The 115343-nt window shown below is 69.8% G+C and carries 90 protein-coding genes (2 of these 90 cut by a window edge); 61 read left to right on the top strand and 29 right to left on the bottom strand.

Annotation, left to right across the window (positions count from 1 at the left end):
* On the bottom strand, positions 1–2034 hold the 5' portion of the coding sequence (locus ACYVBS_RS03425; protein ID WP_460821798.1) for a S9 family peptidase. It extends 237 nt beyond the left edge of the window; only the first 2034 of its 2271 coding nucleotides appear in the window; the start codon lies at positions 2032–2034; the stop codon falls past the left edge of the window.
* Between the two features lie 167 nt (positions 2035–2201).
* On the opposite strand from ACYVBS_RS03425, the gene uvrD reads away from it, so the two are divergent.
* The 19 genes from uvrD (at position 2202) to ACYVBS_RS03330 (ending at position 21735) form a co-directional block, all read left to right on the top strand.
* Positions 2202–4391, top strand: coding sequence for a DNA helicase II (gene uvrD / locus ACYVBS_RS03420; RefSeq protein ID WP_460821797.1), 2190 nt, complete (start codon positions 2202–2204; stop codon positions 4389–4391).
* Between the two features lie 92 nt (positions 4392–4483).
* Positions 4484–5290 (top strand): beta-ketoacyl synthase chain length factor, encoded by an 807-nt coding sequence (locus tag ACYVBS_RS03415; RefSeq protein WP_460821795.1) that lies wholly within the window; start codon positions 4484–4486, stop codon positions 5288–5290.
* The gene (locus tag ACYVBS_RS03410) at positions 5283–6089 is read left to right on the top strand and encodes a lysophospholipid acyltransferase family protein (protein ID WP_460821794.1); all 807 of its coding nucleotides are present in this window, start codon (positions 5283–5285) and stop codon (positions 6087–6089) included. Before ACYVBS_RS03415 ends, ACYVBS_RS03410 begins: the two co-directional genes overlap by 8 nt.
* Positions 6076–6333 carry a phosphopantetheine-binding protein gene (locus ACYVBS_RS03405; RefSeq protein ID WP_460821793.1) on the top strand — a complete coding sequence of 86 codons (258 nt, stop codon included), beginning with the start codon at positions 6076–6078 and terminating at the stop codon, positions 6331–6333. Before ACYVBS_RS03410 ends, ACYVBS_RS03405 begins: the two co-directional genes overlap by 14 nt.
* Positions 6334–6352: 19 nt before the next feature.
* Positions 6353–6604: an acyl carrier protein gene (locus tag ACYVBS_RS03400; RefSeq protein WP_460821791.1), complete on the top strand. Its 252-nt coding sequence runs from the start codon at positions 6353–6355 to the stop codon at positions 6602–6604.
* Positions 6605–6627: 23 nt separating this feature from the next.
* On the top strand, positions 6628–7176 hold the full coding sequence (locus tag ACYVBS_RS03395; protein ID WP_460821790.1) for a COG4648 family protein: 549 nt from the start codon (positions 6628–6630) through the stop codon (positions 7174–7176).
* Positions 7169–8980: an AMP-binding protein gene (locus tag ACYVBS_RS03390; protein ID WP_460821789.1), complete on the top strand. Its 1812-nt coding sequence runs from the start codon at positions 7169–7171 to the stop codon at positions 8978–8980. The genes ACYVBS_RS03395 and ACYVBS_RS03390 overlap by 8 nt, the downstream gene beginning before the upstream one ends.
* Positions 8977–9765, top strand: a complete 789-nt coding sequence (locus ACYVBS_RS03385) for a glycosyltransferase family 2 protein (RefSeq protein WP_460821787.1) — start codon at positions 8977–8979, stop codon at positions 9763–9765. Before ACYVBS_RS03390 ends, ACYVBS_RS03385 begins: the two co-directional genes overlap by 4 nt.
* Positions 9762–10712 carry an LpxL/LpxP family acyltransferase gene (locus ACYVBS_RS03380; RefSeq protein ID WP_460821786.1) on the top strand — a complete coding sequence of 317 codons (951 nt, stop codon included), beginning with the start codon at positions 9762–9764 and terminating at the stop codon, positions 10710–10712. Before ACYVBS_RS03385 ends, ACYVBS_RS03380 begins: the two co-directional genes overlap by 4 nt.
* Entirely contained in the window at positions 10693–12246 is a 1554-nt protein-coding gene (locus ACYVBS_RS03375; protein WP_460821784.1) for an HAL/PAL/TAL family ammonia-lyase, read from the top strand. The genes ACYVBS_RS03380 and ACYVBS_RS03375 overlap by 20 nt, the downstream gene beginning before the upstream one ends.
* Entirely contained in the window at positions 12236–12688 is a 453-nt protein-coding gene (locus tag ACYVBS_RS03370; protein WP_460821783.1) for an acyl-CoA thioesterase, read from the top strand. Before ACYVBS_RS03375 ends, ACYVBS_RS03370 begins: the two co-directional genes overlap by 11 nt.
* On the top strand, positions 12685–13431 hold the full coding sequence (locus ACYVBS_RS03365) for an outer membrane lipoprotein carrier protein LolA (protein ID WP_460821782.1): 747 nt from the start codon (positions 12685–12687) through the stop codon (positions 13429–13431). The genes ACYVBS_RS03370 and ACYVBS_RS03365 overlap by 4 nt, the downstream gene beginning before the upstream one ends.
* Positions 13424–15760: an MMPL family transporter gene (locus ACYVBS_RS03360; protein ID WP_460821781.1), complete on the top strand. Its 2337-nt coding sequence runs from the start codon at positions 13424–13426 to the stop codon at positions 15758–15760. Before ACYVBS_RS03365 ends, ACYVBS_RS03360 begins: the two co-directional genes overlap by 8 nt.
* A 66-nt stretch (positions 15761–15826) precedes the next feature.
* A complete protein-coding gene (locus tag ACYVBS_RS03355) occupies positions 15827–17065 on the top strand; it encodes an NAD(P)/FAD-dependent oxidoreductase (protein WP_460821780.1) in 1239 nt (412 codons plus the stop codon).
* Positions 17053–17598, top strand: a complete 546-nt coding sequence (locus ACYVBS_RS03350; RefSeq protein ID WP_460821779.1) for a DUF3261 domain-containing protein — start codon at positions 17053–17055, stop codon at positions 17596–17598. The genes ACYVBS_RS03355 and ACYVBS_RS03350 overlap by 13 nt, the downstream gene beginning before the upstream one ends.
* Positions 17595–19280, top strand: a complete 1686-nt coding sequence (locus ACYVBS_RS03345) for a beta-ketoacyl-ACP synthase (RefSeq protein WP_460821778.1) — start codon at positions 17595–17597, stop codon at positions 19278–19280. Before ACYVBS_RS03350 ends, ACYVBS_RS03345 begins: the two co-directional genes overlap by 4 nt.
* 20 nt (positions 19281–19300) lie before the next feature.
* Positions 19301–20029 carry a 3-oxoacyl-ACP reductase FabG gene (fabG, locus tag ACYVBS_RS03340; RefSeq protein ID WP_460821776.1) on the top strand — a complete coding sequence of 243 codons (729 nt, stop codon included), beginning with the start codon at positions 19301–19303 and terminating at the stop codon, positions 20027–20029.
* Positions 20026–21267, top strand: coding sequence for a beta-ketoacyl-ACP synthase (locus ACYVBS_RS03335; protein WP_460821775.1), 1242 nt, complete (start codon positions 20026–20028; stop codon positions 21265–21267). Before fabG ends, ACYVBS_RS03335 begins: the two co-directional genes overlap by 4 nt.
* A 30-nt stretch (positions 21268–21297) precedes the next feature.
* Entirely contained in the window at positions 21298–21735 is a 438-nt protein-coding gene (locus tag ACYVBS_RS03330) for an excinuclease ATPase subunit (RefSeq protein ID WP_460821774.1), read from the top strand.
* Positions 21736–21750: 15 nt separating this feature from the next.
* On the opposite strand, the gene ACYVBS_RS03325 is transcribed toward ACYVBS_RS03330, so the two are convergent.
* Positions 21751–22047: a DUF2782 domain-containing protein gene (locus ACYVBS_RS03325; RefSeq protein ID WP_460821772.1), complete on the bottom strand. Its 297-nt coding sequence runs from the start codon at positions 22045–22047 to the stop codon at positions 21751–21753.
* 147 nt (positions 22048–22194) lie between these two features.
* On the opposite strand from ACYVBS_RS03325, the gene ACYVBS_RS03320 reads away from it, so the two are divergent.
* The 4 genes from ACYVBS_RS03320 to ACYVBS_RS03305 all read left to right on the top strand — a co-directional run bounded on the left by ACYVBS_RS03320 (position 22195) and on the right by ACYVBS_RS03305 (position 27495).
* Positions 22195–22569, top strand: coding sequence for a PA2779 family protein (locus ACYVBS_RS03320; protein WP_460821771.1), 375 nt, complete (start codon positions 22195–22197; stop codon positions 22567–22569).
* Entirely contained in the window at positions 22569–23549 is a 981-nt protein-coding gene (locus tag ACYVBS_RS03315) for a PA2778 family cysteine peptidase (protein ID WP_460821770.1), read from the top strand. The genes ACYVBS_RS03320 and ACYVBS_RS03315 overlap by 1 nt, the downstream gene beginning before the upstream one ends.
* A gap of 36 nt (positions 23550–23585) precedes the next feature.
* Entirely contained in the window at positions 23586–26438 is a 2853-nt protein-coding gene (polA, locus tag ACYVBS_RS03310; RefSeq protein ID WP_460821769.1) for a DNA polymerase I, read from the top strand.
* A gap of 583 nt (positions 26439–27021) precedes the next feature.
* Complete coding sequence (locus tag ACYVBS_RS03305; RefSeq protein WP_460821768.1) at positions 27022–27495, top strand: DUF421 domain-containing protein; 474 nt, start codon at positions 27022–27024, stop codon at positions 27493–27495.
* 176 nt (positions 27496–27671) lie between these two features.
* Here ACYVBS_RS03305 and hemF read toward each other — a convergent pair whose 3' ends face one another.
* Complete coding sequence (gene hemF / locus ACYVBS_RS03300; protein WP_460821767.1) at positions 27672–28616, bottom strand: oxygen-dependent coproporphyrinogen oxidase; 945 nt, start codon at positions 28614–28616, stop codon at positions 27672–27674.
* Between the two features lie 36 nt (positions 28617–28652).
* Positions 28653–31028: a S9 family peptidase gene (locus ACYVBS_RS03295; RefSeq protein ID WP_460821766.1), complete on the bottom strand. Its 2376-nt coding sequence runs from the start codon at positions 31026–31028 to the stop codon at positions 28653–28655.
* A gap of 202 nt (positions 31029–31230) precedes the next feature.
* Between ACYVBS_RS03295 and ACYVBS_RS03290 the strand changes: the two genes are divergently transcribed.
* The 5 genes from ACYVBS_RS03290 (at position 31231) to ACYVBS_RS03270 (ending at position 38620) form a co-directional block, all read left to right on the top strand.
* Positions 31231–32703, top strand: a complete 1473-nt coding sequence (locus tag ACYVBS_RS03290) for a cytochrome ubiquinol oxidase subunit I (RefSeq protein ID WP_460821764.1) — start codon at positions 31231–31233, stop codon at positions 32701–32703.
* 46 nt (positions 32704–32749) lie between these two features.
* The gene (gene cydB, locus ACYVBS_RS03285; RefSeq protein WP_460821763.1) at positions 32750–33757 is read left to right on the top strand and encodes a cytochrome d ubiquinol oxidase subunit II; all 1008 of its coding nucleotides are present in this window, start codon (positions 32750–32752) and stop codon (positions 33755–33757) included.
* Positions 33758–33870: 113 nt separating this feature from the next.
* A complete protein-coding gene (locus tag ACYVBS_RS03280; protein WP_460821761.1) occupies positions 33871–34143 on the top strand; it encodes a YcgL domain-containing protein in 273 nt (90 codons plus the stop codon).
* Complete coding sequence (locus tag ACYVBS_RS03275) at positions 34136–37438, top strand: ankyrin repeat domain-containing protein (protein WP_460821759.1); 3303 nt, start codon at positions 34136–34138, stop codon at positions 37436–37438. The genes ACYVBS_RS03280 and ACYVBS_RS03275 overlap by 8 nt, the downstream gene beginning before the upstream one ends.
* A 159-nt stretch (positions 37439–37597) precedes the next feature.
* Entirely contained in the window at positions 37598–38620 is a 1023-nt protein-coding gene (locus ACYVBS_RS03270) for a GGDEF domain-containing protein (RefSeq protein WP_460821758.1), read from the top strand.
* A 27-nt stretch (positions 38621–38647) separates the two neighbouring features.
* Here the strand turns inward: ACYVBS_RS03270 and ACYVBS_RS03265 are convergent, their stop codons facing one another.
* Entirely contained in the window at positions 38648–40465 is a 1818-nt protein-coding gene (locus tag ACYVBS_RS03265; protein ID WP_460821757.1) for a monovalent cation:proton antiporter-2 (CPA2) family protein, read from the bottom strand.
* Positions 40466–40573: 108 nt separating this feature from the next.
* Here ACYVBS_RS03265 and ACYVBS_RS03260 point away from each other — a divergent pair, with 108 nt between their 5' ends.
* Both ACYVBS_RS03260 and ACYVBS_RS03255 read left to right on the top strand, forming a co-directional pair.
* Positions 40574–41443 (top strand): energy transducer TonB, encoded by an 870-nt coding sequence (locus tag ACYVBS_RS03260; protein WP_460821755.1) that lies wholly within the window; start codon positions 40574–40576, stop codon positions 41441–41443.
* 121 nt (positions 41444–41564) lie between these two features.
* On the top strand, positions 41565–43487 hold the full coding sequence (locus ACYVBS_RS03255) for a sialate O-acetylesterase (protein ID WP_460821753.1): 1923 nt from the start codon (positions 41565–41567) through the stop codon (positions 43485–43487).
* A gap of 217 nt (positions 43488–43704) precedes the next feature.
* Here the strand turns inward: ACYVBS_RS03255 and rho are convergent, their stop codons facing one another.
* Both rho and trxA read right to left on the bottom strand, forming a co-directional pair.
* Positions 43705–45453 (bottom strand): transcription termination factor Rho, encoded by a 1749-nt coding sequence (rho, locus tag ACYVBS_RS03250; RefSeq protein ID WP_460821752.1) that lies wholly within the window; start codon positions 45451–45453, stop codon positions 43705–43707.
* 396 nt (positions 45454–45849) lie between these two features.
* The gene (gene trxA / locus ACYVBS_RS03245) at positions 45850–46176 is read right to left on the bottom strand and encodes a thioredoxin (protein WP_460821751.1); all 327 of its coding nucleotides are present in this window, start codon (positions 46174–46176) and stop codon (positions 45850–45852) included.
* Between the two features lie 271 nt (positions 46177–46447).
* Between trxA and rhlB the strand changes: the two genes are divergently transcribed.
* The 7 genes from rhlB to glk all read left to right on the top strand — a co-directional run bounded on the left by rhlB (position 46448) and on the right by glk (position 53972).
* Entirely contained in the window at positions 46448–48205 is a 1758-nt protein-coding gene (gene rhlB / locus ACYVBS_RS03240) for an ATP-dependent RNA helicase RhlB (RefSeq protein ID WP_460821750.1), read from the top strand.
* Between the two features lie 223 nt (positions 48206–48428).
* Complete coding sequence (ftsE, locus tag ACYVBS_RS03235) at positions 48429–49115, top strand: cell division ATP-binding protein FtsE (RefSeq protein WP_460821748.1); 687 nt, start codon at positions 48429–48431, stop codon at positions 49113–49115.
* On the top strand, positions 49112–50059 hold the full coding sequence (gene ftsX / locus ACYVBS_RS03230; protein ID WP_460821747.1) for a permease-like cell division protein FtsX: 948 nt from the start codon (positions 49112–49114) through the stop codon (positions 50057–50059). The genes ftsE and ftsX overlap by 4 nt, the downstream gene beginning before the upstream one ends.
* A 2-nt stretch (positions 50060–50061) precedes the next feature.
* A complete protein-coding gene (locus ACYVBS_RS03225; RefSeq protein WP_460821746.1) occupies positions 50062–50904 on the top strand; it encodes a response regulator in 843 nt (280 codons plus the stop codon).
* Positions 50905–51002: 98 nt separating this feature from the next.
* The gene (gene ung, locus ACYVBS_RS03220) at positions 51003–51704 is read left to right on the top strand and encodes a uracil-DNA glycosylase (protein ID WP_460821744.1); all 702 of its coding nucleotides are present in this window, start codon (positions 51003–51005) and stop codon (positions 51702–51704) included.
* 94 nt (positions 51705–51798) lie between these two features.
* A complete protein-coding gene (locus ACYVBS_RS03215; protein WP_460821743.1) occupies positions 51799–52881 on the top strand; it encodes a prephenate dehydrogenase/arogenate dehydrogenase family protein in 1083 nt (360 codons plus the stop codon).
* A gap of 104 nt (positions 52882–52985) precedes the next feature.
* Entirely contained in the window at positions 52986–53972 is a 987-nt protein-coding gene (gene glk, locus ACYVBS_RS03210) for a glucokinase (protein WP_460821741.1), read from the top strand.
* 102 nt (positions 53973–54074) lie between these two features.
* Here glk and ACYVBS_RS03205 read toward each other — a convergent pair whose 3' ends face one another.
* Positions 54075–56852 (bottom strand): TonB-dependent receptor, encoded by a 2778-nt coding sequence (locus ACYVBS_RS03205; RefSeq protein WP_460821739.1) that lies wholly within the window; start codon positions 56850–56852, stop codon positions 54075–54077.
* Positions 56853–57107: 255 nt separating this feature from the next.
* On the opposite strand from ACYVBS_RS03205, the gene ACYVBS_RS03200 reads away from it, so the two are divergent.
* Positions 57108–59777, top strand: coding sequence for an alpha-amylase family glycosyl hydrolase (locus ACYVBS_RS03200; protein WP_460821737.1), 2670 nt, complete (start codon positions 57108–57110; stop codon positions 59775–59777).
* A 77-nt stretch (positions 59778–59854) separates the two neighbouring features.
* Positions 59855–60766, top strand: a complete 912-nt coding sequence (locus tag ACYVBS_RS03195) for an endonuclease/exonuclease/phosphatase family protein (protein ID WP_460821735.1) — start codon at positions 59855–59857, stop codon at positions 60764–60766.
* 64 nt (positions 60767–60830) lie between these two features.
* Here the strand turns inward: ACYVBS_RS03195 and ACYVBS_RS03190 are convergent, their stop codons facing one another.
* A complete protein-coding gene (locus tag ACYVBS_RS03190; RefSeq protein ID WP_460821734.1) occupies positions 60831–62858 on the bottom strand; it encodes a glycoside hydrolase family 97 protein in 2028 nt (675 codons plus the stop codon).
* A gap of 108 nt (positions 62859–62966) precedes the next feature.
* The gene (locus ACYVBS_RS03185; protein ID WP_460821732.1) at positions 62967–64580 is read right to left on the bottom strand and encodes an alpha-glucosidase family protein; all 1614 of its coding nucleotides are present in this window, start codon (positions 64578–64580) and stop codon (positions 62967–62969) included.
* A 152-nt stretch (positions 64581–64732) separates the two neighbouring features.
* On the opposite strand from ACYVBS_RS03185, the gene ACYVBS_RS03180 reads away from it, so the two are divergent.
* The gene (locus ACYVBS_RS03180) at positions 64733–66340 is read left to right on the top strand and encodes an MFS transporter (RefSeq protein ID WP_460821730.1); all 1608 of its coding nucleotides are present in this window, start codon (positions 64733–64735) and stop codon (positions 66338–66340) included.
* A 147-nt stretch (positions 66341–66487) separates the two neighbouring features.
* On the top strand, positions 66488–68146 hold the full coding sequence (locus ACYVBS_RS03175) for an alpha-amylase family glycosyl hydrolase (RefSeq protein WP_460822169.1): 1659 nt from the start codon (positions 66488–66490) through the stop codon (positions 68144–68146).
* Between the two features lie 69 nt (positions 68147–68215).
* Here the strand turns inward: ACYVBS_RS03175 and ACYVBS_RS03170 are convergent, their stop codons facing one another.
* The gene (locus ACYVBS_RS03170; protein ID WP_460821728.1) at positions 68216–69253 is read right to left on the bottom strand and encodes a LacI family DNA-binding transcriptional regulator; all 1038 of its coding nucleotides are present in this window, start codon (positions 69251–69253) and stop codon (positions 68216–68218) included.
* Between the two features lie 185 nt (positions 69254–69438).
* On the opposite strand from ACYVBS_RS03170, the gene ACYVBS_RS03165 reads away from it, so the two are divergent.
* The 4 genes from ACYVBS_RS03165 (at position 69439) to ACYVBS_RS03150 (ending at position 74584) form a co-directional block, all read left to right on the top strand.
* On the top strand, positions 69439–70617 hold the full coding sequence (locus ACYVBS_RS03165) for an acyltransferase family protein (protein ID WP_460821727.1): 1179 nt from the start codon (positions 69439–69441) through the stop codon (positions 70615–70617).
* A 139-nt stretch (positions 70618–70756) separates the two neighbouring features.
* Positions 70757–71650 (top strand): RNA polymerase sigma factor RpoH, encoded by an 894-nt coding sequence (rpoH, locus tag ACYVBS_RS03160; protein WP_460821726.1) that lies wholly within the window; start codon positions 70757–70759, stop codon positions 71648–71650.
* Positions 71651–71778: 128 nt separating this feature from the next.
* A complete protein-coding gene (locus ACYVBS_RS03155; RefSeq protein ID WP_460821725.1) occupies positions 71779–73503 on the top strand; it encodes an ATP-binding protein in 1725 nt (574 codons plus the stop codon).
* 568 nt (positions 73504–74071) lie between these two features.
* The gene (locus ACYVBS_RS03150) at positions 74072–74584 is read left to right on the top strand and encodes a MarR family winged helix-turn-helix transcriptional regulator (protein ID WP_460821724.1); all 513 of its coding nucleotides are present in this window, start codon (positions 74072–74074) and stop codon (positions 74582–74584) included.
* A gap of 103 nt (positions 74585–74687) precedes the next feature.
* Here the strand turns inward: ACYVBS_RS03150 and ACYVBS_RS03145 are convergent, their stop codons facing one another.
* Positions 74688–77051: a primosomal protein N' gene (locus ACYVBS_RS03145; protein WP_460821723.1), complete on the bottom strand. Its 2364-nt coding sequence runs from the start codon at positions 77049–77051 to the stop codon at positions 74688–74690.
* Between the two features lie 524 nt (positions 77052–77575).
* Between ACYVBS_RS03145 and ACYVBS_RS03140 the strand changes: the two genes are divergently transcribed.
* The gene (locus ACYVBS_RS03140; RefSeq protein WP_460821722.1) at positions 77576–78511 is read left to right on the top strand and encodes a hypothetical protein; all 936 of its coding nucleotides are present in this window, start codon (positions 77576–77578) and stop codon (positions 78509–78511) included.
* A complete protein-coding gene (locus ACYVBS_RS03135) occupies positions 78498–79142 on the top strand; it encodes a DUF3106 domain-containing protein (RefSeq protein WP_460821721.1) in 645 nt (214 codons plus the stop codon). Before ACYVBS_RS03140 ends, ACYVBS_RS03135 begins: the two co-directional genes overlap by 14 nt.
* A gap of 7 nt (positions 79143–79149) precedes the next feature.
* On the opposite strand, the gene ACYVBS_RS03130 is transcribed toward ACYVBS_RS03135, so the two are convergent.
* Entirely contained in the window at positions 79150–80316 is a 1167-nt protein-coding gene (locus ACYVBS_RS03130; protein WP_460821720.1) for a DUF3667 domain-containing protein, read from the bottom strand.
* 127 nt (positions 80317–80443) lie between these two features.
* Between ACYVBS_RS03130 and ACYVBS_RS03125 the strand changes: the two genes are divergently transcribed.
* Together ACYVBS_RS03125 and sppA are read left to right on the top strand one after the other, a co-directional pair.
* Positions 80444–81844 (top strand): MATE family efflux transporter, encoded by a 1401-nt coding sequence (locus ACYVBS_RS03125; protein WP_460821718.1) that lies wholly within the window; start codon positions 80444–80446, stop codon positions 81842–81844.
* A gap of 234 nt (positions 81845–82078) precedes the next feature.
* Positions 82079–83968, top strand: a complete 1890-nt coding sequence (sppA, locus tag ACYVBS_RS03120; RefSeq protein ID WP_460821717.1) for a signal peptide peptidase SppA — start codon at positions 82079–82081, stop codon at positions 83966–83968.
* Positions 83969–84120: 152 nt separating this feature from the next.
* On the opposite strand, the gene ACYVBS_RS03115 is transcribed toward sppA, so the two are convergent.
* Positions 84121–84417, bottom strand: a complete 297-nt coding sequence (locus ACYVBS_RS03115; RefSeq protein WP_460821716.1) for a hypothetical protein — start codon at positions 84415–84417, stop codon at positions 84121–84123.
* Positions 84418–84491: 74 nt separating this feature from the next.
* On the opposite strand from ACYVBS_RS03115, the gene ACYVBS_RS03110 reads away from it, so the two are divergent.
* The gene (locus ACYVBS_RS03110; protein ID WP_460821715.1) at positions 84492–85268 is read left to right on the top strand and encodes an SDR family oxidoreductase; all 777 of its coding nucleotides are present in this window, start codon (positions 84492–84494) and stop codon (positions 85266–85268) included.
* A 21-nt stretch (positions 85269–85289) separates the two neighbouring features.
* On the opposite strand, the gene ACYVBS_RS03105 is transcribed toward ACYVBS_RS03110, so the two are convergent.
* Positions 85290–85769 carry a winged helix-turn-helix transcriptional regulator gene (locus tag ACYVBS_RS03105; RefSeq protein ID WP_460821713.1) on the bottom strand — a complete coding sequence of 160 codons (480 nt, stop codon included), beginning with the start codon at positions 85767–85769 and terminating at the stop codon, positions 85290–85292.
* 137 nt (positions 85770–85906) lie between these two features.
* Between ACYVBS_RS03105 and ACYVBS_RS03100 the strand changes: the two genes are divergently transcribed.
* From ACYVBS_RS03100 to ACYVBS_RS03090, 3 genes are all read left to right on the top strand, one after another.
* Positions 85907–87160 carry a D-amino acid dehydrogenase gene (locus ACYVBS_RS03100; protein WP_460821712.1) on the top strand — a complete coding sequence of 418 codons (1254 nt, stop codon included), beginning with the start codon at positions 85907–85909 and terminating at the stop codon, positions 87158–87160.
* A gap of 40 nt (positions 87161–87200) precedes the next feature.
* Positions 87201–88274: an alanine racemase gene (gene alr / locus ACYVBS_RS03095; RefSeq protein WP_460821711.1), complete on the top strand. Its 1074-nt coding sequence runs from the start codon at positions 87201–87203 to the stop codon at positions 88272–88274.
* A gap of 175 nt (positions 88275–88449) precedes the next feature.
* A complete protein-coding gene (locus tag ACYVBS_RS03090; protein WP_460821710.1) occupies positions 88450–89865 on the top strand; it encodes a GGDEF domain-containing protein in 1416 nt (471 codons plus the stop codon).
* Between the two features lie 61 nt (positions 89866–89926).
* Here the strand turns inward: ACYVBS_RS03090 and ACYVBS_RS03085 are convergent, their stop codons facing one another.
* From ACYVBS_RS03085 to ACYVBS_RS03055, 7 genes are all read right to left on the bottom strand, one after another.
* On the bottom strand, positions 89927–90655 hold the full coding sequence (locus tag ACYVBS_RS03085) for a DUF4124 domain-containing protein (RefSeq protein ID WP_460821709.1): 729 nt from the start codon (positions 90653–90655) through the stop codon (positions 89927–89929).
* A gap of 65 nt (positions 90656–90720) precedes the next feature.
* A complete protein-coding gene (locus ACYVBS_RS03080) occupies positions 90721–91116 on the bottom strand; it encodes a hypothetical protein (RefSeq protein WP_460821708.1) in 396 nt (131 codons plus the stop codon).
* Positions 91117–91192: 76 nt separating this feature from the next.
* On the bottom strand, positions 91193–91765 hold the full coding sequence (locus ACYVBS_RS03075; RefSeq protein WP_460821707.1) for an L-threonylcarbamoyladenylate synthase: 573 nt from the start codon (positions 91763–91765) through the stop codon (positions 91193–91195).
* Between the two features lie 117 nt (positions 91766–91882).
* Positions 91883–94462, bottom strand: a complete 2580-nt coding sequence (locus ACYVBS_RS03070) for a DNA topoisomerase I (protein WP_460821706.1) — start codon at positions 94460–94462, stop codon at positions 91883–91885.
* Positions 94463–94678: 216 nt separating this feature from the next.
* Positions 94679–95167 (bottom strand): DUF494 family protein, encoded by a 489-nt coding sequence (locus ACYVBS_RS03065; protein ID WP_460821705.1) that lies wholly within the window; start codon positions 95165–95167, stop codon positions 94679–94681.
* A gap of 85 nt (positions 95168–95252) precedes the next feature.
* Positions 95253–96422: a DNA-processing protein DprA gene (dprA, locus tag ACYVBS_RS03060; protein WP_460821704.1), complete on the bottom strand. Its 1170-nt coding sequence runs from the start codon at positions 96420–96422 to the stop codon at positions 95253–95255.
* Between the two features lie 77 nt (positions 96423–96499).
* On the bottom strand, positions 96500–97648 hold the full coding sequence (locus ACYVBS_RS03055) for a LysM peptidoglycan-binding domain-containing protein (protein WP_460822168.1): 1149 nt from the start codon (positions 97646–97648) through the stop codon (positions 96500–96502).
* A 173-nt stretch (positions 97649–97821) separates the two neighbouring features.
* On the opposite strand from ACYVBS_RS03055, the gene def reads away from it, so the two are divergent.
* The 4 genes from def to ACYVBS_RS03035 all read left to right on the top strand — a co-directional run bounded on the left by def (position 97822) and on the right by ACYVBS_RS03035 (position 102472).
* Positions 97822–98337, top strand: a complete 516-nt coding sequence (def, locus tag ACYVBS_RS03050; protein WP_460821703.1) for a peptide deformylase — start codon at positions 97822–97824, stop codon at positions 98335–98337.
* Positions 98338–98522: 185 nt separating this feature from the next.
* A complete protein-coding gene (gene fmt / locus ACYVBS_RS03045; RefSeq protein ID WP_460821702.1) occupies positions 98523–99443 on the top strand; it encodes a methionyl-tRNA formyltransferase in 921 nt (306 codons plus the stop codon).
* Positions 99440–100750: a 16S rRNA (cytosine(967)-C(5))-methyltransferase RsmB gene (rsmB, locus tag ACYVBS_RS03040; protein WP_460821700.1), complete on the top strand. Its 1311-nt coding sequence runs from the start codon at positions 99440–99442 to the stop codon at positions 100748–100750. Before fmt ends, rsmB begins: the two co-directional genes overlap by 4 nt.
* Before the next feature lie 51 nt (positions 100751–100801).
* On the top strand, positions 100802–102472 hold the full coding sequence (locus tag ACYVBS_RS03035) for an ArnT family glycosyltransferase (protein WP_460821699.1): 1671 nt from the start codon (positions 100802–100804) through the stop codon (positions 102470–102472).
* A 101-nt stretch (positions 102473–102573) separates the two neighbouring features.
* On the opposite strand, the gene ACYVBS_RS03030 is transcribed toward ACYVBS_RS03035, so the two are convergent.
* Complete coding sequence (locus tag ACYVBS_RS03030) at positions 102574–103638, bottom strand: glycosyltransferase family 9 protein (RefSeq protein WP_460821698.1); 1065 nt, start codon at positions 103636–103638, stop codon at positions 102574–102576.
* On the bottom strand, positions 103635–104693 hold the full coding sequence (locus tag ACYVBS_RS03025) for a hypothetical protein (RefSeq protein ID WP_460821697.1): 1059 nt from the start codon (positions 104691–104693) through the stop codon (positions 103635–103637). The genes ACYVBS_RS03030 and ACYVBS_RS03025 overlap by 4 nt, the downstream gene beginning before the upstream one ends.
* Before the next feature lie 113 nt (positions 104694–104806).
* Between ACYVBS_RS03025 and ACYVBS_RS03020 the strand changes: the two genes are divergently transcribed.
* Positions 104807–105796 (top strand): glycosyltransferase, encoded by a 990-nt coding sequence (locus ACYVBS_RS03020; RefSeq protein ID WP_460821695.1) that lies wholly within the window; start codon positions 104807–104809, stop codon positions 105794–105796.
* Positions 105797–105843: 47 nt separating this feature from the next.
* On the opposite strand, the gene ACYVBS_RS03015 is transcribed toward ACYVBS_RS03020, so the two are convergent.
* The 3 genes from ACYVBS_RS03015 to ACYVBS_RS03005 form a co-directional block, all read right to left on the bottom strand.
* Positions 105844–107340, bottom strand: coding sequence for a PH domain-containing protein (locus tag ACYVBS_RS03015; protein WP_460822167.1), 1497 nt, complete (start codon positions 107338–107340; stop codon positions 105844–105846).
* Positions 107341–107356: 16 nt separating this feature from the next.
* Complete coding sequence (locus ACYVBS_RS03010; RefSeq protein WP_460822166.1) at positions 107357–107806, bottom strand: PH domain-containing protein; 450 nt, start codon at positions 107804–107806, stop codon at positions 107357–107359.
* Positions 107807–107918: 112 nt separating this feature from the next.
* Entirely contained in the window at positions 107919–108845 is a 927-nt protein-coding gene (locus ACYVBS_RS03005) for a lauroyl acyltransferase (protein WP_460821694.1), read from the bottom strand.
* A gap of 61 nt (positions 108846–108906) precedes the next feature.
* On the opposite strand from ACYVBS_RS03005, the gene dtd reads away from it, so the two are divergent.
* From dtd to ACYVBS_RS02990, 3 genes are all read left to right on the top strand, one after another.
* A complete protein-coding gene (gene dtd, locus ACYVBS_RS03000; protein WP_460821693.1) occupies positions 108907–109347 on the top strand; it encodes a D-aminoacyl-tRNA deacylase in 441 nt (146 codons plus the stop codon).
* 99 nt (positions 109348–109446) lie between these two features.
* The gene (gene rpoD / locus ACYVBS_RS02995; protein WP_460821692.1) at positions 109447–111300 is read left to right on the top strand and encodes an RNA polymerase sigma factor RpoD; all 1854 of its coding nucleotides are present in this window, start codon (positions 109447–109449) and stop codon (positions 111298–111300) included.
* A 28-nt stretch (positions 111301–111328) separates the two neighbouring features.
* Positions 111329–113020: a sensor domain-containing diguanylate cyclase gene (locus ACYVBS_RS02990; protein WP_460821690.1), complete on the top strand. Its 1692-nt coding sequence runs from the start codon at positions 111329–111331 to the stop codon at positions 113018–113020.
* A 47-nt stretch (positions 113021–113067) separates the two neighbouring features.
* On the opposite strand, the gene ACYVBS_RS02985 is transcribed toward ACYVBS_RS02990, so the two are convergent.
* A complete protein-coding gene (locus ACYVBS_RS02985) occupies positions 113068–113310 on the bottom strand; it encodes a hypothetical protein (protein WP_460821689.1) in 243 nt (80 codons plus the stop codon).
* 615 nt (positions 113311–113925) lie between these two features.
* A protein-coding gene (locus ACYVBS_RS02980; RefSeq protein ID WP_460821687.1) for a methyl-accepting chemotaxis protein crosses the window boundary here: on the bottom strand, positions 113926–115343 show its 3' portion. 835 nt of this gene lie beyond the right edge of the window; only the last 1418 of its 2253 coding nucleotides appear in the window; its start codon lies beyond the right edge, outside the window — the gene reads right to left on this strand; the stop codon is at positions 113926–113928.

Raw genomic sequence — 115343 nt, 5'->3', positions numbered from 1 at the left:
CACGCGCCCGTCGCGGTAGCCGTCCGGGTTGGCCGCCGGCAGGTTCATGTAGCGCTCGGTGTAGTGCGTGTCGTACAGGCCCCAGTCGGTGACCGGTGCACCCGCCACGCCGCAGGCGTAGCGGTCCGAGGCCTTGGCCAGCAGCATCAGCGTCATGTAGCCGCCGTTGGACCAGCCGTACACGCCGATGCGCTGGCCGTCGACCCACGGCTGCGCCTGCAGCCAGTCCACGCCCTTGAGCTGGTCCTCGACTTCGACCGTGCCCTGCACGCCATACAGCGCGCCGCCGAACGCCGCGCCGCGGCGCGGGGTGCCGCGGTTGTCCAGCGAGAACACCACGTAGCCCTGCTGAGCGAGGTACTGGTTGAACCAGTGGTCGCCGCGGCCCGGCCAGGCGCGGGTCACGGTCTGCGTGGCGGGGCCGCCGTAGACATAGACCACGACCGGGTACTTCTTCTTCGGATCGAAGCCGGTCGGTTTGATCACGCTGTAGTGCAGCGGCGTGCGGCCATCGGCGGCGGTGAGGGTGCCGTACTCCACCGGGCGCTGCGCGTCGCGGTAGGGCGCGTACGGGTGCTTGGCGTCGGCCAGGTCGTTGGCCAGCAACGTGGCAATGGGCGTGCCGAAGTTACGGACCAGCTCCAGTTGTGGTGGTGTGGTCGGATTGGACCAGCTATCCACGTACACGCTGGCGTTGGCGGCGAAGGTGGCGTTGTGCACGCCGTCGGCCTTGGACAGGCGTTCGATCGGGCCACCGGCCAGCGGCACGCGGTACACCTGCACGTCCAGCGGGGTGTCCATGCCCGCGCTGAAGTAGGCATACCCCGTGGGCTCGTCGACCGCCAGCAATGCATCGATCGGCCATTCGCCCGCGGTCAACGCAGTGGCGCGGCCATCAGTGTCGATCACGTACAGATGCTCGAAGCCGCTGCGCTCGCTGCTCCAAAGCAGGCGGCCGTCCTTGAGGAAGCGCAGGTCGCTGTGCAGCGGCACCCAGGTCTTGCTGGTTTCGGTCAGCAGCACGCGTTGCTGGCCACTGGCGAGATCGGCTTCGACCAGATCCAGTCGCTTCTGGTCGCGCGACTGGCGCTGGAAGGTCACGTGTTTCGCATCGCGCCAGTCCACGCGCGCCAGGTAGATATCGGTCTCCGGGCCCAGGTCGATCCACGTGGGCTTGGCGCCGGCCTTGGGCGCGATCACGCCCAGCTGCACCAGCACGTTCTTGTCGCCGGCGGCCGGGTAGCGCTGCTCGATCACCTCGGTGCGGTCCGGGTAGACCTCGTAGCGTTTCTGCACCGGCACCGGGCTCTCGTCGATGCGGGCGAAGGCGATGGCGCTGTCGTCCGGGGCCCACCAGTAGCCGGTGTGGCGGTCCATCTCCTCGTCGGCGACGAATTCGGCCACGCCGTTGCCGATCACCGCGCTGCCATCCTTCGTCAGCTGCGCGCTCTTGCCCGTGGCGAGGTCGATCACCCACAGGTTGCGCTCGCGGATGAAGCTGACGAAGCCGCCCGTGGGCGAGAGCTTGGGGTCGGTGGCGAAACCTTCGCCATTCGTCAGCTTGCGCACGCCGGCCTTCCCGGGCTTGGCGAGGTCGTAGAGGTACAACTCGCCGCCCAGCGGGAACAGCAGCTGCTTGCCGTCCGGCGACCACTGGTAGTCGACGATGCCGCTGAGCGAGGCGATGCGCTGGCGTTCGCGGCGCGCCTTTTCCTCGTCGCTGAGCACCTCGGCACCGGGCAGCACATCATTGGAGTCCACCAGCAGCGCGGTGGTGCCGGTGGCGATGTCGTAGGCCCACAGGTCGAGGCGGTTCTTGTCCGCATCCTTGCCGCGCAGGAAGGTCACGCGGCTGCCGTCCGGGGCGACCTTGGGCTTCATCAGGCTCGGCCCGGACAGCGACGTGCTGCCGGTGATGGCTTCGAGGGTGAGCTTGCCGGGCGCCGGTGCGGCGGTGGCGGCCAAGGTGGCGGGGGCGATCATCGACATGGCGAGCAGGCTGGCGGCGAGGCCGCGGCGGACGGTGTGGTTCATGGCGTTTGGCAAGGGCCCTGTGAATCCAGCGCGCCGGCAGGGAGCGCCGGGACTTGGGGCGGAGGAAGGCCGAGTGTACGCGGTGGCGCGGCAACGGCACCTGGCCATGCGCGACGAATGCCACGGTTTGCGCGGCTGGCCCCTTCCCAGCCCGGTAGAATGGGCTGATGGATGTCTCCCACCTGCTTGACGCGCTGAACCCGGCGCAGCGCGAAGCCGTGTCTGCGGCGCCCGGCCACTACCTGGTGCTGGCCGGCGCTGGCTCCGGCAAGACCCGCGTGCTTACCCACCGCATCGCTTGGCTGAATGAAGTCCACGGCGTGCCCACGCACGGCATCCTGGCGGTGACCTTCACCAACAAGGCCGCCGGCGAAATGCGCCACCGCCTGGACGCGCAGTTGCGCCACGGTGCGCGCGGCATGTGGGTGGGCACCTTCCACGGCCTCGCCCACCGCCTGCTGCGCCTGCACTGGCAGGACGCGAAATTGCCCGAAGGCTTCCAGGTTCTGGACAGCGATGACCAACTGCGCCTGGTCAAGCGTGTGGTGCAGCAGCTGGAGCTGGACGACGTGCGCTTCCCGCCGCGACAGATTGTCTGGTGGATCAATGCGCAGAAGGATGAGGGTCGCCGCCCGCAGCACATCCAGGCCAGTGCCGACCCGTGGGCCGACGTCATGCGCCGCGCCTACGAGGCCTACCAGGAGCGCTGCGAGCGTGCTGGCCTGGTCGACTTCGCCGAACTGCTGCTGCGCGCGCACGAACTGCTGCGCGACAACCCGGCGCTGCTGGCGCATTACCGCCACCGCTTCAGCGAGATCCTGGTCGATGAGTTCCAGGACACCAACGCCATCCAGTACGCCTTCGTGCGCGTGCTGGCCGGCGACACCGGCCACGTGTTTGTGGTCGGCGACGACGACCAGGCCATCTACGGCTGGCGCGGCGCCAAGGTGGAGAACGTGCAGCGCTTCCTCAAGGACTTCGGGGGCGCGCAGACCATCCGCCTGGAGCAGAACTACCGCTCCAGCGCCAACATCCTCAACGCCGCCAACGCGGTGATCGCGCACAACCCCGACCGCCTCGGCAAGAAGCTGTGGACTGACACCGGGGAAGGCGAACCGATCGACCTGTACGCCGCGTACAACGAGATGGACGAGGCGCGCTTCGTGGTCGAGCGCATCCGCCAGTGGGTGCGCGACGGCGGCAGCCACGGCGACTGCGCCGTGCTCTATCGCAGCAACGCGCAGTCGCGCGCGTTCGAAGAACTGCTGCTGGCCGAACAGGTGCCGTTCCGGGTGTACGGCGGCATGCGCTTCTTCGAGCGCGCCGAGATCAAGGACACGCTGGCCTACCTGCGCCTGATCGCCAACCGAAGCGACGACGCAGCGTTCGAGCGCGCGGTCAACACGCCCGCGCGTGGCATCGGCGAGAAGACTCTGGACGAGGTCCGTCGCCGCGCGCGTCATGACGCGGTAGCACTGTGGGAAGCGGCGCGCCGCATCGTCGACGAGGGAGGCTTGACCGCGCGCGCGCGCAACGCCGTGGGCGGTTTCCTCACCCTGCTCGATGCGATCGACACCGACGTGCAGAGCATGACCCTGCCGGAGAAGATCGACCACGTGCTGATCCGCTCCGGGCTGCGCGACCACTACTTCAACGAATCGCGTGGCCAGCTCGACTCGCGCGTGGATAACCTCGACGAACTGGTGTCGGTGGCCTCGCGCTTCACCCGCGGCGACGACGAGGTCGATGCGGCGATGCCGGAACTGATCGCCTTCCTCAGCTACGCGCAGCTGGAGGCCGGCGAAGGCCAGGCCCAAGCCGGCGAGGAGGGCGTGCAGCTGATGACCCTGCACAGCGCGAAGGGCCTGGAGTTCCCGCTGGTGTTCCTCGGCGGCATGGAGGAGGGGCTGTTCCCGAGCGCCAAGTCGAGCGAGGAGTCGGGCCGGCTGGAGGAGGAGCGCCGGCTGGCGTACGTGGGCATCACCCGCGCGCGGCAGAAGCTGGTGCTCAGCTACGCCGAGAGCCGCCGCCTGCACGGGCAGGACATGTACGGCATGCCGTCGCGCTTCCTGCGCGAGATCCCGCCGCACCTGCTGCACGAGGTGCGGCCCAAGGTACAGGTGTCGCGGCCGGTGTACGGCAGCGCGCCGCGTGCTTTCCCCGCCGGTGGGCGCGGGCATGCATCGATCGAGGCGCCGCCGGTCAAGCTCGGTGCCATGGTGCGCCACCCCAGCTTTGGCACTGGCACCGTGGTGGATTACGAGGGCGCCGGTGCGCACGCGCGGGTGCAGGTCAACTTCGACGACGCGGGCAGTAAGTGGCTGGTGTTGGCCTACGCCAACCTGCAGCCGGCGTGACCGACGGCGCGAAATTTGCCCAGTGCCCCACTCAGGTTCGCACCGGGGCCGGGCGCTAGAATGCGCTTGGGGCGTTGGCAGATGGCAGGGGCATGATCGAAATCACGGTGGCGGACTGGGCGGCCTGGGCCCCCGGCCTGCACGAGCGCGAGGCGTGGCAGGCGTGGTCCCGGGCGCCTGTCCTGCCGGCGGGCGACGACACGCCGGCCTTGCCGGAAGTGCCGGCGATGCAGCGTCGCCGCATCGAGCGACTCGGGCGGATGGCGGTGCAGGCGGCGTGGTGGTGCAGCCAGGCCGAGGCAGCCGGCGTGCCGCTGGTGTTCGCCTCGCGCCACGGCGACGTGCAGCGTTCGTTCGAACTGTTGGAGCAACTGGCCCGTGGCGAGCCGATGTCGCCAACCCAATTCGGCCTGTCGGTGCACAACGCCATTGCCGCGCTGTATTCCATCGTGCGCGGCGAGCGCGGCAACTACCTCGCACTCGCGGCCGGGCGGGCGACGGCCGAGGCGGCGTTGGTCGAGGCGGCCGGGCTGCTGGCCGATGGCGCGCCGGAGGTGCTCGTGGTGGTCTATGACGCGCGTCCGCCAGCGGTTTACGCCGATTTCCTCGATGAGCCTGATCCCTTTTACGCCTGGAGCTGGCGCGTGCGCCGCGACGGGGACGGTCCCCGGCTCTCGCTGGGATGGGAGCAAGACGTGGCCACCGGATTCGACGGTGTGCACGATGGCGCTGGGGCTGACCGCGCCTGCGCTGTGACGCCGGGCGCTGCGGCGCCGGTATCCGAAACGCCTGCGATCCTGCCGGCTGGCCTCGATGTGCTGCGTTTCCTGCTGGCCGGCGACGCCGCCCGCGAGCACCGTGCCGACGGGCTGTGCTGGACCTGGCGCCGCCATGGGTGACGCCACCGTCGCGTTCGCGCCCGTGTCCAGCCGGCTGAACCACCTCTGGCGGGTCATCGCCACCGGTGTGAGTTTCCTCGCCTTTGGCGTGGGCGGGCTGCTGCTGGGCGTGTTGGTGTTCCCCCTGATCAGCCTCGGCGTGCGCGAGCCCGCGCGGCGTCGGCGCTGGGCCCGACGGCTGGTGCAAAAGAGCTTCGCCTTCCACATCGAATTGATGCGCGTGCTGGGTGTGCTGACCTACGAGATTCGCGGCCGCGAGCGGCTGCAGCGCGACGGCCTGCTGGTGCTGGCCAACCACCCGACGCTGATCGACGTGGTGTTCCTGATCTCGCTGCTGCCCAACGCCGACTGCGTGGTCAAGTCGGCGTTGGCCCGCAACCCGTTCACCCGCGGCCCGGTGCGCGCGGCCGGGTACGTGTTCAACGACGACGGCGCGGGGCTGGTGGACGATTGCATCGCCGCCGTGCGCCGCGGCGGCACTCTTGTGATCTTCCCCGAAGGCACCCGCACCCGCAGAAATGCGCCCCTGCATCTGCAGCGAGGCGCGGCCAACATCGCCGTGCGTGGCCGCCTGGACATTACCCCGGTGCGCGTTACCTGCACCCCGTTGACGCTGGGAAAAGACGAGAAGTGGTATCGTGTTCCGGCGCGCCGGTTCCATGTCGTGGTAGACGTCCAGCCTGACCTCGAAATCGCGCCGTTCCTGAACGGGGCGCAGGGTGAGGCCCTCGCTGCGCGCCAACTTACCGACTATTTGACCGAGTATTTCGCGGCGGGGAGCCTGCGTGCAGTCACTTGAGATTGAGATCAAGCAGTTGATCATTTCATCGTTGTCGCTGGAGGACGTGTCCCCGGACGACATCGACGCCGCTTCGCCGTTGTTCGGCGACGGCCTCGGTCTGGATTCCATCGATGCGCTCGAGCTGGGGCTTGCGCTGCAGAAGCGCTATGGCGTGACCCTGTCCGCCGATTCGCAGGAAACCCGTCAGCATTTCGCCAGCGTCGATGCGCTGGCCCGGTTCGTCTCCGCGCAGCAAGCGTGAGCGCAGGGGAGCAGGCACCATGACCAAGAACGAACTCTTCGACCGCATCAGCCACATCCTGCAGGACACGTTCGAGATCGATCCTGTCCGGATCACCCCGGAGGCCCATCTGGGCACCGACCTGGACATCGACAGCATCGACGCGGTCGACCTGATCGTGCAGCTCAAGCCGCTGCTCGGTGGCCGCCTGCAGCCGGATGCGTTCAAGTCGGTGCGCACGGTGCAGGACGTCGTGGACGTGCTGCACGGCCTGACCCGCGAAGCCGCCTGATCCTTCGGCGGCGAGGGGACGCCGTGGCACGGATCCGCATCGCGCTGTTCATCGCGTTGTCGCTGGCATACCCGCTGGCGGTGTACGCCATGCTGGGCCGTTTCGAACCGCGCTGGCTGGCCGTGCTGCTGTGCGCGCTGGCGGTGCTGCGCGCCGTCACGTCACGTGAAAGGCTGTGGCTGTGGGCAGCGCTGGGTACGGGCGTGCTGGCCGCTTGGGCCACGCTGTCCAACGCGGCGTTGCCGCTGAAGCTGTACCCGGCATTGGTCAACGCCGTGCTGCTACTGGTGTTTGGGCTTAGCCTGCGCTTCGGGCCGCCCGTAGCGGAGCGGTTGGCGCGGTTACAGGAACCCGAACTGCCGCCGGTGGCGGTGGCCTACACCCGCCGGGTCACCCAGGTGTGGTGCGGCTTCTTCGCACTCAACGGCGGCTTCGCGCTGGCTACCGCATTGTGGGCCAGCGAACGGGTCTGGGCGCTGTACAACGGGCTGATCGCCTATGGGCTGATCGGCACGCTATTCGCCGCCGAGTGGTTGGTGCGGCAGCGGGTGAAGGCGCGCGCGCATGGCTGAGTGGATCGCACTGGGCGAAGTGGCGACGCGGCCACGGCCGGGCCGTGCGGTGGCGCGCGGCGCGGACGGGGTGCAGGATCACGCCGCGTTCCGCGCGCAGGTGGCGCGTTGGCGCACCGCGTTCGCGACGCATGCGGGTGAGCGCTGGGCGCTGCACTTCGACGACACGGCGACGTTTGCGGCGGCGCTGTTTGGCGCATGGCATGCTGGCAAGGCCGTGTACCTCTGCGCCGATGCGTTGCCCGAAACGGTGACTCGACTGCGTGCCGAAGTGGATGGGTTTGCCGGTGATTTTCCGCCCGGTTGTGCTGCACTCGCGCTGCCTGCCGCGGAGTCCGACACGCAGGCGGTGGACCAGGGCGACGGTCGACGTAAGTGCCATCCCGCCCAGCAGTCCGATCGCGGTCAGGACGGTGGAACAGAATCCGATCCTGCACCCGGTGCCGATCACGTCGAAGGCGCCACGGAAGCGTGGCCACCTCTCGACGAGCAGACCACCCGGCTGGTGGTCTACACCTCCGGCTCCACCGGCGAGGCCTCGGCCATCGACAAACGCCTGGCGCAGCTCGCCCGAGAGGTCGAAGCACTGCAGGCCACCTTTGGCGACCGGCTCGAGGGCGCGGTGGTCCACGGCACCGTGTCGCACCAGCACATCTACGGCCTGCTGTTCCGTGTGCTGTGGCCGCTCGCGGCCGGTCGGGTGATTGCGCCGCGGCTGTTCTTCCACGAGGAAATTGCCGCCGCGATCGATGCGCCCGCAATGCTGGTCAGCAGCCCCGCGCACCTCAAGCGCATCCCGGACACGCTGGATTGGCGTGCGGCGCGGGCACGGCTCTGCGCGATCTTCAGCTCCGGCGGCGCGCTGTCCGAAGAGGCCGCGACCGCCGCACACGCAACGCTGGGCCATGCGCCCATCGAGATCTACGGCAGCAGCGAAACCGGCGGCATTGCCTGGCGCCGGCGGGAGGTGGGCAATCCTGCGTGGGTGCCGCTGCCCGGCGTGGCTTGGCGCATCGCCGATGGCCAGTTGGAGGTGGCCTCGCTGCACCTGCCGAGCCTGGCATGGTGGCGCAGTGCCGACCGCGTGCAGGCCGATGGTGCTGGCGGGTTCCGACTGCTCGGTCGCGCCGACCGCATCGTCAAGGTGGAGGAGCGGCGCGTGTCGCTCAACGCGCTGGAACGCCAACTTGCCGCCTTGCCGACCGTCGCCGAGGCGCGCGTGGTGCTGATCGACGGGCCGCGGGCCGAACTGGCGGCGGTGGTGGTGCTAACCCCTGGGGGTGACGCGCAGCTGCAGGCCGTCGGACGTCGCCGGACGGCGCAGGCGCTCGGGCACGCATTGGCCGAGGGGCAGGACGCTGTGACGCGGCCGCGGCGTTGGCGCTTCGTCGCTGGGTTGCCCATGAACGCACAGGGCAAGACCACCGACGCCGCATTGCGTGCGTTGTTCCGGCCAGAGCGGCCAACGCCGGTCTGGCTGCAACGCGATGCGACGCAGGCGCAGCTGGAACTTGAACTCGATCCTGCACTGGTGGTGTTCGACGGTCACTTTCCCCAGGTGGCCATCCTGCCAGGCGTGGCGCAACTGGATTGGGCGGTGCGTTTCGGTCGCGACGCATTCGCATTGCCACCGCGGTTCCTGCGCATGGAGCTGCTCAAGTTCCAGCGCGTGGCGCGGCCGGGCATGTGTATCCGCCTGCACCTGGAGTGGCTGGTGCAGAAGCATGCCCTGGCGTTCCGATACGAGTCCGAGCACGGCCCGCATGCCAGCGGCCGCGTGGTGTTCGGCGAGATGGACGCATGAGCACCATACCCGTGCTTGCCTCCGATGCCGGTATCGCGTCCGACCCCGTGACGGCGTTTCGTCCGCTGGTGGTGATCCCGGTCTACGACCACGAGCATGCGATCGGGGCGATGGTCGATGGCGTGCGTGCTACCGGCCACGCGTGTCTGCTGGTGGACGATGGCTCGCGAGAGTCGTGCGCGGTCGTGCTGCGCATGCTGGCGCAGCGAGAGGGCGTGCGGCTGTTGCGGCTGGTGGAGAACCAGGGCAAAGGTGGCGCCATGCTCGCCGGCTTCCAGGAGGCCGCACGAATGGGGGTCACCCACGTGCTGCAGATCGATGCCGATGGCCAGCACGACACCGGTGACATTCCGCGTTTCCTCGCCGCCGCGGCCGCCGAGCCGGAGGCCATCATCAACGGCGCGCCGGTATATGACGCCAGCGTGCCCAAGGGGCGGTTGTACGGCCGCTACCTGACCCATGTGTGGGTGTGGATCAACACCCTGTCATTCACCATCCGTGACTCGATGTGCGGCTTCCGGGTGTATCCGCTGGCACCGGTGCTGGCGTTGACGGCGGCCGAGCCGATCGGCCGGCGCATGGATTTCGACCCGGAGATCATCGTGCGACTGGTCTGGCGCGGGGTGCCGGTGCGCAACCTTCCCACGCCGGTGCGCTATCCCACCGACGGGGTTTCGCATTTCGACGTGTGGCGCGACAACGTGCGCATCAGCCGCATGCACACGCGCCTGTTCTTCGGGATGTTGCGCCGCCTGCCGCGGCTGCTGACACGGGCGTGGCGATGAGTACGGTCGGGCGCGCGCCGCACTGGGCCGGCATTGGTGAGTCCACGTTCGTCACCGGTATCCGCGTCCTGTGCGCGGTGGAGCGCTGGCTAGGACGCTGGCCGTTCCGCCTGTGCCTGTACCCGGTGGTGCTGGGCCACTGGCTGCTCCACCGTACCGCGCGCCACGCCTCGCGCGAATACCTGCAGCGGCTGCAGGCCGCGCACGCGGTGTTCCCGCGCGCGCCGGGCGCGTGGCTCAGCCTGCGTCACTTCGCCTGCTTCGCCGAGACGCTGCTGGACAAGTTGCTGGCCAGTCGCGGCCGTTACCCGGTGGAGCGCGTGCGCGCCGAGCGTGACGTGATGTTGCAGCAGATCGCACGTGGCGAGGGCGGCGTGATCGTCACCGCGCACATCGGCTGCCTGGAGTTGTGCCAGGCGCTCGCCGAGGCGGTGCCGGGCTTCCGGCTGACCGCGTTGGTGCATACGGCGCACGCGGAAGACTTCAACCGCCTGCTCAAGCGCCTCAACCCCGCCACCCGCGTCGAACTGCTGCAAGTGACCGCGCTGGATGCAGCCATGGCGATCCGCCTGGGCGAGCGCGTTGCCGCTGGCCAATTCGTCGCCATTACCGGTGACCGCGTGCCAGTGGGGGGCGGGCGCAGCGTGTTTGCCGACTTCCTCGGCCGGCCAGCACCGTTCCCGGTGGGGCCATACGTGCTGGCCGCGGCATTGGGCTGCCCGTTGTTCGCGATGGCCTGCACCCACGAAGGCGACGGCTACCGGCTGCGCTTCGAGCGGTTCTGCGACCGCGTGGTCTTGCCGCGCGGCACGCGCGAGGCTGCACTGGCCGAGCAGGCCGCCCGGTTTGCCGGTTGGCTGGAGGCGCAGGTGCGCCGCTCGCCGTTGGATTGGTTCAATTTCTTCCCGTTCTGGGACCAGGTACCGCATGACCACGCTCCCCGCTGAAACTCCGCCGCTGATGGTTGGCGAGGCCCCGCTGCGCATTGAAGACGTGGTGGCCATTGCCCGTCGGCGGCGCCAAGTCGCGCTCACCGGCGATGACGCATTCCGCGCGCGCATCACCCGCGGCACCGAGTTCCTCGACCGGCTGCTGCGCGAGGATGGCGTGGTGTATGGCGTGACCACGGGCTACGGCGATTCGTGCACGGTGGTGATTCCGCCGGACCTGCTCACCGAGCTGCCGCACCACCTGTTCACCTACCACGGCTGCGGCCTCGGCCGATTCCTCGATGCCGAGGAGACGCGCGCGGTGCTGGCCGCCCGCTTGGTCTCGCTGTCGGTCGGCATGTCCGGGGTCAGCCTGCCGTTGCTGGAAGGGCTGGCCGCGCTGCTGCAGCACGACATCCTGCCGCTGATCCCGGCCGAAGGCTCGGTCGGCGCCAGCGGCGACCTGACCCCGCTGTCGTACGTCGCCGCGGTGCTGTGTGGCGAACGCGAGGTCATGCACGCCGGCGTGCGCCGCCCCGCCGCGGAGGCATTGGCCGAGGCCGGGCTCACCCCGCTGCGCCTGCGCCCGAAGGAAGGCCTGGCGATCATGAACGGCACCGCGGTGATGACCGCGCTGGCGTGCCTGGCCCATGACCGCGCCGATTACCTGTGCCGGCTGGCCACGCGTCTGACCGCGTACAACGTGATTGCCAGCGCCGGCAACGCGCATCATTTCGACGAGGTGCTGTTTGCCGCCAAGCCGCACCCGGGCCAGATGCGCATAGCCGCGCGTCTGCGCCAGGACCTGCACAGCGACCGCCCGCCGCGCAACGAAGAGCGCCTGCAGGACCGCTACTCGCTGCGCTGCGCGCCGCACGTGATCGGCGTGCTGGAAGACGCGCTGCCGTTCTTCCGCCAGTTGATCGAGACGGAGCTCAACAGCGCCAACGACAACCCCCTGGTCGATCCCGACCGCGGCCAGATCCTGCACGGCGGCCATTTCTATGGCGGACACATCGCCTTCGCCATGGACGCGATGAAGAATGCGGTGGCCAACCTCGCCGACCTGCTCGACCGTCAGCTGGCGCTGCTGGTCGACGCGCGTTTCAACCACGGCCTGCCGGCCAACCTGTCCGGCGCCACTGGCCCGCGCGCCGCCATCAACCACGGCCTGAAGGCGCTGCAGATCAGCGTGTCGGCCTGGACCGCCGAAGCGCTGAAGCAAACCATGCCCGCGTCGGTGTTCTCGCGCTCGACCGAGTGCCACAACCAGGACAAGGTCAGCATGGGCACGATCGCCGCGCGTGACTGCCTGCGCGTGATCGAACTGACCGAACAGGTGGTGGCCGCGATGCTGATCGCGGCACGTCAAGGTGTGGCGCTGCGCCAGCGGGTCGCGCCGGAGACGCGCATTGAGGGCGCCCCGGTGGACATGTTGGCCGACCTCGCCGCGCACCGCCCGCTGGTCGAGGAAGATCGCGCGCTCGACGGCGAACTGCGCGCGCTGCTGGAGGATGTGCGTGTGCAGCGCTGGAGCCTGTATGAACGTTGAGCAATTGAATGCGGGGATTTCGCTCGTCGACCGGCTGGTGATCGAGATCGATCTTGCGCCGGCGTTCCACGACTGCGACCCGATGCACGTGGTCTGGCACGGGAACTACTTCAAGTATTTCGAGATCGCGCGTTGCGCGCTGCTGCAGCGCCACGACTACGACTACCCGCAGATGAGCGAATCCGGCTACCTGTTTCCGGTGGTGGATGCGCGGGTGAAGTACATCCGCCCGCTGCGTTTCGCCCAGCCGCTGAAGGTGCGCGCGCGCATCACCGAGTGGGAGAACCGGTTGAAGATCGAGTACGAGATCCGCGATGCCGCCAGCGGCGAGGTGCTGACCCGCGCGCACACCATCCAGGTGGCGGTGCGCATCGAGTCAGGCGAAATGCTCTACGTTTGCCCTCCGGTGTTGTGGGAGCGTCTGGGAGTGAAGCCGGCATGATTGCGACGGGTTTCAACGCCGCGGCGGCTGCGCGACAGTGGTCCAGCGTTGCCCGTCACGACCAGCGTCTGCGTGCGCGGCTGACATATGGCATGCGCGTCCTAATGCTGTCCCTGGCATGGCTGCTGGCAGCGACGCCGACACTCGGATTGCCGTCCGCGGCCGTCGCTGGCCAAGTCGCAGCGCCTGCGACCGCACTCGCCCAGGTCCAGCGCCGCATCGCCCAGGTGCCGGTGCTGCGCGGCGAGTTCGCGCAGGAAAAGCGCCTGCAGGGATTCAAGAACCCGCTGCGTTCGCAGGGTCGCTTCCTGATCGCGCGCGAGCGCGGGGTGCGGTGGTCGACGCTCAAGCCGTTCCCTTCTGACGTGGCGCTGACCCGCGACCGCATCTTGACCCGCCAGGCCGACGGCCGCTCGCGCGTGGAAGTCGACGCGCGCCAGCAGCCTGCGCTGCGCTCGGTCAACGCGATGATGTTCGCGCTGATGAGCGGCGACGTTCAGACCCTGACCGCGCGCTTCAGCGTGCAGGCCACCCTGCTGGCGGACAACGGCTGGCGGCTGGTGCTGACCCCCAAGCCGGGCGCAATGGCGCAGGCGTTCCAGCGAGTCACGCTGGAGGGCGACCGCTACGTGCGCCGCGTGGATATCGAGGAGCGCAGCGGCGATCGCACGCAGCTCACGTTCACCAGCATGGTGGAAGCGCCCGCGCGCCTGACCGCCGACGAGGCGCGTCGCTTTGACTGACGCCCCTGCACGACGCGGCTGGCGCTGGCTCGCCTGGCTGTGGCTGGCCGTGGTGCTGGCGGTCGGCGCGCACCAGGTGCGCTTCTGGAGCGAATCGCGGCTGGAGAGCGACGTGCTCGCGCTGTTGCCGCGCGACGCCCACGATCCGGTCCTGGCCGAGGCCACCCACCGCATTGCCGACGCCAGTGCACGGCAGATGGTGGTGCTGCTCGGTGCCGCCGACGCGGCGCAGGCGCAGGCCGCCGCGGCGGCGTACCGTGCTGCGCTGCAGGCGGCCGACCGTGGCCAGCCGCTGCCGTTCGCCGAAGGCGCATCGATGGCCGGCTGGTTCGACGCCTCGCGCGCGTTCTACGCGCCGTGGCGCGACCGGCTGCTGACCACGGCGCAGCGCGAACGCCTGCAGGCGACCACGCCCGACGCGCTGGCCGACGACGCGCTCGCCGCGCTTTACGGCCCGATGGGCGCGCCGCGCCTCACCGACTGGCAGGCCGATCCGCTCAACCTGTGGCCGCAGTGGTGGCAGGAACGCGCGGCCGGCGCGGGCCTGCGCTTCGACAGCGATGGCCTGCTGCAGGCCGAGGACCGCGTGTGGACGGTGCTGCAGTTCGAGACCCGCGGCTCCGCGTTCCGTCTCGACGGCGAGCGCGTCATCGATGCCGCTTTGGATGAAGCGGCCGCTGCCGCGCAGCGCGTCGCCCCGGGGTTGCGGGAACTGCGTGCCGGCGTGCCACTGCATGCCGAAGCCGCCGCGGTGCGCGCCAGTTTCGAGGTCAATGTCATCGGCTTGGGTTCGCTGGCGGCGGTGCTGCTGCTGGTGTGGCTGGCGTTCCGCTCGCTCCGTCCGATCCTGCTGGTTGCGCTGTCGTTGCTGGTTGGCGTGGCCGCTGCGCTGTCGGTGACCGCCTTGCTGTTCGGCAAAGTGCACCTGCTGACGCTGGTGTTCGGCGCCAGCCTGGTGGGCGTGGCCGAAGACTACGGCATCCACTGGTTCGCGTCCCGCCAGGGCCATCCACGGGAGCCGCGGTGGCGCCTGCTGCGCTGGCTGCTGCCCGGCATGCTGCTGGCGTGGCTGACCAGTGCGCTGGCATACCTCGCGCTCGGTCTCGCGCCGTTCCCGGGCCTGCGCCAGATGGCGGTGTTCTCGGTGGCGGGCCTGGCCGCGGCCTTCGCCACCGTGATCTGCTGGTTCCCCTGGCTGGAGCGCGATGCACCCGCCGCCACCCCGCTGTCGAAGGCGATGACCGGCTGGCTGGCGCGCTGGCCGCACGTGCGTGCCAGCCGGGCGTGGTTCATCGCCGCGCTGGTCGCGGCCATCATCGCCCTTGGCGGCCTGTGGCAGCTGCGCAGCGATGACGACCTGCGCAACCTGCAGTCCTCGCCGAAGACGCTGGTGATGCAGCAGGTGGAAATCAGCCGCCTGCTGGGCCTGCCGAGTCCGGCGCAGTTCTACCTGGTGCGTGCGCCGGATGCGGAGACGCTGCTGCAGCGCGAGCAGGCGCTGGTCGCGCGGTTGGCAACCCTGACCCGGGAACGCCAGATCAACGGCTACCGGGCGATCAGTGATTGGCTGCCCTCGCGCGAACAACAGGCCACCGATGCCGCCCTTACCGCGCGTGTGGAAGGCGCAGTTCTTGCCCGCGTGGCGGCCGCCACCGGCGAGCCGCTGCAACGCGCGGCCTTCGCACCGCAGTCCCTCTCGCTGCAGGCGTGGCTGGCTTCACCGGCCTCGCAGCCGCTGCGCCACCTGTGGCTCGGCCGCAGCAGCGACGGCGTGGGCAGCGTGGTGCTGGTGGATGCGCCTGGCGGCGACGAAGTGCTGGCCACCCTGCAGGCGCAGGCCGAGGGTCTGGAGGGCGTGCGCTGGGTCAACCGCACTGCCGAGTTCTCCGCGCTGCTCGGCCACTACCGGCACATGATGGGTTGGCTGCTGCTGGCCGGCGTCGTGCTGGTGGCGGTGGCGCTGGCCGCGCGCTACCGCCGCGATGCGTGGCGCGCCGCGGTGCCCACCGTGCTCGCGGGCGTGCTCACCGTCGCCCTGCTGGGCTGGCTGGGACAACCGTTGCAGTTGTTCAACGTGCTCGCGCTGCTGCTGTTGCTCGGCATGGGCATCGACTACGGCATCTTCCTGCTCGAGCACCGCGGCGACGCCTCGGCGTGGCTGGCGGTTTGCGTGGGCGCCGCGAGCACCTGGCTGTCGTTCGGCCTGCTCGCACTCTCGGCCACCCCCGCTCTGCGCGCCTTCGGCCTGACCCTGCTATTGGGCATCGGTCTGGTGTGGCTGCTCTCGCCGCTGTTCCGTCCACGTGCGGAGGCTGCGGATGTTCACTAGCACGCGCCTCCCAATTACAACCTCCGCGGTCCCGTGCCGCACCCCGCCCATCTCAGGACCCAACGCATGACGCTGTCGACCGAAAAAACCCAAGTGCTGATCATCGGTGCCGGCCCCGCGGGCTCGGTGGCGGCGGCGATGCTGCGCCAGCAGGGACGTGAGGTGGTGATGCTGGAGCGCGAGCAGTTTCCGCGCTTCTCCATCGGCGAGAGCCTGCTGCCGCAGAGCATGGAGTACATCGAAGCGGCCGGCCTGTTGCGCGACGTGGTCGAGGCCGGGTTCCAGTACAAGAACGGCGCCGCGTTCGTGCGCGGCGAGCGCCACACCCAGTTCGACTTCCGCGACAAGTTCTCGGCCGGCTGGGGCACGACGTACCAGGTGCAGCGTGCCGACTTCGATCTCGCACTGGCCAAGGGCGCCGAGCGCATGGGCGCGCAGCTGCGCTTCCGCCACGAAGTGCTGGCGGTCGAGCCGGGCGACACGCCGCGGGTCACCGTGCGTTCGCCGGAGGGCGTGGAGTACGTGATCGAGGCCGACTTCATCCTCGACGCCAGCGGTTTCGCCCGCCTGCTGCCACGCCTGCTCGACCTGGAGGCGCCGTCCAACTTCCCGGCACGTGGCGCGATCTTCACCCACGTGCAGGACAACATCCCCGCCGACGCCGGCTTCGACCGCAACAAGATCCTGATCACCACCCACCCCGAGCACGTGGACGTGTGGTACTGGACCATCCCGTTCTCCAACGGCCGCTGCTCGCTGGGCGTGGTGGCGGAGCGGGCATTCCTCGACCGGTACGAGGGCAGCGACCTCGAACGCCTGCAGGCCATCGTTGCCGAGGACCCCAACCTGAAGCGCCTGCTGGCCAACGCCGAATGGGGCGTGATGCCGGTGCGGCAGATCATGGGCTATTCGAGCAACGTGAAGTCTCTGTGGGGCCCAGGCTACGCGCTGCTGGGCAATGCCGGCGAGTTCCTCGATCCGGTGTTCTCTTCGGGTGTGACCATTGCCTTCAAGTCGGCGCAGCTGGCCAGTGACTGCCTGGCGCGCAAGTACGCTGGCGAGGCCGTCGACTGGGAGCGCGAGTTCGCCGAACCGCTGCGCGGCGGGGTCAAGGCGTTCCGCACCTTCGTTGAGTCGTGGTACGCGGGCGGCTTCCAGAAGATCATCTTCCACGAGGCGCAGCAGCCGGAGATCCGCCGCATGATCTGCTCCATCCTCGCCGGCTATGCGTGGGATCGCAGCAACCCGTACGTGGCCGAGAGCACGCGCCGCCTGGCGGTGCTGGAAGAGATATGCGCCGCCTGATTGCCCTCGCGATGCTTTGCCTGGCGCTGCTCGGGTGCGCATCTGCGCCGCCGCGCGCGTCCGTGCGGGTGCCGCTGCTGGCATTGGCTCCATCGGCGCTGGGCCATGAGCTGGCGGTGCAGCAACGGCTGCACTTTGCCTTTGGCGCGCAACAGCGCGACCTCGAGGCACTGCTGGAAGTGGATGCGCGCGAAGTGAGGCTGGCTGTGCAGGCGCTCGGCCAGGCCGGCGTGCGCCTGAGCTGGGACGGGACTACGCTGCAGCAGCAGCGCGCCCCGTGGCTGCCACCGCAGGTGCGCGGCGACCGCGTGTTGTCGGACCTGCAGTTCACCCTGTGGCCAACCGACGCGATCCGCGCGGCGTTGCCTGCGCCCTGGACGTTGGAGACCACCACTGGCGAGCGTCGGCTGGTCCGTGACGGTCGCGTCTGGCTGCTGATGCTGGACCAGGGGGCCGGTCGCTACCGGTTGGACAACCTTGCTGAGGGCTACACGCTGCAAGTTGAAACGGCAGGAGGCGAGGCGGCCCCATGAGCCCTGCGGTCTACCTCAACGACCTCGGCATTGTCTGCGCGCTGGGTCAGGGCGCGGACACCGTGGCGCAGGCGCTGTTCACCGCCAACGCGCCGGGGGGTGTCGCGGTCAGCGATGCGTTTACCCCGGGCCGTGCGCTTGCCGTGGGGCAGGTACCCGGCGAGTTGCCCGCGCTGGACGACGTGCCGGTCGCCTTGCGCACCCGCAATAACGCGCTGCTGCGTGCCGCGTATGCGCAGTTGCGTCCCGCAGTGGACGCGGTCATCGCCCGGTACGGCGCGCATCGCGTGGCGGTGATCGTCGGCACCAGCACGTCCGGCATCGGCGAAGCGGAGCAGTCGCTGCCGCGCTACCAGCAGTCAGGGACCTGGCCGGCGGATTTCCACTATGCGCAACAGGAGATCGGCGCGCCGTCGCGTTTCCTCGCGCACGAGAGCGGCGCGCGGGGGCCGGCGTGGACGTTGTCCACGGCCTGCTCCTCCAGCGCCAAGGCCCTGGCCTCGGCCGCGCGGCTGTTGCGCGCGGGCATCGTCGATGCAGTCATCGCCGGCGGCGCTGATTCGCTGTGCGGCTTCACCATCGCCGGCTTCAGCGCGCTGGAAGCCGTGTCCGAGCAACGCTGCAATCCGTTTTCCGCGCACCGCAGCGGCATTAACATCGGCGAGGCGGCTGCACTGTTCCTGATGACGCGCGAGCCCGGGCCGGTCACTCTCGCCGGTTGGGGCGAAAGCTCCGACGCGCACCACATGTCCGCACCCGAGCCCAGTGGCGCGGGCGCCATCACCGCCATCGAGCAGGCACTGGCGCGCGCGGGCATCGCCGCCGCGGCGGTCGATTACGTCAACCTGCACGGCACCGCGACCCCGCAGAACGACGCGATGGAGAGCCGCGCGGTGGCTGCCACCGTCGGTGGCACGGTGCCCGTCAGTTCGACCAAGGCGCTCACCGGACACACGCTGGGCGCCGCCGGCGCGCTGGAAGCCGGCTTGTGCTGGCTGGCGATGGCGCGCAACCCGCAGCACCGCCTGCCGCCGCACTGGTGGGACGGCGCGCCCGATCCCGAATTGCCGGCGTTGGCGTTTGTCACGCCCGGGCAGTGCGCGGTGGGGTCGCTGCGCCACGTGCTGAGCCACTCGTTTGCGTTTGGCGGCAGCAATGCCGTGCTGCTGTTCGGCCGCGGTGACACCGCGGTGGCCGACCGCGCGCAACCGCTCGCCGATGCCGCCACCGCGGAGTCGCTGCACGACATCGAGCAGGTCATTCCCCACCGCGGCACGATGCTGCTGGTCGATTGCCTGCTGCACTGGGACGCCGACACCGTCGTCGTCGAGCTGACCGTGCCCGCGGACAGCCCGTTCCACGTGGACGGCGGCGTGCCCGCTTACGTTGGCGTGGAGTACATGGCGCAGGCAGTGGCCTGCTGGGCCGGCTGCCAGGCCCGCGGCCGCGGCGAGCCGCCGCCCATTGGTTTCCTGCTCGGCACCCGCCGCTACGAGTCGGCCGTGCCGCTGTTCACCAGCGGCCAGGTGCTGCGGGTGGAGGCGCGCCGGGAGATACTGGGCGAAAATGGGCTTGGGGTATTCGCCTGCCGCATCCTGGCCGCAGACCGGGAGCTGGCGACGGCCAATGTGTCGGTGTTCGAACCGCCGGACGCGATGGCGTATCTGGAAACTGAAGCATGAGTGGGGGCAGTGGGATGGGAATGGACACGACCGTGCTGGTCACGGGCGCGAGCCGCGGGATTGGCCGCGCCATCGCGTTGCGTGCGGCGCAGGACGGCTTCGACGTGGTCGTGCACTACCGCAGCCGGGTGGAGGACGCCGAGGTCGTGGCCGCGCAGGTGCGCGCCCTGGGCCGGCAGGCGCGCGTGCTGGGCTTCGACATCGCCGACCGCGACGCCGCCGCGCAGGCGCTGACCGCCGACGTCGACGCGCACGGTGCGTACTACGGCGTGGTGTGCAACGCCGGCATCGCCTGCGACACCGCCTTCCCCGCGATGAGCGGCGACGAATGGGACCGCGTGGTGCACACCAACCTCGATGGCTTCTACAACGTGCTCAACCCGCTGGTGATGCCGATGGTGCGGAGGCGCAAGCCGGGCCGCATCGTCACCCTGTCCTCGGTGTCTGGGCTGGTGGGCAACCGCGGGCAGACCAACTACAGCGCGGCCAAGGCCGGCATCATCGGCGCGACCAAGGCGCTGGCGCTGGAATTGGCCAGCCGCAGCATCACCGTCAACTGTGTCGCGCCGGGCCTCATCGACACCGAGATGCTCAGCGAGGAAGTGGTCGAACACGCGATGAAGCTGATCCCCGCCAACCGCCTCGGCCGCCCAGAGGAAGTCGCGGCCACCGTGGCGTTCCTGCTGTCGGCCGATGCCGCCTACATCACCCGCCAGGTGATCTCGGTCAACGGGGGCATGGTCGGATGAGCCGGTTGCAGCGACGCGTCGTCGTCACCGGTGCCGGTGGCATCAGCCCGCTGGGCAACGACTGGGCCAGCATCCACGCGCGCCTGCGCGAGTGCCGCAACGCGGTGCAGCGCATCGATGCGTGGGACGTCTACGAAGGCCTCAACACCAAGCTGGCTGCGCCGGCCGCGCCCTTCGAGCTACCGCCGCATTACAACCGCAAGACCACGCGCAGCATGGGCCGAGTGGCGCTGATGGCGGTGCGTGCCAGCGAGATCGCGCTGGAAGACGCTGGCCTGCTTGGTGACCCGGTGCTCACCAGCGGACGCGTCGGCGTTTCGAACGGTTCCTCCGCGGGCACCCATGCGGCCATCGGCGACTTCGGGCGCATGCTGAACGAGCACACCACCGCCGGCATCAACGCCACCACCTACATCAAGATGATGAGCCACACCGCGCCGGTGAACATCGGCGTGTTCTTCGGGCTCACCGGCCGCGTCATCACCACCTCCAGCGCCTGCACCTCGGGCAGCATGGGCATCGGTGCGGCGTACGAAGTGGTGCGCGCGGGCAAGCAGCTGGCCATGCTCGCCGGAGGTTCCGAGCAGATGGACGCCACCGCTTCGGCGGTGTTCGACACCCTGTTCGCCACCAGCGTGCGCAATGACGAACCCCACCTCACCCCGCGCCCGTTCGACGCCAACCGCGACGGCCTGGTGCTGGGCGAGGGCGCCTGCACGCTGATCGTCGAGGACCTTGAACACGCGCAGGCGCGTGGCGCGAAGATCCTGGCCGAGATTGTCGGTTACGGCACCAACAGCGACGGCGCGCACGTCACCCAGCCCAGCGCGGAGACGATGGCGGTCGCGATGCGCCTGGCGCTGGACGACGCCGGGCTGCCGGCGGAGGCGATCGGCTACGTCAACGCCCACGGCACCGCGACCGACCACGGTGACATCGCCGAGTCGAACGCCACGATGCAGGTGTTCGGCACGCGCATGCCGTTCTCCTCGCTCAAGAGCTACATGGGCCACACCCTGGGCGCGTGCGGCGCGCTGGAGGCCTGGATCAGCATCGAGATGATGCGCAATGGCTGGTTCGCGCCCACGCTCAACCTGCAGCAGGTCGACCCGCGCTGCGGTGAGCTGGACTACATCACCGGCAGCGGCCGCGAGCTGCAGACCGAGTACGTGATGAGCAACAACTTCGCCTTCGGCGGGATCAACACCTCGCTGATCTTCCGCCGCTGGCGCGATTGAGCATGACCCTAACGACAAGGAGAACGTTGCATGACCCGAATTGCCATCGCCACCCTGGCCGCCCTGCTGGCCTTCGCCCCGGCCGCCGACGCACGTGAATCGCGGCTGGAACTGTCGCTGCAGGAACTGGTCAGCTCCGAACAGGCGAAGGCCGCCGGTATCGACGGCAGCGTGCGCTTCTACCTGTCAGGGCAAAAGGTGGCCGTCGTGGCTCGATTGGGCGAGGACGTCAGCAACCGCAAAACCAACGCCGCCAACAAGTCCGACCAAGAGGCGTGCCGCTGGGTGGCGTTGTCGGCGTTGCGTGCACTGCAGGATGGTGCCAAGGCGCGTGGCGCCAACGCAGTGGTCGATATCGTCAGCTACTACAAGAAAAACGAGTTCCGCAGCAGCACGAACTACGAGTGCCACGCGGGCACGATCCTCGCTGGCGTTGCCCTCAAGGGCACCTACGCCAAGGTGAAGTGACGCACTGCGCCCCCATTACCAGCCGAACAGCTTCCAGTACACCGGCGAGACCGGCCCCTCGCCCTTGCTGCTGTCGAGGCGGCCGTCGCCGTCTCGGTCCATCAGGTAGTACGGCGCGCCACGCTGCGGCGTGATCTTCACCACCTTGAGCTGGCCGGCGACGCGGTACTCCTCGATCACGTCGCCGTTCTCGCCGCTGCGGGTGGTGACGGTGGCGCCTTCCAGCGTTGCTGTCGGGTCGTCGTTGAGAGTGGCGCAGCCCCCCAAGCCGGCGAGGCAGGCGACGAAAAGGGTAATCGACAGCAAGCGCATGGCCGGGCTCCACGGGGCGGGTGTCCAGCATAGCGCTTGGCGCCGGCGACCGCGGTTTCAGCCACCGGTCAGGCCGGGCCCCCGGTTTCTCGTGGGCTTCACTTGGGGTATGGCAATACAGGCGCACCCCTTTTTGGAGAGTGCGCCATGTTTCGCAAGTTCGTCGTTGCGCCCGCGTTGGTCGTCGCGCTGGTTTCGGGCGGTTATGCCAGCACCACCCAAGCCGCCGTGATCGGCACGCAGCAGGCGCTGTCGGCCGAGCGCCGCGCTGCCACCGAGACCCACGTGCGCGAGGCGCTTGCCCGCGACGATGTGCGCCAGGCGATGGAGCGTATGGGCGTGGACCCCTCTGACGCGCAGGCGCGCGTGGCTTCGCTCAGCGACGCGGAATTGATGCAAGTGCAGGGGCAGATCGACCGGCTGCCGGCCGGCGGCAGCGCGCTGGCTGTCGTCGGCGTGGTGTTCGTCGTCCTGCTGATCCTCGAGCTGGTCGGCGTTATCGACATCTTCAAGCGGACCTGATGCCAGTGGGCATACGGGCGGCGGCGGGCGTGGTGCTCGCCGTCGCGCTGTCCGGTTGCGCCATCGGTCCCGCACTGCGCGTCTCCGAGGCAGCGCCGGAAGGGCCGCTGCTGCTGCCGAACGTGCCGTTCCATCCGCAGGAGAAGTATCAGTGCGGGCCTGCGGCGCTCGCGATGGTGCTGGGGGCCGATGGCGTGCACGCGGACCCCGAGGCGTTGGCCTCGCAGGTGTACCTGCCCGGCCGCGAGGGTAGCCTGCAGGTCGAGTTGGGTGCGGCCATGCGCCGCGCGGGGCGTATCCCTTACCCGGTCACGCCGACGCCGACGGCGCTGCTGTCGGAAGTCCATGCCGGGCGTCCGGTACTGGTGCTGCAGAACCTGTTGACCCGCAGCGTGCCGAGATGGCATTACGCCGTAGTGGTGGGCGCTGATCCAGACCGCAACCGCATCGTCCTGCACAGTGGCACGCGCCGCGCCCTGGCCACGCCTGCCAGGACCTTCCTGCGCACATGGGACTGGGCGGGGCGTTGGGGCTTGGTGGCGTTGCGACCGGGCGAGCTCCCCGCCACGCCGGAGCCGGTGACCTATCTGACCGCCGTCGCGGATTACGAGGCCGTGGCCGGCGCTGCCGCCGCCCGGCCGGCCTATGAGGCGGCCCACCGGCAGTGGCCAACGAATCCCCGGGTACTGCTGGCGATGGGCAACCTGCGGCACGCCGCAGGCCAGCGCGAGACCGCAGCGCGCTTCTACCGGGATGGCCTGGCGCAAGCCCCCGGTGACCCAGTACTGGGCAACAACTACGCCAGCGTGCTGGGCGAACTCGGCTGCCGCCGCGAGGCGCTGGGCGTGCTGGACGCCGTGCGCGCCGATGACCCGCGCTGGGCCGCCACGCTGAGCCAGACCCGGACCGAGGTGGAGCGAAGCAAGGCGCCACGCCAGCCAGCCTGCAAGGCGATCGCGCGGCAGCCTGTAGGCCGGTGAACCCGCGGGCAGGGGGGGCGCCCTTGGCCGGCTGGCATGGCACCGGCGAGGGCGGAACGGGCCTGGCCAGTAGCCGGCGCGCGTAGAATCGGCCCGATGAAACGACTTGTCTTGATCGACGGCTCCAGCTACCTGTACCGCGCCTTCCACGCCCTCCCGCCGCTGACCAACGACGCCGGCGAACCCACCGGCGCGCTGTTTGGCGTGGTCAACATGCTGCGTGCCACCCTCAAGGACAAGCCCGACTACGTCGCCTTCGTGGTCGACGCGCCGGGCAAGACCTTCCGCGACGACCTGGACCCGCAGTACAAAGCCAATCGCCCGCCCATGCCCGATGACCTGCGTGCGCAGGTCGAGCCGATGATGCAGGTGGTCGCTGCGCTGGGGATGCCAATCCTGCGTGTGCCCGGCGTGGAGGCGGACGACGTGATCGGCACGCTGGCGGTGCAGGCCGCCACGCACGGCATCGACGTCACCATCTCGACGGGCGACAAGGACTTCGCGCAGCTCGTGCGCCCGCACATCGTGCTGGTCAACACCATGACTGGCAGCCGCACCGATTCCGACGCCGCGGTGATCGAGAAGTTCGGCGTGCGTGCCGACCAGATCGTCGACTACCTGGCGTTGATGGGCGACAAGGTCGACAACATCATCGGCGTGGACAAGTGCGGGCCGAAGACCGCGGCCAAGTGGCTGGACGAATACGGCACGCTGGACGGGGTGATGGACCAGGCCGACGCAGTAAAGGGCAAGCTGGGCGAGAACCTGCGCGCGGTGCTGCACCGCCTGCCGCTCAACCGCGAGCTGGCCACGATCCGTACCAATGTCGCGTTGGAATGCGCGCCCACCGACCTGGCGCTGCGCGAACGCCACGTCGAGGACCTGAAGGTGCTGTACGCACGCTACGGCTTCAAGCAGGCGCTGAAGGAGCTTGAGGGCGCGGGCGAAGGCGGCGAGGCGGCGGACGCCACCGCGTCTGCTCGCGCGGGCAGCGGCGCCGCCGGTCTGCGCAGCACCGCCGCCGGCTACGCGCGCGCGGCAACCTCGGGTGATGAAGCGCCGGACCCCGCACTCTCCGCGCCCGGTGAGTACGAGACCGTGCTCACCGGCGCGCAACTCACCGCGTGGATCGCGCAACTGCAGGCGGCCGACGAATTCGCCTTCGACAGCGAGACCGATTCGCTCGACGCGATGCGCGCCAACCTGGTGGGCCTGAGCTTCGCGGTCGAGCCGGGCAAGGCGTGCTACATCCCGCTGGCGCACGACTACCCGGGTGCGCCGGCCCAACTCGATCGCGCCGCGGTGCTCGACGCGCTGCGTCCGCTGCTCAGCGACGCCGGCAAGCGCAAGCTCGGCCAGCATGGCAAATACGACCTGCACGTGCTGCGCCGGCATGGTGTGGACGTGGCCGGCTACGCCGACGACACCATGCTGGAAAGTTTCGTCTACAACGCTACTGCCACCCGCCACGACATGGATTCGCTGGCGAGGCGCTACCTGGGCTACGAGACCATCAAGTACGAGCAGGTCGCGGGCAAGGGCGCAAAGGCGATTCCGTTCTCGCAGGTGGCGATCGACGATGCCAGCCGCTACGCCGCCGAAGATGCGGATGTCACCTTGCGCCTGCACCGCGTGCTGGGCGCGAAGCTGGCCGCCGAGCCGGCGCTGGAGCGCGTCTACCGCGAGATCGAGATGCCCCTGGTGCCAGTGTTGGCGCGGGTGGAAGCCAACGGTGTGAAGGTCGACGGCGACGAACTGCGCCGCCAGTCCGCCGACCTGTCCAAGCGCATGCTGGCCGCGCAGCAGAAGGCCACCGAACTGGCCGGGCGCACCTTCAACCTCGATTCGCCCAAGCAGCTGGGCGCGCTGCTGTTCGACGAATTGAAGTTGCCGGCGCTGGTGAAGACCCCCGGCGGCGCGCCTTCGACCAACGAGGAGGCGCTGGAGGCCATCGCCGACCAGCACGAGCTGCCGCGGGTGATCCTGGAGTACCGCGGCCTCGCGAAGCTGCGCAGCACCTACACCGACAAGCTGCCGGAGATGGTCAATCCCGACACCGGCCGCGTGCATACCAGCTACCACCAGGCCGGCGCGGCGACCGGCCGCCTGGCCTCAAGCGACCCCAATCTGCAGAACATCCCGATCCGCACCGACGACGGCCGCCGGATCCGCCGCGCGTTCGTCGCCCCGGAAGGGCGCCAGATCGTCGCCTGCGACTACTCGCAGATCGAACTGCGGATCATGGCCCACCTCTCGGAGGATGCCGGCCTGCTGCGTGCGTTCGCCGCCGGCGCCGACATCCACCGCGCCACCGCCGCCGAAGTGTTCGGCAAGGCCATCGACGAGGTCAGCGCCAACGAGCGCCGCGCCGCCAAGGCGATCAACTTCGGCCTGATGTACGGCATGAGCGCGTTCGGCCTCGCCAAACAGTTGGGCATCGGCCGCGGCGAGGCGCAGGACTACATTGCGCTGTACTTCGACCGCTACCCGGGCGTGCGCGAGTTCATGGAGCGGACCCGGGCGCAGGCGCGTGAACGCGGCTACGTGGAAACCGTGTTCGGGCGCCGCCTGTACTTGGACAACATCCACGCCCGCAACCAGGGCCTGCGCGCCGGCGCCGAGCGCGCCGCGATCAACGCACCCATGCAGGGCACCGCCGCCGACATCATCAAGCGCGCCATGATCGACATCGACGGCTGGCTGGCCGGGCACCGCGAGCGGGCGCTGATGGTGCTGCAGGTGCACGACGAACTGGTGTTCGAGGTGGACGCGAATTTCGTGCCAACGCTGCTGGAGGAGGTTTCCGGCCGCATGTCGGGCGCCGCAGATTTGCGTGTGCCACTGGTGGTGGACAGCGGAACGGGGAAGAACTGGGACGAAGCGCACTGAAGTGGGTAGATGGCGGCGTTTTTGCCGATTTTGTCGGGATGAACGCTTCCTGAATCCAACAAATCCTTAACCGTAATCTTCACGAACCATCCATGTTCAAAGTGGTCATATAGACCGTGACAGGTGCAACGCCTGTCACTGATCTCTCCCTCCCCTGGAGTGATCCCCGGAGCAGGCACCCCTCCCCAGGTCCTGCTCCCCAGCCCCGCCGGCCCCCCCTGCCTGCGGGGCTTTTTATTGCCTGTTGTTTGAGGGTTGCGGGGCGATGGGCTTGGGCCCCCGCAAGTCGCGACCCGTTATCCGCTTGGTTGCGGGGGCCCAAGCCCATTGCTCCCAACGTGGCGGGGGCTTTGTTGTGGGCGGCTGGGTGCACGGATTCTGATCCGCGAGGGGCTGCTTAATTCCAAGGCGGCTCCTGGGCTACAAGCACTCCATTGGGGGGCAGACCGGAATGGGTCGTCGATGATTGCAGTGCGATGGTGGGTCTTGCCGTCCGCATCACCCCGTTCCGGGCCAGAATCGTTGCTGGACGCACTGGCGTCGTGCGCGGATCCCCGGCCGCACGGCCCGGCAGGAGGTGACGATGGAAAGCGCTTTCGAGTTGGCGATGCCGTGGTGGCAGTTCGTGTTGCGCGCGGCGGCCGTGTATGTGGTGCTGCTGTTCCTGATCCGGCTGTCGGGCAAGCGCACCATGGGGCAGTTCACCCCGTTCGACATGCTGCTGATCGTGCTGCTGGGCAATGCCGTCCAGAACGCGCTGCTCGGCAAGGACACGTCACTGGCCGGCGGCGTGCTGTTGGCCGCCACCCTGATCGCGTTGAACTGGGTGCTGGGCTTCATCACCGCCCGCAGCCGGCGTGCGGAGCGGGTGATCGAAGGCGAGCCGGTGGTGTTGGCCCGCAATGGGCAACTGTTCGAGCGCGCGCTAAGGCGCGAGCTGGTCAGCCGCGCGGACTTCGATGAAGCCATGCGCCAACAGGGCTGCGCCGACATCAGCGAGATCAAGCTGGCGCTGCTGGAGACCGATGGGCAGATCAGCGTCGTGGCGAAGGAGTGACACCACGCGAGGCAGCCGCGGGGCTCTGTTTCCGCCACGAGTGCCCGTCCGGCGTTATCCGCAGCGGGCACCGCGAGCCACCGCCGCCACCGCCGCCGCCGCCACCGCCGCCGCCACCACCGCCGCCACCGTAGCCACCGTAGCCACCGTAGCCGCAGGGCAGGCCGGAGAGGGCGCTATTCGCTGACCAGTTCCGCCAACCAGTCGCGCGGGCGCAGGTAGTCGGTCAGCTGCGCTTCGGCGCTGCCGGCCTCGGGCTGATAGCCATACTCCCAGCGCACCAGCGGCGGCAGGCTCATCAGGATCGATTCGGTGCGCCCGCCCGACTGCAGGCCGAAGTGCGTGCCGCGGTCGAACACCAGGTTGAACTCCACGTAACGACCGCGCCGGTATAGCTGGAACTGGCGCTCGCGTTCGCCATACGGCGTGGCCTTGCGGCGTTCCACGATGGGCAGGTAGGCGTCCAGGAAGCCGTCGCCCACCGCGCGCAGATAACCGAAATCCTGCTCGAAGTCGCCGTGCAGGTCGTCGAAGAACAGCCCGCCGACGCCGCGGGTCTCGCCACGGTGCTTGAGCAGGAAATACTCGTCGCACCAGCGCTTGTGCGCCGCATAGCGCTCAACCCCGCCGAACGGCTCGCACAACCCGCGTGCGACGCGATGCCAGTGCAGCACGTCCGCATCGAACGGATAGAATGGGGTCAGGTCGAAACCGCCCCCGAACCACGACGCCACCGTCTCGCCGTCACGCGTGGCGCGGAAGTGGCGCACGTTGGCATGCGTGGTGGGCACGTACGGATTGCGCGGGTGGAACACCAGCGACACGCCCACCGCGCGCCACGAGGCGCCGGTGAGCTCGGGCCGCGCCGCGGTGGCCGACGGCGGCAGCTTCGTGCCCGATACGTCAGAGAAACCGATGCCCGCCTGCTCGAACACCGCGCCATCGCGCAGGATACGCGTGCGCCCGCCACCGCCGAGCAGTGCGCCTTCCCCCTCGCGGGTCCAGGCGTCCTCGACGAATCGCGCCTGGCCATCGGCCTGTTCAATCGCGCTGCAGATGCGGTCCTGCAAGCCGGTGAGGTAGTCGCGGACGCGGTTGAAGTCGGTGTCGTCGGTGCTCATGCCGGCATTGTAAGTGGTTGGATTGCGGGTTCCGGCTCACTTCTTCAACGTGCGCTCGAACAACTCGTAAATGCGCCGGTACTCGTCGTACCACGAGTCCGAATGCACGAACCCGTGCCGCTCCAGCGGATACGAGGCCAGCTCCCACTTGTCCTTGCGCAGTTCGATCAGCTTCTGCGCCAGCATCACCGAGTCCTTGTAGAACACGTTGTCGTCGATCATGCCGTGGGCGATCAGCAGGTGGTCCTGCAACCCGCTCGCGTATTCGATCGGCGAGGACAGCTTGTAGGCCTGCGGATCCAGCACCGGCGTGTTGAGGATGTTGCTGGTGTACTCGTGGTTGTACTGCGACCAGTCGGTCACCGGGCGCAGCGCAGCGCCGGCCTTGAACGTGCCCGGGGAACGGAACAGCGCCATGAAGGTCATGAACCCGCCGTAGCTGCCGCCGTAGATGCCAGCGCGATCGCGGTCGCCCTGCTTGTGGGCCACCAGCCAGTCCAGCCCGTCCAGGTAATCCTCCAGCTCCGGATGGCCCATCTGCTGGTAGATGGCGGTGCGCCAGTCGCGGCCGTAACCCTCGCTGGCGCGGTAGTCCAGGTCGAGCACCACGTAGCCCTGCTGCACCAGCAGGTTGTGGAACATCTGCTCACGGAAATACGCGGGGTAGCGGTCGTGCACGTTCTGCAGGTAGCCCGCGCCATGCACGAACATCACGATCGGGTACTTGCGCCCGGGCTCGTACGTCTTCGGGCCGTAGAACTTGCCCCAGATGGTGCCGGCACCGTGCTTGCTGCTGGGCACCTGCACGTACTCGGGCTCGATCCAGGTGCGCGCCTTGAACGCGTCGGTGCGCGTGTCCGTCAGCGTGCGCGCCTCGCCACCGCCGGCATCGACCACCGCCAGCTGCGCCGGCAGGTAGCTGTCGGAGTGGCGCACCAGCAGCTGGCGGCCGTCCGGCGACAGGCTGAAGTCCTCCACGCCATCTAGCGAAGTCACTTCGCGCACGCCACCACCGGTGCGGTCCACGGCGCACACTTCGTAGTCGCCCGGCCACGCGCGGTTGCACAGGAAGTAGAAGCCGCGGCCGTCGGCCGAGGCCTGCGGCATCGACACCTCCCACTGGCCGGCGGTCAGCGCGCGCGGCTTGCCGGCGCCCTCGCTCAGGTACAGGTGCGAGTAGCCGCTCTGCTCCGACAGGAACCACAGCGCGCCGTCCGGCAGCCAGCCGAAATCGTTGAAGCCCCAGTTGATCCACGCCGCATCGGTCAGGCGGTCGCGCGCCACGAGCTTGGCGCCGGCGAGGTCGACGCTGGCGATCCAGCGGTCCTTGTTGTCCACCGCGCGCACCAGCAGCGCGACGTTGCGCCCGTCGTCGCTCCAGTGGATGGCCGGGCCGCTACCGTCGCCATCGGTCTCGATGCGCACGGCGCGGTTGCCCTTCAGCGGCTCCTGCTTGGCAGCCTTGCGCAGCGCGGCCAGCGGGTCGGCGCCGATGCCGGGCAGCGCGTCGAACTTGAGCTCGCTGGTCTTGGCATGGGCCACGTCGACCAGCCAGAGCTGGTGCGGCACCGGTGCATTGCGGCCGACGCGCGTGCGCACCTCCTCGAATTCCTCGTAACCCGATTCGGTCACGTACTTGGGCATCTTGCCGGCCTGGCCAGCGGCGGCGCCCTTTTCCTGCGTCACCACCAGCAGCCAGCGGCCATCCGGCGACAGCGCGCTGTCGCTGATCTCAACCTTCTCGCCCAGGAACACCGGCGCCGGCGGACGGGTCGGGTCGGCGTTGCGCCACGCCTCGTCCTGCTGGCGCGCGGCATCGCGGCGCTCGCGCAACTCGCGCAGCGTGCGGCTCATCGCCAGCTGGCGCTCGCGCAGGTCGTCGGCCGGCGGCGCGGCGTTGGGGTCCTTCTCGGCGCGCACGTCGGTGGCCTGGCGCACGCCACCGGCCGCGGTCCACGTTGACCACTGGTTGCCGGCGCGGAACACCAGCCCGCCGTGGGTGTTCCACTGCGGCCGCGATTCGCCGTCGGTGCTGCGGGTGACCTGGGTCAGCGCGCCGCTGCGCAGGTCGCGGACGAAGATGTCGCCGTTGCGCACGAAGGCCATGCGCGTGCGGTCATGGTTGTAGGCGCGGTCGGCGCCATCCAGGTCGGCGCGCGCGGCGCCATCGACGCGGCTGGCGCTGCCCCCGGCCACCGGCACCTGCCACGTGTCGCGGATGCTGCCGCCCGCGCGCTTGAGCGCGTACTGCGCGTGCCGGCCGTCCCACGACCACCAGGCCTGTTCCACCGCCGGGCCGATCCAGTCCGGGTCGGCCATCGCCTGGTCCAGCGTGATCGGGGTGGGGGCGGGGGTCTGTGCCGCGGCAGCGGCGGTAAAGGTAAGGACGGCAAGGGACAGCAGGCGACGCATGGGCACGGTTCCGCAGCGGTTTTACGGAAGGTTAACAGCGTGGGGCGCGAACGGATGGCCCATCGGTCATTGGCCGCGTGGACGGGCCATTGCCGCAAAGCCCCGCCGGGCCTGCCGGCGCCGGCCGCGCGGTTGCCGTAAACCCCGGGGCGCGTCCCCTGCGACAAACGGTCGCATCCCCCTAACACCCCACCGGCCTACCATGCGCGCACCGCCCCTTGCGGAGCCCACCGTGGCACTGCTTGATCCGCTGCTGCTCTCACGCATCCAGTTCGGATTCGTGATCACGTTTCACATCCTGTTCCCGGCCTTCACCATCGGCCTGGCGAGCTGGCTGGCCTTTCTGGAATGGCGCTGGCTGCGCACCCGCGACGGCCTGTGGCGCGACCTGTACTTCTTCTGGCTAAAGATCTTCGCCGTGTCGTTCGGCATGGGCGTGGTCAGCGGCATCGTCATGAGCTTCCAGTTCGGCACCAACTGGGCAGTGCTGAGCGAGAAGGCCGGCAACATCCTCGGCCCGCTGCTGAGCTACGAGGTGCTGACCGCGTTCTTCCTGGAGGCGACCTTCCTCGGGGTGATGCTGTTCGGCTGGAAGCGCGTCCCCGAGCGCCTGCACTTCCTGGCCACCTGCATGGTCGCGCTGGGCACGCTGATCTCCACCTTCTGGATCATCGCGGCCAACAGCTGGATGCAGACGCCGGCCGGCTACACGCTCACCGCCGACGGCGTGTTCGAGCCGGCCAGCTGGTGGGCGATCATCTTCAATCCCTCGTTCCCGTACCGGCTGGCACACATGGTGCTGGCCGCGTTCATCACCACCTGCTTCCTCATTGGCGGGGTGAGTGCCGCGTACCTGCGCCGTGGCGTGCACCGCGAGGCCGGCGTCCGCATGCTCAAGCTTGCGGTGGCGTTCGCCGCGGTCACGGTGCCGCTGCAGGTGGTGGTCGGCGACCTGCACGGCTTGAACGTCGGCCAGTTCCAGCCGACCAAGCTGGCGGCAATGGAGGCGCACTGGGAAGCCGGCGCGCCTGGCGAAGGCGTGCCACTGGTGGTGTTCGCGGTGCCCAACGAACGTGCCGAGCGCAACGACTACGAAATCGCCATTCCGCAGCTGGGCAGCCTGATCCTGACGCACACGCTCGATGGCGAGATCCAGCCGCTGAAGGCCGTCCCGGCCAACGAGCGGCCGCCGGTGGCGCCGGTGTTCTACGCGTTCCGCGTGATGGTCGGGCTGGGCGTGTTGATGTTGCTGCTGGCGCTGGCGTCCGCCTGGGCGTGGTGGCGCGGCAGGCTGTTCGACGCCGGCAGTGCGCTGGGCCGTGGGCTGGTGCGCGGCTGGCATTGGATGACGTTCTCCGGCTTCGTCGCGCTGGTCGCCGGCTGGTACGTGGTCGAGATTGGCCGCCAGCCCTACGTGGTCTACGGCCTGCTGCGCACCGCCGATGCGGTGAGCGCGGTCGACGGGCGCAGCGTGCTGTTCTCGCTGCTGGTGTTCGCGGTCGTGTACGTGGTCGTGTTCGGTGCCGGGTTCTGGTACCTGGTCAAACTGGTTCGCAAGGGACCGCAGCCGCACGAGCCCGCGCCGCGCACCGAAGCCGGCGAGAAGACCCCGGCGCGGCCGTTGTCGGTGCCGGACGAGGGCGATGCCGCGGTGCCAAGGGAGGGGGCGCGATGAGCGCGGACGCGGGCGCACGGCCGGACGGTCGCCGGGAGGTGCAGTGATGGAAACCTGGCTGCCCGTCGTGTGGTACGGCGTGATCGGCTTCGGCGTGCTGATGTACGTGCTGCTGGACGGCTTCGTCCTCGGTCTGGGCATCCTCGCGCCCTTCGCCGAGGACGAACACCAGCTTGACCACATGATGAACACCGCCGCGCCCATCTGGGACGGCAACGAGACCTGGCTGGTGCTGGGCGGCGCCGGCCTGCTGGCCGCATTCCCCAAGGCGTACGCGTTGGTGCTGTCGGCGCTGTACCTGCCGGTGCTGCTGATGCTGATCGCGCTGGTGTTCCGTGGCGTGGCCTTCGAGTTCCGCTTCAAGGCGACGCGGGCGAAAGCGGCGTGGGGCGCGGCGTTCTCGCTGGGCTCGCTGCTGGCGGCGTTCGCCCAGGGCGTGATCCTCGGCGCGTTGGTGGAAGGCATGCCGCTGCAGGAGGGCAAGTACGTGGGCGGCGCGTTCGACTGGTTCAGCCCGTTCTCGATGCTGACCGGCGCGGCGGTGGTGTTCGGCTACGCCCTGCTGGGCAGCACCTGGCTGGTGCTGAAGACCGAGGGCCGCCTGCAGGCGATCGCGCGCACCATGACCCGACCGCTGGTGCTGGTGGTCGTCGTGTTCATGGGGCTGGTCAGCGCTTGGTTGCCGTTCCTCGACTCGCGGCTGATGGCACGCTGGTTCGAGGGTGGCAACTTCTGGTGGCTGGCGCCGGTGCCGCTGCTGGTGCTGGCCAACGCACTCGCGCTCTGGCGCGCGGCGATGCGCGAAGGGCGTGACGCCGCGCCGTTCGTGCTGACCCTGTGCTTCTTCGTGCTGGGGTTCGCCGGGCTGGTGCTCGGCATGTGGCCGTATATCGTGCCGCCCGGGCTGACCCTGTGGCAGGCCGCGTCACCGCCTTCGTCGCAGGGCTTCGTGCTGGCCGGACTCGTCGTGCTGCTGCCGGCGATCCTGGGCTACACCGCCTGGTCGTACCGCGTATTCCGCGGCAAGGTCGCGGCCGACGCCGGCTATCACTGAACGCGGCACGGCGCGGCGCGCCACGCCATGGTTCGCGCCCGCGCTACGGGCAGGTATGCTGTGGCTTACGCCCTGTCCCGGAACGTGCGGCCAGCCCCCGCTGGCCTCCCCGCATGCAAGCCTACGTGTACAAGAGCCTGAGAAAGGCCGACACCTACATCTATTTCGCCGTGCGCGACGATTTCACGCGTCTCCCCGAACCGCTGCGCACCCAGCTCGGCACGCTGCAGTTCGTGCTGGAAGTGACACTCACCCCGGAGCGCAAGCTGGCCCGCGAGGACGCCGCCACGGTGCGCGACAACCTCGCCGCGCGTGGCTTCCACCTGCAGTTCCCGCCCTCACAGGCGCAGGATCCGATGACCGAGGACTGGGGCACCGATGGCTGACCCCCGGACCATGCCGCTGCCGCCGATCGCGCTGCTGGTGGCCGGGCTGGTCCTGTCGGGCCTGGCCGTGTTCGCCGGGCCGATTGCGGCGGTCGCGGGCGTGCTTGCACAACCCGCGTTTGCCATTGCGGTGTCGGCGTGGCGGCGCCGTGGAGAGTTCGCCACGCCTTCGGCCTGGCGGCGCGATGCGCTCGCGTTGCTGGTGCTGTGGGCCGCCGGTATCGGCGCAATCGCGCTGCTCGTGGCATGGCCGCTGCGTGCGCTGATGAACAGTGGCTCCCTCGGTTCGGCGCTGGCGCTCAGTGGCGTGGCCGGCGCCGCGCTGTTGGGGCTGTGGCGGCTGTGGCCGTTGTGGCACGCGGTCGAGCGCGAGGGAGGCGATCTTCGTGGCCATTGGCAGCGGCTGTCGGAACTGGAGCCGGGCGCGTGGCGCGGGCTGGTGGTGGCGCTCGCCGTGGCCGGCATCGCGGGCCTCGTGATCGCACTGGCGTGGCCGGGCCTGTTGGCCGACACCACGCGCTGGGGCATGGCGGCGCTGCTCGCGTTTGGGGCCCCGGTCTTGCATTACGTGCTGCAACGCCAGGCGCCCGCCGACGAACTGCTGCTGTTCGACGAAGGCCTGGGCAGTGCCTTCGACGGGGACGCGCCCGCGGATGCGCCAATGCCCATGGACGGTCCTTTGGAGCCGGCGCTGTATGCCGCGGCCCGCGCCGGGCGCGCCGAACGCGCGCTCGAACTGTTGGCCGCCGGCGCCGACCCGCATGCGCCGCCACCGCCTGAGGAGCGTGACCGCCGCAGCCTGGCCGTGCTCGCAGCCGTGTTGCCCGACCTGCGCCTGCTGCGTGCGCTGATTGCCGATGGCGTGGACCTCAATGCCGCCTCGGCCGGGATCACGCCGTTGCTCGCGGCCTGCCGCGACAGCTGGCACGGCCGGCCCGATGCGGTCATGACCCTGCTGGCCAACGGCGCCGACCCGCGCGTGACCGACCATGACGGCAACACGCCGCTGCACCACGCGGCCCGCAGCTCGGACCCCGGCGTGGCGGCGCTGTTGCTGGACGCCGCGGCGCAGATCAACACGCTCAACCAGGAAGGTCATGCCCCGCTGGGCGTGGCGTGCATGGCGGGCAACTGGCGCCTCGCACGCTTCCTGATGGAACGCGGGGCCAAGGCCGAGCCTGCCGGGGGGCAGCCGGCCCTGCTGGCCGCCGCCGGCAGCGAGGACGATGACCCCGCCGGCGTGCTGCTGCTGCTCAAGCAGCGGGCCAAGGTGGATGCGAGCGGTGCGGGGAACCGGACCGCGTTGCTGGAGGCGGCAGCGGCCGGCAATGCCGAGGTGGTGGCGGCGCTGCTCGGCGCCGGCGCCGACCTGACCCATGCCGACGCGCAGGGAAACAACGCACTGCTCGAAGCCGCGCGCGGCGGCCATGCGGCCGTGCTCGAGCGCTTGCAGGAATACAGCGCGACGCGCAGCCAAGCGCTCGTCGATGCGGTGGACGACCGCGGCCGCAATGCACTGGCACTGGCGGTGGTTGCCGAGCAGACGTCGGCGGACATGGTGCGTCGCCTCATGGCCATGGGCGTTGACCCGCTGCGGCCCGACGACGAAGGCAAGCGCCCCGTGGATCGCGCGGCGGAGGCCGGCCGGTGGGCGCTGGTCGCCGAACTGGATCCCAACTACGTGCTGCCCGCCAGCGTGCGCGAAGGCGATGCCCCCCCGGCGGACCGCGCGCCGGTCGCGCTGCTGCTTGAGGCCATGCACGAGGGCCGGGATGATGCCCTGGCCCCGCTGGCGCAACTGCTGTCGCCGGCCGAGTTGGGCGCGCTGTTGCACGATGAAGAGGCCCGGCAACCGCAGCGCGTCACCTGGTTGCTCGGCCACGGCGCCAATGCCGATGTGCCGGATGTCCGTGGCGATATCCCGCTACTGGCCCGCCTGGCGCAGGGACCGGCCGCGCTGCCGGCGATCCGCGCGTTGCTGGAGCGGGGGCATTCGCCCTCTGGCCGGGGTGGTCTCGCCCGCTTCCTCTCGGCCTGTGCCACCGGGGAGCAGGCCAGCCGCGCGCTGGAACAGCTCGCCCTGGACCTGCTCGAGCGCGGCGCCGATCCGTTCGGTGGCACGCCTGCGGGCGACCCGCCGATCGCGCTGGCCGTGCGCCTGGGTTGGACCCGGTTGCTGGCGCGCCTGCAGGCCATTGGCGTGGACTTGAACGCGCGCGACAGCCACGGCATGAGTGCGCTCCACCTGGCGGCTGCTTTGGGCCGCGAAGGCATGGTCAAGGCTCTGGTCGCGCACGGCGCTTCGCCCGACCTGCTCGCGGCCGATGGGCAAACCCCGCTGGGCGTTGCCTTGGCGTCGGGCCGCCGCGACATTGCCGACTGGTTGGACTGGCGTGGCTGGCCGCTGCCGCATCGCGCGCTGCAGGCGAGCGACGTGCCCGCCGCGGCCATCGTCGGCGATGCCGATGCGGTCCGCCGACTGCTCGACCTGGGGATGCCCGTCGACGCGGTGGACCCGCAAGGCTGCACCGCCCTGCTGCGGGCCTCCGGTGGCGGCCATCGGGCGGTCGTGGACCTGCTGTTGGCGCGCGGCGCCGATCCGCAAACGGCGGCCAAGTCCGGCGCCACGCCGCTGTCCGCCGCGGTCAGCATGCGCCACGTCGAGCTGGTCGATCGATTGATCGCCGCCGGTGCGCAGATCGAGCAGCGCCTGCCCGGTGAGCTGACGGTGCTGATGGTGGCTTGCGCCCTGGGGTTGCCCGAGGTGGCGGCACGCCTGCTTGCCGCGCGGGCCGACGTGCACGCTGCCGATGCACAGGGCCGCACGCCGCTGCACTGCGCGGCCATGTACGCCTTCACCGCACGCGAGCGCAGCCGCGTCGTGGCGCTCTTCGACACCTTGCTGCTGGCGGGGGCCGAGGCCAGCATCAACGTGCCCGCCGCGGGTGCCACGCCGCTGCTGTTGTTGTTGGGCGCGCGCGCCGAGCCGGGCAGCGCGGCGGACGAGGACGTGCTCATCGCCGGGCTCGAGCAGTTGCTCGACCACGACGCCCGGCTCGATGCACAGGACCCGCGCGGGTTCGGCCCGTTGCATCTGGCGGCGCTGCACGGCCTGCTGGGCGTGGTGCAGTGGCTGCAGCGCGCGGGCGCGAATGCGGACCTGCGCGACGGGCTCAACCGCACCCCGCGCGAAATCGCGGTGATGCGTGGGTTTGTCGATATCGCCGCGGAACTGGAACCGCAACCTCGTGCCGGCGCCGTGTCGGTGGCCCGGCTGCTCCGCGACCAGCGCTGAGCCCTCGACGTTGTCAGGCGGCGCCGGCATCGAGCGCTTGCGCCCGCCACGCGCCAAAGGATGTAATTGACAGGTTGCCGGCGACTCCGGCGGGAGTCGGCCACGCATACCAAGCACATCCAGCCCCAGGGCATGCCGGCGTCCGGTCGGTCGACTGGCATGCAGGCGTCCGCGGTGGCGCCGGTCGGGCTGAAGGACCTTCGCCGCCTGCGTAGCGACTTCCGCGTCACCCTCATGGTGCTGCTGGCCATGGTGTTGGCGCTGGGCGTGCTGCCGTTTGCCGTTTACCGCCTGGCCATCGGCCAGGTGGAAGCCGGATTGGTGGATCTCGCGATCGTGGCCGCGGTGTCGTGGATTGCAGTGCGGGTGTGGCGCGGCAGCGACGTCGACCAGGCCAGCCTGTGGGTCATGGCGGTCTACACCGCAGGCTGCGTGCTGGTCGCGTACTGGTCGGGCCGCACTGGCCTGCAATGGCTCTATGTCGTGGTGATGGCCAACTACCTGATCGCGACCGCGCGCGCCGCCCTGATTGGCTCGCTGCTGGGGATGGCCGCGGTGGTGGGTGTGGCGTTGCACACCGGCGTGCTGCGTTGGGGCGAAGACGCTGTGATCTCGCTGGTGTCGCTGGCGGTGGTCAACCTGTTTGCCTTCATTTTCGCCTGGCGCAACGAGTATCACCTGCGTTGCCTGGAGGAAGTGGCCAGCCTGGATCCGCTGACCGGCGCCTACAACCGTCGGATGATGGAGCGTGAGCTGGAGATCGCGCTGGAGGCGCGGCGGCGCAGTGGCGCGGCCTTCGGGCTGGCGGTGCTGGACCTGGACCACTTCAAGTCGGTCAACGACCGCCTGGGCCACGACGCCGGGGATGCGGTGTTGATCGAGTTCGCCCAGCAGGTGCGGGGCGTGGTGCGCCGCGGCGACCGCTTCTTCCGCTTCGGCGGCGAGGAGTTCGTGCTGCTGCTGGCGGGCGTGGACGAAGCCGGCCTGCGCAACGCCTGCGAGAAGGTGCGGGTCGCGGTGGCCGCGCAACTGCATGCCGGTGGGCTGCCCGTCACCCTGTCGATTGGCGCGGCGTTGCCCGCGGGCGCCGACGATACCGGGCAGGCCTGGTTTTCGCGCGCTGATGCCGCGCTGTACCGCGCCAAGCACGATGGGCGCGACCGCGTCGTCGTGGCGGGCTGACCGGCGCGCGCGGGCTGCGCGCGACGCTTAGACCGAGGGCTTGCGTTCGGTGGCGATGTCGCCCAGCACACCCTCGCCCAGGTCGGCATTGAACAGCTCCTCCAGCTCGCGGCGTGCGTCGGCCGCGGTCTGCAGCAATGCCGCCTCGTCGTCATGCACCTGGTACTGCGCCATCAGCACGCGCTCGTCGTGCTCGCGGAACTGCCGCGCATGCTGTTGCGCCACCGCCGATGGCACGCCCAGCGCCATCAGCACCTCTTCGCCCAAGCGCAGGCTGGAGTGGAACATCTCGCGCACCGCGTAGGCGCCCAGGTCCATCAGTTCCCACGCGTGGCGGCGGTCGCGTGCCCGCGCAAACACCTTTGCGTCGGGGTACAGGTGGCGGATGGTGCGCACCGTATGCAGGCTGCCTTCGGTTTCGTCGATGGCGATCACGAACGCCTTCACGTGCGCCGCGCCGGCCGAGCGCAGCAGTTCGGCGTTGGCCGGATCGCCGTAGTAGATGATGTTGCCGAAGCGCCGCACGAAGTCGACCTGGTCGGCGCTGTGCTCGATGGCGATGAACGGCACGCGCTGGGCCACCAGCAGGCGCGCGATGATCTGTCCGAAGCGACCGAAGCCGGCGATCAGCACCTGCGGATGGCCGTCGGGAATGGCGTCGAAGCGGCGCTTGGGCCGGGCCGGCGGCTGCGCGGCCAGCAGCCGGGCCACGGCCATCACCAGCAGCGGCGTGAGCGCCATCGTCAGGCCCACGACGGCCACCAGCCGGTCGCGCAGCCCCTCGGCCAGCAGGCCGGCCTTGACCGCTTCGGAGAACACCACGAAGGCGAACTCGCCGCCCAGCGCGAGCACGGCCGCCAGTTGCAGTGCGTCGCGCGCGTCCAGGCGCCCCGGCCCGCGGCCGACCAGCCACAGCAGCGCGAACTTCACGGTCAGTAGACCGGCGACTAGGCCCAACACCAGCCCCGGTTCGGCCATCACCCGCGCCAGGTTGATCGACATGCCCACGGCCATGAAGAACAGGCCCAGCAGCAGTCCCTTGAACGGGTTGATCTGCGACTCGAGCTCGTGGCGGAACTCCGAGTCGGCCAGCAGTACGCCGGCGAGGAACGCACCGAGGCCGGCCGACAATCCAGCTTCCTGCATCAGCCACGCGGCGCCCAGCACGGTGAGCAGGGCAGCGCCGGTGAACACCTCCGGCATCTGGGCGCGCGCGACCACGCGGAACAGGTGGCGTAGGGCCCAGCGGCCGCCCAGCACCAGCAGGGCGATGGCACCCACGGCCTTGGCCAACTCGTCCCAGCCCAACCCGCCCGCTTCCACCGCCGCCGCACGGCCGAGCAGCGGGATCGCTGCCAGCAGCGGAATCGCGGCGATGTCCTGGAACAGCAGGATCGCGAACCCCAGTCGTCCGTGGTCGGTGTTGAGCGCCTTGCGCTCGGACAGCAGTTGCAGGCTGACGGCCGTGGACGACAGCGCCAGGCCTACGCCCACGACCAAGGCCGCTTTCCACCCCAGGCCCAGCGCCATCGCGGCCGCGCCCAGCGCCACGCCGGTCAATGCGACTTGCGCGCCACCGCTGCCAAACACCGGGCGGCGCATCACCTTCAGGCGCGAGGGCGACAGTTCCAGGCCGATGACGAACAGCATCATCACCACGCCAATCTCGGCCGCCGCGAGCACCGGATCGGCATTGCCCACGAAGCGCAGGCCGTGCGGGCCCAGCGCCACGCCCGCGACGAGGTAGCCGAGCACGGCACCCAGGCCGAAACGACGGAATGCCGGCACCGCGATCACCGCGGCCAGCAGGAAAACCAGTGCCAGTTCCAGACCGCCGCCGTGCATGAGGACCTCCGAACGGCAATTATGCCGTCGGCGGAGCGGTCGCGGGCTGCCGCGATGCGATGCTAGAGTCGGCCGGACCCATTCCAATCACGCAAAGGGAGTCGCGCGATGTTCAAGGGATCCAAGGTTGTAATCGCACTGGCACTGGCCGCGGTCTCCACCGCAGCGTTGGCTACGGGCGGCATCGCCGCGGTGCGCAAGCAGGCGGTGGCCAGCATGGTGGTGACCGGCGAGGTGCGCATCGACGAGCGCGGGCAGGTCGTGTCGCACCAGGTGGATGAGGCGGACAAGGTGCCTTCGGGCGTGGTCGGCCTGCTGGCCAAGGCCGTCCCGCAATGGCGATTTGAACCGGTGGTGGTCGACGGCCAGCCCCGGCAGGCCCGTTCGAAGATGCGCGTGCGCGTGGTGGCCCGCCAGCTCGAGAACGGCGATTACGCGATCGCGTTCCAGGATGCCGATTTCCCGGGCGGCTCACCGCAGCCGGGCACGGTCCCCTCGGCGAAGAAGATGGTGCAGCCGCGTTATCCGGCGGGCGCGCTGCGCAACGGCGCGTCGGCCGCGGTGTTCGTGGTCCTCAAGGTGGGGCCGGACGGGCGCGTGGAAGACGCCGTGGCCGAACAGGTGAACCTGCCGCTCGTCGCGCACGAAAGGGTCATGGAGGACTACCGCAAGATGTTCGGTGACGCAGGGGTTCGGGCCGCGCTGGCCTCGACGTTCAATCCGCCCACCGCCGGAGAGGGCGTCGGCAAGTCGATCACGGTGCGGGTGCCCTACGTGTTCCAGGTCAATGGCGGCAAGCCGGTCGACGTGCCGTATGGCCAGTGGGCGTCCTACGTCCCGGGTCCGTTCCGGCCGGCGCCGTGGCGAGTGGGTGAACTGGGCAGCTCGCCCGACCTGATGGCGACCAACGGTGGACCGGAGCCCATGTCGGGCGCCCCGGGGCTGCGCCTGCTCACCCCGCTGGGCGAAGGCGGTTGAGGTCCCGTCGTGCCGGCCGCGCCGGTGGCGGGACAACCCGGCGCAGCGCGCCGGCATGGAGAAGCGACAGAAAGTGAAGAGGTGGGTAGGTGCGGAAGCAGCACATCGAAGTGATGGCCTGATGAGCGTGCGCGGCATCGCGCTTTGCGCGCTCCTGGTATTCGCTACACCTGCATTCGCACTTGAGCTGCCATTGCTGTTCAGCGATGGCGCGGTGCTGCAGCGCGACCGTCCGCTGCCGGTGTGGGGCTGGGCCCGCCCCGGCGCGAACGTACAGGTCGCGTTTGGCGGAAGCCGCGCGGACGCCAAAGCCGATGGCGAGGGTCGCTGGCAGGTGCGGTTGCCACCGCATGCCGCCGGGGGGCCGTACACGCTGACGGTCACCGGCGACGGTGAAACCCGCCGCGTGCGTGACGTGCTGGTCGGCGACGTGTGGCTCGCCTCGGGCCAGTCGAACATGGAGTGGCCGCTGGCGCGGACCGACCAGGGCGAGGCGGCGGCCGCCGCCGCCCGGGACGGCCGCATCCGCCACTTCAAGGTGCCGCAATCCTGGGCGGACACGCCCCAGGCACGCCTGGTGGGCGGCCAGTGGATCGCGGCCTCGCCGCGGACGGCCGGTGAATTCAGCGCGGTCGCCTACTACTTCGCCAAGGAACTGCGGGCCTCGCAGGGCGTGGCGATTGGCATCATCGACAGCAGCTGGGGCGGCAGCGCGATCGAAGCGTGGATGGACGTGCCCATGCTCGGCCTGGACGCGCAGTCCTTCGCCGCGCAGCGCCGCGCGAAGGCCGAGGCCAACGCGCGGACCGAAGCCGCGACCCGCGCGACGATCGCGCACTGGCCGCAGGACGCGCAGGCCGATTACGCCGCCGCCACCCTCGATGAGCGTGACTGGGCCACGGTGCAGGTGCCCGGGATGTGGGAGCTGCAGGGCTACCCCAGGATGGACGGCACGGTCTGGTACCGCCGCACATTCACGCTCAGCGCGGAGGAGGCCGCGGCCGGCGTCACCCTCGGCCTCGGCGAGATCGACGACGACGACGAGACCTGGGTCAACGGCCAGCGCGTCGGCGGCCTTACGCAGGCCTGGGACGTGGCACGTGTGTATCGCGTGCCGGCGGCCGCGCTGCGTGCCGGGCCCAATACGATCGCCGTGCGTGTCGTTGACCATGCCGCCGGTGGCGGCATCGGCGGCGAACCTTCGCAGCTTTACGTGCGCAGTGCCGCCGGTGCGGTGCACAGCCTGGCCGGCGCATGGAAGTTTCGCGCCAGCAATGCCGTGTTTTCCCCCAGCGAACGCAAACACGAATCCGAGACATTGCTCTACAACCAGATGATCCGCCCGCTGCAACCGTACGCGTTGCGCGGCGTGATCTGGTACCAGGGCGAGGCCAACGCCGTGGAGGCCGGGGCGCATGGCTATCGCGACCGGTTCAAGGCAATGATCGAAGGCTGGCGGGGCGACTGGCAGGCGCCTCGCTTGCCGTTCCTGTGGGCGCAGCTGGCCAACTACGTCTCCGGAGGCGACCGCCGGGATGTCGCAGGTGCCGTCATCGACAGTCCGTGGGCGACGCTGCGCGAATCGCAAACGGCGACGCTCGCGCTGCCGGCGACCGCGCAGGCGGTCACCATTGATGTCGGCAATCCCGAAGACATCCACCCGGGTGACAAGCGCAGCGTCGGCCATCGCCTGGCGCTGGCCGCGCGCCATGTCGCGTACCGCGAGCCAGTGGTCCACAGCGGGCCGGTGTTCCGCGAGGCCCGCATGAACGGCAGTCGCGCCGTCCTGCGGTTCGATACGCAGGGCCGCGCCGTCGCCGTGTCCGGTGGCGGCACGCGCGTGCAGGGCTTCGAACTCGCCGGCGCCGATCGCCAATGGCACGCGGCCCAGGCCGAACTGGCCGACGGTGGCGTCGTGGTGCACAGCGACGCCGTCGCGCAGCCGGTGGCCATCCGCTATGCGTGGCGGGACAACCCGGTCGACGCCAACCTGATCAACGAAGACGGGTTGCCCGCGTCCCCGTTCCGGACCCGGGAATGGTGAGTGGGGCCGCGCGCGCACGACGGTGCGGGGTAGCGGACCAACGATCCGCTAGTGGCATAGCCATGCCGTCTCGCGTGGGTAGGCGGCACCATCGGCATCCCGCGCTTTGCGGTCGCGGGACATCCGCACAAAAAAGCCCTGCCGGTCGAATTGCCTTGGACATCAAGGCACCAGCAGGGCTTTCGCTCCTGCCCCATGGGGCAGGATTTGGTTTGGCTCAGCGCTTCATCGAGCTGAAGAACTCGTCGTTGCTCTTGGAGTTCTTCATCTTGTCCAGCAGGAACTCCATCGCGCCGATCTCGTCCATGCCGTGCAGCAGCTTGCGCAGGATCCAGATCTTCTGCAGCAGCTCCGGCTCGATCAGCAGGTCCTCGCGGCGGGTGCCGCTGCGGTTGATGTCGATCGCCGGGTACACGCGCTTCTCGGCGATACGGCGGTTCAGGTGCACTTCGCTGTTGCCGGTGCCCTTGAACTCTTCGTAGATCACCTCGTCCATCTTGCTGCCGGTGTCGATCAGCGCGGTGGCAATGATGGTCAGCGAGCCGCCTTCCTCGACGTTACGCGCCGCGCCGAAGAAGCGCTTGGGGCGGTGCAGGGCGTTGGCGTCGACACCACCGGTCAGCACCTTGCCCGAGGACGGCACCACGTTGTTGTAGGCGCGGGCCAGGCGGGTGATCGAGTCGAGCAGGATCACCACGTCCTTCTTGTGCTCGACCAGGCGCTTGGCGCGCTCGATCACCATCTCGGCGACCTGCACGTGGCGCGCGGCGGGCTCGTCGAAGGTCGAGGAGACCACTTCGCCGCGCACGGTGCGCTGCATTTCAGTCACTTCTTCCGGGCGCTCGTCCACCAGCAGCACGATCAGGTGCACGTCCGGGTGGTTGGTGGTGATGGCGGTGGCGACCTGCTGCATCAGCATGGTCTTGCCGGCCTTGGGCGGCGACACGATCAGCGCGCGCTGGCCCTTGCCCTGCGGCGCCATCAGGTCGAGGATGCGGCCGGTGATGTCCTCGGTCGATCCGTCGCCACGCTCCAGGCGGAACTTCTTGCGCGGGAACAGCGGGGTCAGGTTCTCGAACAGGACCTTGTTCTTGCTGGCCTCGATCGGCTCGCCGTTGATGGTGTCGACGATGTTCAGCGCGAAGTAGCGCTCGCCGTCCTTCGGCCAGCGGATGCGGCCGGAGATGTGGTCGCCGGTGCGCAGGTTGAAGCGGCGGATCTGGCTGGGGCTGATGTAGGTGTCGTCCGGGCCGGCCAGGTAGCTGGCCTCGGCGGCACGCAGGAAGCCAAAGCCGTCCGGCAGGATTTCCAGCACGCCGTCGGCGGCGACGCCTTCACCGTGGCGGGTCAGCACCTTGAGCAGGGCGAAGATGACGTCCTGCTTGCGCGCGCGGGCCACGCCGTCGGTGATCTGCAACTGCTCGGCCAGGTCGAGCAGCTTGGGCGCCGGCATGCGCTTGAGGTCGCCCAGCGAGTACTGCGGGAAGCCTTCCGGGACCTGCGGGTGCGGGCGCGGCACGAAGGTTTCGCCGTTGCCGCCGTCGTCCTGCATGCCGCCGTCGCGGTGACGGTCACGCTGGCGGTCGCGGCGGTTGCGGAAGCGGTCACGGCGGTTGCCGCCGCGGCCTTCCAGATCACGGTCGCCGCGCTGGCCGCCTTGGCCCTGTTGCTGGCCGCCGCCCTGGGTCTGGCCCTGCGGGGCGTTGCCTTCACCGCCACCCTGTGCGCTGCCACCGTCGCCGCCGGCATTGGCGGCGGGCGGGGCGCTCGGGGCGGGAGCTGCAGGCGCGGAGGGCGCCGGAGTTGCTACGGGCGCCGGGGCGGCGGGTGCGGATGCGGCCGCCGGCGCCTTGGCCGGCGCGCTGTCGGACACAGCAGGAGCGGTTTCGGCGGCAGCCTTGGCGACACGCGGCTTGCGCACGCGCTTTTCGGCGGTTTCGCCGGCGTCGGGGGTGTTATCGGACAAGCAGGGAATCCTCGCTAAGCGGCGAGCGCTCGCAGACGACGAGCGGGACGTCAGGGACGTGGTTATGAAAGAGGGGTGTGGCGCGGATGCGCGCCCAGTAGCGCGAAACTAGCACCGGGCCGGGTGGCGGCGCAAGCACCGTGGAGCGGGCCTGGGCCGGCGGTTCAGGTGCAGGCGGGCGGTAGGGTGACGGGTTTGGTGGCCGGTGCGCCGGCGACGGAGTGAGGTCGACCCTTCCCCATTTGTAATGGCCGCGCACGCAGCGGACATGCAGGCGGCGGACTCGCACATCGCCGCCCAGCAGTGCCCCGTCCCCCGCGACGCGCGGGGTCTTCAATCCGGAGCGGGCGTCAGGGCGGAGGCGTCTGCCGCAGGGCGGCCGACGCCTCGGGGCGCTTAAAGCGCCTTGTCGATCAGCTGCGCGATCTGCGGCTTGCCGACGGCGCCGATCTGGGTGGCCTGCACCTGGCCGTTCTTGAACACCAGCAGCATCGGGATCGAGCGCACGTGGTACTTCATCGCCGTGGCCTGGTTCTCGTCCACGTTGACCTTCACGATCTTGGCCTTGCCGGCGTAGTCCTCGGCGAGCGCGTCCAGCGCCGGGGCGATCATCTTGCACGGGCCGCACCACGGCGCCCAGAAGTCGACCAGCACCGGTTCGGACGACTGCAGCACGGCGGCGTCGAAATCGGCATCGCCGACATGCATCACTTTATCGCTCACAAGGGTTCTCCTGCGGAATGGGTCGGGGCGTGGCTCAGGGTGGCACGCGGCCCGTGGTCGGGGCGCGAAACCCCCGGCGCCGGTCGCCGGGCCCGCTGCGGGGCGGGGCTTACGGTAAACTGGGGCGTTACCCGTCGGCTTCAAGGCCGGCCGGAGCACCCAATCCAAGCCGGCGTCCGTGGAGGCCGGCCCCGGCAGTCTGCGATGCGGACCGCCACCCACGCAAGCGCATCGCCGCAACACTGCGGACCGCGCGCGGACAGCCAAGCCGATGAGCGACAAGCCCTTAACCGATATTTCCTTTGCGTCATTCGACCTGCATCCGGCCCTGTTGGCCGGGCTGGAAGGCGCCGGGTTCTCCCGCATGACCCCGATCCAGGCGCTGACCCTGCCGATCGCCCTCAAGGGCGGCGACGTGGCCGGCCAGGCGCAGACCGGCACCGGCAAGACGCTGGCGTTCCTGGTGGCGGTGATGAACCGCCTGCTGACCCGCCCGGCGCTGGCCGACCGCAAGCCGGAGGACCCGCGCGCGCTGATCCTGGCGCCCACCCGCGAGCTGGCCATCCAGATCCACAAGGATGCGGTCAAGTTCGGCAGCGACTTGGGGCTGAAGTTCGCCCTGGTGTACGGCGGCGTGGACTACGACAAGCAGCGCGAGATCCTGCAGAAGGGCGCCGATGTCATCATCGCCACGCCCGGCCGCCTGATCGACTACGTCAAGCAGCACAAGGTGGTCAGCCTGCACGCCTGCGAGATGTGCGTGCTGGACGAAGCCGACCGCATGTTCGACCTGGGCTTCATCAAGGACATCCGCTTCCTGCTGCGCCGCATGCCCGAGCGCACCACCCGACAGACGCTGCTGTTCTCGGCCACGCTCTCGCACCGCGTGCTGGAGCTGGCCTACGAGCACATGAACGAGCCGGAAAAGCTGGTCGTCGAGGCCGAGACCATCACTGCCGCCCGCGTGCGCCAGCGGCTGTACTACCCGGCCGACGAAGAGAAGATCCCGCTGCTGATCGGCCTGCTGTCGCGCAGCGAGGGCGCCCGCACCATGGTGTTCGTGAACACCAAGGCGTTCGTCGAACGCGTGGCGCGCGCGCTGGAGAAGGCCGGCTACCGGGTCGGCGTGCTGTCGGGCGACGTGCCGCAGAAGAAGCGCGAGACGCTGCTCAAGCGCTTCCAGGCCGGCCAGCTGGAACTGCTGGTGGCCACGGACGTGGCCGCGCGCGGCCTGCACATCGACGGCGTGTCGCACGTGTTCAACTTCGACCTGCCGTTCGATGCCGAGGACTACGTGCACCGCATCGGCCGCACGGCGCGACTGGGCGCCGAGGGTGACGCGATCAGCTTCGCCTGCGAGCGCTATGCCCAGGGCCTGCCGGACATCGAGGCGTACATCGAGCAGAAGATCCCGTCCGAGCCGGTCACCGCCGAGCTGTTGACCCCGTTGCCGCGCGCACCACGCGCGCTGCCGGAAGGCGTCGTGGACGAGGTCGAAGGCGAGGAGGCCGAGAGCATCGCCGGCATCTTCAAGGAGGCGCGCGAGCAGCGTGCGGCCGACGAGGAGCGCCGCGGCGGTGGTCGTAGCCGCAGTGGCGGCGGTCGCAGCGGCGGCCGCGAGGGCGGACGCCGAGAGGGTGGCCGGGGCGAGGGCGGTGGCCATGCCGGCCGTCCGCGCCGCGAGGCCGGCGAAGGCCAAGCGCCGCGCACCCCCCGTCCGCCGCGTCCCGAGCCCAATCCGGCGGTGCAGGCTGCGCCCGGCGCGGTGGAAGGCGCCGAGGGCGAGCGTCCGGCGCGCAAGCGTCGCCGCCGCCGGGGCGGTCGTCGCATCGACGGGGCCGAAGGCGCCGTGGCCAGCGAAGGCCAGGCCGCCGCTTCGACCGCCGCGCCGCGCGCGTCCGGCAAGCCCAACCACGTGCCGGCCACCAAGCCAGAGCGCCCGGCGGCGCCGGCCAAGCCCGGCCTGCTGGAGCGCATTGGCCGCGGACTGAAGGCGCTGGTGACCCGCGCGCCGCGTTCCCAGCACTGAGCGCCGCCTGCGCGTGCCGCGACCACGGGTCACGGCACGCGTCGCTGGCCGCCATTGCCACGGTAATCCCCGACGCCGGCCTCGTGCCGGCGTCGTCGTTTCCGCGCGCGATGCAGGGAATGCGACGCGCGCCCCTGTTGGCGGGCATTGGCGACACGGTCAACGCTGGTCATCGCCGCGCTGGCCGCCGATACTGGTCGCCATTGAAACATTCCGGCGAACGATGAGCGTCCTCCGCTTCGACAACGTCAGCAAGCAATACGGTGGTGGCCACACTGCCCTGAGCGAGGTCAGCTTCGACGTGGCGGCCGGCGACATGTTGTTCGTCACCGGCCATTCCGGCGCGGGCAAGAGCACGCTGCTCAAGCTCATCCACCTCAGCGAGCGCCCGAGCCGCGGCGCGGTGCTGTTCCGGGAGAAAAACCTGCTGAAGGCGCGCGGCAACAAGGTCGCCCTGCACCGCCGCGACGTGGGCGTGGTTTACCAGGACCATCGCCTGCTGGCCGACCGCAGCGTGGCCGACAACGTGGCGCTGCCGCTGCTGCTGCGCGGCCTGCGCCGCGGCGACATCGCCAAGCGCGTGCGCGTCGTGCTCGAGCGGGTGGGGCTGGGCGCACGCGCGAATGCGCTGCCCACGCAACTGTCGGCCGGCGAGCAGCAGCGCGTGGGCATTGCGCGTGCGGTGGTGGCCGAACCGGCGTTGCTGGTGGCCGACGAGCCCACCGGCAACCTCGACCCGACGCTGTCGGCGGAGATCATGGCGTTATTTGAAAGCCTGCCCGAGCGCGGCACCAGCGTGCTGGTCGCCAGCCACGACCTGGGGCTGGTGAAGCGGATGAAGAAGCGCGTGCTGGTGCTCAACCAGGGCCGGCTGGTGGACGACATCCGTCCGGAGGACCTGGCCGAATGAGCACAGCCAAAGCCCCATTGCCGGCCGGCGGAACGCAATCGCGGGTGGGCGCGTGGTTCGACCACCACGTCTACAGTCTGGTCGCCAGCGTGGGCCGCATGTTGCGCAAGCCGTGGGCCACGCTGCTCACGGTGGGCGTGATGGCCGTGGCCCTGGCCCTGCCGCTGGGGCTGTGGGCGGCGCTCCAGAACGTGCAGCGTTTTGCCGGCGACGTGCAGCAGGCGCGGCAGATCAGCGTGTTCCTCAAGCCGGAGGTGTCGGGTGCGCGCGCGGCCGAGCTTGCGAGGCAGTGGGGTGGACGCGAGGACGTCGCGGCCGTCGAGCACCACACGCCGGAGCAGGGCCTGGCCGAATTGCGCGAGCGCAGCGGCCTGACCGACGTGCTGGCCGGCGTCGACGGCAATCCGCTGCCGCACCTGCTGCTGGTCACGCCCAAGGGCGACGAGGCGCTGGTCGCCGCCGCACTGGGCGATCTGCCTGAGACCGACCTGGTGCAGCACGACGCCGCCTGGCGGCAGCGCCTGGATGGCTGGTTGCGGTTCGGCGGCCGTTTTGCGCTGGTGCTCGCGGCGCTGCTGGGCTTGGGCGCGCTGCTGGTGGTGGGCAACACCGTGCGGCTGGACATCCAGTCGCGGCGCGAGGAGATCGGCGTACTGCAACTGCTGGGCGCGACGGATGGGTTCGTCCGCCGCCCGTTCTTGTACCTGGGCGCGAGCTACGGCTTGGTGGCGGGTGCGCTGGCGCTGGCGCTGCTGACCGCGGCCGACCTGGCCCTGGCCGCTCCGCTGTCCGAACTGGCGGCCAGTTACGGCAGCCGGTTCGCACTTGAAGGCTTCAACCTCGCGCAGGCGGCGGGCATTGTCCTGGGCGCCGGTGCGCTGGGCTGGCTGGGCGCCGGCCTAGTCGCCGGCCACTACCTGCGCCAGACCCGGTCAGGCATCTGAACATGGACAACACCGACCTGCGTCATCTCGACGACACGGCCACGCGGGTGATGGTGGTCGATGGTTCGAAGCTGGTCCGCAAGCTCATCGGCGACGTGCTCGCGCGCGAATTGCCGGGCGTGCAGCTGGTGTCCTGCGGCAGCATCGCCGAGGCCAAGGCCGCGCTGGCCGAAGGGCCGGTGAACCTGGTCACCACGTCGCTGGTGTTGCCCGATGGCGATGGCATTGCGCTGGCGCGCGCGGTGCGCGAGGCGGCGGGACAGGCGTACGTGCCGGTGATCGTGGTGTCCGGCGAGGCGCAGTCGCACCTGGAATTGCGGCGATTCACCGAGGACGTCACCGACTATTTCGACAAGTCCCTCGGTCACCACGCGCTGGCCACCTTCATCCGCGGTTACGTGCATCCGCAGGTGATCCCGGGCGCGCGCGTGCTGTACGTGGAGGACAGCAAGGTCGTGGCCATCGCGACCAAGCGCATGCTGGAGCGCCATGGCCTGGCCGTGCTGCATTTCGTCGGCGTGGAAGAAGCGCTCGGCCACCTGGAGGCGCACCGCGGCCAGGACGATATCGGCGCCGATGTCGTGCTCACCGACGTTTACTTGAAGGGCGTGCTGCAGGCGGGCGATTTGCTGCATCGCGTGCGCAACGTGTACGGGTACGGCAAGCGCCGGTTGCCGGTGCTGGTGATGACGGGCGAGGCCAACCGTGAGCGCCAGACCGCGTTGTTGCGCGAGGGCGCCAACGATCTGGTGCTCAAGCCGGTGGAGGAGCGCCTGCTGATCACCAAGACGCTGTTCCAGTTGCGGTTGGCGCGGCTGCCGGAGCAGGGGGCGTTTGATGCTTGAGGCCGTGTCGCAAGCGTCCGTGAGGGCCAAGCCCTCTCAAGTCGCTCCCCGTTACACGCTTTGTTGAGAGGGCTTGGCCCTCACGGACGCCCTCCGACGTGACTGAAGATCGCATCAAGCTTGAGCCCTCGTGGAAAGAGCGGGTGGGCGACTGGTTGCAGCGCGACGAGATGCAGGCGCTGTCGGCGTTCCTGCGTGAGCGCAAAGCGCGTGGGGTGGAGGTGTACCCACCGGGGCCGAACATCTTCGCCGCGTTCGATGCCACGCCCTTCGACCGGGTCAAGGTGGTGGTGCTGGGGCAGGATCCGTACCACGGGCCGGGGCAGGCGCATGGGCTGTGTTTCTCGGTGCAGCCGGGCGTGGACGTGCCGCCGTCGCTGCTCAACATCTACAAGGAAATCGAGCGCGACGTGGGCGTGCGCCGACCCGACCACGGTTGCCTGCTGCCCTGGGCGCGGCAGGGCGTGCTGCTGCTCAATGCGGTGCTGACGGTGGAGGCGGGCAAGGCCGGGAGCCACCAGGGCAAGGGCTGGGAGGGGTTCACCGACCACGTGGTGGAAACCCTCAACCGCGAGCGCGAGGGACTGGTGTTCCTGCTGTGGGGCAGCTATGCGCAGGCCAAGGGCAAGGTCATCGATCCGCGCCGACACAAGGTGCTGAAAGCGCCGCACCCCTCGCCGTTGTCGGCGCACCGCGGGTTCATGGGCTGTGGGCATTTCTCCGCCGCCAACGAGTACCTGACGCGTCGCGGGCAGGCGCCGATCGACTGGGCGTTGCCGCCGCGTTCGGCGCTGGGGTGACAACGGTTGCAGCGGTGACCGTTGCGGCGGAAACGGCCGAACCATCGCGGCCTCCAACGTGGACAATGTAAGGCCCGCTTCGCAAGGCAGTCCCATGGCAGTGGCCGGCACCCTTGGCATCCTCGGTTATGGCCGTTTCGGTCAGGCATTGGCCGGCTTGCTGGACGCGCAGGGCTACCGCTGGATGGCGCACGATCCGGTGGCCGCCGTGCCTGCGTCGCACGCCGTGGCATCGCCCGAAGCGTTGGCCGCACAAGCGGACGTGCTGATCATCGCGGTGCCGGTATCGCGCTTCGAGGCGGCGCTGCGCGCGCTGCGGCCGTCCCTGCGGCCGCACCACACCGTCATCGACGTGGCGAGCGTGAAGCAGGGCCCGTGCGAGATGATGGAGGCGGTGCTCGGAAGCGAGATCCCGCACGCGGGGGCGCATCCGCTGTTCGGGCCCTTGAGCATCGCGCGCGCGGAGCCGCTGCGCACGGTGGTGTGCCCCAGTGCGCTGCACCCGACGGCAGCCGATCGCGCGGAGGCGTTGTTCCGCCGGCTGGGCAGCGAGGTTGCGCGACAGTCGCCCGAGGCGCACGACCGCTTCATGGCGCAGACCCATGCAATGGCGTTCTTCATTGCCAAGGGGCTGCTCGACCTGGGCGTGGGCGACGACCTGCGCTGGGCACCGCCGAGCTTTGCCGCGTTGGCGGCCTCGATTGCCGCGGTGCGTGCCGACGCCGGTCACCTGTTCCGCGCGATCCAGAATGACAACCCCTACGCCGCGCAGACGCGACGCCAGTTCATCGAGGCGTTGCAGCAGATCGACGGACGCATTGCCGACAGTGGCGCGGACGGCCCGGCGCAGCAGGCGTCGCTGCTGGCCATCCCGGACCTGGGCCAGCAGTCGCCGGCGTTGCGCGAAGTGCGTGAGCACATCGACGAGTTGGACCGTGAGCTGGTCGACCTGCTGCGCCGGCGCCGCGAGTTGAGCACGCGCGCGGCCGCGGCCAAGCGCGCACTCGGCGCGCCCGTGCTGGATGCCACGCGCGAGACCGACCTGATGCGCGATCGCGCGCAGTGGGCGGAAACTGCGGGGCTCGATGCCGACACCGTGCAGGCCCTGTTCCGCGAAATCCTCGGAATGAGCCGGCGGGCGCAGGGCGAAGCCGGCAATCCGCCGCGCGCGGGCTGAAAACGTATGCACCCGTCCGCGGCAGGCGCGGCGGTTACCCTTGGTGTCCAACGCCGCGCGCCGCGCGGTGAAGTGCAATGCACGCAAGCGGACGGAAAGGGCGCATGGGCAAGCCATCAGACGGACTGGCATTGATTGCCGACATTGGCGGCACCAACGCACGTTTCGCATTGACCGACCTGTCCGCGCCGCAGCCCGCGCTGCTGCAGTCACGCGCATTGTGCAACGCCGAGTTCGCCAGTCTGCAGCACGCAGCCGAGCATTACCTGGATGGCATTGGCGTCCGCCCGCGTCGCGCCGCGATCGCCGTGGCCTCGCCGGTGGCGGCCGACGAGATCCGGTTGACCAACCGCGCCTGGTCGTTCAGCCGCAGCGAACTGCAACGCACGCTGGGCCTGGACGAACTGCGCGTGCTCAACGACTTTGGCGCCGTGGCCTGGGCGATTCCGGCGCTGGCGCCGCAGGATTGCGTCGCGCTCTACGGACCGGCGATGGCGCCGTTGCGCGGGCCGGTCAGCGTGTTGGGCCCGGGGACCGGGTTTGGCGTGGCGCTGCTGGTCGGCGATGCGCAGCGTGGCTGGCAGCCTGTGGAAACCGAAGGCGGCCACGTGACGCTCGCGCCGATCGGTGAAGAGGAACACGCCATCGTGCGCTGGATGGATGCACAGCACGGACGCACGTCGCACGAACGGGTGTTGTCCGGCGCAGGCCTGGCCCAGTTGGACGCCGCCCTGCGGGGCGTGGCACCGACGCCGGGCGCCACGCCGCCCGGGGTGCGGGATCCGGCGGACATCGTGGCCGCTGCGCTTGAGGGGCATGACGTGGCGGCACGGCGCGCGCTGGCGCGCTTCTGCGCGATCCTCGGCAGCGTGGCGGGTGACGCGGCGTTGATGCATGGCGCGCGCACGCTGGTGATCGCCGGCGGCATTGTTCCGAGGTTCGTGCCGTTCCTGCGCAGCAGCGCGTTTCGCGAGCGCTTTCTGGCGAAGGGGCGGTTCGCGGCCTACCTCGAGTCGGTGTCGGTGAATGTGGTGACGCATCCGCATCCGGGGTTGCTGGGCGCGGCCGTGGCGTTGCGCGGCGCGCCGTAACCAGCTCGCGTCACGGCGGACGCATCGTCCCCAAATGCGAGACAAGAAAAAACCCTTGCCGGGCGAGGCCGGCAAGGGTTTGGGTAACACCGGTCGCAGTCGTCAGAACTTGTAGTTCACGCCGAGCAGGTAGGTGCGGCCCCACTCGATGCGCTCGAGCGGGCGGTCCTTGGTGCCGGCGTAGGTCTCATACGCTTCGTTGGTGAGGTTGCTGACCTGGAACAGCAGGCTCAGGCCGGCCATCGAGCTGCCCTCGCCGAAGGTATAGCCCACCTGTGCATCGGTGATGTTCTCGCCGACCACGTAACGCAGCGTGCGATTGCCGGCGAAGTTGCCGATCTCGCCGATGAAGTCCGAACGCTTGCGCTGGTTGATGCGCGCTTCGAACCCGCTGCGCTCGTAGTACGCGGTCAGGTTGTACACGCGATCCGACAGGCCCGGCAGGCTGATGTCACCGCCGCCGACGCTGCTCGCGCTTTCGGGGTCGCGGATCTTGATGTTGCTGTCGTTGAAGCTGGCGCTGGCCACCACGCCGAAGCCTTCGAGCGCGTTGGAGAACAGGTTCAGCGGCAGCGAGGCCGTCAGCTCCACGCCGCGCAGCGTGCCGCCCTCGCCATTCATCGGCATGGTGAAGTCACCGATGGCCTGGGCCGGTTGGGTGCCCGGCGGCGGCACGTAGTCGGCCACGAAATCAGAGAAGTCGTAGTCGTCGCGCGTCTGGGTGTAGATGTAGGTCTTCAGGTCCTTGTAGAAGAATGCGGCGGCCACGTAGGCCTTGGTGCCGAAGTACTTCTCGTAGGAGATGTCGAACGCATTGGCGCGCCACGGATCCAGCTGCGGGTTGCCGCCGCTGCCGCCGGGACGGCCGGTCGCGGTGTTGACGCCGAATTCCAGCGAGGCGCGCATCTGGTCGACGCGCGGGCGTGCGACCTGTTCAGCCAAGGCCACGCGCACGGTCTGCTCGTTGGCGAGCATGAAGGCCAGGTTCATGCTGGGCAGCACGTCGGTGTAGGTCGCGCCGTCCTCAAACGGCTGCACGTTGCTGCCGGCGGGCTGGGTGCTGTCCCAGTAGTTGGCATTCGAGGACTGGTCGACGTGCTGGACCTGGACGCCGATGTTGCCGCGCACCGGGACCGAGCCCCAGTCGGTGTCGATGTTCGCGCGCACGTAGCCGGTGCTGATTTCCTCGTTCACCGTCCACGCCTTCGGGATCAGGTACGAGAGGTCCTCGACGGGATTGAAGGTCATGTAGCGCGCGACGGCGGCCGGCACGTTCCACGACGGGATCTTGCCGACGCCGGCGAACCCGAGGTCCACCAGGCCGTACTGCAGGTCGTCGCCAATGCTGGTGATGCCCTGCGCGCCGAGCAGGATCGCGCCTTCAGGCTGGCGCTTGGCCTTCTCGCGGTCGGCGTAGTTCAGACCGAGGTCGATGTCGGACAACCAGCCCAGGGCCTCGGGGGCGGGCACGGTGAGGGCCAGCCTGACGCCGCGCAGCTCGTCTTCCACGCGCGGGGTCTTGCCGTAACCGGAGCCGTAGATGGTGTTGGCCAGGTAGAGCGCGCCCGGATTGGAGTAGTCCAGGCCCGGGACCAGCTGCGAGAAGTCGCCGCTGCGGAACGTCAGTGCGATCGAATCCAGTTGCGGCGCCGGCAGCAGCTGGGTGTTGTTCTCCAGGCTGGTCTCGTCGCGATCGGCCTTGGAGTAGCTGATGTCCGCGACCAGACGGGCCTGGCCGATGTTGAACTCGTTGGCCCAGCCGAACGCGTTGATCTTGTCCTCGCGACGGTTGTACATGCCGCGCACCAACGGGTACACGCCGCTGGCGACGCCGCCGGTGAAGCTGCCGTTCTCGTTCACCTCGACGTCGGTGAGGCTGAGCCCCGGCGAGTAGCCGCCGTTGTAGCCACCGATGTGCACTTCGAACTGGTTGGCGGTGTCGACCTGCTCGGCCTGCGAGTGGAACAGGTCCAGCGTGCTCGTCCAGGCGTTGGAGGGACGGAACTGCAGCGTGGCCATCACGCCGTCACGCTTGATGTTGCCGGTGCGACGCAGTGCCTTGATGCCGTCGGAGTAGTAGGTGCCCGCGGGCACGCCCGGGCGCCAGCCTTCGCCGACGGCCTGCCAGGGCTCGTACAGGCCGACCTGGTTTTCCTGGATCGGCGTGTCGGAGTGCGAGTAGCCGATCGAGAAGCCGAACCGGCGGTCGGCCGACTGGTCGATGTAGCTGGCATTGAAGCGGTTGCCGTTGGCATCCGTGTCCGCGGCCGAGCCCAGCGAGTTGTGCTGCAGGCGGCCGCTGACCGAGATGACGCGCTCGCCGAAGTTCAGCGGTCGCACGGTCTGCATGTCCAGGGTGCCCGACAGGCCCTGGCCGACGAGCCCAGCATCGGGGGTCTTGTACACGGTGACGCCGCTGACCAACTCGGAGGGGTACTGGTCGAACTCGACGCTGCGGTTGTCGCCGGTGCTGACCATCTCGCGGCCGTTGAGCAGCGTGGTGGCGAAGTCAGGCGACAGGCCGCGCACGCTGATCACCTGTGCACGACCGGCCACGCGCTGGGCGGCCAGGCCGGGCAGGCGCGCGATCGACTCAGCGATGCTGACGTCCGGCAGCTTGCCGATGTCCTCGGCCGACACCGCTTCGACGATGGAGGTGGATTCACGCTTCACCGAGATCGCACTCTCGATACCCGCGCGGATGCCGGTGACGGTGACCTTTTCCAGCGTGCGTGCGTCTTCGGATGCCGCGTCCGGCGTGGCGTCGCTCTGCTTTTCCTGGGCGCCGTCGGTGACGGTCTGCGCCTGGACGCCCGCAGCCACCAGCATCGTCGCCGACGCCAGTGCCACGCTGAGCAAGTTGCGCTTGAGCTTCAACATTTCCCCCTCCACTTGAACTCGATCATGTTCTGTTGCGGTCCGCCCTCGTCGTATGCGCGCGGGCTGGTCCCGGTCTGGCTGGATGGTTCCCCCAACTCCAGCGTGGATCGATGGTAGTCCCGCGCACCGGCGCACAAATCGGGCTGCATACGTATTCATGGCGAATGGATGCACAAGCCGTCACGCTTGAGCGGGGCGGATGGAATAGTGGCCCGGTCGCCGATCATGGCCCGGTGGGGCGCGGAGGTTTTCCGGATGCGTGCAGCGTGGCTTGGGTGGTGCCTGGCGGGGATCGCCGGCGTCGTGTCGGCGCAGCCGGCGGCGGCGCAGCCGTCACGCGAGGCGGGCCCATTGCACGTGCCGTCGCCGGACTGGCGCGACCAGGTCATCTACTTCGCGATGATCGACCGTTTCGACGACGGTGATCCCGGCAACAACGACCAGGGCGAAGGCGAGTTCGATCCGGGTGACAGCCGCCGGTACAGCGGGGGTGACCTGCGCGGGCTGGCCCGGCGCCTGGATTACATCCGCGGCCTCGGGGCGACGGCGGTGTGGGTGACCCCGCCGGTCGCGCACCAGTGGTGGAACCGGGAGGCGGGCTATGGCGGGTATCACGGGTACTGGGGCGAGGACTTCAAGCGCGTCGACCCGCACTTCGGCACGCTGGACGACTACCGCGGACTGTCGCGTGCGCTGCACGCGCGCGGCATGTACCTGGTGCAGGACATCGTGGTGAACCACGGGGCCAATTACGGCGGCTACGAGGGCGGCTGGTCGGCGCGAAACCCGGCCGCGCATTTCGTCCTCCATCCCACGGCCAGTGGCCGCACGGCGCCGACGCAGTCACCGTTCGACCTGAACGACCCGCGGCGCAGGGCGCACCGCACAGCGGGGATCTACCACTGGACCCCGGACATCCGCGATTACGCGGACCCGGTGCAGGAACGTGATTGGCAGATGGCGGGGCTGGACGACCTGAACACGGACAACCCACGCGTGCGTGACGCGTTGCGTGACTCGTATGCGTTCTGGATCCGTGAAGCGGGCGTGGATGCCTTCCGGGTGGATACCGCGTTCTACGTGCCGCCTGCGTTCTTTGAGGATTTCCTCCATGCGCGGGACCGGCGCCATCCCGGCATCCTGCATGTCGCGCGCGCCACCGGACGTGAGCAGTTCCATGTGTTCGGCGAGGGCTTCGGCCTGGATCGACCCTACGAGGACTCACAGGCACGCAAGATCGATCGCTACATGCGCGACGGCAGCGGCCACGCGCGACTGCCGGGCATGCTCAATTTCCCGCTGTACGGCACGACGCTGGACGTGTTCAGCCGAGGCCATTCACCGGCGGAGCTCGCCCACCGCATCGCCAGCGTCATGCGCGTGCATGCGCGGCCGCACCTGATGCCCAGTTTCATCGACAACCACGACGTCGATCGTTTCCTGGCCAGCGGCACCGTGTCGGGCCTGAAACAGGCACTGCTGATGCTGATGACGCTGCCGGGCATTCCCACGATCTACTACGGCACGGAGCAGGGCTTCACGCAGCCGCGTGCGGCGATGTTCGCCATTGGTTTCGGCGCGCAGGCGCGGGATCATTTCGACATGGATGCACCGCTGTACCGTTACCTGCAGCAGGTCATTGCGCTGCGCCGCGGGCATCGCGTGTTCTCGCGCGGCCAGCCCGAGGTGCTGCAGGCCAATGCGGCCGGCCCCGGGGCGCTGGCGTACCGGATGCGCGGCGAAGGCGGCGACGCGCTGGTGGTGTTCAACACTTCCGATCGCGCCACGCTCGTCGACAACCTGGAGACCGGGCTGCCTGCCGGCAGCGTATTGCGCGGTGTGTTCGCCATCGACGCGGCGCCGCCGCCGTTGGTGGTGGGACAGGGCGGCAAGGTGACGCTGCACCTGCCCGCGCGCGCGGGTTACGTGTGGGCGCCGGATGCGCTGGGGCCTGAGGCGAATCCTCCGCTGCCGTCTTCGGCCAAGGGCGCCGACGTCGCGGGTGCCCCAGCCGGCGATGCGATCACGCATCGCCTCAGCCTCGATCCACTGCCGACGGATCCGCAATCCACGCCATTCACCGTGCGGGGCATCGCGCACCGCCGACGCGCGATTCATCTGGTCGTCGATGGCGACGTCGCGACGGCCCAGCGGGTCCCGGTCATGCGGGACGGCCACTGGCAGGCCACCCTACCCGTGGGCGGCGACGTTGACGCATCGGTGGTGCATCGCGTGGTGGCCTGGGATCCGGCCGATGGCAGCACCTCGATGGGACGGCCATTCCGCACCGCACCCACCTGGCGCCCGTTGGCGGACGTGACCGACCCCGCCGGTGATGACCACGGCCCGGACGGCCGCTACCGATACCCGACGGACCCGGGTTGGCAAGCGGCCGGTCGTGTGCTGGATCTCCGCCGGGTACGCGTGGCCGCCAATGGCGGTGCCCTGCAACTGGACGTGCAGATGGACACGCTCACCGCCGCGTGGAATCCCGCCCACGGCTTCGACCATGTGGCGTTGACCGTCTACGTGCAGTTGCCCGGCCAGCCGGGCGGGGCCACGGTGATGCCCCTGCAGGACGCCGACGTGCCCGATGGCATGCGCTGGCACTACCGCCTGCGGGTGCATGGCTGGTCAAACGTGCTGACCTCCGCGGAAGGGGCGTCCGCCGGGCACGAGGGCACCCCGGTGATGCCGTCGGCGCGCCTGACCGTGGACCGCGCCAACGCCACCGTGCGCCTGGCCTTGCCCGCAGCGGCGCTGGGCCATCCGCGCACATTGGATGGCGTGAAAGTGCACGTGACCACCTGGGATTACGACGCGGGCTATCGCGCGCTCACGCCGACTGGTGGGGCGATGCACTTCGGCGGCGGCGGTTCCGGCGCGCCGAAGGTGATGGACGCGGCGACCGTGTCCAGCGAATGACGCGCGGATCCGTGCACGCTTCCCGGCCGTCCGTCGGGAGGCTCGCTACACTGACCCTGCCTCCACGGATCCTGCCCATGCCACACGCCACGACGATGCCCTCCGTAATCCCTTCGCGCGCACCGCGGCGTCGCGGGGCCCTGCTGCTTGGGCTGGTGCTGGGATGCCTCTTCGCGCTGCCGGGTATCGCGCAGGAGCTGCGGGTGATGACGTTCAACGTGCGCTTGCCCACCGATGCCGATGGCGAGAATCGCTGGGCCCTGCGCCGCGAGCAGGTGGCGAAGCTGTTGGCGTCGCACCAGCCCGATGTCATCGGCACTCAGGAGCTGTACGCCGAGCAGGGGGATTACCTGGCCGCGCAGTTGCCCGGCTATGCGTGGTTTGGCGAGGGCCGTCGTGGCGGGGCGACGGATGAACACGTGGGCGTACTGTATCGCCACGATCGGTTGCGCGTGCTCGCGTCCGGGGACTTCTGGCTTTCGGACACGCCCGATGTGCCCGGCAGCATCACGTGGCAACACCTGTATCCGCGACTGGTGACGTGGGCGCTGTTCCAGCGCAAGGTCGATGGTCGTCGTTTCTACCTGTTCAACACCCACCTGCCCTACCGCGACGAAGACCAAGCGGCACGGCTGCGTGGCGTGCGCCTGCTGCGCGAGCGGATCGCGGCCTTGCCGCCCGAGGTGCCGGTGGTCGTCACCGGCGATTTCAACATCGGCGCCGACGACGAGGTGCATGCCACGCTGGTACCGCCGCTGCGTGACGCCTGGCGCGCCGCGCCGCGCACGGCGGGCCCCGCGGCCACCTTCCACGGCTTCACAGGCCAAGCGGACCGTCGGATCGACTGGATCCTGGTGCGCGGGTTCTCGGTGACGCACGCGACCACGGTGGATGCCCACGTTGCGCGCCGCTACCCCTCGGACCATTTCCCGGTCGTCGCTGACCTGGAGTGGGAAGACGCCGGGACTTCGGAAACCGTCAGCCCCTGACGCGCGCCGGGCGGACCCGGAGCCGGGCCGTGGCGCGTGTCCTGGGATCGCGCCTCGTGCGTATTCAGTGCGCCGGGGTGAACCGGATGGCCTGCCCACCGCCTGCGGCCAGGCGCAACGTGAGCGTATCGGCGCTGGTCACGTTGCGGGTTTCGCGCGCGAACTTGAACGGCGCCTTCTTCCAATGCGCACCGTCCCCGTCGCGGTAAATCTGCGCCTGGTACGTCCGCCCCGGTGCGAGGAACGACAGCGGCACCTGCAGCACGCGACCGTGCTCGTCGGTCATCGCCCCCAGGTACCAGTCCTCGCTGTTGCGGTCCTGGCGCGCCATGGTGACGTAATCGCCGACCTCGCCATTCAGCACGCGGGTGTGCGACCAGTCGGCCGGCACGTCCTTGATGAACTGGAAGGCGTCCATGTGCCGGGCGTAGTTTTCCGGCAGGTCGGCCGCCATCTGCACCGGGCTGTACAGCGTCACGTACAGCGCCAACTGCTTGGCGAGCGTGGTCTGGATGGCCTGCCCGCGGCCCTGCAGGCTGAGGATGCCGGGGGTGAAGTCCATCGGCCCGGCCAGCATGCGGGTGAACACCAGGTTGACCTCGTGTTCTGGCGGGTTCGGCGGATTGCCCCACGCGGCGTACTCCATGCCGCGTGCCCCTTCGCGCGAGACCCAGTTCGGGTACGTGCGACGCAGCCCGGTGTCCTTGATCGGTTCGTGTGCATTGATCGCGATACGGTGGCGGGCCGCCGCCTGCACCACGCGCAGGTGATGGTTGGCGTTCCACTGGCCATCGTGCCACTCGCGCACGATCGTGCCATCGTCGCCGCGGCGTTCGATCTGCCCGGCATCGCAGACGTAGCCGGTCTTGACCACGTCGATGCCCAGGCGCTCGTTCATCGCGAACGCCGCGTCCATCTGGTCCTCGTAGTGGCTGACCGCGCAGGCGGTCTCGTGGTGGCCAATCAGGTGCACGCCCTTGGCCTTGGCATAGGCGGCGAGCGCCTGGATGTCGAAGTCCGGCGTGGCCCGGGTGAAGTTGAAGTCGTAGCCGTTGCCGAACCACTGACCGTCCCAGCCCGGGTTCCAGCCTTCGACCAGCACGCCGCGGAAACCGTGCCGCGCGGCGAAGTCGATGTAGCGCTTGGTGTTGGCCGTGGTGGCGCCGTGCTTGCTGCCGGTGGCCCAACTTTCCTGATCCAGGTGCAACGACCACCAGACGCCGAGGTACTTGGCCGGCTTGAACCAGCTCACGTCACCCAGCGCGTTGGGTTCGTTGAGGTTGAGGATCAGGTTGGAAGACTCGTACAACTCGGCGGCGCTGTCGGCAATCTGCACGGTGCGCCACGGCGTGTGGAACGGTAGCGCGCGGCGCACCTTCCAGCCCTGCGACGCAGGCGAGAGCTGGGCGCGCAGGCGCTGTCCCTCGGTGCGACGCAGCCACATCGCGCTGTAGTCCACCAGCGCCGCCTCGTGGAACGCCAGGTGCAGACCATCGTCGGTGCGCACCGTGATGGGCGTATGGGCCTGGGTCACCTCGCCCAGCGGGGTGTGCTGGTAGAGGTACTCGTAACGGTTCCACTCCCCGGCAGGAATCCACCAGGCCGTGGCCGGCGCGGCGATCGCGAACTCGGTGAGCTCGTCGTCGATGATCACCTCCTCCATCGCCGCCTGCCGCGGAAACTCGTAGCGGAAGCCGATCCCGTCGTCATACACGCGGAACACCACGTCGACGATGCGCCCGGGCTTGATGCTCTCGGTAAAGCGCGCACGCAGTTCGTTGTAGCGGTTGCGCACCTGCCGCGACTCGCCCCACGGCTGCTCCCAGGTCTGGTCAGCGCTGCCCGTGGCTTGGTGGGTCAGTGCGAGGTTGCGCTCCAACTTGCCGGCGCCGCGGATCTGGAAGCCGAGTGTGGACGGCGCGATCACCGGCTCGCCAAACCGCCGCACGTGGTAGCTCAGGCGGCCTTCGTGCAGGTCCAGTCCGGCGGTGAGCACGCCGCTGGGCGACGTGACTTCCGCCACCGTCGCTGCCTGGGACTGGCCCGTGGCGTGAAGGGCGAACAGCAGCAACAGGGCGGTCAGTCGGCGCATCAGGCGGCTCCAGCGGCAGGACGGGAGGGGCGAGTGGCAAAGGCCATCGTCCGTGGGTGGCATTGCCTGGTTGCGGTGCGCGTACTCGTCATGGCGCAGCGATTCGCATCAGGCGAGCATCGCGTAAAAGACCGCATGCGCAGGCAAGTGCAGGGTGCCGTGCTCGACGTGCCCCGCGACCAGGCCATGGCCGTCGAGCGCGGCGGGCGCGAGCCCACTCGGCAATTCGAACCTGCACGGCTGTCCCGACAGATTGAACGCGACCAGCAGCCGCCGTCCCTCGTGCTCGCGGGTGAACGCCAGCACCGGCTCCGGCGCGTCGAGGAAACGAATGTCACCCAGCACCAGCGCCGGATGAGCCTTGCGCCAGCGCAGGAAGCGGCGGGCCGCATTCAGCACCGAGTCCGGTGCGGCCTCCTGGGCTTCGACGGCGCGCGCGCGGTGCTCGGCCGATACCGGCAACCACGGTGCGCCTTCGGTGAACCCGCCGTGCACCGCATCGCGCCAGGGCATGGGCGTGCGGCAACCGTCGCGGCCCTTGAAGTTGGGCCAGAAGGTGATCCCGTACGGGTCCTGCAGTGCTTCGAACGGCACGTCCGCTTCCGGCAGCCCCAGTTCCTCGCCCTGGTACAGGCACACCGAACCACGCAACGAGCACACCAGTGCCACCAGCTGCGATCCCAGCGCCGGCACGGGCGAGGGGCCACCCCAACGGGTCACCGCGCGCCGCACGTCGTGGTTGGAGATGGCCCAGCACGGCCAGCCATCGGCCATCTTCGCCTCCAGCTGCTCCACGGTGCCGCGGATGTAGGCCGCGCTGAAATCATCAACCAGCAGTTCGAAGCTGTAACCCATGTGCAGCCGCTTCTCGGTGACGTACTCGGCCATGGTGGCCAGCGAATCCTCCGAAGAGATTTCGCCCAGCGTCGTCGCCTCCGGATACCGGTCCAGCAGGGTGCGCAGGTCCTCCAGCAGCGCCAGGTTCTCCGGCTGGGTGTTGTTGTAGTAGTGGTACTGGAACGCGTACGGGTTGTCCGCACTGAAGCCGCGGCCAGTACGCGCTTCCACCGGTTTGGGCGGGTTGTCGCGCAGCTGCGCGTCGTGGAACGGAAAATTGATCGAATCCAGGCGCAGGCCGTCCACGCCCTTGTCCAGCCAGAACTGGACACTGTCCAGCATCGCAGCGCGGACGTCGGGGCAATGGAAGTTCAGGTCCGGCTGCGACGACAGGAAGTTGTGCAGGTAGTACTGCCCGCGGCGCGGTTCCCACTTCCACGCCACGCCACCGAAGATCGACAGCCAGTTGTTGGGCGGCGTGCCATCGGGCTTGGCGTCGGCCCACACGTACCAGTCGGCCTTGGGATTGTCGCGGCTCTCGCGGCTTTCCTTGAACCACGCATGCTCCACCGAGGTGTGGCTCAGCACCTGGTCGATCATCACCCGCAGGCCCAGCGAATGCGCCTTGGCCAACAAGCGATCGAAGTCTTCCAGCGTGCCGAACATTGGATCCACATCGCGGAAATCGGCGATGTCGTAGCCGAAGTCGGCCATCGGCGATTTGAAGAACGGCGAGATCCAGATCGCGTCGACCCCGAGGCTGGCCACGTAATCCAGCTTGCGGATGATGCCGGGCAGGTCGCCCACGCCATCCCCGTCGGTGTCCAGGAAGCTGCGCGGGTAGATCTGGTAGATCACCGCGCCACGCCACCAGCGATTGCTCATCGTCCGTCTCTCCGTGGTTCCGCCGGTCGCGCAATGCGGGCGCGCCGGAGCGCCACTATTCCACGCCGTGGCCATGCACGGGCTGGCGCAATCCGGGCGCCGAGGATGAATACGTTTGCAGGCAAACATGTGCAGCAGGCCCGACCTCTACCATGGCCGCGCAGGCTGGCATGGCAGGTGTTACAAGCATTGCCATGCAGGTGCCGAACGTTGTGCATCGCGTCATCCACGAACCAGGCCGATCGTCCATGACCCAAAAACCGCAGCTCTCGTTCTGGCAGATATGGAACATGTGTTTCGGATTCCTTGGCATCCAGTTCGGCTTCGCGCTGCAGAACGCCAACGTCAGCCGCATCTTCCAGACACTGGGCGCGGACGTGGAGGCCATTCCGCTGTTGTGGATCGCCGCGCCACTGACAGGCCTGCTGGTGCAGCCGATCGTCGGGTACCTCTCCGATCGCACGTGGACCGGACTGGGGCGGCGGCGCCCGTATTTCCTCGTCGGCGCGGTGTTCGCATCGCTGGCGCTGTTCCTGTTCCCCAACGTGCCGGCGCTGTGGGTCGCCGCGGGCATGCTGTGGCTGCTGGATGCGTCGATCAACATCTCGATGGAGCCGTTCCGCGCGTTCGTCGGTGACCAGATGGCGCCGTCGCAGCGTCCGACCGGCTACGCCATGCAGAGCTTCTTCATCGGCGTGGGTTCGGTCGTGGCGAGCATGCTGCCGTGGATCCTGCAGCACCTTGGCGTGGACAACACCGCGCCGGACGGGCAGATCCCCGACACCGTGCGCTATGCCTTCTATGCGGGCGGCGTGGTGCTGCTGGGTGCGATTGCCTGGACGGTGCTGCGCACCCGCGAGTACACGCCCGCGCAGTTGGCGGCCTTCTACGACCATGCGCCGGCGGTAGCCGAGGCGTCCCGCGGCGGCGGTCCGGGCCTGCAGCGCTGGCGCGCGATGGCCGCGGCGGCGTTGGTGGTGGGTGTGGCCGGCTGGTTCGCGGTGGGCCGCTTCGGCCTGGACAAACAGCTGTACGTGCTGGCCGGTGGCATCGCAGCCTACGGTGCGTTGCTGCTCCTGGCGATGCGCACGCGGCCCGACGGGATGCTGGCCCACATCATGCAGGACCTGCACACCATGCCGCGCGCGATGCGCCGCCTGGCCATTGTGCAGTTCTTCTCGTGGTTTGCCCTGTTCGCCATGTGGATCTACACGACGCCCGCGGTAACGGCCGTGCATTACGCGGCCACCCATACCAGTTCGGCGGCCTACAACGAAGGCGCCAACTGGGTGGGCGTCTTGTTCGCGGCCTACAACGGTTTCGCCGCGCTCGCTGCGCTGCTGATTCCCGGCATGGTGCGGCGGATCGGGCTGCGCCTGAGCCACCTGGTCAATGCGCTGCTGGGTGCGGCGGGGCTGTTGTCGATGCTGGTGATCGACGATCCGACGTGGCTGCTATTGTCGATGGTGGGCGTCGGCTTCGCGTGGGCGTCGATCCTGTCATTGCCGTATGCGCTGCTCTCGGACAGCGTGCCCGCGGCGAAGATGGGCATCTACATGGGCATCTTCAATTTCTTCATCGTCATTCCGCAGTTGGTGGCGGTGAGCTTGCTGGGGTTGATGGTCAAAGGGCTGTTCGGCAACCAGCCGGTCTATGCGTTGGTGATCGGTGGCGTCAGCCTGGTGCTGGCCGGGCTGTCCGTGCTGCGCGTGCCTGAGCCCGACGCCATGCCCGCTCCGGTCGCGGCGACCGGACACTGAGGACACCTCATGCGCAACCCACTTCGACCCAACCTCATTCCTGCGTTCCTTGCGGCTGGTCGGCCAAGCACTAGCCTCACGCCTCTCCCCGCACTGCGCATCGACGTGCGTACCCGCGCCGCACTGACCGCCCTGGCGCTGGCCACGATGCTGTCGGCCTGCGGCACCGTGGCGCCGCGTCACGCCAACGCCCCGGCGTACTACGGCACCACCGAGCCCATGGCCTCGGACGCCGTGTACTTCGTGCTCACCGATCGCTTCGTCAACGGCGATCCGGCCAACGACCAGCGCACGCAGGGCGGCAGCGATCCGACGCGTCGCACGTTTGATCGCCCGGTGCCCGGCGCCCCCCAGGGTCGCAGCGACAACGTCGGCTACCTCGGCGGCGACTTCAAAGGCCTACTCGACAACGCCGGTTACATCCGCGACCTCGGGTTTGGCGCGGTGTGGCTGACCCCCATCGTCGACAACCCGGACGAAGCCTTTGCCGGGGGCGACCCGGTGGCGTGGGGCGGCATGTTCACCGACCGCGGCAAGACCGGCTACCACGGTTACTGGGGCGTGAACTTCTACACGCTAGACGAGCACCTGCCGAGCCCCGGCCTGGACTTCGCCGGCCTCACCTCCGGCCTCAAGCAGCACGGCCTCAAGACCGTGCTCGATATCGTCGCCAACCACGGCTCCCCGGCGTACACCATGCCGGCGGACCAGCCCAAGTTCGGCGAGATCTACGGCGCGGACGGCACGCTGCTCGCCGACCACCAGAACCTGCACCCCACGCAACTCGACCCGGCGGGCAATCCGCTGCACCGTTGGTACAACACCAGACCGGGCTTGGCGCAGCTGTCGGACATCAACGAGAACGACCCGGCCATACTCGACTATTTCGTCGGCGCGTATTCGCAATGGATCGATCAGGGCGCGGACGCCTTCCGCATCGACACCATCCCGTGGATGCCGCACGCGTTCTGGCACGCGTTCACCACGCGTGTCCGCGAGCGCCACCCCGGCTTCTTCATGTTTGGCGAGGCGTTCGACCACGACGCGGCTACGATCGCCGCGCACACGCTGCCGCACAACGCCGGCGTGAGCGTGCTGGACTTCCCGCTGAAGGAGCGGCTGGCCGAAGTGTTTGGCCGCAAGGGCGGCGGGTTCGAGCGCGTTGCCGAGCGCCTGTACCTGCAGGACGGCCCGTACCAGAACCCGTACGAGCTGATGACCTTCTATGACAACCACGACATGGCGCGGTTGGACGCGCGCGACGAGGGCTTCATCGACGCGCACAACTTCCTGTTCACCGCGCGCGGCATCCCGGTGATCTACTACGGCTCGGAGACCGGGTTCGAGCGCGGCACCGCGGAGCACGCGGGCAACCGCAACTATTTCGGCCAGGCGCGCATCGACGCCGCGCCGCGCAGCGCGATCTACCCGCACCTCAAGCGCATCGCGAACCTGCGCGCGCGCACGCCCGCGCTGCAGCGCGGGCTGCAGGTGAACGTGGAAATGGCCGGCGACCGCGCCGCGTTCTACCGCGTGTACCAGCACGGCGGCCAGGCCCAGATCGCGCTGGTGCTGCTCAACAAGGGCGATGCGCCGGCGGCGTTCGACGTGCGCCAATTCCTCGAGGCAGGCCGTTGGCGTGCGGCGATCGGGGGTGGTGACGTCACCGTGGCCGAAGGCGGTGCGTTGTCGGCGACGGTGCCGGCGCATGGGGTGGAAGTGTTCGTGCGGGAGGCGCCAGTGCAGCGGGCGGACCTGGCCCAGGCGCTTGAGCAGGCCAAGGCCGGCGCCCAGCCACGTCGCTGATGTCCGGGGGCGGTTAGCCGCCGGGAACGGGCGCTCCGGGACAGCCGGGCCGCGGAGGAAGGCCGCGGCTCAGCCCGCCACCGCCCCGCTGGAGCGCCGCACGACCAACTGCGCGGGCAGCGTGACGCTCTCCGCGGGCACGCCCTTCACCAGTTGCAGCAGCGTTTCCACCAGCAACCCGCCCGCCCGGGTGGTGTCCTGCACCACCGTGGTCAGCGACGGGTTGGTGTAGCGCGCGGTCGGGATGTCGTCAAAGCCCACCACGGCCACATCCTCCGGCACCCGCAAGCCCTTCTCGGCCAGTGCCCGGATCGCGCCGATGGCGATGAGGTCACTTGCGGCGAACACCGCATCGAACGGCAGCCCGCGTTCCACCAGCGCCGTGGCGGCGATGTAACCGGACTCTTCGGCGCTGTCGGCGTCCACCTGCAGCGCCGGGTCGAGTGCCAGCCCGGCCGCCTGCAGCGCGACCTCGCAGCCGCGGTAGCGGTCCAGGAACTCCGGATAGCCCCGCGAGGCGTAACCCAGGAACGCCACCCGCCGCCGCCCCAGCGGCACCAGGTGCTCGCCCACCAGCCGGCCGCCGTGGGCGTTGTCACATCCGATCGAGATGCCCGGCTGGTCCGGCTGCACCGCGCCCCAGCGCACGAAACGCGTGCCCTGCGCGACCAGCGCGTCCAGCTTGTCGCGGTACAGGCGGTAGTCGCCGTACCCCAGCAGGATCAGCCCGTCGGCCTTCATGCTGTCCTCGTAATCGGCGTGCCAGTCGTCGGACAGTTGCTGGAAGGACACCAGCAGGTCCTGCCCGTGGCGGGCGCAGGCCCGGGTCACCGACCCCAGGATCGACAGGAAGAACGGGTTGATGTGCGCATGGTCCGGGGTCGGCTCCTCGAACAGCAGCAGCGCCAACGTGCCCGAACGCTGCGTGCGCAGGCTGGAGGCATGCCGGTCCACCTTGTAGTTGAGGGCCCGGACCGCCTCCTCCACCCGCCGCCGGGTCTCGGCATTGACCAGAGGGCTGCCGCGCAGCACCCGCGAGACCGTGGCCTGGGAGACGCCCGCGCGGTGGGCGATGTCGATCGAGGTGGCCTTGGTGCGTTTGCGCATGCCGTCTGGGCGCCGAAAGAAGCGGTTCGCCCGAGTGTAGTCGGAGCGGCCTCGCCTGCGGCGCCTCCATACGGCGTCGGGGCCGCGACCGAGTGCGGAGTCGCATCCACACCGCCCTTTGCGCTTGGCCGAGTGGCCGTCGGCGACCCGTTTACTGGGCCAACGGCAGCCGCGGGGCAGGAGAGATGACCGAAGGAAACACGGCGCGGCTCCACTATCTGGACGCCATGCGCAGTTCGCTGATGCTGCTGGGTGTGGTGCTGCATTCCGCGCGCCCGTATGACTCACACGCATGGAGGGTCAAGGATGAGGCCCGGCTGGAGCTGCTGGATGGCCTGGTGACGTTCATCCATCTGTTCCGGATGCCGGCGTTCTTCGTGGTGGCGGGCTTCTTTGCCATGCACCTGTTGATGCGGCGTCCCGCGCCGGTCTTCCTGCGCGAACGTTTGCGCCGCGTGCTTATACCGCTCTTCGCCACCCTGTTCACCTTCAATGTCATCCAGGTCGCGGTGACCGTCGGTGATGGGGGCGATGCCGGATTCCTGGTGGGGGCCCTGTTGCCGGCGTGGGCGAATGGCAGCTGGGTGTCCCATCTGTGGTTCCTGTCCCTGCTGGCCGTCTATTTCCTTCTGGCGGCGGTGTCGGCGCCGCTGCTGCGGGCGCTCGCCCATCCGGACGCCGTCCGTTGGGGGGAGCGTCCTTGGGTGCTGGCGCTGGTCCTGATGGTGGCCGTGGCCGCGCCGCTGGCGGCGGTCGTCCTGGTCAAGCTGGCCGGGCCCATGCTGAGCACGCCGGTGCTGGGTCTGTTCCGCCCCGATGACCTGCTGTGGTACCTGCCCTGTTTCGCGGTCGGGATGCTCCTGCAGGCGTGGCCTGGATTGTTCGCGCGGTTCGCCCGGGTCAGCCTGCCGGTGTTGGGCCTGGCCGCCGTCGGGGCCGTCGGCATGTATCTCACTGAGGGCCGCGAAGCGGTCGCCTACCGGGCGGCGAATGTCCTGGCCATGGCGCTGTTGTCCTGGATGATGGTGCGGATGGTGTTCTTCCTGTTCCGCATCTGGGCCGACCGGCCTTCACGCACGTTCCAGTACCTGTCCGACGCGAGTTATTCGATCTACCTCTTCCATCACCTGACCGTGATCGCAACCGCGACGGCCCTGCTGCCTGTGGCGCTCGGCGCCGGGATCAAGTTCCTGATCGTGCTGGGGGTGGCCACCCTGGTCCCGTTGGCCATTCACCACTTCCTCATCCGCCGCAGTCCAGTGTTGGCCTACCTGTTCAACGGCCGGGTGCGGGGTGGGGTGCGCTCCGGGGTGGCCGCGCCTCTGGCCCCCGAACCGGGGGCGAGGCGGTTCGAGTCGGGATAGTCTTCTGGCTCGGCGGCGGCGCCCCGAGGCCACGCGCCCATCGGTCCCGCGCCGCCCAATCCTGCGTTCCACGACTGCAACACTGCGGAACTTTTTCCCCCTTTAGCAGTCACACCCCCCGACTGCTAAGATGACCCTTATGACCCAGAACGCCCCCTCTACCGCCCTGGTCGCCAACAACCTCCCCATCCCCGCCGTGGGTGGGCTGGTCCCGCTCGGTTCGCTCGAGGCCTACATCGGCGCCGTGCACCGCATCCCCTTGCTGACCGCCGAGGACGAGCAGGTGCTGGCCCGCCGCTTCCGCGACGAGGAGGACCTCGACGCCGCCCGCGAACTGGTGCACTCGCACCTGCGGTTCGTGGTGCACGTGGCCCGTGGCTACAACGGCTACGGCCTGCAGATGGGCGACCTGATCCAGGAAGGCAACATCGGCTTGATGAAGGCGGTGAAGCGCTTCGACCCGGACCAGGGCGTGCGCCTGGTGAGCTTCGCGGTGCACTGGATCCGTGCCGAGATGCACGAGTTCATCCTCAAGAACTGGCGCATCGTCAAGGTCGCCACGACCAAGGCGCAGCGCAAGCTGTTCTTCAACCTGCGCAAGTCCAAGACCCGCCTGGGCTGGATGAACGCCGAGGAAGTGCGCGCCGTCGCCGCCGACCTCAACGTCTCCGAGCGCGAAGTGCTGGAGATGGAGTCGCGCCTGTCCGGCCGCGACATCGGCTTCGACATGCCGTCCGACGAGGACGACGACCACGCCCCGCCGTCGCCGGCCGCGTACCTGCGCGCCGATGGCGAGGACCCGTCGCAGGCCTATGAGCGCGTCGATGAGGAAGACAACCAGCTGCAGCTGCTGCGCGAGGGCCTGGCCGGTCTGGATGCCCGTTCGCGCGACATCGTCAAGCGCCGCTGGCTGGATGGCGAAGGCAAGGTCACGCTGCAGGAGCTGGCCGATGAGTACGGCGTGTCCGCCGAGCGCATCCGTCAGATTGAGGCCAACGCGTTGAAGAAGATGCGCGCGCTGTTCGCCGCCTGATCTGCTGCTGCAGCAGATCGCTTCGAAAGGCCCGGGCGACCGGGCCTTCGTCGTTTTCCGGCCCGCCGGCGCCGGCGGCGAGAAAACCTCGCACCAGCGACGCCTGACGGCGCGCTAGCCTGCCCCCCATGAACTGGTCGAGCCCGTCCGCCCCGTCGCTTCGCACGCTGGTCGCGCCTCCGGACCCGGACGGGCGTCCGCTGCCCCACTGGCCGGCCGGGCTGGCGCTCATGGTGGTCACGGGCAGCGCGTATTTCGCGCTGGGCCTGGCCGGCTTCCTGCATCTGGCGGTCAACAGCGGCCTGCTGTTCAGCGTGCTGTGGCTGGCCCCGCTGCGCTGCTGGCCCTGGGCGTTCTTCGGCACCGTGCTGGCCCGCAGCCTGGGCGGTGTTCTGGTCCATGACGGTTCAGGCCTGGAGGCCGCCTTCCTGGGTTACTGGTCCGGCCCCGTCCAGTACGTGCTGGGTAACGTGCTGGACCCCTTCCTCATCGGCACGGGCGTGCTGCTGCTGCGACGCTGGCAGATCACCCCGCACACGCCGGCCAGCCTCCAGCAGATCCTGCGCGTGCTGGTCGCGGCACTGTTGTCCTCCGCCGCCGTGATGGCCAAGGACGCGATGTACGTCGTGAACGACGGCCTGGTGGCCGACGTGCGCAACGCGCGCATCGTCGACATCGTGCCCCTGGTGCCGGGCGACAGCCACGCAGCGCTGCTGCTGTTCGCCATCAAGAGCCTGATGGGCACGTTCATCGGCATCCTGCTGGTGGCTCCGCTGCTCGCATGGGTGGTGCACGTCCCGCACCGCCGTGGCTCCCTGCCGATCCTGCGGGACGCTTCGCTGCTGCTGCTGCCCGTGGGCGCCGTCTTCCTGGTCTGGGTGTCCTCGCACCCGGGGGGCGAACTGGTGGAAGTCGTGCGGCGCGTGCTGTTGGTCGGCATCGTCGTGTTCGCGGTGCTACACGGCTGGCGCGGCGCGGTGGTCGCGCTGCTGGTGCTCAGCGCCACCACCACCCTGGAGTCCCACCTCTTCGCCGGCTGGAACGATCCCCGGCGGATGCAGTTGTTCACCGCGGTCACCGGGGCCACCGCGCTGTTGTTCGGGGCCACGGTCGACGGCCTGCGCGCGCAGGCGATGCAGCTGCACCAGGCCAAGGAGGAAAGCGAGCGGCTGGCGCAGGAGCTCAATGCCGCCGCGCGCCGCAACCTGCTGACCGAGGAGCGCGAGCGCCGGCGTCTGGCGGGCGAGTTGCACGACGAGTTCGGCCAGACGCTGACGGCGCTGCAGACCCGGCTCATGCTCATCGCGCCGCAGCTGAGCCAGGGGGGGCACGGTGCGGCCGTGGATTCCCTGCTGGAGCTGACCCGGGCAATGCGCACCAACATCTCCGGCGTGCTTGAGTCGCTGCGTCCTGCCGCGCTGGAACAGCTGGGCCTGTACCGCGCCATCGACCAGGGCTTGGCGCGGCGATTGGCCGAGGATGCCGGGGTCACCTTCGAGACCGTGCTCGAGGGAGACGCGCGCCTGCTGCCGCAACTGGACGACACGCTGCACATCGCCGCCTACCGGTTGGTGCAGGAGGGCGTGACCAACGTCGTGCGCCACGCGCGGGCGCGTCACTGCCGCGTGCGGTTGCGCGTCAACCAACGCGGCGGCGCGCTGTGGCTGTTTGTCGAAGTGCGCGACGATGGCATCGGCGTGCGCCACGGGCACGGACGTGGGCGCGGGCTGGCCAACATGCGCGATCGCGTGCTCGCCCTCGGTGGGCGCATGCACGTGGCCTCGCGTGGTCGCGGCCTGCGCCTGCATGCGTTGCTGCGGCAGTCACTGGACGCTGCGGTACCGCCCGTCTGATGCCGGAGCGTTACCGGGCGCATGCGAGCGCGCCGGGAGCATTTCCGCACTACGCATGCACCGACGCGGTGACAGGGCAGGGCGCGACCAAAGTCGCAGCCGCATGTGCCGAGAAGCGAATTTCATATCGCATGAAACGGTTGACACCACTGACATCGGCGTGGTGTTCTCGTTACCCATGAGCACCGCCCACGCCCTTCGCAAACTTGCCGTATATGCGTCCCTCGACGCTGCCCGGCCGTGTGCGTGTGCCCAAGCCACCGGCCTGAACTGGATTACCAACTTTACCTGGGCACACCGCGCGGGGATCGGGCACGTGTAGGCCAACGCCAACCAGCCCAGGCAACAGTCCTGAACCCCGCGCCCTCGAAAGAAGCGCGGGGTTTTTTGTTCTGGGGCCCCGGCGAGCGTGGCACCCGAAAATCGCAACCGACTCAACCACCGCATTACCCCACCCACCGAGGACCTCGACCATGAACAAGACCAAGCCGAACACCACCCTGTCCCTCTTCGCGCCCTGGTATGCCGCCGTGACCGCGATCCGCGCCGATGCGCAACGGAGGCCCTTGTGAGCGGGGCGCTGGCGGCCGCCCCGCCCTACAGCGCCGAGGTCGTGCCGCTGCACGGCCAGCCGGGTCCCGAGTCGCTGCTCGGCCACTGGCTGGCGCTGGTGTCCAAGAACCGCCAGCTGCAACTGGAACGCGCCGCGCGCAAGTTGCGCATCACCTCCACCGAATGGGTCGCGTTGCGCCAGCTGCAGCGCAGCGGCCGCACCACCCAATGCCGTCTGGCCACCGATGCCGGCCTGACCGCGCCGTCGCTGTCGCGCGCGTTGGCTTCGTTGGAAGACCTGGGCTACGTCGCTCGCAACACCGACATCGATGACATGCGCTTCGTGCGGGTGGAAATCACCGACGCCGGGCGCGCGCTGGTGCCGCAGTTGCTCGAAACCGAGCGCAAGGTGGACCGCGAGCTGTTCGGCGGCCTGGCGCAGGCCGCGCGCGACGAGCTGACGGTGGCGCTGCGCTCGGTGGCGGCCACGCAAGGGTTCGACGGCAAAGCGCCGCGGCGAGGCCGCTGAGCGCGCGAAACGGCCGCGGATCGGGCGGCGCGGTGTGCGACACCCGAATTGCCCGTCGCGCTGTCGGCGCGATGGGGCCATCGGGCGTGGTGTCGACGGTGGGTCAGTACAGGTCGGTCGGGTCGACGTCCAAGGACCAGCGCACGCGGCGCGCTTCGGGCAGCGCATGGATCGCCGGCAGTGCCAGATCCAGCGCGGCGTGCAGGTGGCGCCGGGTGGGCGAGGACAGCAGCAGTTGCTCGCGCTGGTAGCCGGCGCGGCGCGGCATCGGCGCGGGCAGCGGGCCATTGAGCTCGATCATCGCGTCGGGGTCCTGCGGGTCGAACAGCTCGTCGGCGGCGCCGTCGACGGCCGCGCGCGCGGCGCGCAGGAACGCCTGCACGTGTTCGACCTGCTTGGCTTCGGCGCGCAGCAGTACCAGGTGGCCGAACGGTGGGAAGCCGGCCACCTCGCGCTGCACCAGTTCGGTCTCGGCGAACGCGGCGTACCCCCCGCTTAGCAGCGTCAGCAGCAGCGGATGCTCGGGGTGATGGGTCTGCAGCAGCACTTGCCCGGGCTTGTCCGCCCGGCCGGCCCGGCCGGCCACCTGGATGAGCAGCTGCGCCAGCTTCTCCGGCGCGCGGAAGTCCGCCGAGAACAGGCCTTCGTCGATCCCAACCACCGCGACCAGGGTGAGGTTGGGCAGGTCATGGCCCTTGGCCAGCATCTGCGTGCCGACCAGGATGCCGGGGTCGCGGCCAAACGCGGCCAGGTGCTTCTCCAGCGCGTCTCGGCCCTGGGTGGTGCCGCGGTCGATGCGCCGCACCGGCACGTCGGGGAAACGCGCGGACAGCACCTCCTCAATGCGTTCGGTGCCGGCGCCCTGCGGCTGCAGTGACAACCCGCCGCAGTCGGGGCAGGCATTGGGCGCCGGGCGTCGGGTGCCGCAGTGGTGGCACTGCAGGCGCCGACCGGCGGCGTGCACGGTCATCGGCGTCGCCTTGTCCGGCGTGCTGCAACGCGGGCAGTGCGCGCTCCAGCCGCAGTCATGGCAGAGCAGCACCGGCGCGTAGCCGCGGCGGTTCTTGAACACCAGCACCTGCCCGCCGGCCTCCAGCGCACGCCCCACGCCCTCGAGCAGTTCCGGCGACAGGCCCGCCTCCAGCGGGCGCTTGCGCACGTCCAGCACGCGCACGTGCGGCGGTTGCGCAGCCCCGGCACGGACCGGCAGGCGCAGGTGGCGGTAGCGGCCGCTGCGCGCGTTGTGCAGCGACTCCAGCGACGGCGTCGCACTGCCCAGCAGCACCGGCACGCCCAGCGCCTTGCCGCGCACCAGGGCAAAGCCGCGGGCGTGGTAGCGGATGCCGTCCAGTTGCTTGAAGCTGCCGTCGTGCTCCTCGTCCACCACGATCAGGCCCGCCTCGGGCAGGGGCAGGAACACGGCCGAGCGCGTGCCCACCACCACCCGCGCCTCGCCGCGCGCCATGGCGGCCCAGGTGCGGGCGCGATCGCCGTCGCTCAGGCCCGAATGCAGCGCGTGCACGGGCACCCCCAGCCGCGCGCGGAAGCGGGCCAGTGTCTGTGGGGTCAGGCCGATCTCGGGCACCAGCACCAGCGCTTGCCGCCCGCGCGCCAGGCAGTCGGCGATGGCGTGCAGGTAGACCTCGGTCTTGCCGCTGCCGGTGACGCCATCCAGCAGCAGGGCAGCGAAGCCGTCGCGCGCGGCCAGCACCGCATCCACCGCGGCCTGCTGGTCCGGATTGAGCGCGGGGCCGGGACGCGGTTCGGGGGCCACCGTCGCAGGGGCCACCGCGATGCGTTCGGCCAGGCCGCGCTGGGCCAAGGTGCGGGCAGCGGCCCGCCAGCCGCCGCGCCCCCACGGGGCGGGTACGGCCGTGGGGGGCGGCTCCGCGGGGTCACCGGCTGCCGCCGCGCTGTCGCTGTCGGCCGGGGCCTCGGGAAGGGGCGTGGAGGCGCTGCCCGCCGCGTCCAGCCTTTCCTCCGTCACCGGCTGGGCGGCGGTCGCCAGATATTCCGCGAGGTGGCGGGGGGCCCCCGCGCGCAGCGCCGCTCGCGCCGTCTCGCCCGCCTCGGTCAGCCGCCAGGCCCACGCCTGAGTCATGGCCAGCGGGTCGCCCTGGCGCAGCGACGCGGGCAACGCGGTGGCGAGCACCTCGCCCAGCGGGGCGTGGGTGTACCGCGACAGCCAGCCCAGCGAGTCGTACAGCTCGCCCGAGAGCAGGGGGATGGCGTCGAGCGCGGGCCCGGCGTCGCGCAGGGCAACCGCCTCGGCGGCGTCCGCGGTCCCGACGCCGGCCACGACGCCCACCAGTTCCCGTGATCCGAACGGCACGCGCACCCGCTTGCCGATGTCGGCCCGGCTGGCGGCGTGCCCGGCCGGGGGACGGTAGTCAAACAGGCGCGCCAGCGGCACCGGAACGGCGACCCGCCAGACGGGAGATGGGGCTGTCGAAGCGGCTTCGGCCATGCTTCCAGTCTACGGTGCCCGGGGCCCGTCTCATCCATTGCGACAGTTGGATGGCATTGCTGGTCCGCCGTTCATGAATGCCACGTAAGTGGCCGTGGCGAAAGCAAATTCATCGTTATCCACACATCTTGTGGATAACTCTGTGCATGGCACTCCGGCACGGATGCGTGAAGCCGTGAAAACAAGCGCTTCGCTCAGCTTGGACAAAAAAGTGCCAAGGAGCATTTGTCAAGAAAAAACAATGCCTTACGTGTGAAACATTTGTGTACGCCAGCCCGGGCGTGCTGCGCTGCATCGTCCAATGACGGAATTTTGACCGCTGTGCACAACCGCGATTCGCTGCAACCCGCGCCGTTGCGGCGTGGGCGCCGGCAAAAGGGTTTGTCAAGCGAATATTGGGACATGGCTCTCGTTATGATGAGACCCATGTCGATGCTGTTCCCGCCGCTGTAGTGCCCCCGGTTGTATCCAGCCCCTCGCCGGCCCTGAATGCGTTCCTCCGCGGCGTTGAGCGTCGGGGGGCGGTGCTGGCTGAATTGCAGTGCGGGGACGCCGAAACCGGGGATGCCGCGCTCCTGTCGGCCATGGCGGCGTTTCGTGCCGAAGCCGCCGGCCAGCCGATGGCGAACTGGCCGCGCCGGTTCTGGGCGTTGCTGTTGGCCGAACCGGCGATGCGCCAGCGCGTGGCGGTGGCCTTGCCACTGGACGCCACGGATCGCCTGGGCGACGTGGCCACAGGACCCCGCGCGGCGCTGCTGTTGCGGCTGGCGGCGGGGCTGTCGGAGGCCGATGCCGCTGGCGTGCTGGGGATCGGGACGTCCAGTTACCGGTTGGCTTTGCGCCGCGCCTTGCCCCACCACGTCGATGGGCGCGCCGATCCGCAAGCCTGGCAGCACCTGCGCGACCGGGTGCATCGCCGGATCAAGACCCTGGAGCCCGCCCGCCTGGGGCGTTTGGCCGAGGCGCGCGACGCGCTGATGCGTGGCGAAGCGCCGCCCCGCGGCGCGGGAGCGGCGGCCGGGGCGATCGACGCGCCGCGCCGCCCGCGCTGGCTGCTGCCGCTGCTGTGGCTCCTGCTGATCGCCTGCGCGGTCGCCTTCGTGGCCACCTGGTGGTGGCCCAACCAGGGACTGGGGGGCGGGTGGGGCCACGGTGTGCAGATCGAGCCGCTGGCGCCCGCGGACCCACCCATGGCCACGCTGCCGGACGAGGCGCGGCTCATGGCGCACCCGGATTTCGACTTGTTGGCCGACCCTGCCGGTCGGGACGCCGCCGCGAACTTTCCGTTTCAGGCATGGCTGGCGGCCGTGGATGCGGGCGCTGTCACGCCCGAGCGGGCGGCCCCCGCCCCGGACGACGCCCCGGGCAGTCCGATGGCGCAGCCGCTGCCCGCGTTGCCCGCCGATGCAATGCCGCTCTTGGAGTCGCTGGACGAGGGAGACGCCCATGCCGAGCCGTGAGTGCCAGAGGCGCCGTTGGCTGCTGCTTCCGCTGCTGCTGGGCTTGGGGGTCTCCCAGGCCGCCTCACTGCTGGACGCGTTTGGCGACAGTCTGGCCCGGCTCTCGCCGGCGCAACGCCAGCAGTTGCAGGCCCGGGCCGCACGCTGGGAGGCCTGGAGCGACCGTGAGCGCGACGCCTTCCGCGGGCGCGCCGCGGCGTGGGCCGCGCTCACGCCCGCCGAACGCGCCGAGCTGCGTGAACGGTATGCCGCGTGGACGCGACTTCCACCGGACGAGCAGGCGCAGCTGAAGGCCGTCGCGGCCCGCTGGCAGCGGCTTGATCCGCCCCAGCAACAGGTGTGGCGCGAACGGTTTGGCGCGTTGGACGGGAGTGAGCAACGGGGCTGGCTGCTGGGGCCCACGCTGGGCGTGGACTATCCGCGGTTGCAGCCGCTGCTGGCGCAGGTGCCTCCACTGGAGCGGGCGTCCCTGCTGCGCGTGCTGCGCGAGCTGACGCCGTTGCAGCGTGCCGACCTGGCCGTGCTCGTGCAGCGCACGCCGCCGCAGGCGCGCGCCCGACTGCGGCACGAGTTGGTATCGACGGCCGCGGAGCAGCGTGCGGCCTGGCTGGCGCAGCGCCTGGACCGCTAAGCGCGGCTTACATGCCGACGATGCCTGCCAGCAGGGCGTACAGCGCGGCGAACGAGACCAGCACCACGTAGACGCAACCGACCACCGCGTACTTGGCGCTGGTGGCCAGCCACCCCTGGCGATACACGCGCTTCTGCATCAACAGCAGGTAGATCGGGACCCAGCACCACAGCAGCACGGTGCCCAATGTGGTCATTGACTCGACGAAGCTGGCGCGGGCGGCGGCGGCATTGCCGATGGCAGCCAGCAGGAACGAGGCCAGCAGGGCGAGCAGCATGAACGCATGGCTGTACAGCGCAACGGCCAGGTGTTCCAGGTACAGGCGCCGCGAGCCGACGTAAAACACCTTCAGCAGCAGCGCGAACACCGGCACCAGCACGAACAGCGCCGTGGGGAGCGCGCCCATGAATGCCTGCAGCAGCGCATCCTGGTTGGTGCCCATCGTCGCCATGTTGCGCTGGGCCCGTGCGGCGCGATCGGTGAGCCAGCGGTTGGCGAAGTCGGGCAACCAGGCAATCTGGACTGGATCCTTCTCCGGGTCCCAGTCGCGTTCAATCGTGATGCCGCTTTGCTTCCCGGACGGCGCGGGGGGCGCCGCCGCCGGTTCGGGCTTGGCGACCGAGGGTGACGCACCCGGCGGCCTCGCCGACGCCGGACCGCGCAATTCGGCGATGCGTGCAGCCGCCGCCCCCTCGATCTGCGTGCGCGCGATCACCAGCGCAGGGCTGGCGCCGGGGGTCTTGGCGGCTTCGCGCTCGGCCTCGACGAGTTTGCGCAGCGCGTCGTCGCGGGCGCTTTCCACCTCGGCGACCGTGTCCATCTGCGCGAAGCGGGTGTCGCCCGGTTTCACTTCGAAGGCCGGGCCTTCGGCGTGCACGGTCAACTTGCCGACGAAGAACGTGATCAGGCTGAGGATGACGAACAGGCGCAGCGGTGCGATGTAGCGCATGCGGTGGCCGGCCAGGTACTCCAGCGCCACGCGGCCTGGCGACAACAGGTGGCGCAGCGTGCGGAACACGCGGCCGTCCAGGTGCCAGAACGATTCGAACACGTCCTCGATGGCATGGCCGACATGGCGCACCGGGTTGGCCACGGGCTGTCCGCAGGCGTGGCAATACGGGCCCTGCAGCGGTTCGTTGCAGTTCTCGCAGTGCGTGAGTGAATCCGAGCCCATGGTGTCCCGCTCCCTGATCGCGCCGCCCCGTCATCGGCGAGGCGCTAAGATAGCCGTCCGCCGCGACCCGGCGCCAGCGTCCGCCACCGGTTGCGACGACGCGGCTGCAGTCGCTGGCCGACTCGCCATGTCCTCCGCATCCCCACCGACTCCCCTCGCGCCCGAAGCGCGACCCAGCGTGCGCCTGTCGGGTGAAATCCGGACCAGCGCGTTGCTGGCAGCGCCGCTGGTGGCCGGGCACGTGTCCACCGGTCTGATCGGATTCGTCGACAACGTGCTCGCCGGGCACCACGGCACCGGCACGTTGGCCTCGGTCACCATTGGCACCGCGTTGTGGTGGCTGCCGATGATGGTGCCGATCGGCACCCTGCTGTCGGTGCCGCCCACGGTGTCGCAGCTCGACGGCGCCGGCCGGCGCGGCGAGATCGGCGCGGTGTTCCGCCAGGCGCTGTGGCTCGCGCTGGGGCTGGCGGTGGTGCTGTTCGGCTTCATGACCGTGCTGCCGCTGGTGCTGGCGCCGTTTGGCATCGCGCCGGAGATCATTCCCGGCGCCACCGCGTTCCTGCACGGCATCCGCTGGGGCGTGCCGGCGCTGACGCTGTTCTTCACCATGCGCTACCTCAGCGAAGGGCTGCACTGGACGTTGCCGACCATGCTGATCAGCGCGGCCGGCCCGCTGCTGTTGCTGCCGATGGGGTGGGCGCTGACGTTCGGCCGCCTGGGGTTGCCCGAAATGGGCGCGGGGGGGCTCGGCCTCGCGTCGGCGGTGATGCTGTGGTTGCAGGCCATCGCCTTCCTGCTGGTGCTGCGCCGCGCGCGTCGCTTTGCCGATCTTGGCCTCTTCGCGCGCTTCGACCGCCCGCACTGGCCGACCATCCGCGGGCTGCTCGCCACCGGCCTGCCCATTGGCGTGACCGTGCTCATGGAAGGCAGCCTCTTCATCGTCACCGCGCTGCTGATCGGGCGGCTGGGCGAGGTGCCGGCCGCGGCGCACCAGATCGCGATCAACGTCGCCACGCTGTGCTTCATGGTGCCCATGGGCCTGGCCGAAGCGACCACCGTGCGCGTGGGGCACGCGCTGGGCCGCGGTGACGTGCTTGGCGTGCGCCGCGCGGCGTGGGCAGGCCTGTGCATCGTCCTGGCCAGCCAGTTGGTGTCGGCCACGGTCCTGCTGACCGCCAACGAGTGGGTGGTGGGCATCTACACGCGGGATGCCGCGGTGGCCACGCTGGCCGCAGGCCTGCTGGTGTACGCAGCGATGTTCCAGTTTCCCGATGGCGTGCAGGTGATGTCGGCCGGTTCGCTGCGTGGCCTGCAGGACACGCGCGTGCCGATGTTCCTGGCCATGTTCGCGTACTGGGGCGTGGGCATGCCGGTCGGCGCCGGCCTCGGGCTGGGCCTGGGCTGGGGCCCGAAGGGCATGTGGATCGGGCTGATTGCGGGCCTCACCGTGGCCGCGCTGTTGCTGGGCGGGCGCTTCCTGCGCGCCAGTGCGCCGGGTCGGCTGGTGCGCCGGTATCCGGGCTAGGCCGGGTCAGGCGGACCGGCGTCATGCCGCGCCGCGCGCGGACGCGGCAGGCGGGATCAGGCTGAAGGGGGGGGGGAGCCTGGGGCCCCACGCGTTTTCGACCTTCACGGGTCGACGGCCGGGCCGCAGGCACGCTGTGCCCCGACCCGGTGACCAATGGCCGATGTGCGTCCGGCCGACCCAGCGCTAACCTCACTTCCAAACGTCCCATGCCCCTCGGAGGGCAACGCCGCAATGAGCACCCAACCCCCTCGCCGTGGTCCCCTCGTCCGCCTGCTTGTCGGGCTGTGGGATGCGATGAACTTCACCCGGCGCCTGATCTTCAACGTGGTGTTCTTCGGCCTGCTCATCCTGTTCCTGGCCGTGCTGGGCGCAGGCGACCGCACCCGCCCGCTGCTGGACCGCAGTGCGCTGGTCATCGCGCCGGAAGGCGAGCTGGTGGAGCAGTACACGGTGGATCCGGCCTTGCGCGCCTTCGCTCGCGCGATGGGCGATGGCCAGGACGAAGTGCGCCTGCGCGACCTGCTGGGCGCGCTGGACGCGGCCGCCAAGGACAAGCGCATCGAGCGCGTGGTGCTGCACCTGGACGGGCTCAGCGGCGGCGGCATGGCCTCGCGGCGCGAGATCGCGGCGGCCGTGGCGCGCGTGCGCGCCAGCGGCAAGCAGGTGGTCGCATTCGCCGAGGCGATGGACCAGGGGCAATACCTGATGGCGGCGCAGGCCAACGAGGTCTACCTCGACCCGATGGGCGGCATGTTCCTCGAGGGCCTGGGCCGCTACCGCCAGTATTTCCGCGAGGGCCTGCAGGACAAGCTCGGCGTGGACGTGCACCTGTTCAAGGTGGGCGAATACAAGTCCGCCGCCGAGCCCTACGTGCTGGATGCGGCTTCGCCGGCCGCCAAGGAAGCCGACCTGTTCTGGATGAACGACGTGTGGCAGCGCTACGTGGCCGACGTGGCCAAGGTGCGCAAGCTCGACCCGGCCGCGATCACCGCCGGCATCGACACGCTGCCGGCGGGTATTGCCGCGGCCGGCGGCGACCTGGCCAAGTACGCGCTGCAGCAGAAGCTGGTCGACGGCCTGAAGACGCGCGAGGAGTTCGACGCGCTGATGATCGAGCGCGGCGTCGCCGATGCCGACGCCGAGGGTGGCTACCGCCAGGTGTCGCTCGAGGGCTACCTGGCGCACGTCAACACGCGGCTCAACGCGTTGGAACCGGGCCGCGACCAGATCGCGGTGGTGGTGGCCGAAGGCGAGATCACCGGCGGCGAGCAGCCGCCGGGCACGATCGGCGGCGTGTCCACGTCGGCGCTGCTGCGCGAGGCGCGTGACGACGACCACGTCAAGGCGGTGGTGTTGCGCGTGGATTCACCGGGTGGCGAAGTGTTCGCGTCCGAACAGATCCGCCGCGAAGTGGAAGGCCTGAAGGCCGCCGGCAAGCCCGTGGTTGTGTCGATGGGCGACCTGGCCGCGTCGGGCGGCTACTGGATCAGCATGAACGCCGACCGCATCTACGCCGATCCGTCGACCATCACCGGCTCGATTGGCATCTACGGCCTGATCCCGACCCTCCCGCGCACGCTGGAGAAGATCGGCGTGCGCACCGACGGCGTGGGCACCACGCGCTTCGCCGGCGCGTTCGACATCACCCGTGCGCTGTCGCCGGAGGTGGGGCAGGTGATCCAGTCGGTGATCGACAAGGGTTACCGTGATTTCACCGGCCGGGTGGCCGCGGCGCGCAAGCAGCCGGTGGCGAAGATCGATGAGGTGGCGCGTGGCCGCGTGTGGAGCGGCGCGCAGGCGAAGGAGCGCGGCCTGGTCGATGAACTCGGCGGCCTGCAGGCGGCCATCGACGATGCTGCCGCGCGCGCCAAGCTCGGCAAGCGCGATGCCTATGGCGTGCGCTACATCGAGAAGGCCGGATCGCCGCTCGAGCAGTTCTTCGCCGGGTTTGCCGAGAGCCGCATCGGTGCGGTGCTGCTGCAGGACTCGTCGCTGGTGCAGGCGCTGGTGGCGCAGGCGATGCCGCAGGCGGCGGACGAACTGCGGTTCCTGCAGAGCGCGGTGAAGCCGACCCGCGGCGTGCCGGTGAAGGCGCTGGCGTATTGCTTCTGCGGGCTGTGACGCTCGGGATCGTGCACGTGTCACTGGCCTGAAAGGAAACGCCCGGCACTAGCCGGGCGTTTTCATTGGCGTTGAGCGTTGAGCGTTGAGCTGGGGGCTTGGGGCGTCAGGTGTGGGACGCACGACGCCCCGTGCGCCCTGCGTGGGCGCGCTCAGCCGCCCGCGGCTTCAATCGCGTCGCGCTGCGCCTTGGCCGCATCGTCCACCGCGCCTTCGACCGCACGCGCCTTGTCCTGCGGCGCCTGGATGGCATCGCGCAATTCGGTGTGGCGGGCCGGGACACTGGCTTGCGGCTCGGGCGGACGCTCCTTGTCGGGCGGCTCGGGGCGCGAGCAGGCAGTGGCCCACAGGGCCACGCAGATCGACAGTGCCGCGGCAAGTCGGCGCGGCTGCGCGCAGTGGAGCAGGGGACGCATCGCGGCGCGGGCAAGGCGGCGTGGCTCGGTCATGGCGGCACTCCGGAACGGACCTGCGGCTATCCTACGCCGTGCGCGCACGTGCGCGAGGACATTCGGAGAGGCCCATGGACCCCAAGCGCTGGCGACTGGACGGACAACTGGCCCTGGTCACCGGCGGCAGCGCGGGCATCGGCCACGCCATCGCCCGCGAGCTGCTGGGCTTCGGTGCCGACGTGCTGCTGGCGGCCCGCGACCCGGCCGCGCTGGAGCGGACGCGCACCGAACTGCTGGAGGACTTCCCCGAGCGCGAGGTGCAGGTGTTCGCCGCTGACGTCGCCGACGCCGAGCAGCGCCGCGAACTGCTGGACTGGGTGGAGGACTTTGGCGAAGGCCTGCACCTTCTGGTCAACAACGCCGGCGGCAACCTCGGCAAGCCGGCCACCGACTACACCGAAGACGAGTGGCGCCAGATCTTCGAGATCAACCTGTATTCCGCGTTCGAGCTGTCGCGCTACGCGTACCCGTTGCTCACCCGCCACGCCAGCTCGGCCATCGTCAACGTCGGCAGCGTGTCGGGCCTGACCCACGTGCGCACCGGCGCGCCGTACGGCATGAGCAAGGCGGCGATGCACCAGATGACGAAGAACCTCGCGGTGGAGTGGGCCGAGGACGGCATCCGCGTCAATGCGGTCGCGCCGTGGTACATCCGCACCCGCCGCACCTCCACCAAGCTGGCCGACCCGGATTACCTGGACGAGGTGCTGCTGCGCACGCCGATGGGCCGCGTGGGTGAACCGGAGGAGGTGGCCGCGGCGGTCGCGTTCCTGTGCCTGCCGGCGTCAAGTTATGTCACCGGCGAGTGCATCGCGGTGGATGGCGGGTTCCTGCGCTACGGCTTCTGACGCACGCGCGTTGCCGGTCGCTCAATCGGCAATCGGCAGGCTCAGCGTCTCCTTGATCTCTTCCATCACGATGTAGCTCTTGGACTCCCGCACGTGCGGCATGGTCAGCAGCGTGCTGCCCAGCAGCTTGCGGTAGCTGGCCATCTCGCTGATGCGCGCCTTGAGCAGGTAGTCGAAATCGCCCGAGACCAGGTGGCACTCCAGCACGTTGGGCAGGCGCAGCGCGGCGCGGCGGAACTCCTCGAAGATGTCGCCGGACTTGTACGCCAGACTGATCTCCACGAACACCAGTAGTGTGGCCTTCACGTGCTGCGGGTCCAGGCGCGCGTGGTAGCCGGTGATGACGCCATCGCGCTCCAGCCGGCGCACGCGTTCGGTGCAGGGCGTGGTGGACAGGCCCACGCGCTCGCCCAGCTCGGTGAAGGAGATGCGCCCTTCCTCCTGCAGGATGCGCAGGATGTGGCGGTCGATCCTATCGAGTTCACGGGCTTTACCGGTCATGTTGCACTGCAAAAGTCTGGTTCAGCAGAGTTTACACCTGCAATGGCACAGAAAATCGGAAAAACCACCTGCCCGGTTTGCCCGATACTGCGCGACTTTGCCGGCACTCCCGCCGGCGGTGACGGACGGGGCAGGCGATGCGGGTTCTGGTGCTGGGCGGTGGCGTGATCGGCGTGAGCAGCGCGTGGTACCTGGCGCGCGCCGGGCACGAGGTGGTGGTCATCGATCGCCAGCCCGCGGTCGCGCAGGAAACCAGCTTCGCCAATGCCGGCCAGATCTCGCCTGGCTATGCCTCGCCGTGGGCCGCGCCGGGCGTGCCGTTGAAGGCGCTGAAGTGGCTGTTCCAGCGCCACGCGCCACTGGCCATCAAGCCGGGCCTGGACCCCAACCAGTACCTGTGGCTGCTGCAGATGCTCCGCAACTGCACGCATGCGCGCTACGCGGTGAACAAGGCGCGGATGGTGCGCCTGTCCGAGTACAGCCGCGACGTGCTGGACGAGCTGCGCGCCGAGACCGGCATCGACTACGAGGACCGCCAGCTGGGCACCACCCAGCTGTTCCGCACCCAGGCCCAGCTGGACGGCGCGGCCAAGGACATCCCGGTGCTGGAGCAGTACGGCGTGCCGTACGAGCTGCTGGACCGCGACGGCATCGCCCGCGTCGAACCCGCGCTGGCCAATGCGCCGGCACCGCTGGTCGGCGCGCTGCGCCTGCCCAACGACCAGACCGGTGACTGCGAGCTGTTCACCCGGCGCCTGGCCGCGATGGCCGCGCAGGCGGGCGTGGAGTTCCGCTTCGGCCAGTCCATCCAGGCGCTGGAACACGACGGCGCGCGCATCACCGGCGTGCGCATCGACGGCCAGGTCGAACGCGCCGACCGTTACGTGCTGGCGCTGGGCAGCTACTCGCCGAAGCTGGTCGCGCCGCTGGGCCTGCGCCTGCCGGTGTACCCGCTCAAGGGTTACTCGCTGACCCTGCCGATCACCGACGCGGCGATGGCGCCGACCTCGACCATCCTCGACGAGACCTACAAGGTGGCCATCACCCGCTTCGACCAGCGCATCCGCGTCGGCGGCATGGCCGAAGTGGCCGGCTTCGACCTGTCGCTGTCGCCGCGCCGGCGCGCCACGCTGGAGAAGGTGGTACGTGACCTGTACCCGCGCGGCGGCAACCTTGAGGCGGCGACGTTCTGGACCGGCCTGCGCCCGGCCACGCCCGACGGCACGCCGGTGGTCGGTGCCACCCGCTACGGCAACCTGTACCTCAACACCGGCCACGGCACCCTCGGCTGGACCATGGCTTGCGGCTCCGGCCGCTACCTCGCCGACGTGATCGACGGTCGCACGCCTAAAATCAGCGGCGAAGGTCTGGATCTGTCGCGATACGGCTGATCGTCCCCGTTCTTCGCCCCTGCCTACCGGAACTACCGCCTTGCGCCCCGCCCGTGCCCTGATCGACCTTGACGCCCTGCGCCACAACTACCGTCTGGCCCGCGAACTGGGCGGCGGCAAGGCGCTCGCGGTGGTCAAGGCCGACGCCTACGGCCACGGCGCCGTGGCCTGCGCGCGCGCACTGGAAGCCGAGGCCGACGCCTTCGCCGTGGCCGCGATCGAGGAGGCGCTGGAGCTGCGCGCCGCCGGCATCCGCGCGCCGATCCTGCTGCTGGAAGGCTTCTTCGACCCCGCCGAGCTGGCGCTGATCGAGCAGCACGACCTGTGGTTCGCCGTGGCCACGCCTTGGCAGTTGGCCGCCGTCGAACAGGCACGCCCGGCCACGCCGTTTACCGTGTGGCTCAAGCTCGACTCGGGCATGCACCGCCTCGGCATCGAGCCCGCCGATTACGCCGCCGCCGCCGCGCGCCTGCAGGCGCTGCCGCACGTGCGCGAGGTGGTGGCCATGACCCACTTCGCCCGCGCCGACGAGCTCGATCGCGACACCACTCGCACGCAGACCGCGGTGTTCGACGTCACCACCGCCGCACTCGGCCTGAAGCGCAGCCTCTCCAACTCGCCCGCGCTGCTGGGCTGGGACGACCTGCGCAGCGACTGGGCGCGTCCGGGGCTGATGCTGTACGGCCTCAGCCCCTTCCCGCAGCCACACCCGGTGGCCGCGCGCCTGCGCCCGGCGATGACCCTGCAGTCGCAGGTGATCAGCGTGCGTGACATCGCCGTCGGCGAGCCGGTGGGCTATGGCGCGCACTTCGTCGCCGCACGCCCCACCCGCGTGGGCGTGGTGGCGATGGGCTATGCCGACGGTTACCCGCAGTTCGCTCCGAGTGGCACCCCCGTCGCCATCGACGGCGTCCCCGGCGCGCTGATCGGCCGCGTGTCGATGGACATGCTCACCGTCGACCTCACCGACCACCCGCAGGCCGGCGTCGGCAGTACGGTCGAGCTGTGGGGTGCGCAGGTGCCGCTGAACGCGGTGGCGGCCGCAGCGCGTGCGAGTGCCTACCAGGTGCCGTGTGCGCTGAAGCGGACGAAACGGGACTACTTGTCCCCCTGATCCGCTGCACGCCCGCACGCCGGGCGGTTACGCTAGCAACAAAGGGCCTCCGGGGATGGGCGGCTCGCCGGGTACACGGTTGCCAACGGGTCGGAGGGCGACGGCGGCACATCGGGAGGGGACGATGACCAGCGCAAATCGAAGGGGCGGTGCGCGGGGTCCTCGGGGCTCCGGCGTGCTGCTCCATGCCGGCATCGTGGTCCTGTGGCTCGCCACCTTCCTGTTGGCACGGCTGCTGGAGCACTCCCCGCACGCCAGCCTGTGGTTCCCGCCAGCCGCGGTCACGTTTGCGGCCCTGCTCGTGGTCGGTCCGCGGGCATTGCCGTCCATCGTGGTGGCCTGCACCCTCGCCACGTTCATCGCGGAACTGGAGTACGCCAGTGGCGTGGGCACTCGCGTGCTGGTCGCCTCCAGCGTGGCCTACGCGGTGACCCACGGCGTGGCCTACGGCGTGCCCGCCATGGTGCTGCGCCGGTATCCGGACCGCCTGCCCGGCGATGTCACCCTGCGTTCCGTCACCCGCTTCATCCTGATGGGGATGATCGGCGCCGCGCTCGCGGCGTGCGCCGGCGTCGTGGCGCTGTCGGCCACGGGCCTGATCGACACCGACGCACCCGGACGCCTGATCGCCGCATGGTGGATGGGGGACTTCGTGGCGCTGCTCACCTTCGCGCCCTTGTTCATCCGATGGCTGGTGCGCGCGATGGCGTGGGCGGGATTGCAGGGCGCCGTGGGCTTCCCCCCGTTCCTGACCGAGCGCGTGCCGCTGTCACGGGGCGCAATGGCCAAGCTGGCGATGATGGCGGGGGTCACGCTGGTCCTGCTGGTGCTGGCGCATGTACTGCAGGAGCGCGGCATCCTGCTGGCCCTGCTGGTGGTGCCGCTGGTGTTGCAACTGTGGCTGGTGCACAGCGAGAGCCGCACCGCGGCCCTGCAGGGCGTGGTGATCTTCAGTCTGATCACGGTGGGCGCCGGCGCGCTTTTCGACGTCACCACCGACGTGGTCGCGCTGCAGTTCGCCGCGATCGGCCTGGCGGTGAACACCTACTTCGGCCTGGCCGTGCCCGCGCTGTACACCAGCAACGAGCGGCTGCGCGAGCAGGTCACCCGCGACCGGCTCACCGGCGTGATGACGCGCGCCTACTTCGAGGACCGGGCGAGCCAGGAGCTGGAGCGCGCCAAGGCCGAAGGCCGGCCTGCGGCGGTGATCCTGTTCGACCTGGACCGGTTGAAGGCGATCAACGATACGCACGGCCACGCGGTCGGCGATGCCGTGCTGGCCGAACTGGCGGTGCGCTGCGCGGCGTCATTGCGGCCCGGCGATCTGCTGGGACGCCTCAGTGGCGACGAATTCGCGGTGTTCTTGCCGGGGGCGGACGCAGGCACCGCGGATGCGGTCATCGCGCGCATGCGGGTGGCGCTGCGGGCGACCCCGTTCGCCGCGCCGGCCTCCGACGTCAGCGCCAGTTTCGGTCGTGCCGTGGGCGGTGCCCCCGACGACAGCCTGGCCGCGCTGCTGCGGACGGCGGACGAGGTGATGTACGTCGAGAAACGGCGGGCACGCGCCGGCGAGGTCGAGTCCCACCCATAGCGGCGAACGCGCGGGACGATGGCGCGGCGTTGGTCAGTGCGCTTGCCTGGCGCTTGTCGCCCTAGCGTCCCGTGCAGTCTTCGTCGAGGCGGGCGTCGATCAACCGTTGCTCTTCGCTGATCCGATGGCGCTCGCTTTGCAGGGCGCTGTTGTAGCGACGGTCCAGTGCCTCGCGTCGGTCGCGCAAACGCGCGCACACCTCGGCCTGCGGCAGCCGGGTGCAGGCGTCCCGCACCCAGGTGCCGGCGGGGAACGCGGCGACCGGCCCCGAGGGGCGCGGCGTGGGCACCGGCCGCGTCAGCGGTGGGCGCGGCGGCAGGTGTCCACCGATGTCCACGCGCCCGCGCAGGTGCCCGCCGCCCACGTCGATGCGACCGTGCACCCCGTCTGGGCGCCCGTGGTGGTCGGGGTAGACCGGGTAGCCCAGCGTCCACAGCGGGACCCAGCGCGGATTTCCCTCGGGACTGGACGCGGTGTAACGCTCGCCGTCGGGCGTGACGCATTCGTACGTCGGCTCCGGGGCGTACACGACCACCGCGGGGGGCGCGACCGGCGCCGGGGCCGCAGGCGCCGATGCCGCGGGCGTTGCCGGCGCGGGACGGGGGGGCGGATCCTTGGGCCGCACCATCTCGCGTGCGCTCTGCCGCTGCCCTGCCGGGCACGGGGTGTCACGCAGGCTTACACGGCCGTTGGCATCGGTGCAGCGGTACACCGTGATCTCGCCGCCGTACGCGGCCGATGCCGCGAAGGCGGCGAGCAGCACCAACGGCAGGGGGCAGGAAGGGCGCATGCAGTCCATCTTGCGCCCGCGAGCATCCGGTCGGTAGTCGCCCCCTTGCGGACGATGGCCCCGGTTCAGGCGCCCCCGTAACGGAGCCAGCGTTCCCCGGCGGCTTCGTCGTCGAACACCCGCGTATCGATCCCGGCGTCCTGCGCGAAGAGCTGGCAATGCTCGATCTGCTGCAGCCCGGCGGGTTTGACGTGGGCGATGCGTACCCGGTCGAGCCCACGTCCCGCCATTGCCGTCACCAGCGCCTGCCAGTCGTCAGCCGAAAGCGGCTCGCCGCGCAGCTCGTCGACCAGCAACAGCATGGTGTCAGGGCGATGCTGCAGCTCGGCCACGATGGCGTCCCAGCAGGCGATGGTATTGGCAAGCGAACTGCGGCCCGTGGCGTGCGCGCGCAACCCCAGCGGATGACGGGAGAACAGGATGGTCAGTCCGGAGGCGTCGCGCATGGGGCGGAGCGGCAAGGGGCGTGCGGTGGCGGGACTTCATAGTTCCCGGCCACGTCCCCGTGGGGGTGGGAAAATGTCGCGGACAACGCTGTCAGCCGCGCAGCACCGTGCCCGTGGCCGCATCGCGGATCGCGGTGGGTGCCGCCAGCCCCCCGGTTTCGCCGTCGCACACCGCATCCAGCCGTTCCAGCAGGCGCGGGTCCAATTCTGCTCGCGCGAACGCGGGAGGCTGGCCGGTGAGGTTGGCGCTGGTGGACACCAGCGGGCCGCCGAAGGCGCGGCACAGTGCGATGACCGTGGGGTGGTCGCTGACGCGCACGGCGACACTCGGGTGCGCGCCCCGGATCCACGTCGGCACGCGCGCGGTGACGGGCACCGTCCACGTGTTGGGACCGGGCCAGCTGGCCCGCACCGCCGTCTGGCGGTTATCGGGCAGCGCGGCCCATGCCACCAGCGCATCCAGTTGGGCCACGTCGGCAGCGATCAGGATCAGACCTTTGTCCACCGGGCGCTGCTTGATCGCGAGCAGCCGCATTACCGCCGCTTCGTTCATCGGGTCACAGCCCACGCCCCACACGGCTTCGGTGGGGTACGCGACCACGCCGCCGCGATGCAGCGCGTCCACGGTGGCGGTCAGGCTGTCGCGGCGGTCATCGGTATCCATGGCGCTCCAGCGCTCCGGGGAAGTACGTGTCGTCGGTCAGTGCGTCGCGCGCCTTGGCGAAAGCGCGTCGAGTGCCCAGCCGCGTCGCCCCTCACGGGCGACGCGGCCACAGGACGTTCAGAACGGCGCGTCGTCGTCGGTCGCAACGGCGGCCTTGCCTGCCGCCTTCTTTGCCACCTTCTTCGTCGCCTTCTTCGCGGCGGTGCCCGCCTTGGCGGTGGTTTTCACGGCGGCCTTCTTCACCGTCTTCTTGGCGACTTTGCCGGTGGCCTTCTTCGCCGCCTTCTTCGTCGCTTTCTTGGCCGGCGCGGCGCTACCCTCGGCGGCGGCCTTGGCGGCCTTCTTCGCCGGTGCCTTCTTCGCGGCCACCTTCTTGCCGAAGCGGCCGCGCATGGGCTTGCCGGTTTCGGCCATCAGCTGGGTGACCTCCTCCAGCGTCAGCGAGGCCGGTTCGCGGTCCTTGGGGATCTTGCCGTTGAGCTTGCCATCGCTCAGGTACGGGCCGAAGCGGCCGTTGAGCACCTGGATGTCGCTGCCCGGGAATTCCTTGATGATGCGGTTGCGCGCGATCTCTTCCTTCTGCTCGATCAGGAGCACCGCGCGTTCCAGGCCGATGGAGTACGGATCGTCCTCCTTGGCCAGCGACGCGTAGGTGCTGCCTCGCTTGGCAAACGGGCCGAAGCGGCCGATGCCGACTGAGACTTCCTGCCCATCGCTCTGGCCGAGCGCGCGCGGCATCTTGAACAGTTCCAGCGCCTCGTCCAGCGAGATCGAGTAGATGCTCTGGCCCGGCTTCAGCGAGGCGAAGCGCGGCTTCTCCTCGTCCTCGACGGTGCCGATCTGCACCAGCGGGCCGTACTTGCCGATGCGCGCGCTGACCGGGCGGCCGCTGGCCGGGTCGTCGCCCAGCACGCGCACGCTGCCGGCGTCGGCCTTGTCCAGCGTGGTCTTCTTCTCTTCCACCAGGCCCTTGAACGGGGTCCAGAACTTCTCCATCAGCGCGACCCAGTCCTCCTCGCCGCGCGAAACCGAGTCCAGCTCATCCTCCAGCCGCGCGGTGAAGTCGTAGTCCACGTAGTTGGTGAAGTGCGCGCTCAGGAACTTCGACACCGCGCGGCCGACGTCGGTGGGGCGGAAGGCGCGGCTTTCCAGCAGCACGTACTGCTTGCCCTGCAGGGTCTGGATGATCGATGCGTAGGTCGAGGGGCGGCCGATGCCGAACTCTTCCAGCGCCTTCACCAGCGACGCTTCGGTGTAACGCGGCGGCGGCTGGGTAAAGTGCTGATTAGCGAGCACGCCCTCCAGCGGAATGCGGTCACCGGGCTTCATCGCCGGCAGCTTGCGGCCTTCGTCGTCGTCCTCGGCGGTCTTGCTGTCCTTGCCTTCCTCGTACACGGCCAGGAAGCCCGGGTCGACGACCGTGGTGCCCGACACGCGGAAGCTGTGCTCGCTGCCTGCGGCCAGGTCGACCGAAACGGTATTGAGCGTGGCCGGCACCATCTGGCTGGCCACGGCGCGCTTCCAGATCAGCTCGTACAGCTTGCGCTCCTCGTCGGTGAGGTGGCGCGCGACCTGCGCCGGCGTGCGCAGGGCGGAGGTCGGGCGCACCGCCTCGTGCGCTTCCTGCGCGTTGGCCGACTTGGTCTTGTACACGTTGGGCTGGTCGGGCAGCGCGCGGGTGCCGTAGTCGCGCGCGATCACGTCGCGGATCTCGGCCACCGCTTCGGCCGACAGGTTCACCGAGTCGGTACGCATGTAGCTGATCAGGCCGACCGTGCCTTCGTCGCCCAGCGCCACGCCTTCGTACAGCTTCTGCGCCACCTGCATGGTGCGGCGCGTGGTGAAGCCGAGCTTGCGCGCGGCCTCCTGCTGCAGGGTAGAGGTGGTGAACGGCGCGGCGGGGCGGCGCTTGCGCTCCTTGCTGGTCACGTCGGTGACCTGCAGCGCGCCGCCGGCGGCCTGGGCGATGCGCTGGCGCGCGGCCTCGGCGCTGTCGCCGTCGGTCAGGGTAAATTCCAGCTTGCCGGTGTCGGCGGCGAACTTCTTGCCGTCCAACTTGGTGAGCTTGGCGGTGAACGCCTGCTTGGGGTGCGCGCACTCGGCCTCGATGGTCCAGTACTCGCGCGCCTTGAACGCCTCGATCTCCTCCTCGCGCTCCACGATCATGCGCAGTGCGGGCGATTGCACGCGGCCGGCGGAGAGCCCGGCCTTGATCTTGCGCCACAGCACCGGCGAGAGGTTGAAGCCCACCAGGTAGTCCAACGCGCGGCGCGCCTGCTGCGCGTCCACCAGGTCGCCGGCAATGGCGCGCGGCTGGGTCATCGCCTCCTTGATCGCGCGCGGCGTGATCTCGGTGAACACCACGCGCTGCAGCGACTTGTCCTTCAGCAGGCCGCGTTCCTTCAGGATTTCCGCAATGTGCCAGCTGATCGCCTCACCCTCGCGGTCCGGGTCGGTCGCCAGATAGAGGTGGTCGGCGCCCTTGGCCGCCTTGGCAATCGCATCAACGTGCTTTTCGTTCTTTTCGATGACCTCGTAGGTCATCGCGAAATCCTTGTCCGGGTTGACCGCGCCTTCCTTGGGAATCAGGTCGCGGACGTGGCCATAGGAGGCAAGGACGGTGAAATCCTTGCCGAGGTACTTGTTGATCGTCTTCGCCTTGGCAGGCGACTCGACGATCAGGAGGTTCTTGGCCATGGAACATCTCCGCGGGCCCGGGGGAGCCCGCATGGGGGGTCGCCGCCGGCCTGTCCGTGGCAACCGCTGAAGTAGCGACGCCCGCGGGGTCTGGCCGCGGGCGTGGGGTGTTTCCTTATATATAGTGGAATCACGCGCCGCCGGCGGCTGTCAAGCGCCGAACCGCCGTGGATCACACCGCGTGGAACGTTATCCGCGCGTGACCGGGGCCAACCGTCAGTGCACCGGCTCGGGTTCGTCGGCGAAGATCTGGGTCTCCATCCACGCGTAAGCGGCCTCGCTGCCGGGCTGGTTGAACAGCACCATCAGCACCACCCACTTCAAGTCGTCCAGGTCCACCTCGTCCTGGTCCAGGGCCATGGCGCGGTCCAGCACCACTTCGCGCTGGCCGGCGTCGAGCACGCCGTGCTGCTCCAGGAACAGCAGGAAGCCGCGGCACTCCACGTCCAGCTTGTCCAGCTCCGGACCGTGGAACACGCGCGTGGGGCCGTCGGCGCGACGCGGCTCCGGTGCCGGGCGCTGCTGCGCCAGGGCATCGAGCCATTCGAAGGCCTTGTTGATCTCGGCGGGGCTGAAGCCGGCCTGCCCCAGTTCATCGAACAGCGGGCCGCTCTGGAGCGAATCACGGTCGCGGACCAGGTCCGCATCGTCGGTGAAGTAGTGTTCGAACAGGTACAGCAGGACGTCCAGGATGCTCTCTTTCATTTCCCCTCGGCCTGCGCCGGGACCGGCGCGGTGGGCTGGAGTTGCGGACTGCCACCGGACGGATCCCTGCGGAAAAGCACGGTGGTCAGCGGTTGCGGTAGTACCGGCCGTGTTTCGACGACACCCGGCCCTCAAGCTCCATGAGCAGCAGCATGGAGGACAGTTGGGCGGCCGTCAATCCGGTTCGTTCCACCAGCTGATCCATACCGGTTGGGTCATAGCCCAGCGCCTGCCACAACTTCTGGTAGTCGGGGTCGTCCTCGCGGCCTCCGTGCTGAACAGGGGTTGAGTCCCGTTCATCGCGTGGCGCGCCGGCGCGGGGGCGCTCGTGAGCGGGCGGGGCAGGCGGCGCCAGTCGCGCCCGCAGGTCGTCGGCCAGCTCGGCCGCCACCGGGGCCAGGGCGGCAATGACTTCCGAGGCGCTTTCCACCAACCCGACGCCTTCGCGGATCAGGCGGTGGCAGCCGCGGGCCAGCGGATTGTGGATCGAGCCCGGCACGGCGAAGACCTCGCGGCCGGCCTCGGTGGCCTGGCGGGCGGTGATCAGGGCACCGGAGCGTTCGGCGGCCTCGATCACCAGGGTGCCCAACGTGAGTCCGGCGAGGATCCGGTTGCGGCTGGGGAAATGCTGCCGCTGCGGTTGGGTGCCGGGCGGGTGTTCACTGACCACCGCGCCGTGGGTGGCGATGCGCGCGTGCAGATTGGCGTGGCTGCGGGGGTAGGGCACGTCGGGACCGGTCCCGATCACGGCCAGGGTCAGGCCTCCGGCGGCCAGCGCCGCCTCGTGCGCGGCGGCGTCGATGCCCGCCGCCAGTCCGCTGGTCACGGCCAGTCCGGAGGCGGCAAGCGCGTGGGCGAAGTCCGCGGCGTTGTCGCGGCCCCCGGGCGTAGGGGATCGGCTACCGACCACGGCGACTGCCGGGTACCAGAGCAGCGCCGGGTTGCCCGCCACGAACAGCGCCAGCGGGGCGCTCGGGGCGCGGCGCAGCAGCGCGGGGTAGTCCGGGTCGTGCCAGCCCAGCAGGTGGTGGTCGGGCGCCTGCAGCCAATCCTGGCTGCGGGCCAGGTGGCGCGGGGGAGGCCCTTGCAAGGCCTGTTGCTGGGCGTCGGTCAATCCCGCCTCGCGCCATGCGCGGGCACCGGCCTCAAGGGCGGCGGCCGGGCTGGCGTGGAGGGCGAGCAGTTGGCGCCGGGGCGCGGAGGGTCCGCCGGCCGCCAACAGGCGCAGGAGGGCATCGGTGTCGTCGGGGTGCATCGTCGCAGTCTGGTGCAGAAACGACGACGGCGCCCTAGGGCGCCGTCGCAGCAGGGTGTAAGGCGTTTCCGACCCGGTCAGTGCGTCGCGTCCGGGTGCTTGAGGTCGTAGCCCAGGCGGGTCGGCCGCACCGCGTCCATCACCAGGGCGTAGCTGACCTTGTCGAAGGTCCGGAACACCATCAGGTGGCCGGAGAATTCGTCGGGCAGCTGCACCGTTCCCTTCCCGCTCAGCACCTGGTTCTCGTAGGTGGGCACGCGCTTGGGCACGTCGGCGGTGCTGCTGCCCGGACGCCAGGCCGAGAGCACCGTGCCGTTGTCGATGCCGTCGCGGGCGCCCACGGACAGGGCGACCACGTCGCGCGGACCGCCGGTGGTGAGCATGTCGGCCACGGCCAGGACCTTGGCCTTGCCGTATTCCAGTTCGCGCGCCGGGGCATGCGGGATGAACTGCAGGTCGTACGGCTGGGCTTCCACCGGCAGCAGGCGGTCACCGGCGCGGACTTCGCGACCGCCCGCGTCGAGCAGCAGGGTGGCGACGTCGGCGCGGCCTTCGACGCCACGCGTGATCGTGCCCACCGTCTGGCGCATCAACTCGTGGCCAAGGAATTCGCCGCCGCCGTGCGGCACCTGGTAGCCCCACAGCCGCTCCGCGCCGACGATGGCGCGGCCGCGGTAATCCAGGTCCGCGCCGCGGCGACCTTCGGAGCCGCAGCAGCGGGTCGGGTCGATGCTGGCGTAGCGCTGGGTCGGGCGCACGACCATGTAGCGTTGGCCCGGCTGGGCGTCGGCCAGGCCACGGACGTAGGCCACCTGGCCTTCGGCGCTGCGCAGTCGGTCTTCCTCGAGGCCGACCACGTACGGCAGCTCCTCGAAGTCATCCACGACGCGCAGGTCCTTGAGGAACTTCTCCACGTCGGCCAGCGGAATGGCGTTGATCGGCGCCTCGTCGCGCGGGCCTTCCTGCACCGCCACGCGGTTGAGGTAGGCCAGCGAGATCACGTCACCCGGGTAGATCAGGTGCGGGTTCTTGATCTGCGGGTTGGCCTGCCAGATCTCCGGCCACAGCCACGGGCGCTTGAGGAACTTGCCGGCGATGTCCCAAAGGGTATCGCCGCGCTTGACGACGTACGTGTCGGGATGGCCCCCCGCCATCTCGGCAGCAACGCCATACGTGGCGATCGTCAACAACGCAGCGGTCATCACCGCACGGATCGGTTTAAACATGGCAGCCATCTACCTGATTCCCCTTGCAGGTTTTCCCCGGGCGGCAGCGCCGATGAGGGCCTCGGCACTATAGCCCAGAAGGTGCGGGCGGTTGCAAGCGTGGATGGCCCGCAACGGCGCTACAATGCCCCTCTAAAGCTTGCGTCTGTGACAAGCGCCCCCATTTCCCCGCCATGGCCCAGCTCCCCATCCTCGAGTTCCCCGATCCGCGCCTGCGCACCAAGGCGGTGCCGGTCGACCCTGCCCAGGTCACGGGGGCGGAGTTCCAGCGCCTGCTCGACGACATGTTCGAGACCATGTACGAAGCGCCGGGCATCGGTCTGGCGGCCAGCCAGGTGGACGTGCACCAGCGCTTCATGGTGATAGACGTATCCGAGGAGAAAGACCGGCCGCTGGTCTTCATCAACCCGGAGATCACCCTCGCCGACGGCCATCAGGTCTATCAGGAGGGCTGCCTGTCGGTACCCGGCATCTTCGCCGACGTGACCCGTGCCAACCAGATCACGGTCAAGGCCATCGGCCGCGACGGCCAGCCGTTCGAGCTGGCGGCCGACGGCCTGCTGGCGGTGTGCATCCAGCACGAGATGGACCATCTGGACGGCAAGCTGTTCGTCGACTACCTCTCGCCGCTCAAGCGCGAGATGGTGCGCAAGAAGCTGGCCAAGCAGCAGCGGCACAAGGCCGCCTGAGCGGCCCCCCTCCCTGCGTGGCGTCGCCTTGACCGTGGCGTGGCCCGCGGCCGGCCGCCGGTCGCACGGCACGTGGTTGGCCGACCTGATGCCCGGTCCTCCGTCCGGGATGGCCACGAATCCCCCGTCTTTCCCGTTTCCCCGCCGGTAAGCCCGCGCGCCCGCCAACAGGATCCTGGCTCCCGATGAGAATCGTTTTTGCCGGCACCCCCGACTTTGCCGTGCCCTGCCTGCGCGCTGCCGCGCAGCGTGGCGAAGTGGTGGCCGCGTACACCCAGCCCGACCGCCCCGCCGGCCGCGGCCGGGAGCTGACCCCGTCGCCGGTCAAGCGCGAAGCGCTGCTGCGTGGCATCCCGGTGCTGCAGCCGGAGAACTTCCGCAGCGCCGAGTCCAAGGCCGCACTGCGCGCGCTCAAGCCCGACCTGATGGTGGTCGTGGCCTACGGCTTGATCCTGCCGCAGTCGGTGCTGGACATCCCCACGTACGGCTGCTGGAACGTGCACGCCTCGCTGTTGCCACGTTGGCGCGGCGCGGCACCGATCCAGCGTGCCATTGAGGCCGGCGACCACGAGAGCGGCGTGTGCCTGATGCAGATGGAAAAGGGCCTGGATACTGGCCCGGTGCTGCTGTCGCAGGCGGTCGCCATCGGGGACAACGATACCGGCGGCCAGTTGCACGACCGGCTCGCCCAGTTGGGCGCACAGGTGCTGGCCGACGGCCTGGGCCTGCTGCGCGCCGGCATCCGCCCGATCGCCCGACCGCAGCCGGCGGACGGCGTGACCTACGCCCACAAGCTGGACAAGGCGGAAGCCAAGCTGGACTGGACCCGCCCGGCGGCCGAGTTGGCCAACCGGGTGCGCGCGTTCAACCCGTGGCCGATGGCGGAAGCCGTTGTGGCCGGCGAGCGGCTGCGCCTGCATGGGGTGGTGGCGCTGGACGAGTCCCACGCCGCGGCCCCTGGCACCCTGCTGCGCGCTGGCCGCGAGGGCCTGGACGTCGCCTGCGGGGCGGGCGTGCTGCGCATCCGCGTGCTGCAGCGTGACGGTGGCAAGGCGATAACCGCCGCCGATTACCTCAACGGGCGTCCCGACCTGAGGGGCGCATGAGCGCGGGTGCCGCACCTCGCGCCCTGGCGGCGCGCATCCTGGATGCGGTCCTGCACCAGGGGCGCTCGCTGAAGGCCGAACTGGGCGCGCAGTTGCCCACGCTGCCGGACCCGCGCGACCGCGCCTTGGTCGAATCCATCTGTTTTGCCGTGCTGCGCCAGCCGGCCCGCTACCAGGCGGCGCTGGATGCGTGGATCCCCTGTCCCCTGGGCAAGCGCGATCAGCCGTTGCGCGCGCTGCTGTTCACCGGGTTCGCGCAGTTGGACCCGTTGGGCCTGCCGGCCCATGCGGCCGTCGCGGAGACCGTGGAGGCCGCGCGCCTGATCGGGCGCAGGCACCAGGCCGGGCTGGTCAACGCACTGCTGCGTCGCGCGCAGCGCGAGGGCGTGCCGGTGGCCGAAATGCAGGCGCACTGGCCGCGCTGGTTGCGCGAGCGCATCGCGGCCGACTGGCCCGAGGACGCCGAGGCGATCTTCCATGCGGGCGCCGTCACGCCGCCGATGTGGTTGCGGGTCAATCGCCGGGTGCAATCGCGGGATGCCTATCTCGCGCGTCTGGACGCGGCCGGCATCGCCCACGCCGTCGATCCGAGCCTGCCCGATGCCGTGCGACTGGATGTGCCGGTGGCGGTTGCGGTGCTGCCTGGCTTTGCCGAGGGCGCCGTGTCCATCCAGGACGCTTCCGCGCAACGCGTGGCCGACGCGCTGGCATTGCCGGCCGGCGCGCGCGTGGTCGATGCGTGTGCCGCGCCCGGCGGCAAGGCCGCGCATTTGCTGGAGCGTGAGCCGGGCCTGCAGCTGACCGCGCTCGACATCGACGCCGCGCGCCTGCAGCGCGTGCACGACAGCCTGCGCCGCGTGGGCCTGGCCGATCGCGCGCGACTGGTCGCCGCCGACGCTGGCCGCGTGCAGGCCTGGTGGGACGGTGAACCGGTGGAGGCGGTGTTGCTGGACGCGCCGTGTTCGGCGACCGGCATCGTGCGCCGCCAGCCCGACGTGCTGCTGCACCGTCGCGCCTCCGACCTGGTCACGTTGACCGCGGTGCAGGCGCAACTGCTCGACGCGCTCTGGACCACGGTGGCGCCGGGCGGCGTGCTGCTCTACGCCACGTGTTCGATCCTGCGCGCGGAGAACGCCGACCAGATTGCCGCGTTCCTCGCGCGCACGCCGGATGCCACGCTGGAACCGCTGGATGGGCGTTACGGCCGCGCGGTGCAGGTGGACGGTCGTTTTGCGGGCCACCAGCGGCTGCCGGGCGAGGACGGCGGCGACGGTTTCTTCTACGCGCGCCTGCGCAAGGCCGGCTGAGCTTCTCGCGCGGAAATAGGGCGTTTGCCGGCGCACCAGTATCATCCGCCGATGCGCACGCCTTTCCTCCCGAAAAACGACGACACCCGCGACGCCTGGCTGTTCTGGCTGGCGGCCACGGTGATCCTGTTCGCCGGCCTTGGCCTGCGCGACCCGTGGCCGGCCGACGAACCGCGCTTCGCGTTGGTGGCGCGGCAGATGGTGGAGAGCGGCCAGTGGCTGTTCCCGATGCGCGGCGATGAGCTGTACCCGGACAAGCCGCCGTTGTTAATGTGGCTCCAGGCCACGGTGTATGCGCTGACCGGCCAACTGCGCATCGCCTTCTTGTTGCCGTCGTTGCTGGCCGCGCTGGGCACACTGTGGCTGGTGCGCGACCTCGGCCGCCGCCTGTGGTCGGCGCAGGCCGGCACCTATGCGGCGTGGGCGCTGCTGTTGGCGCTGCAGTTCACCTGGCAGTCCAAGCGCGCGCAGATCGACCCGACGGTCACCTTCTTCATCACGCTCTCAGTGTATTCGCTGCTGCGGCATCTGCTGCGCGGGCCGGACTGGCGCTTCTGGACACTGGGCTGGTTCGCCGCGGGGCTGGGGGTGATCAGCAAGGGCGTGGGTGTGGTCGCCTTGCTGGTACTGCTCCCGGCCGCGTGGGCGCAGTGGCGTGGCTGGAGCGGCATCGCCCCGATGCGCAGCGCGAAATTCTGGCTGGGGCCGGTGGCGCTGCTGCTGCCGCTGGCGCTGTGGCTGGTGCCGATGTTGCTGGCGGTCAAGGCCAGCGGTGACCCCGCCCTGCGTGCCTATGCCGACAACATCCTGCTCAAGCAGACCGCCAAGCGTTACGCCGACCCGTGGCACCACCATCAGCCGTTCTGGTACTTCCTGCAGGTGGCACTGACGCAGTGGCTGCCATCGGTGGCCGCGCTGCCGTGGATGGTGCGGCCGTGGCGCGAGGCGCTGCGCGCGCGTGACGCCCGCATCCTGCTGCCGCTGGCGTGGGTGGCCCTGGTGGTGCTGTTCTTCAGCCTCAGCAGCGGCAAGCGTGAGGTGTACATCATGCCGGCGCTGCCGATGCTGTGCCTGGCCATGGGCGCGTACTTGCCCGGCGTGCTGGTCAAGGCGTGGCCGCGGCGGATCGCCTTCGGCATTGCGCTGGGCCTGTCGGCGCTGTTGGCCGTGGCGGGTGCGCTGGTGGTCCTGGGCGAGCCCGGCTTCGAGCGCACGCTGGAAGACGCGCGTGGCGTGGCCCACGGCGCAGACCCCTTGGGCGCGATGCTGCTGGCCATCGGCGCGTTCGGGCTGGCTGCAGTAGCGTGGCTGCGTGCGCGTCGTGGCGTGGCCTCGCTCGCGTGGGTGCTTGCCGGGCTTTGGGTGGGGGTCAGCCTGATCGGGTATCCGTTGCTCAACGACGCCAGTTCGGCGCGCGGCCTGATGCAACGCGCCGGTGCCCGCATCGGTCCGGATGCGGAGTTGGGCCTGGTGGCATGGAAGGAGCAGAACCTGCTGATGGCCGACCGCCCTGCGAAAACCTTTGGCTTCCTGCGCCCGGGCGATGATCAATTGCGCGATGCGCAGGCATGGCAGGCCAAGGCGCCCGACGCGCGCTGGCTGCTGGTGGAGCGTGCCGCGGTCAGCGCCTGCGTGGACTGGTCCAAGGCCGAGAACCTGGGCATTTCCAATCGACGGGAGTGGTGGCTGGTGCCGGCAAGTGCGGCGTGTGCGGGCCGTTGAGAGGCAAGCGGCCCGCAACAACGTTCAGCCATCAGCGGTCAGACGTCTGTAACCGGTGATGGGCAGCAAGTAGCGAGTGGCGGGTTGTCAGACGTGATTCGTCAGTCGTCAGTCGCGACGCGGTGCTGCACATCGGGTGATGCGGCCATCGCTTCCCACGCGGCGATGACGGACTCCGCGGCAATGTCACGCGCCTGACTCTGCTCTCCGTTCTCTCCGCCCAGGCAGTGCACCGGGCCGGGGCCCACGGGCCGCCACATGGCCGGTGAGGCGTTGCCGAACAGCACCACCAGCGGGCAGCCGAGTGCTGCCGCCGCGTGGGCCGGGCCGGTGTCCACCGACACCATGCTGTGCGCCACTTCCAGCAGTGCGAGCAAGCGCGGGATGGGCAGCTCGCCGGCGAGGTTGTGCAGGCGCGGATCACCCTCGGCGGCCGCGCGGATTTCCTCCAGCACCGCGTGCTCGCCCTCGGAGCCACACAGAATGACCTGCGCCTCGGGCAGGCGTGTCCACACCGCGCGCGCCACCGCCGCCCAGCGCTCGGCCGGCCAATGCTTGGGGTGTTGGCGGGTGGCAACCGTGCCGCGCTTGTGGGTGCGCTTGTTGCCCGGCTGGAACAGCACCAGCGGGCCCTGCAGGCCGTGAGCGGCGCGCCAGTCGACAAGGGCGCGGCGTTCCTCCTCACTCACCACGAGCGCGGGCAAGCGGAACGGAGCCGGGTCCACATCGCGGGCTGGATAGGCGTGCGACGGATTGCGTGCGCCCATGCGCAGCCACCGGTCCGGCCACAGTTGCTGCTGGCCATCGACGATGGCATCGCCCGGCAGACGACCGACGATGTCCTCGTCGGGAACGCCCGCACGGCGCAACAGGGCGGCGATCTCCGGGTCCGCATCGCACAGGTACACCGGTCCGCGGCCGCGTGCGCGCAGCCAGCGCACCAGCGCCCACTGGCTGGGGCAGAACAGGTAAGGGGTGTGGCGGCTGGTGACCAGTTGCAGGTGGCCCACGGCGGGTTCGTGTTGCAGCAGCGGCGCGGTCCAGCCGCCGCTGCTGACCACGTCGACCGGCTGGCCGTAGCGCGAGGCGAGCAGGCGGATCAGCGGCGTGACCAGCACCATGTCGCCAAAGGCACCGCACCGGACGAGCAGGGGGCGTGCACTCATGGGCGGTCTCCAGCAGCGGTCGATGGCGGGGCGTCCGCGGCCAGGCCGGCGAGCTTGGCCAGTGCGGCCGCGGCGTCAGGCAGGCCGTTGGCCAGACCGAGCGCTTCGGCCTGGGAACGCAGGCGCGCGCGGGCCGGGCCGTCGGCCTGCAGGCGCAGCAGCGCCTCGGCCAGCGCCTCTGGCGCGGAGGCCGTGGCCGTGAGGACGGCACCGGCACGATCCAGCCAGGCCACGCGCGCGGCCTGCTCGGCCTGCAGCGGCAATGCCAGCGCCGGCGTGCCCAGCGCCAGTGCCTGCACCAGCAAGCTGCCGCCGCCCAGCAGGGCGACGTCGGCCTGCGCCAGCAGTGCCATCAGCTCGGCGTTGGGGAGTTCGCCGGCATCGATCGCCGGCGCGACGGTGGGCGCGGCGACGGCCACCGCGGTCAGCCCGCGTCGGGCCAAGGCCGCGGCGGCGCTGCCAAACCGCTGCGCGGCGCTTTCGCCGTCCAGCATCTGGCGACCGCCGCCGGCGCACAGCACGGCATAGGGCCGGCGGATGGCCAGCCGTTGCAGCAGTGCGTCGGCATCGGCCGGTGGGGCGAACAACGTGGCGAAGCGCCGCACGACCACGGCGGGATAGCGCCAGCGCGCCAGCTTTTCACGCCAGCCGCCTTCCGACAGCAGGTCGGCACCGACCAGCCAGTGTTCGTGCAGGCGTGCCGTGCGCCGCCAACGGAAGCCGCGGTCGCGAGCACTGGTCCGGGAGCTGAGCAGCACGACGCGCGCGCCCACGCGCCGTGCCGCGCGCAAGGCGGCCACACGCGTGTTGCCGTCAAACACAACGACGGCCGGGCGAACGCGTTCGATCGCGGCGACGACTTCCGGCACCGCGCGCGTGGGCGACGCGCTGAGCGTGCTGGTGGGCCACGGCACCGCGGGCGCGCCGTTGGCGAGCAGGAAATGGGGCTCGGCTGAAGGCCAGCGTGCGTGCAGGGCGTCGGCCAGCAGGCGGCAGCGCTGCACTTCGCCGCTGCCTTCACTGCCGGAGACCGGGACGAACAGCACGCGGCTCATGCGGGCGCTCCTTGCGGCACGGAATAGGGTTGCAGGCGTGAGGCGCGATGCAATGCACGCCGTGGTGCGTGGCGCCTCGCTATCATCGTTCGACCCGAAGCCGCGATGCGACCATGCAATCTGTTCCCGTCACGTTCTACCTGGATGTGAGTGACAAAGATATCGCGTCGTGGCGCGCGTTGCGCCCGGACGAGGCACCGCAGCGCCTGCTGCTGGGCGAGGATTACTGGATCACCCACACCTACACCCGGCTGCGCGACGCCGGTGATGACGTGCGCTTGGACAACCGCGTGCCGGACACGGGCATTGTGGTGTTCTACGCCGGCCACAAACGGCCCGTGTGGCGCGCGGCGCGAGGCGGCAGCGGTGCGCTGCTGGTCGCCGTGCGCAGCGACCGCCATCCGGTCGGTTTCGCGGACGTGGAAGTGGTGCAGAACGCCGCCTCTGCCGATGGTGAGCGCGCCTTCCACGTGCCGCACTGGCCACAGCCGGGCCTGCGCGTGCGTGACGCGGCGCGCGGAACGACGTTGCGTACGCTGCTGTTCCCGGGCACGCCACAGAACCTGCACCCCGCTTTCCGTTCCGCCGAATGGGAGGCCTTCCTGCAAGCGCGCGGTCTGCAGTTCCGTTGCCACTACGCGCACCCCGATGGCACGCCGCCGGCGTGGCACGACTACCACGACGTGGACCTTATGCTGGCCGTGCGCCCCTCCGGCACCCGGCTGGTGCGCAACAAACCGGCGTGGAAGCTGTTCAACGCGTGGCTGGCCGGCGTGCCGGCGATCCTGGGCCCCGAGTCGGGCTATCGCGAGCTGCGCGCGAGTCCGTTGGATTACATCGAAGCCACCGGCGTGGACGACACCATGGTGGCCATCGACCGGCTGCTGGCCGAGCCCGCGCTCTACCAGGCGATGGTCGACAACGGCCGCGCGCGGGGTCAGGCGTTCACCGATGCGGCGACCCTGGCCGCGTGGCGCCGGCTCATCAGGGGCGTTCTGGCGCCGGCCGCGGAGCGCCAGGCGAGTCGCCCCATGCCACTGTGGCTTCGGCGCGCGCGGGAACTGGCGGCACGGGTGGCGCGCGCGTGGGGCGAGAAGCGCTGAGAGCGCGACACGCCGCGCAAGTCACCGGAGCGGATCACCAGCGCAGGTCACCAGCGCAGGGGACGTCGCGCCAACGAGGCGGCGAGCGCATCGTGCAGCGCGCGGGCTTCACCTTCGGGCAGGAAACGGATCCGCAACGATGGCGCCATCGGCGAGGCCCCCGCGGTGTCCAGCCACAGCGTCGCGGTGCCACACCGCCGGTCCAGTGGTGACATGCTCAGCGACACCGTCTGCAGCTTGTCGATCTCGGCCAAGCGCCACCAGCGGCTCCACCAGCCACCGCGCACCGCGACCACTTGTTCGTTCACCGCGTAGGCCGCACGCCGGGCATGTTGGCGCGCGGCGTGCGCGCTCCATGCCAGCCACGGCAGAGCCAGCAGCCCCCACGCGCCAAAACGCCAACCTGCCACCGCTCCTACCAGCAGCACGAACACCGCGCCAGGCAGGAACAGCCGCCACCAGCTGCGCTCGGGAATGGCCTGCCAGGCTTGGCCGCTCCAGTCCGCTTTCGGCAGCAGGTGGGTGATGAGTTGGTCACAGGCTTCGGGTGTGGCGATGGGCGCCACCTCGCGCAAGGCGCGCTGCTGTTGCTGGTCCTCGGCCACGGCCGTATCGACGTGCAGGCTGCGCCGGCGCAGCAGGCGATGCATGAGGCCCTCGTGCAGCGTCCACGCCTGGATGCGCCGCCGCGACGCGCTGGTGCGCCAGCGTGCCAGCAGGCCACGCTCCACGGTCAAGCGGCGCCCGGACTCGCGCAGGGTGAAGCCGTAGTACTGCAGCAGCGACAGGACCACCGACAACAGCCGCAGTGCACCGACCGCCAGGGCCGCGAGGCTGACCGCCGCCAGTGCATATTCGGGGATGCCGAAGTCGTGGCTGCCGGCGTAGCCGAACATCACTTCGCCCCAGCGCTCGAACAGGTTGGGCAGCAGCCGCGGGCTGAACTGCGACAGGCCGGCGACACCGGCGCCGACCACGATCAGGCCGCGGTTGGACACCAGCCCGTGCCGCACCACTTCGCCCAGCGGCAACTGCAGCAACGTGGTGGCAGCGGGCGGGGCTGGGGTGGCGCCGTCCGCGGGCATCGCCGACGGCGCGACTTGGCCGCGATGGCGGACCAGCTGTTCCAGTGCCAGCGCATCGGCCAGCGTCAGTACCCGCATCTCCGCCTCGGGCTTCTTGCCGCCGGCCGATTCCAGCCGCACCTCCGCCACGTCGAACACGCGGTGCAACAGTGACTGCTGCACCGCCACGTTGTGGATGCGCGCGAAGGGGATGATGCGCACGCTGCGCTCCAGCACGCCCTTGCGCACCAGCAGCGCATCGCCGGCCACGCCGTAGCGGAACGTGAAGTATTGCCACACCGAGCTGAGCACTAGCACGCCCACGCCGATCAGCGGCCACAGCTCATTGCGGTCGCCTCGGCCGAAGACCAGCAGCGCCACCAGCGGCACGATGAACTGCCGAAGCTGCGCCAGCAGCACGAACAGCCAGGACATGGGGTGCAGCCGGCGTTCCGCGGACGCGTTTGCCCCCGGTAGCATCGCGGCGTCGCCGGACTCAGGCGTCGTCGTCATGGTCGATCTGCCGGCCGAGTACGTCGCGCAACCGTTCGGCGTCGCCTGCGTCGAGGTTGGGGAACTTCACCGCGCTGTGCTGGGTGCCGGCGGTGTGCACCACCAGCGTGGCCAGGTCACGGCCGCGCTGCAGGGGGCCGCGGGTCACGTCCAGGTGCTGCACGCGGGTGGCGGGCACGCGGGTTTCGCGGTACCACAGGCGCCCGCGACGCAGCGCCAAGCCCTGTGCGTCATGGCGCCAATGTGTGTGGCGATACTGGCGCAGTCCGAGCCACGCGCCCGCCGCCGCCATGGCGCCGAACACCAGTGCCATCCCGCCCAGGCGCAGCGGCCAGGTGAGAGGCACGTCGAACACGCGTGGCAATACCCCGCCCGACATGAAGGCCAACGCCACGCCGGGAAGCGCGAACTGCAGGGCGCCGACAAACGCCATCAGCCCGCGGGCGCGCGGCGGCAGCGATTGCCATTCGCCGTCGGGAAGGGCGTGCGGCACGGCGCTGGCGTGCGGTACATCGGCTTCGGAAGAGGTGAGCATGCAGGCGCCTTCAGTAGCAGTCAGGCGAATACGGGTTCACCCCATCCTCGCCGATTGAAAAACGTTTGTAGGTCCACTGGTACTGCGTGGGATCGCGCCGCGCGATGCGCTCGACCCCGGCGTTGAGCGCCGCCACCGCCACCTGCGGGTCCTGGGCGGACACCTCGGGCGACGCGGGCTCGATGTGGAGCTCGAAGGCCGGCTCGTCGCCGTCGTCCCCCACGCGCTCACAATAGGCGAACAGGACGGTTGCGCCAGTGCGTGCCGCCAGCCGCGTGAGCAGGCTCATGGTCAATGCCGGGCGGCCGAAGAAGGGGGCGAATTCGCCGTCGCCGCGCTTGGGCTGCTGGTCGGGCAGGATGCCGGTCACGCCGCCTTCCTTGAGCAGCTTCAACAATTGCCGCACGGCTGCCGGCCCTTCCGCGCGCACCTGCGTCACCCGTGCGCTATCGGCGCCAGGCGCAGCGCGAACCAGGTTGAGGAAGGATTCGCCGACCTTGGAATCCGGCGGGGCGTACAACACCGCCAGCGGCGTTTTCGCCGCCAGCCACTGGTTGAGCAACTCCCAGTTGCCGTAGTGCGGGGCGGCGACGATCAGCCCGCGGCCGCTGGCCAGGGCCGCATCGAACAGGTCCACGCCGTGCTGGCGGCGCAATAGGCGCAGGTTGCGCGCGTGCGGGCGCGTCCACAGCCGCAGTGTCTCCAGCACCTGGCGCGCGGTGGTGCGCAGGATCGCGAGGTGCAGCGCCTCGCGCTGGTCTGCCGGCATTTCCGGGTACACCAGTTCCAGGTTGCGCCGGGTGACGCGGCTCTCGCGCCGGTTGCGCCGCACCACCCAATCCGCCAACGCGTCGCCCAGCCGCACCAGCCAGCGCCAGGGCAGGCGGGCGATGGCGGCGGCGAGCAGGTACAGCAGGCGGGCGGCGAGTTGGGTCATGCGCCGCAGTGTAGCCGCTGGGGTCTGCTAGCTTTACGCGCGCCTCATTGGAGCCTTGCCGATGCTTGCCCTCATCCAACGCGTTACCCAAGCCAGCGTCAGCGTGGACGACGAGGTCATCGGCCGCATCGGTCCGGGCCTGCTGGCGCTGGTGGGCGTGGAGCCCGGCGATGGTGACGCGCAGGTGGCGCGCATGGCCGAACGCCTGCTCGGCTATCGGGTGTTCGCCGACGCCGACGGCAAGATGAACCTCGGCCTGGGCGACACCGGCGGCGGCCTGCTGCTGGTCAGTCAGTTCACCCTGGCGGCCGACACCCGCAGCGGCATGCGCCCGGGGTTCAGCACCGCCGCCGCGCCCGCCGAGGCTGAACCGGTGTTCAACCGGCTGCTGGCAACGTGCCGGCAAAAGCACGCGCGGGGGGTGGAAACCGGGCGGTTTGGCGCCCATATGGTCATCAGCCTGGTCAACGACGGCCCGGTGACCTTCCTGCTGCGGGCCTGAACCGCCGCCAGCGGGCATGCAGGCCGGATTTCCCGATGGAAGCCGTCCGCGCTGGTATAATGCTTGGTTCACCTTCCAACCACCGTGGTGGCGCAGCCCATGGCCAACGAACGTCAGGCCCCCCAGTCCGAACTCAAGCAGCTGATCAGCAAGGGCCTGGAGCAGGGTTATTTGACCTATGCCGAGGTCAATGACCACCTGCCCGACGACGTCGTCGATCCGGAACAGATCGAAGACATCATCGGCATGATCAACGGCCTGGGTATCCAGGTGCACGAAGTTGCGCCTGATGCCGAGACCCTGCTGCTGGCCGGCGAGAGCGCCAGCGGCCGCGAAGTCGACGAGACCGCCGCCGAAGAGGCCGCCGCCGCGCTGAGCGGTCTGGACGCCGAGGGTGGCCGCACCACCGACCCGGTGCGCATGTACATGCGCGAGATGGGCACCGTCGAGCTGCTGACGCGCGAAGGCGAAATCGCCATCGCCAAGCGCATCGAGGAAGGCCTGGGCCAGATGCAGGCCGCGCTGGCCTCCTTCCCGGGCACCATCGCCTCCATCCTCGAGGACTACGAGGAGCACAAGGCCGGCAAGAAGCGCCTGGCGGAGATCATCGTCGGCTTCAACGACCTGCTCGACGAGCCGGCCGCCGAGCCGGTGCTGGAAGAGGTGGCCGACGCGGACAGCGAGGCCGACGAGGAAGAGGACGATGACGGCGGCAGTGACACCGACGACACGCCGACCGGTCCGGATCCGGTCGAGGTCGCCAACCGCATGCAGGCACTGGCCGACGCCTACGGCAAGTTCGAGAAGGCGCACGCCAAGCACGGTCCGACGCACAAGAGCGTGATCAAGCTGCGCGAGGAGATGGCGGAGGTGTTCGTCACCTTCAAGCTGCCGCTGCCGCTGACCGACGTGCTGGTGAAGAACCTGCGCGACGTGCAGGCCAAGGTGAAGGAGCACGAGCGTCGCATCCTCGACATGGCCACCCGCATCGCCAAGATGCCGCGCAAGGATTTCATCCGCGCCTGGGAAGGCAACCAGACCAATCTGGAGTGGACCGACGAGCTGATCAAGCGCAAGCAGAAGTGGTCGTCGGGCCTGCGTGACGTCAAGGACCAGATCGTGGCCGAACAGCAGGCCACCATCGACCTGGAGTCGGCGGTGCTGGTGAACCTGGCCGACCTGAAGGAAATCAGCCGCGCGATGGCCTATGGCGAAGCCAAGGCGCGCAAGGCCAAGAAGGAGATGGTCGAGGCCAACCTGCGCCTGGTGATCTCCATCGCCAAGAAGTACACCAACCGTGGCCTGCAGTTCCTCGACCTGATCCAGGAAGGCAACATCGGCTTGATGAAGGCGGTCGACAAGTTCGAATACCGCCGCGGCTACAAGTTCTCGACGTACGCCACCTGGTGGATCCGCCAGGCGATCACCCGCTCGATCGCCGACCAGGCGCGCACCATCCGTATCCCGGTGCACATGATCGAGACGATCAACAAGCTCAACCGCATTTCCCGCCAGATGCTCCAGCAGTTCGGCCGCGAGGCCACGCCGGAGGAGCTGGCCAAGGAAATGGACATGCCCGAGGACAAGATCCGCAAGGTCATGAAGATCGCCAAGGAGCCGATCTCCATGGAGACCCCGATCGGCGACGACGAGGACTCGCACCTGGGCGATTTCATCGAGGACACCAACGTGGAGTCCCCGATCGAAGCCACCACCAACATCAACCTCACCGAGACGGTGCGCGACGTGTTGGCCGGCCTGACCCCGAGGGAGGCCAAGGTGCTGCGCATGCGCTTTGGCATCGACATGAACACCGACCACACCCTGGAAGAGGTCGGCAAGCAGTTCGACGTGACCCGCGAGCGCATCCGCCAGATCGAGGCCAAGGCGCTGCGCAAGCTGCGTCATCCCTCGCGCTCGGAGCAGCTGCGGAGCTTCCTCGACATCGACTGACGCCGCACCCGGCGTCCGAGGGGGCGGAGTGGGGGGCAATCGCAAGGGTGTGCGGGGCATCGGGGTACGCGGCTGGTACGCGTGCGTGCTCGTGCTGCTGCTCGGCACCCTGGCCGGTCTCGCGCCCGCACGGGCGGAACCGCAGTTGCGGATGCTGGTCAGCGAAAGCGACGTGGCGGCCACGCACGTGCTGGGCGAGGACCGCACGCTGCGCTGGAGCCCGGCCCTGCCACGGCAGGCCATGTTCCCGGCGGGAACCGGGGTCCGCTGGCTGCGGATCGACCCGGGGCCTCATGCAGGTAGCCAACGCCGGGTGACCCTGGCGCGCCTGCCGATGCGCTCGATCCAGGTCTGGGTGCCGCACGGCGCCCAAGGCTGGCAGCGGTACGAAGACGGTTTCTTCAACCCTGCTCCGGCGCCCCGCACGCTCCACGCATTTGCATGGCCGCTGGATCCAGTCGCGGGGGCGCGCCCAATCTACGTCCGGCTCGAGCATCGCGGGCGCCTGTACCTCAACGTCGGCGTGACCTCGACCGACGAGATGCTGGCGACCGAAGCCCGCTTCGTGGCGGCGCTTACCACCTGCCTGACCGTGTTGGCGGTGATGCTGCTGGTCAACCTGATGTTCTGGGTCAACCTGCGCGAACGCATGTACCTGGCCTATGTCGGCGCGGTGTCGGCGCTGTCGGCGTGGCTGCTGTTCGCCACGGGGTTGGCGTACCTGTGGATCGGCGGCGCGGCGGAATGGCGCTGGCCCGGCAGTCCCAGCGGCATGTTGCTGGCCTTGGGCAATGCCGCGCTGGTGGGCTTCATGCACGGATTCTTCGGGCTGGCCACGGGCGACCGGCGCGCGGCGCAGGCGACGCGCCTGCTGGCCGGCGCGCTGATCGTGGTCGCGCTGTGCTTCATGCTGCCCGGCTCGGGGGGCGCGCGCTGGCCCGGCGTGTTGGCATCGTGGACCTTCTCGGTCGTGCCCCCGGTGATGCTGTGGGTACTGGTGCGCCAGTGGCAGCGCGGCACGCCGGGTGCCGGGCTGTTCGCGTTGGCGTGGCTGCCCTACGGCACGCTGAGCATGGTGCGCACCGCAGTCACATGGGGCTGGATCGAACCGCTGCCATGGACGTTGTTCGGCGCGGCCCCGGCCATCGCCTTCCAGTCGTTGGTGCTGGGCCTGGCCTTGGTGCGGCGTGCCTTGGAATTGCGGCAGGAGCGTGACCTCGCCTTGCGCCTGGCCTCGCACGACGCGCTGACCGCCACGCTCAATCGCCGCGCAGGCGAGGCCCGCCTGGACCAGATGTGGCAGGCCTGGCGCCAGCGGGGCGTGCCGCTGTGCGTGCTGTTTGTCGACATGGATCGCTTCAAGCAGGTCAACGACCGCTACGGCCACGAAATCGGCGATCGCTGCCTGCTGGCGGTGACCGAGGCCGTGCGCGAACTGTTGCCGCCGCGCGCGGTGTTCGTGCGCTGGGGCGGCGACGAGTTCGTCGTGCTGTTGCCCGGCTTGCGGCAGGACGACGCGCTGCGCTTGGCCAATGACATCGTCTCGGCGGTGGATGCGTCGCGCGTCCCGGTCGAGGATGGGCACGTGGCGCTGGAGGCCAGTGTCGGCATCGCGCATGCCCAGCCCAGCATCGACAGCGCGGCCGCGCTGGTGCGGCGCGCGGACCAGGCGCTGTATCGCGCCAAGCGCGAGGGCGGGGCCAGGGTCGTATTGGCGTAAGGCGGACTGACAAGTCCTGCGGCCCGGGAGCCCCGCATGGCTTGGGCTCAAGCGCGGGTCAGTTCAGGGAAATGCTCTTCGGCGTGGCAATTGGCGCAAAGCAGCACGCATTTTGCGAGTTCGGCGTGAATGTCTTCTCGGCGGCGGTTCGAAAGCGCTCGCACGTCCAGGTTGAAGCGCTTCGTGGATGGATCCGTGTGGTGCCAGGTCAGCGCCGCCAGATTGCGGTGATAGCCACATTTCGTACAGCGCCCGCCGGCTGACGCAATCAGCTCAATCTTTCGACTCAAGCCTCTGGTCTGCTGGTTGGCATAATTCTGGTGGCGGTGGTTGGTGTTGCGGTTCTTGCATGCCCGCGAACAAAACCGACGCTGTCGGCCGCCAAGCGGGCGGCTGCATTCCGTGCAATGAGGCGTGGGTTCCATGCCGTGAGGGTAGGCCACCATTGGGCAGGTGAGAGATGTCGCCTACGCTGCTACCATGTCCGTAAGGGCCTATAGCTCAACGGTTAGAGCAGGGGACTCATCGATAAGGTGCCGCCGCGCAGGAATGTGCGGATGGGAACGGGATGAATTCAGGGAAACCTCAGCGGCGCGCCTGGCGCGGACGGTGGCAACCCTGAGCCAAGCCGGCGGTACACCGCCGGAAGGTGCAGAGACTACCTGAGGGCTGGAGTGCCCTTGATCACAGGCTAGAGCGTCCCGCGCCCCACCGCTCGCATGCGGGAACGCATGCGGCGAAGGGCGAAGAGATAGTCCGCGCCGCCGGGAAACCGGTGGAAAACGCGAATCCCTTGGTTGAAGGTTCGAATCCTTCTGGGCCCACCAACTCCCGATCCTGCGCCGTGTGGGATCGCCCCGGCCTCCCAATGCCGGCCGGTCAATGCACTTCGCCGGTGGCGCGCATCACGCAGCGCCGCACGCCACCGTGTCGTTGGTGGCGTCCATCTCGCCATCGCCCTGCGTACGGAACCGCAGCAGCAACCCGCCCAGCGAGTCGGCCTGCTCGCGCAGGCGCACCGCGGTTCCGGCCGCATCCGCGACCAGCCTCGAGTTCTGCCGGGTGCCGTCGTCGAGGACTTCCAGGACCTCGTTGACGGCGTTCACGTCGGCATACTGCGCGTGCGCGGTGGTCGCGATCTCGCCCATCAGCGCGCTCACCCGTGCCGCGGCGTCGTCGATCGCCTGCATGGCGTCGGTGGCGGCGCGGGCGCGAAGGGCCCCCTCGGTCGCCGCACTACGGGCATCACGCACCAGCGCGGTGATTTCACGCGCGGCCTCGGTGGTGCGGGTGGCCAGCGTGCGGACCTCGGCGGCCACCGCGGCGAACCCGCGGCCGCGGGGCCCGGCGTGGGCCGCTTCGATCGCCGCATTGAGCGAGACCAGCCGTGTCTGGAACGCAATCGCGTCCACGGTATCGACGAAGCCTTCGATGCGACGCGTGCCGGCTTCGATTGAGTCAATGGCCCGGCTCACTTCGACCACCTGTTCGCCGGCATGGCCCGAGGCTTCGTGCGCGCGCGCCGCCTCCGCGGAGGCATGCTGCGCGGCGTCGCTGCTTTGGCGCAGCCCCTGGCTCAGTGAGGTCGTCGCCGCCACCGCTTCGCGCAGGCCGTCGGCATGCTGGTGGGTGCGCTGGGACAACTCGGCATTGCCGGTGGCCAACGTGGTGGACGCCGCACTGATGGTCTCACTGGCGCGTTGCAGGTGGCCGACCAGCTCCGAAAGGCCGGAGAACGTGGCATTGGCCTGGGTCTGCAGGCGGCCGAACACGCCGGCGAGCGGTGCGCCACTGCGCGCGAGCAGGTCGCCGCGTGCCAGGGCGTCCAGCAGCCGCTCCAGTTCGCTGTGGCTGCTGGCCGTGGCGTCGAGCAGGCGATTCAGGGCCGAACCGGCTTCGCGCAGCACGCCCTCGTGGCGTTCGACGGAGACACGGTGGGCGAGGTCGCCCTGCGCCGCGTGGGCGACGACCGCCGCGATCTCACGCCCCGCCTCGATGTCCGCGGTCCGGTCGATCCAATGCAGGACGCGCCCCGCGACGTCGCCCTGCGCGTCGATGACCGGCGCGCAACTCACCAGCAGGAAGCGTCCGGCGACCAGAACCTCCTGGATGTCCGCATCGGCCGAGGTAAGGATCGCGCGCAGCGGTCCCGGCCAGCCGTCGGTGGCTTCGCTGGCATCTGGCGCGGGAAGTTCCTTCGCGAATTCGTCCAGGGCCGCGCGCATGCTGCGATTCAGGAACAGCGGCTTGCCCGCCGCGTCAAACACGGCCGTGGGAGCGGCCGCATGGTCGAGTGCGTCGCGGATGGCGGCGGTCTCGGCGG

The organism is Lysobacter olei, assembly GCF_054777355.1.
Note: the sequence above shows the minus strand (reverse complement) of the source record. Positions and strands in the feature narration are given on the sequence as shown.

Excerpts from the sequence above, each read along its gene's own strand:
- ACYVBS_RS03010 (WP_460822166.1), bottom strand. The coding sequence starts at position 107,806 with ATGGCGTTTGTCGGCGCCCTGCAGTTCGCGCTTCCCGGCGTGGCGTTG.
- ACYVBS_RS03320 (WP_460821771.1), top strand. The coding sequence starts at position 22,195 with ATGTTTCGCAAGTTCGTCGTTGCGCCCGCGTTGGTCGTCGCGCTGGTT.
- ACYVBS_RS03265 (WP_460821757.1), bottom strand. The coding sequence starts at position 40,465 with ATGCACGGCGGCGGTCTGGAACTGGCACTGGTTTTCCTGCTGGCCGCG.
- ACYVBS_RS03370 (WP_460821783.1), top strand. The coding sequence starts at position 12,236 with ATGAACGTTGAGCAATTGAATGCGGGGATTTCGCTCGTCGACCGGCTG.
- dprA (WP_460821704.1), bottom strand. The coding sequence starts at position 96,422 with ATGCACCCCGACGACACCGATGCCCTCCTGCGCCTGTTGGCGGCCGGC.
- rpoH (WP_460821726.1), top strand. The coding sequence starts at position 70,757 with ATGACCCAGAACGCCCCCTCTACCGCCCTGGTCGCCAACAACCTCCCC.
- ACYVBS_RS03270 (WP_460821758.1), top strand. The coding sequence starts at position 37,598 with ATGCAGGCGTCCGCGGTGGCGCCGGTCGGGCTGAAGGACCTTCGCCGC.
- ACYVBS_RS03385 (WP_460821787.1), top strand. The coding sequence starts at position 8,977 with ATGAGCACCATACCCGTGCTTGCCTCCGATGCCGGTATCGCGTCCGAC.
- ACYVBS_RS03100 (WP_460821712.1), top strand. The coding sequence starts at position 85,907 with ATGCGGGTTCTGGTGCTGGGCGGTGGCGTGATCGGCGTGAGCAGCGCG.
- ACYVBS_RS03205 (WP_460821739.1), bottom strand. The coding sequence starts at position 56,852 with ATGTTGAAGCTCAAGCGCAACTTGCTCAGCGTGGCACTGGCGTCGGCG.
- ACYVBS_RS03260 (WP_460821755.1), top strand. The coding sequence starts at position 40,574 with ATGTTCAAGGGATCCAAGGTTGTAATCGCACTGGCACTGGCCGCGGTC.
- ACYVBS_RS03415 (WP_460821795.1), top strand. The coding sequence starts at position 4,484 with ATGATCGAAATCACGGTGGCGGACTGGGCGGCCTGGGCCCCCGGCCTG.
- uvrD (WP_460821797.1), top strand. The coding sequence starts at position 2,202 with ATGGATGTCTCCCACCTGCTTGACGCGCTGAACCCGGCGCAGCGCGAA.
- ACYVBS_RS03180 (WP_460821730.1), top strand. The coding sequence starts at position 64,733 with ATGGCCGCGCAGGCTGGCATGGCAGGTGTTACAAGCATTGCCATGCAG.
- ACYVBS_RS03410 (WP_460821794.1), top strand. The coding sequence starts at position 5,283 with ATGGGTGACGCCACCGTCGCGTTCGCGCCCGTGTCCAGCCGGCTGAAC.
- ACYVBS_RS03375 (WP_460821784.1), top strand. The coding sequence starts at position 10,693 with ATGACCACGCTCCCCGCTGAAACTCCGCCGCTGATGGTTGGCGAGGCC.
- ACYVBS_RS03390 (WP_460821789.1), top strand. The coding sequence starts at position 7,169 with ATGGCTGAGTGGATCGCACTGGGCGAAGTGGCGACGCGGCCACGGCCG.
- ACYVBS_RS03195 (WP_460821735.1), top strand. The coding sequence starts at position 59,855 with ATGCCACACGCCACGACGATGCCCTCCGTAATCCCTTCGCGCGCACCG.
- dtd (WP_460821693.1), top strand. The coding sequence starts at position 108,907 with ATGCTTGCCCTCATCCAACGCGTTACCCAAGCCAGCGTCAGCGTGGAC.
- ACYVBS_RS03085 (WP_460821709.1), bottom strand. The coding sequence starts at position 90,655 with ATGCGCCCTTCCTGCCCCCTGCCGTTGGTGCTGCTCGCCGCCTTCGCG.
- ACYVBS_RS03290 (WP_460821764.1), top strand. The coding sequence starts at position 31,231 with ATGCGCGCACCGCCCCTTGCGGAGCCCACCGTGGCACTGCTTGATCCG.
- ACYVBS_RS03105 (WP_460821713.1), bottom strand. The coding sequence starts at position 85,769 with ATGACCGGTAAAGCCCGTGAACTCGATAGGATCGACCGCCACATCCTG.
- hemF (WP_460821767.1), bottom strand. The coding sequence starts at position 28,616 with ATGAGCACCGACGACACCGACTTCAACCGCGTCCGCGACTACCTCACC.
- fmt (WP_460821702.1), top strand. The coding sequence starts at position 98,523 with ATGAGAATCGTTTTTGCCGGCACCCCCGACTTTGCCGTGCCCTGCCTG.
- ACYVBS_RS03055 (WP_460822168.1), bottom strand. The coding sequence starts at position 97,648 with ATGTTTAAACCGATCCGTGCGGTGATGACCGCTGCGTTGTTGACGATC.
- ACYVBS_RS03035 (WP_460821699.1), top strand. The coding sequence starts at position 100,802 with ATGCGCACGCCTTTCCTCCCGAAAAACGACGACACCCGCGACGCCTGG.
- ACYVBS_RS03255 (WP_460821753.1), top strand. The coding sequence starts at position 41,565 with ATGAGCGTGCGCGGCATCGCGCTTTGCGCGCTCCTGGTATTCGCTACA.
- polA (WP_460821769.1), top strand. The coding sequence starts at position 23,586 with ATGGCACCGGCGAGGGCGGAACGGGCCTGGCCAGTAGCCGGCGCGCGT.
- ACYVBS_RS03305 (WP_460821768.1), top strand. The coding sequence starts at position 27,022 with ATGGAAAGCGCTTTCGAGTTGGCGATGCCGTGGTGGCAGTTCGTGTTG.
- ACYVBS_RS03215 (WP_460821743.1), top strand. The coding sequence starts at position 51,799 with ATGGCAGTGGCCGGCACCCTTGGCATCCTCGGTTATGGCCGTTTCGGT.
- ACYVBS_RS03225 (WP_460821746.1), top strand. The coding sequence starts at position 50,062 with ATGGACAACACCGACCTGCGTCATCTCGACGACACGGCCACGCGGGTG.
- ACYVBS_RS03200 (WP_460821737.1), top strand. The coding sequence starts at position 57,108 with ATGCGTGCAGCGTGGCTTGGGTGGTGCCTGGCGGGGATCGCCGGCGTC.
- ACYVBS_RS03365 (WP_460821782.1), top strand. The coding sequence starts at position 12,685 with ATGATTGCGACGGGTTTCAACGCCGCGGCGGCTGCGCGACAGTGGTCC.
- ACYVBS_RS03325 (WP_460821772.1), bottom strand. The coding sequence starts at position 22,047 with ATGCGCTTGCTGTCGATTACCCTTTTCGTCGCCTGCCTCGCCGGCTTG.
- ACYVBS_RS03155 (WP_460821725.1), top strand. The coding sequence starts at position 71,779 with ATGAACTGGTCGAGCCCGTCCGCCCCGTCGCTTCGCACGCTGGTCGCG.
- ACYVBS_RS03380 (WP_460821786.1), top strand. The coding sequence starts at position 9,762 with ATGAGTACGGTCGGGCGCGCGCCGCACTGGGCCGGCATTGGTGAGTCC.
- ACYVBS_RS03315 (WP_460821770.1), top strand. The coding sequence starts at position 22,569 with ATGCCAGTGGGCATACGGGCGGCGGCGGGCGTGGTGCTCGCCGTCGCG.
- ACYVBS_RS03145 (WP_460821723.1), bottom strand. The coding sequence starts at position 77,051 with ATGGCCGAAGCCGCTTCGACAGCCCCATCTCCCGTCTGGCGGGTCGCC.
- ACYVBS_RS03070 (WP_460821706.1), bottom strand. The coding sequence starts at position 94,462 with ATGGCCAAGAACCTCCTGATCGTCGAGTCGCCTGCCAAGGCGAAGACG.
- ACYVBS_RS03355 (WP_460821780.1), top strand. The coding sequence starts at position 15,827 with ATGACGCTGTCGACCGAAAAAACCCAAGTGCTGATCATCGGTGCCGGC.
- ACYVBS_RS03335 (WP_460821775.1), top strand. The coding sequence starts at position 20,026 with ATGAGCCGGTTGCAGCGACGCGTCGTCGTCACCGGTGCCGGTGGCATC.
- ACYVBS_RS03190 (WP_460821734.1), bottom strand. The coding sequence starts at position 62,858 with ATGCGCCGACTGACCGCCCTGTTGCTGCTGTTCGCCCTTCACGCCACG.
- sppA (WP_460821717.1), top strand. The coding sequence starts at position 82,079 with ATGAGCACCCAACCCCCTCGCCGTGGTCCCCTCGTCCGCCTGCTTGTC.
- ACYVBS_RS03025 (WP_460821697.1), bottom strand. The coding sequence starts at position 104,693 with ATGAGCCGCGTGCTGTTCGTCCCGGTCTCCGGCAGTGAAGGCAGCGGC.
- ACYVBS_RS03015 (WP_460822167.1), bottom strand. The coding sequence starts at position 107,340 with ATGCTACCGGGGGCAAACGCGTCCGCGGAACGCCGGCTGCACCCCATG.
- ACYVBS_RS03295 (WP_460821766.1), bottom strand. The coding sequence starts at position 31,028 with ATGCGTCGCCTGCTGTCCCTTGCCGTCCTTACCTTTACCGCCGCTGCC.
- ACYVBS_RS03005 (WP_460821694.1), bottom strand. The coding sequence starts at position 108,845 with ATGACCCAACTCGCCGCCCGCCTGCTGTACCTGCTCGCCGCCGCCATC.
- ACYVBS_RS03020 (WP_460821695.1), top strand. The coding sequence starts at position 104,807 with ATGCAATCTGTTCCCGTCACGTTCTACCTGGATGTGAGTGACAAAGAT.
- rhlB (WP_460821750.1), top strand. The coding sequence starts at position 46,448 with ATGAGCGACAAGCCCTTAACCGATATTTCCTTTGCGTCATTCGACCTG.
- ACYVBS_RS03345 (WP_460821778.1), top strand. The coding sequence starts at position 17,595 with ATGAGCCCTGCGGTCTACCTCAACGACCTCGGCATTGTCTGCGCGCTG.
- ACYVBS_RS03400 (WP_460821791.1), top strand. The coding sequence starts at position 6,353 with ATGACCAAGAACGAACTCTTCGACCGCATCAGCCACATCCTGCAGGAC.
- def (WP_460821703.1), top strand. The coding sequence starts at position 97,822 with ATGGCCCAGCTCCCCATCCTCGAGTTCCCCGATCCGCGCCTGCGCACC.
- ACYVBS_RS03275 (WP_460821759.1), top strand. The coding sequence starts at position 34,136 with ATGGCTGACCCCCGGACCATGCCGCTGCCGCCGATCGCGCTGCTGGTG.
- ACYVBS_RS03030 (WP_460821698.1), bottom strand. The coding sequence starts at position 103,638 with ATGAGTGCACGCCCCCTGCTCGTCCGGTGCGGTGCCTTTGGCGACATG.
- ftsE (WP_460821748.1), top strand. The coding sequence starts at position 48,429 with ATGAGCGTCCTCCGCTTCGACAACGTCAGCAAGCAATACGGTGGTGGC.
- cydB (WP_460821763.1), top strand. The coding sequence starts at position 32,750 with ATGGAAACCTGGCTGCCCGTCGTGTGGTACGGCGTGATCGGCTTCGGC.
- fabG (WP_460821776.1), top strand. The coding sequence starts at position 19,301 with ATGGACACGACCGTGCTGGTCACGGGCGCGAGCCGCGGGATTGGCCGC.
- ACYVBS_RS03065 (WP_460821705.1), bottom strand. The coding sequence starts at position 95,167 with ATGAAAGAGAGCATCCTGGACGTCCTGCTGTACCTGTTCGAACACTAC.
- ACYVBS_RS03115 (WP_460821716.1), bottom strand. The coding sequence starts at position 84,417 with ATGACCGAGCCACGCCGCCTTGCCCGCGCCGCGATGCGTCCCCTGCTC.
- ACYVBS_RS03330 (WP_460821774.1), top strand. The coding sequence starts at position 21,298 with ATGACCCGAATTGCCATCGCCACCCTGGCCGCCCTGCTGGCCTTCGCC.
- ACYVBS_RS03075 (WP_460821707.1), bottom strand. The coding sequence starts at position 91,765 with ATGGATACCGATGACCGCCGCGACAGCCTGACCGCCACCGTGGACGCG.
- ACYVBS_RS03170 (WP_460821728.1), bottom strand. The coding sequence starts at position 69,253 with ATGCGCAAACGCACCAAGGCCACCTCGATCGACATCGCCCACCGCGCG.
- ACYVBS_RS03135 (WP_460821721.1), top strand. The coding sequence starts at position 78,498 with ATGCCGAGCCGTGAGTGCCAGAGGCGCCGTTGGCTGCTGCTTCCGCTG.
- ftsX (WP_460821747.1), top strand. The coding sequence starts at position 49,112 with ATGAGCACAGCCAAAGCCCCATTGCCGGCCGGCGGAACGCAATCGCGG.
- rsmB (WP_460821700.1), top strand. The coding sequence starts at position 99,440 with ATGAGCGCGGGTGCCGCACCTCGCGCCCTGGCGGCGCGCATCCTGGAT.
- ACYVBS_RS03110 (WP_460821715.1), top strand. The coding sequence starts at position 84,492 with ATGGACCCCAAGCGCTGGCGACTGGACGGACAACTGGCCCTGGTCACC.
- glk (WP_460821741.1), top strand. The coding sequence starts at position 52,986 with ATGGGCAAGCCATCAGACGGACTGGCATTGATTGCCGACATTGGCGGC.
- ACYVBS_RS03130 (WP_460821720.1), bottom strand. The coding sequence starts at position 80,316 with ATGGGCTCGGATTCACTCACGCACTGCGAGAACTGCAACGAACCGCTG.
- ACYVBS_RS03185 (WP_460821732.1), bottom strand. The coding sequence starts at position 64,580 with ATGAGCAATCGCTGGTGGCGTGGCGCGGTGATCTACCAGATCTACCCG.
- ACYVBS_RS03175 (WP_460822169.1), top strand. The coding sequence starts at position 66,488 with ATGCTGTCGGCCTGCGGCACCGTGGCGCCGCGTCACGCCAACGCCCCG.
- ACYVBS_RS03165 (WP_460821727.1), top strand. The coding sequence starts at position 69,439 with ATGACCGAAGGAAACACGGCGCGGCTCCACTATCTGGACGCCATGCGC.
- ACYVBS_RS03125 (WP_460821718.1), top strand. The coding sequence starts at position 80,444 with ATGTCCTCCGCATCCCCACCGACTCCCCTCGCGCCCGAAGCGCGACCC.
- rpoD (WP_460821692.1), top strand. The coding sequence starts at position 109,447 with ATGGCCAACGAACGTCAGGCCCCCCAGTCCGAACTCAAGCAGCTGATC.
- ACYVBS_RS03350 (WP_460821779.1), top strand. The coding sequence starts at position 17,053 with ATGCGCCGCCTGATTGCCCTCGCGATGCTTTGCCTGGCGCTGCTCGGG.
- ACYVBS_RS03280 (WP_460821761.1), top strand. The coding sequence starts at position 33,871 with ATGCAAGCCTACGTGTACAAGAGCCTGAGAAAGGCCGACACCTACATC.